The 115343-nt window shown below is 56.6% G+C and carries 99 protein-coding genes, 1 pseudogene and 1 riboswitch (1 of these 101 running past the window's edge); of the genes and pseudogenes, 44 read left to right on the top strand and 56 right to left on the bottom strand.

The window, feature by feature from the left end; all coding sequences use genetic code 11:
• The 5 genes from MT962_RS20945 to yghU all read left to right on the top strand — a co-directional run.
• A protein-coding gene (locus MT962_RS20945; RefSeq protein WP_247366349.1) for a metal ABC transporter ATP-binding protein crosses the window boundary here: on the top strand, window positions 1–414 show its 3' portion. The gene continues 270 nt to the left of window position 1, outside the view; 414 of the gene's 684 nt are visible here — the last part of the coding sequence; the start codon falls outside the window, past its left edge; the stop codon is at window positions 412–414.
• Window position 415: 1 nt separating this feature from the next.
• On the top strand, window positions 416–1282 hold the full coding sequence (locus MT962_RS20940; RefSeq protein WP_247366348.1) for a metal ABC transporter permease: 867 nt from the start codon (window positions 416–418) through the stop codon (window positions 1280–1282).
• 8 nt (window positions 1283–1290) lie between these two features.
• Window positions 1291–2166, top strand: a complete 876-nt coding sequence (locus tag MT962_RS20935; RefSeq protein WP_048887130.1) for a metal ABC transporter substrate-binding protein — start codon at window positions 1291–1293, stop codon at window positions 2164–2166.
• Between the two features lie 203 nt (window positions 2167–2369).
• Complete coding sequence (locus tag MT962_RS20930) at window positions 2370–3974, top strand: methyl-accepting chemotaxis protein (RefSeq protein ID WP_024557256.1); 1605 nt, start codon at window positions 2370–2372, stop codon at window positions 3972–3974.
• Window positions 3975–4106: 132 nt separating this feature from the next.
• Window positions 4107–4952: a glutathione-dependent disulfide-bond oxidoreductase gene (gene yghU, locus MT962_RS20925; protein WP_024559821.1), complete on the top strand. Its 846-nt coding sequence runs from the start codon at window positions 4107–4109 to the stop codon at window positions 4950–4952.
• Between the two features lie 76 nt (window positions 4953–5028).
• On the opposite strand, the gene kduI is transcribed toward yghU, so the two are convergent.
• Entirely contained in the window at window positions 5029–5865 is an 837-nt protein-coding gene (kduI, locus tag MT962_RS20920) for a 5-dehydro-4-deoxy-D-glucuronate isomerase (protein ID WP_048887132.1), read from the bottom strand.
• Between the two features lie 408 nt (window positions 5866–6273).
• Between kduI and kdgT the strand changes: the two genes are divergently transcribed.
• Entirely contained in the window at window positions 6274–7266 is a 993-nt protein-coding gene (gene kdgT / locus MT962_RS20915; protein WP_024559819.1) for a 2-keto-3-deoxygluconate transporter, read from the top strand.
• A gap of 142 nt (window positions 7267–7408) precedes the next feature.
• Here the strand turns inward: kdgT and MT962_RS20910 are convergent, their stop codons facing one another.
• The gene (locus tag MT962_RS20910) at window positions 7409–8128 is read right to left on the bottom strand and encodes an SDR family oxidoreductase (RefSeq protein ID WP_029696808.1); all 720 of its coding nucleotides are present in this window, start codon (window positions 8126–8128) and stop codon (window positions 7409–7411) included.
• A 105-nt stretch (window positions 8129–8233) separates the two neighbouring features.
• Between MT962_RS20910 and MT962_RS20905 the strand changes: the two genes are divergently transcribed.
• Window positions 8234–9145, top strand: a complete 912-nt coding sequence (locus tag MT962_RS20905; RefSeq protein WP_024557261.1) for a LysR family transcriptional regulator — start codon at window positions 8234–8236, stop codon at window positions 9143–9145.
• Between the two features lie 7 nt (window positions 9146–9152).
• On the opposite strand, the gene MT962_RS20900 is transcribed toward MT962_RS20905, so the two are convergent.
• Window positions 9153–10019 carry a diguanylate cyclase regulator RdcB family protein gene (locus MT962_RS20900; RefSeq protein ID WP_024559817.1) on the bottom strand — a complete coding sequence of 289 codons (867 nt, stop codon included), beginning with the start codon at window positions 10017–10019 and terminating at the stop codon, window positions 9153–9155.
• Window positions 10020–10021: 2 nt separating this feature from the next.
• Window positions 10022–12385, bottom strand: coding sequence for a clamp-binding protein CrfC (crfC, locus tag MT962_RS20895; protein WP_024559816.1), 2364 nt, complete (start codon window positions 12383–12385; stop codon window positions 10022–10024).
• Between the two features lie 636 nt (window positions 12386–13021).
• Between crfC and MT962_RS20890 the strand changes: the two genes are divergently transcribed.
• The 8 genes from MT962_RS20890 (at window position 13022) to MT962_RS20855 (ending at window position 19048) form a co-directional block, all read left to right on the top strand.
• Window positions 13022–13357 (top strand): zinc ribbon domain-containing protein YjdM, encoded by a 336-nt coding sequence (locus MT962_RS20890; protein WP_024557264.1) that lies wholly within the window; start codon window positions 13022–13024, stop codon window positions 13355–13357.
• Window positions 13358–13905: 548 nt separating this feature from the next.
• Entirely contained in the window at window positions 13906–15450 is a 1545-nt protein-coding gene (locus MT962_RS20885) for a PAS domain-containing methyl-accepting chemotaxis protein (RefSeq protein WP_247366347.1), read from the top strand.
• A gap of 178 nt (window positions 15451–15628) precedes the next feature.
• Window positions 15629–16354 carry a phosphonate metabolism transcriptional regulator PhnF gene (phnF, locus tag MT962_RS20880; RefSeq protein ID WP_247366346.1) on the top strand — a complete coding sequence of 242 codons (726 nt, stop codon included), beginning with the start codon at window positions 15629–15631 and terminating at the stop codon, window positions 16352–16354.
• Window positions 16355–16476: 122 nt separating this feature from the next.
• Entirely contained in the window at window positions 16477–17061 is a 585-nt protein-coding gene (gene phnH / locus MT962_RS20875; RefSeq protein WP_247366345.1) for a phosphonate C-P lyase system protein PhnH, read from the top strand.
• Between the two features lie 110 nt (window positions 17062–17171).
• Window positions 17172–17606 (top strand): aminoalkylphosphonate N-acetyltransferase, encoded by a 435-nt coding sequence (gene phnO / locus MT962_RS20870; protein WP_024557268.1) that lies wholly within the window; start codon window positions 17172–17174, stop codon window positions 17604–17606.
• A 9-nt stretch (window positions 17607–17615) separates the two neighbouring features.
• On the top strand, window positions 17616–18374 hold the full coding sequence (phnP, locus tag MT962_RS20865) for a phosphonate metabolism protein PhnP (RefSeq protein WP_024557269.1): 759 nt from the start codon (window positions 17616–17618) through the stop codon (window positions 18372–18374).
• Window positions 18375–18480: 106 nt separating this feature from the next.
• Window positions 18481–18735, top strand: coding sequence for a hypothetical protein (locus MT962_RS20860; RefSeq protein ID WP_229701884.1), 255 nt, complete (start codon window positions 18481–18483; stop codon window positions 18733–18735).
• Complete coding sequence (locus tag MT962_RS20855) at window positions 18707–19048, top strand: phosphotyrosine protein phosphatase (protein ID WP_024557271.1); 342 nt, start codon at window positions 18707–18709, stop codon at window positions 19046–19048. Before MT962_RS20860 ends, MT962_RS20855 begins: the two co-directional genes overlap by 29 nt.
• Before the next feature lies 1 nt (window position 19049).
• On the opposite strand, the gene yjdP is transcribed toward MT962_RS20855, so the two are convergent.
• Window positions 19050–19412 (bottom strand): DDRRRQL repeat protein YjdP, encoded by a 363-nt coding sequence (yjdP, locus tag MT962_RS20850; protein ID WP_281732782.1) that lies wholly within the window; start codon window positions 19410–19412, stop codon window positions 19050–19052.
• Window positions 19413–19490: 78 nt separating this feature from the next.
• Window positions 19491–22037, bottom strand: a complete 2547-nt coding sequence (locus tag MT962_RS20845; RefSeq protein WP_024559810.1) for an ATP-binding protein — start codon at window positions 22035–22037, stop codon at window positions 19491–19493.
• A 183-nt stretch (window positions 22038–22220) separates the two neighbouring features.
• On the opposite strand from MT962_RS20845, the gene MT962_RS20840 reads away from it, so the two are divergent.
• From MT962_RS20840 to MT962_RS20815, 6 genes are all read left to right on the top strand, one after another.
• On the top strand, window positions 22221–23744 hold the full coding sequence (locus MT962_RS20840; protein ID WP_024557274.1) for a sugar ABC transporter ATP-binding protein: 1524 nt from the start codon (window positions 22221–22223) through the stop codon (window positions 23742–23744).
• Window positions 23745–23820: 76 nt separating this feature from the next.
• Window positions 23821–24762 (top strand): ribose ABC transporter permease, encoded by a 942-nt coding sequence (locus MT962_RS20835; RefSeq protein WP_048887173.1) that lies wholly within the window; start codon window positions 23821–23823, stop codon window positions 24760–24762.
• 31 nt (window positions 24763–24793) lie between these two features.
• The gene (locus MT962_RS20830; RefSeq protein WP_247366344.1) at window positions 24794–25738 is read left to right on the top strand and encodes an ABC transporter substrate-binding protein; all 945 of its coding nucleotides are present in this window, start codon (window positions 24794–24796) and stop codon (window positions 25736–25738) included.
• 106 nt (window positions 25739–25844) lie between these two features.
• On the top strand, window positions 25845–26528 hold the full coding sequence (locus MT962_RS20825) for a D-lyxose/D-mannose family sugar isomerase (RefSeq protein WP_048887138.1): 684 nt from the start codon (window positions 25845–25847) through the stop codon (window positions 26526–26528).
• Window positions 26529–26540: 12 nt separating this feature from the next.
• Window positions 26541–27401 (top strand): ketose 1,6-bisphosphate aldolase, encoded by an 861-nt coding sequence (locus tag MT962_RS20820; protein ID WP_024557278.1) that lies wholly within the window; start codon window positions 26541–26543, stop codon window positions 27399–27401.
• 9 nt (window positions 27402–27410) lie between these two features.
• Window positions 27411–28418 (top strand): carbohydrate kinase family protein, encoded by a 1008-nt coding sequence (locus MT962_RS20815; protein WP_024559808.1) that lies wholly within the window; start codon window positions 27411–27413, stop codon window positions 28416–28418.
• Between the two features lie 125 nt (window positions 28419–28543).
• Here the strand turns inward: MT962_RS20815 and MT962_RS20810 are convergent, their stop codons facing one another.
• Together MT962_RS20810 and gltP are read right to left on the bottom strand one after the other, a co-directional pair.
• Entirely contained in the window at window positions 28544–29275 is a 732-nt protein-coding gene (locus MT962_RS20810) for a response regulator transcription factor (RefSeq protein WP_024557280.1), read from the bottom strand.
• A 168-nt stretch (window positions 29276–29443) separates the two neighbouring features.
• The gene (gene gltP, locus MT962_RS20805; protein ID WP_247366343.1) at window positions 29444–30757 is read right to left on the bottom strand and encodes a glutamate/aspartate:proton symporter GltP; all 1314 of its coding nucleotides are present in this window, start codon (window positions 30755–30757) and stop codon (window positions 29444–29446) included.
• A gap of 426 nt (window positions 30758–31183) precedes the next feature.
• Between gltP and acs the strand changes: the two genes are divergently transcribed.
• The 3 genes from acs to actP all read left to right on the top strand — a co-directional run bounded on the left by acs (window position 31184) and on the right by actP (window position 35296).
• On the top strand, window positions 31184–33142 hold the full coding sequence (gene acs / locus MT962_RS20800; RefSeq protein ID WP_188724430.1) for an acetate--CoA ligase: 1959 nt from the start codon (window positions 31184–31186) through the stop codon (window positions 33140–33142).
• Between the two features lie 187 nt (window positions 33143–33329).
• A complete protein-coding gene (locus tag MT962_RS20795) occupies window positions 33330–33641 on the top strand; it encodes a DUF485 domain-containing protein (protein ID WP_024557283.1) in 312 nt (103 codons plus the stop codon).
• A complete protein-coding gene (gene actP, locus MT962_RS20790; protein WP_024557284.1) occupies window positions 33638–35296 on the top strand; it encodes a cation/acetate symporter ActP in 1659 nt (552 codons plus the stop codon). The genes MT962_RS20795 and actP overlap by 4 nt, the downstream gene beginning before the upstream one ends.
• A gap of 102 nt (window positions 35297–35398) precedes the next feature.
• Here the strand turns inward: actP and MT962_RS20785 are convergent, their stop codons facing one another.
• Both MT962_RS20785 and MT962_RS20780 read right to left on the bottom strand, forming a co-directional pair.
• Window positions 35399–36088: an LrgB family protein gene (locus MT962_RS20785; RefSeq protein ID WP_024557285.1), complete on the bottom strand. Its 690-nt coding sequence runs from the start codon at window positions 36086–36088 to the stop codon at window positions 35399–35401.
• A complete protein-coding gene (locus MT962_RS20780; protein ID WP_024557286.1) occupies window positions 36081–36506 on the bottom strand; it encodes a CidA/LrgA family protein in 426 nt (141 codons plus the stop codon). Before MT962_RS20780 ends, MT962_RS20785 begins: the two co-directional genes overlap by 8 nt.
• Window positions 36507–36608: 102 nt before the next feature.
• Here MT962_RS20780 and MT962_RS20775 point away from each other — a divergent pair, with 102 nt between their 5' ends.
• Window positions 36609–37502: a LysR family transcriptional regulator gene (locus MT962_RS20775; RefSeq protein ID WP_024557287.1), complete on the top strand. Its 894-nt coding sequence runs from the start codon at window positions 36609–36611 to the stop codon at window positions 37500–37502.
• 3 nt (window positions 37503–37505) lie between these two features.
• Here the strand turns inward: MT962_RS20775 and MT962_RS20770 are convergent, their stop codons facing one another.
• From MT962_RS20770 to soxR, 4 genes are all read right to left on the bottom strand, one after another.
• Window positions 37506–39152 (bottom strand): Na+/H+ antiporter, encoded by a 1647-nt coding sequence (locus MT962_RS20770; protein ID WP_024557288.1) that lies wholly within the window; start codon window positions 39150–39152, stop codon window positions 37506–37508.
• 145 nt (window positions 39153–39297) lie between these two features.
• Window positions 39298–40647: a guanine/hypoxanthine transporter GhxP gene (gene ghxP, locus MT962_RS20765; protein WP_024557289.1), complete on the bottom strand. Its 1350-nt coding sequence runs from the start codon at window positions 40645–40647 to the stop codon at window positions 39298–39300.
• A gap of 347 nt (window positions 40648–40994) precedes the next feature.
• Window positions 40995–41663 carry a glutathione S-transferase gene (locus tag MT962_RS20760; RefSeq protein WP_247366342.1) on the bottom strand — a complete coding sequence of 223 codons (669 nt, stop codon included), beginning with the start codon at window positions 41661–41663 and terminating at the stop codon, window positions 40995–40997.
• Window positions 41664–41928: 265 nt separating this feature from the next.
• Window positions 41929–42387 (bottom strand): redox-sensitive transcriptional activator SoxR, encoded by a 459-nt coding sequence (gene soxR, locus MT962_RS20755; protein WP_024557291.1) that lies wholly within the window; start codon window positions 42385–42387, stop codon window positions 41929–41931.
• Window positions 42388–42471: 84 nt separating this feature from the next.
• Here soxR and soxS point away from each other — a divergent pair, with 84 nt between their 5' ends.
• Window positions 42472–42795 (top strand): superoxide response transcriptional regulator SoxS, encoded by a 324-nt coding sequence (gene soxS / locus MT962_RS20750; RefSeq protein WP_024557292.1) that lies wholly within the window; start codon window positions 42472–42474, stop codon window positions 42793–42795.
• Here the strand turns inward: soxS and MT962_RS20745 are convergent.
• Entirely contained in the window at window positions 42783–44390 is a 1608-nt protein-coding gene (locus tag MT962_RS20745) for an EAL domain-containing protein (RefSeq protein ID WP_024559907.1), read from the bottom strand. The two genes, soxS and MT962_RS20745, sit on opposite strands and share 13 nt — an antisense overlap.
• 1226 nt (window positions 44391–45616) lie before the next feature.
• Here MT962_RS20745 and MT962_RS20740 point away from each other — a divergent pair.
• Window positions 45617–45895, top strand: coding sequence for a YjcB family protein (locus tag MT962_RS20740; RefSeq protein WP_024557294.1), 279 nt, complete (start codon window positions 45617–45619; stop codon window positions 45893–45895).
• A gap of 36 nt (window positions 45896–45931) precedes the next feature.
• Here MT962_RS20740 and MT962_RS20735 read toward each other — a convergent pair whose 3' ends face one another.
• Window positions 45932–46276 (bottom strand): hypothetical protein, encoded by a 345-nt coding sequence (locus tag MT962_RS20735; protein ID WP_024559908.1) that lies wholly within the window; start codon window positions 46274–46276, stop codon window positions 45932–45934.
• A gap of 240 nt (window positions 46277–46516) precedes the next feature.
• Complete coding sequence (gene ssb1 / locus MT962_RS20730; protein ID WP_024557296.1) at window positions 46517–47053, bottom strand: single-stranded DNA-binding protein SSB1; 537 nt, start codon at window positions 47051–47053, stop codon at window positions 46517–46519.
• A 230-nt stretch (window positions 47054–47283) separates the two neighbouring features.
• Here ssb1 and uvrA point away from each other — a divergent pair, with 230 nt between their 5' ends.
• Window positions 47284–50112, top strand: a complete 2829-nt coding sequence (gene uvrA, locus MT962_RS20725; RefSeq protein WP_188724427.1) for an excinuclease ABC subunit UvrA — start codon at window positions 47284–47286, stop codon at window positions 50110–50112.
• Between the two features lie 151 nt (window positions 50113–50263).
• Here the strand turns inward: uvrA and MT962_RS20720 are convergent, their stop codons facing one another.
• The 8 genes from MT962_RS20720 to dnaB form a co-directional block, all read right to left on the bottom strand.
• On the bottom strand, window positions 50264–52594 hold the full coding sequence (locus MT962_RS20720) for a filamentous hemagglutinin N-terminal domain-containing protein (RefSeq protein WP_247366341.1): 2331 nt from the start codon (window positions 52592–52594) through the stop codon (window positions 50264–50266).
• A gap of 513 nt (window positions 52595–53107) precedes the next feature.
• Window positions 53108–53461 (bottom strand): MmcQ/YjbR family DNA-binding protein, encoded by a 354-nt coding sequence (locus tag MT962_RS20715; RefSeq protein WP_024557299.1) that lies wholly within the window; start codon window positions 53459–53461, stop codon window positions 53108–53110.
• 2 nt (window positions 53462–53463) lie between these two features.
• Window positions 53464–53880, bottom strand: a complete 417-nt coding sequence (locus MT962_RS20710; protein ID WP_024557300.1) for a secondary thiamine-phosphate synthase enzyme YjbQ — start codon at window positions 53878–53880, stop codon at window positions 53464–53466.
• Between the two features lie 148 nt (window positions 53881–54028).
• On the bottom strand, window positions 54029–55711 hold the full coding sequence (locus tag MT962_RS20705; protein ID WP_247366340.1) for a ShlB/FhaC/HecB family hemolysin secretion/activation protein: 1683 nt from the start codon (window positions 55709–55711) through the stop codon (window positions 54029–54031).
• A gap of 129 nt (window positions 55712–55840) precedes the next feature.
• Complete coding sequence (locus tag MT962_RS20700) at window positions 55841–58447, bottom strand: filamentous hemagglutinin N-terminal domain-containing protein (RefSeq protein WP_247366339.1); 2607 nt, start codon at window positions 58445–58447, stop codon at window positions 55841–55843.
• A gap of 564 nt (window positions 58448–59011) precedes the next feature.
• Window positions 59012–60205 (bottom strand): aromatic amino acid transaminase, encoded by a 1194-nt coding sequence (tyrB, locus tag MT962_RS20695; RefSeq protein WP_247366338.1) that lies wholly within the window; start codon window positions 60203–60205, stop codon window positions 59012–59014.
• A 253-nt stretch (window positions 60206–60458) separates the two neighbouring features.
• Window positions 60459–61538: an alanine racemase gene (gene alr / locus MT962_RS20690; RefSeq protein ID WP_247366337.1), complete on the bottom strand. Its 1080-nt coding sequence runs from the start codon at window positions 61536–61538 to the stop codon at window positions 60459–60461.
• Between the two features lie 155 nt (window positions 61539–61693).
• Window positions 61694–63100: a replicative DNA helicase gene (dnaB, locus tag MT962_RS20685; RefSeq protein ID WP_024559915.1), complete on the bottom strand. Its 1407-nt coding sequence runs from the start codon at window positions 63098–63100 to the stop codon at window positions 61694–61696.
• 130 nt (window positions 63101–63230) lie between these two features.
• On the opposite strand from dnaB, the gene MT962_RS20680 reads away from it, so the two are divergent.
• Entirely contained in the window at window positions 63231–64214 is a 984-nt protein-coding gene (locus MT962_RS20680) for a quinone oxidoreductase (RefSeq protein ID WP_024557306.1), read from the top strand.
• A gap of 179 nt (window positions 64215–64393) precedes the next feature.
• Here the strand turns inward: MT962_RS20680 and pspG are convergent, their stop codons facing one another.
• The 4 genes from pspG to MT962_RS20660 all read right to left on the bottom strand — a co-directional run bounded on the left by pspG (window position 64394) and on the right by MT962_RS20660 (window position 67828).
• Window positions 64394–64636 carry an envelope stress response protein PspG gene (pspG, locus tag MT962_RS20675; RefSeq protein ID WP_024557307.1) on the bottom strand — a complete coding sequence of 81 codons (243 nt, stop codon included), beginning with the start codon at window positions 64634–64636 and terminating at the stop codon, window positions 64394–64396.
• A gap of 135 nt (window positions 64637–64771) precedes the next feature.
• The gene (gene dusA, locus MT962_RS20670) at window positions 64772–65770 is read right to left on the bottom strand and encodes a tRNA dihydrouridine(20/20a) synthase DusA (RefSeq protein ID WP_188724422.1); all 999 of its coding nucleotides are present in this window, start codon (window positions 65768–65770) and stop codon (window positions 64772–64774) included.
• 91 nt (window positions 65771–65861) lie between these two features.
• Complete coding sequence (gene traF / locus MT962_RS20665) at window positions 65862–67166, bottom strand: conjugal transfer protein TraF (protein WP_024557309.1); 1305 nt, start codon at window positions 67164–67166, stop codon at window positions 65862–65864.
• Window positions 67167–67339: 173 nt separating this feature from the next.
• Window positions 67340–67828: a cupin domain-containing protein gene (locus MT962_RS20660; RefSeq protein WP_247366336.1), complete on the bottom strand. Its 489-nt coding sequence runs from the start codon at window positions 67826–67828 to the stop codon at window positions 67340–67342.
• Window positions 67829–67937: 109 nt separating this feature from the next.
• On the opposite strand from MT962_RS20660, the gene zur reads away from it, so the two are divergent.
• Complete coding sequence (zur, locus tag MT962_RS20655; protein WP_024559919.1) at window positions 67938–68453, top strand: zinc uptake transcriptional repressor Zur; 516 nt, start codon at window positions 67938–67940, stop codon at window positions 68451–68453.
• Window positions 68454–68533: 80 nt separating this feature from the next.
• Here zur and MT962_RS20650 read toward each other — a convergent pair whose 3' ends face one another.
• From MT962_RS20650 to MT962_RS20635, 4 genes are all read right to left on the bottom strand, one after another.
• Window positions 68534–68743 carry a CsbD family protein gene (locus MT962_RS20650; protein ID WP_024557312.1) on the bottom strand — a complete coding sequence of 70 codons (210 nt, stop codon included), beginning with the start codon at window positions 68741–68743 and terminating at the stop codon, window positions 68534–68536.
• Window positions 68744–68956: 213 nt separating this feature from the next.
• Entirely contained in the window at window positions 68957–70291 is a 1335-nt protein-coding gene (gene dinF, locus MT962_RS20645) for an MATE family efflux transporter DinF (protein WP_247366335.1), read from the bottom strand.
• An 82-nt stretch (window positions 70292–70373) separates the two neighbouring features.
• Window positions 70374–70982, bottom strand: a complete 609-nt coding sequence (lexA, locus tag MT962_RS20640; RefSeq protein ID WP_024557314.1) for a transcriptional repressor LexA — start codon at window positions 70980–70982, stop codon at window positions 70374–70376.
• 112 nt (window positions 70983–71094) lie between these two features.
• Entirely contained in the window at window positions 71095–71463 is a 369-nt protein-coding gene (locus MT962_RS20635; protein WP_024557315.1) for a diacylglycerol kinase, read from the bottom strand.
• Between the two features lie 132 nt (window positions 71464–71595).
• Here MT962_RS20635 and plsB point away from each other — a divergent pair, with 132 nt between their 5' ends.
• The gene (plsB, locus tag MT962_RS20630) at window positions 71596–74022 is read left to right on the top strand and encodes a glycerol-3-phosphate 1-O-acyltransferase PlsB (RefSeq protein WP_024557316.1); all 2427 of its coding nucleotides are present in this window, start codon (window positions 71596–71598) and stop codon (window positions 74020–74022) included.
• A 44-nt stretch (window positions 74023–74066) separates the two neighbouring features.
• On the opposite strand, the gene ubiA is transcribed toward plsB, so the two are convergent.
• The 5 genes from ubiA to malK all read right to left on the bottom strand — a co-directional run bounded on the left by ubiA (window position 74067) and on the right by malK (window position 79212).
• Window positions 74067–74939, bottom strand: a complete 873-nt coding sequence (gene ubiA / locus MT962_RS20625) for a 4-hydroxybenzoate octaprenyltransferase (RefSeq protein WP_024557317.1) — start codon at window positions 74937–74939, stop codon at window positions 74067–74069.
• An 11-nt stretch (window positions 74940–74950) separates the two neighbouring features.
• Window positions 74951–75448, bottom strand: coding sequence for a chorismate lyase (ubiC, locus tag MT962_RS20620; RefSeq protein ID WP_024557318.1), 498 nt, complete (start codon window positions 75446–75448; stop codon window positions 74951–74953).
• A gap of 178 nt (window positions 75449–75626) precedes the next feature.
• Entirely contained in the window at window positions 75627–76616 is a 990-nt protein-coding gene (malM, locus tag MT962_RS20615; RefSeq protein ID WP_247366334.1) for a maltose operon protein MalM, read from the bottom strand.
• 126 nt (window positions 76617–76742) lie between these two features.
• Entirely contained in the window at window positions 76743–78059 is a 1317-nt protein-coding gene (locus MT962_RS20610; RefSeq protein WP_024557320.1) for a maltoporin, read from the bottom strand.
• Window positions 78060–78102: 43 nt separating this feature from the next.
• The gene (gene malK, locus MT962_RS20605) at window positions 78103–79212 is read right to left on the bottom strand and encodes a maltose/maltodextrin ABC transporter ATP-binding protein MalK (protein ID WP_024557321.1); all 1110 of its coding nucleotides are present in this window, start codon (window positions 79210–79212) and stop codon (window positions 78103–78105) included.
• 369 nt (window positions 79213–79581) lie between these two features.
• On the opposite strand from malK, the gene malE reads away from it, so the two are divergent.
• The 3 genes from malE (at window position 79582) to malG (ending at window position 83320) form a co-directional block, all read left to right on the top strand.
• The gene (gene malE, locus MT962_RS20600; RefSeq protein WP_024557322.1) at window positions 79582–80772 is read left to right on the top strand and encodes a maltose/maltodextrin ABC transporter substrate-binding protein MalE; all 1191 of its coding nucleotides are present in this window, start codon (window positions 79582–79584) and stop codon (window positions 80770–80772) included.
• Between the two features lie 100 nt (window positions 80773–80872).
• Window positions 80873–82417, top strand: a complete 1545-nt coding sequence (gene malF / locus MT962_RS20595) for a maltose ABC transporter permease MalF (RefSeq protein WP_024557323.1) — start codon at window positions 80873–80875, stop codon at window positions 82415–82417.
• Between the two features lie 12 nt (window positions 82418–82429).
• Complete coding sequence (malG, locus tag MT962_RS20590; RefSeq protein WP_024557324.1) at window positions 82430–83320, top strand: maltose ABC transporter permease MalG; 891 nt, start codon at window positions 82430–82432, stop codon at window positions 83318–83320.
• A gap of 87 nt (window positions 83321–83407) precedes the next feature.
• On the opposite strand, the gene psiE is transcribed toward malG, so the two are convergent.
• Window positions 83408–83821, bottom strand: a complete 414-nt coding sequence (gene psiE, locus MT962_RS20585; RefSeq protein ID WP_024557325.1) for a phosphate-starvation-inducible protein PsiE — start codon at window positions 83819–83821, stop codon at window positions 83408–83410.
• 149 nt (window positions 83822–83970) lie between these two features.
• Between psiE and MT962_RS20580 the strand changes: the two genes are divergently transcribed.
• From MT962_RS20580 to MT962_RS20570, 3 genes are read left to right on the top strand one after another with little or no spacing between them, the layout of a single operon-like run.
• Window positions 83971–84618 carry a hypothetical protein gene (locus tag MT962_RS20580; RefSeq protein WP_024557326.1) on the top strand — a complete coding sequence of 216 codons (648 nt, stop codon included), beginning with the start codon at window positions 83971–83973 and terminating at the stop codon, window positions 84616–84618.
• Window positions 84619–85143 (top strand): GNAT family N-acetyltransferase, encoded by a 525-nt coding sequence (locus MT962_RS20575; protein ID WP_247366333.1) that lies wholly within the window; start codon window positions 84619–84621, stop codon window positions 85141–85143.
• Window positions 85136–85600 (top strand): acyltransferase, encoded by a 465-nt coding sequence (locus tag MT962_RS20570; protein WP_161629457.1) that lies wholly within the window; start codon window positions 85136–85138, stop codon window positions 85598–85600. Before MT962_RS20575 ends, MT962_RS20570 begins: the two co-directional genes overlap by 8 nt.
• A 163-nt stretch (window positions 85601–85763) precedes the next feature.
• Here the strand turns inward: MT962_RS20570 and MT962_RS20565 are convergent, their stop codons facing one another.
• From MT962_RS20565 to pgi, 5 genes are all read right to left on the bottom strand, one after another.
• Window positions 85764–87860: a YjbH domain-containing protein gene (locus MT962_RS20565; protein ID WP_024557329.1), complete on the bottom strand. Its 2097-nt coding sequence runs from the start codon at window positions 87858–87860 to the stop codon at window positions 85764–85766.
• Window positions 87860–88594, bottom strand: coding sequence for a capsule biosynthesis GfcC D2 domain-containing protein (locus MT962_RS20560; protein ID WP_247366332.1), 735 nt, complete (start codon window positions 88592–88594; stop codon window positions 87860–87862). Before MT962_RS20560 ends, MT962_RS20565 begins: the two co-directional genes overlap by 1 nt.
• Window positions 88591–89229, bottom strand: a complete 639-nt coding sequence (locus MT962_RS20555; protein WP_024559929.1) for a YjbF family lipoprotein — start codon at window positions 89227–89229, stop codon at window positions 88591–88593. The genes MT962_RS20560 and MT962_RS20555 overlap by 4 nt, the downstream gene beginning before the upstream one ends.
• Before the next feature lie 63 nt (window positions 89230–89292).
• The gene (gene yjbE / locus MT962_RS20550) at window positions 89293–89538 is read right to left on the bottom strand and encodes an exopolysaccharide production protein YjbE (protein ID WP_024557332.1); all 246 of its coding nucleotides are present in this window, start codon (window positions 89536–89538) and stop codon (window positions 89293–89295) included.
• A 368-nt stretch (window positions 89539–89906) separates the two neighbouring features.
• Window positions 89907–91556: a glucose-6-phosphate isomerase gene (gene pgi, locus MT962_RS20545; RefSeq protein ID WP_247366331.1), complete on the bottom strand. Its 1650-nt coding sequence runs from the start codon at window positions 91554–91556 to the stop codon at window positions 89907–89909.
• A gap of 478 nt (window positions 91557–92034) precedes the next feature.
• Window positions 92035–92228, top strand: a riboswitch (Lysine riboswitch).
• Window positions 92229–92337: 109 nt separating this feature from the next.
• On the opposite strand from pgi, the gene lysC reads away from it, so the two are divergent.
• Window positions 92338–93690 (top strand): lysine-sensitive aspartokinase 3, encoded by a 1353-nt coding sequence (gene lysC / locus MT962_RS20540; protein WP_247366330.1) that lies wholly within the window; start codon window positions 92338–92340, stop codon window positions 93688–93690.
• A 21-nt stretch (window positions 93691–93711) separates the two neighbouring features.
• On the opposite strand, the gene MT962_RS20535 is transcribed toward lysC, so the two are convergent.
• From MT962_RS20535 to MT962_RS20525, 3 genes are read right to left on the bottom strand one after another with little or no spacing between them, the layout of a single operon-like run.
• Window positions 93712–94497, bottom strand: coding sequence for a nucleotidyltransferase domain-containing protein (locus tag MT962_RS20535; RefSeq protein WP_024557335.1), 786 nt, complete (start codon window positions 94495–94497; stop codon window positions 93712–93714).
• Window positions 94498–94501: 4 nt separating this feature from the next.
• The gene (locus MT962_RS20530; protein WP_188724411.1) at window positions 94502–95728 is read right to left on the bottom strand and encodes an RtcB family protein; all 1227 of its coding nucleotides are present in this window, start codon (window positions 95726–95728) and stop codon (window positions 94502–94504) included.
• Entirely contained in the window at window positions 95718–96863 is a 1146-nt protein-coding gene (locus MT962_RS20525) for a slipin family protein (RefSeq protein WP_048887158.1), read from the bottom strand. Before MT962_RS20525 ends, MT962_RS20530 begins: the two co-directional genes overlap by 11 nt.
• A 475-nt stretch (window positions 96864–97338) precedes the next feature.
• On the opposite strand from MT962_RS20525, the gene rtcR reads away from it, so the two are divergent.
• The 3 genes from rtcR to MT962_RS20510 all read left to right on the top strand — a co-directional run bounded on the left by rtcR (window position 97339) and on the right by MT962_RS20510 (window position 100414).
• Window positions 97339–98928, top strand: a complete 1590-nt coding sequence (gene rtcR, locus MT962_RS20520) for an RNA repair transcriptional activator RtcR (protein ID WP_029593184.1) — start codon at window positions 97339–97341, stop codon at window positions 98926–98928.
• Between the two features lie 166 nt (window positions 98929–99094).
• On the top strand, window positions 99095–100036 hold the full coding sequence (gene panS, locus MT962_RS20515) for a ketopantoate/pantoate/pantothenate transporter PanS (RefSeq protein WP_024557339.1): 942 nt from the start codon (window positions 99095–99097) through the stop codon (window positions 100034–100036).
• A gap of 105 nt (window positions 100037–100141) precedes the next feature.
• Window positions 100142–100414, top strand: coding sequence for a DUF3811 domain-containing protein (locus MT962_RS20510; RefSeq protein ID WP_024557340.1), 273 nt, complete (start codon window positions 100142–100144; stop codon window positions 100412–100414).
• 48 nt (window positions 100415–100462) lie between these two features.
• Here the strand turns inward: MT962_RS20510 and MT962_RS20505 are convergent.
• Window positions 100463–100744: pseudogene (locus MT962_RS20505) on the bottom strand (CcdB family protein); the annotation flags it as partial.
• A gap of 47 nt (window positions 100745–100791) precedes the next feature.
• Between MT962_RS20505 and MT962_RS20500 the strand changes: the two are divergent.
• Window positions 100792–101154: a hypothetical protein gene (locus tag MT962_RS20500; RefSeq protein ID WP_247366329.1), complete on the top strand. Its 363-nt coding sequence runs from the start codon at window positions 100792–100794 to the stop codon at window positions 101152–101154.
• A 130-nt stretch (window positions 101155–101284) separates the two neighbouring features.
• Here the strand turns inward: MT962_RS20500 and MT962_RS20495 are convergent, their stop codons facing one another.
• Entirely contained in the window at window positions 101285–102913 is a 1629-nt protein-coding gene (locus MT962_RS20495; protein WP_048887160.1) for a Na/Pi cotransporter family protein, read from the bottom strand.
• A gap of 381 nt (window positions 102914–103294) precedes the next feature.
• Window positions 103295–106978: a methionine synthase gene (metH, locus tag MT962_RS20490; protein ID WP_247366328.1), complete on the bottom strand. Its 3684-nt coding sequence runs from the start codon at window positions 106976–106978 to the stop codon at window positions 103295–103297.
• 192 nt (window positions 106979–107170) lie between these two features.
• Between metH and iclR the strand changes: the two genes are divergently transcribed.
• Window positions 107171–108001 carry a glyoxylate bypass operon transcriptional repressor IclR gene (gene iclR, locus MT962_RS20485; protein WP_024557345.1) on the top strand — a complete coding sequence of 277 codons (831 nt, stop codon included), beginning with the start codon at window positions 107171–107173 and terminating at the stop codon, window positions 107999–108001.
• An 84-nt stretch (window positions 108002–108085) separates the two neighbouring features.
• Here the strand turns inward: iclR and aceK are convergent, their stop codons facing one another.
• The 4 genes from aceK to metA all read right to left on the bottom strand — a co-directional run bounded on the left by aceK (window position 108086) and on the right by metA (window position 114153).
• Window positions 108086–109807, bottom strand: a complete 1722-nt coding sequence (aceK, locus tag MT962_RS20480; protein WP_247366327.1) for a bifunctional isocitrate dehydrogenase kinase/phosphatase — start codon at window positions 109805–109807, stop codon at window positions 108086–108088.
• A 226-nt stretch (window positions 109808–110033) separates the two neighbouring features.
• Window positions 110034–111341, bottom strand: coding sequence for an isocitrate lyase (gene aceA, locus MT962_RS20475; RefSeq protein WP_024559939.1), 1308 nt, complete (start codon window positions 111339–111341; stop codon window positions 110034–110036).
• Between the two features lie 35 nt (window positions 111342–111376).
• Window positions 111377–112975: a malate synthase A gene (aceB, locus tag MT962_RS20470; protein WP_024559940.1), complete on the bottom strand. Its 1599-nt coding sequence runs from the start codon at window positions 112973–112975 to the stop codon at window positions 111377–111379.
• A gap of 248 nt (window positions 112976–113223) precedes the next feature.
• Window positions 113224–114153, bottom strand: coding sequence for a homoserine O-succinyltransferase (metA, locus tag MT962_RS20465; RefSeq protein ID WP_024557349.1), 930 nt, complete (start codon window positions 114151–114153; stop codon window positions 113224–113226).
• A gap of 157 nt (window positions 114154–114310) precedes the next feature.
• On the opposite strand from metA, the gene MT962_RS20460 reads away from it, so the two are divergent.
• A complete protein-coding gene (locus tag MT962_RS20460) occupies window positions 114311–114751 on the top strand; it encodes an acetyltransferase (protein WP_247366326.1) in 441 nt (146 codons plus the stop codon).
• On the opposite strand, the gene MT962_RS20455 is transcribed toward MT962_RS20460, so the two are convergent.
• Together MT962_RS20455 and MT962_RS20450 are read right to left on the bottom strand one after the other, a co-directional pair.
• The gene (locus tag MT962_RS20455; RefSeq protein ID WP_024557351.1) at window positions 114742–115137 is read right to left on the bottom strand and encodes a YjaA family stress response protein; all 396 of its coding nucleotides are present in this window, start codon (window positions 115135–115137) and stop codon (window positions 114742–114744) included. The two genes, MT962_RS20460 and MT962_RS20455, sit on opposite strands and share 10 nt — an antisense overlap.
• Window positions 115109–115343 (bottom strand): hypothetical protein (locus MT962_RS20450; RefSeq protein WP_247366325.1); only part of this gene is annotated, 235 nt, incomplete at its 5' end. The genes MT962_RS20450 and MT962_RS20455, both read right to left, overlap by 29 nt.

Genomic DNA, 115343 nt, shown 5'->3' with positions numbered 1-115343 from the left:
GGCGCCTGGCCCGCCGCCGCTTTAACGCAAGGCCTGCGCGGCGAGACGCTTTCCCACATCGACGCCGCGCTGGAACAGGTTGGGCTAACCGCGCTGCGCCGCCATACGCTCAACCGCCTCTCGGGCGGCCAGTTTCAGCGCATGCTCTTTGCCCGCCTGCTGGTGCAGGATGCGCCGATCATGCTGATGGATGAACCCTTCACCGGTATCGACAGCCAGACGAGCGACGCCCTGCTGGAGGTGATGGCCACGCTCAATACTCGCGGCAAAACGCTGCTGGTCGTGCTGCATAACCAGCAGATGGTTCATCGCCATTTTCCCGAAACGCTCTGGCTGCATCAGGGGCATTACCGCTGGGGCCGGACCGCGTCGGTATTACCGCCGCCCTCCGCTTGCCCGTTGCCGCAGGACTAACATGACGCACGCTTTTTTCGACGCCTTCATCGCCTTCGGCTTTATGCGCCGCTCGCTGGTCGCCTGCCTCGCGCTTTCGCTCAGCATTACGCCGCTCGGCGTGTTTCTGCTGCTGCGCAGAATGAGCCTGGCTGGCGACGCCCTTTCCCATGCGGTGCTGCCCGGCGTGGCGGTGGGCTATCTGCTCTGCGGCATGTCGCTGCTGGCGATGGGCGCGGGCGGGTTTATCATCGGCCTGCTGGTGGCGCTGCTTTCGGGTTGGGTGAGTACAACCACCTCGTTGCCGGAAGACGCCAGCTTTGCTGGTTTCTACCTCGGTTCGCTGGCGCTCGGCGTCACGCTGGTTTCGCTACGCGGCAGCGGCGTGGATTTGCTCCATCTGCTGTTTGGTTCGCTGCTGGCCGTGGATAACAGTTCGCTTATGTTTATCGGCGTTATCGCCAGCGCCACGCTGCTCATTCTGGGCTGGGGCTACCGGGCGCTGGTGACAGAAGCTTTCGACGCCCCGTTTTTGCAGGTTCACTCACGCCGTCTTCCGCGCCTTATCCATGCGCTGTTCCTTGGGCTGCTGGTGATGAACCTGGTGGCGGGCTTTCAGATCCTCGGCACCTTAATGACGGTGGGGTTGATGATGCTGCCCGCTATCGCCGCCCGCTGCTGGGCGAACCGTCTGCCCTGGATGCTGGCGCTGGCGGTGGTTATCGGCATGGTCAGCGCACTGCTGGGGCTTATCTGGTCCTGGTATCAGTCGCTGCCCGCCGGGCCCGCCATCGTGCTCACCGCCACCCTCTTTTTCTTCGTTTCGGTGCTGTTCGGCACGGAAAAGGGGATTTTTCCGCTCGTAAAACGGGTTAAATCAACAAGGTAAGGGACAAGATGAAACTAAAAATCACTGCGCTCGCGCTGCTGCTCGCCGCAAGTCCAGGCGTGCTGGCAAACCAGGTTAACGCCGTCGCCAGCTTCTCGGTGCTGGGCGATATCGTGTCCAGGGTTGGCGGCGACCATGTGCGCGTTACTACGCTGGTAGGGCCGGATGGCGACCCGCATACCTACGAACCCACGCCCAAAGACAGCCAGGCGCTGAGCCAGGCGGACATTGTCTTTACCAGCGGCCTGGGGCTGGAGGGCTGGATGACGCGGCTGGTAAACGCCTCCGGTACGAAAAACGCCCCGGTGGTCGCCTCGCAAGGCGTCGTCACGCGCAAGATGAACGAAGACGGCCAAACCATCACCGACCCGCACGCCTGGAACAGCGCAAAAAACGGCGCTATTTATGCCCGCAACGTGATGAACGCGTTAATCAAAGCGGACCCGGCAGATAAAGCGTATTTTCAGCAGCGCGGTGAAGCCTATATTCAGCAGCTGGAAAAACTGGATAGCTGGGCGAAAGCGACATTTGCCGCGATTGCGCCAGAAAAACGCAAGGTGTTGACCAGCCACGACGCCTTCGGTTATTTCGGCGCGGAATATGGCGTGACGTTTCTCGCGCCGGTCGGCTTTTCAACCGAGGCGCAAGCCAGCGCCAGCGACGTGGCGACGCTTATCGATCAGCTGAAAAAAGAAAATATTCATACTTACTTTATTGAAAACCAGACCGACCCGCGGCTGGTACAGCAAATCGCCAGCGCCAGCGGCGCGAAATCGGGCGGCGAGCTTTACCCGGAGGCGCTCAGCAAGCCATCCGGCCCCGCGCCGGACTACCTGTCGGCTTTTCGGCATAACGTAGAAACGATGGCCGCCAGCATGAAATAACGGTCATGTTCCCGCCGCAACGCGCCGGTCGGGAACGCCGCTTAGAAAAAAGAACGCCAAAAACGAAACAATGTTCCCAAAAAAAGAAATAATGATGAAAAAAATGATCAGGATTAATAAAGCGCGTTAAAGCCTGATAAAGCGCCATAGCGCTTATGCCGTTAATGACTGCATCGACTACACACATGCTATGGCGCTAAAAAATGAAAAAAATAACCTTTACCCAAAAAATAATAATGAGTTTCGCCACCCTTGTCCTTTTTGTCCTGGTGATGGGGATCGTCTCGCTGTTTTATTTAAACCAGAGCAACAGGCAGGCGCAGTCGTTGCTGATGCAGAGCGTGCCGGCAGTAAAATACACGCTGGAGATGCGCGGCGTTCTCTCGGAACTGCGCCTGCAACAGGTGCAGATGATAGCCTCTGCAACCCGTCAGGAGCGGGATAAACACCGGGTCGAACTCAACCAGGCGATAGCGAACTTTCTGCACGCGCAAAACAGTTACCTGGCGCTGGCGGAAAATAAAAAAGCGGAGCCGCTGGTTAAACGCGTCGTTGATAATTTCCAGGCGTTCGCCGCTTCAAATAATGCGGTGCTGGACGCATTGCAGCAGGAAGATATTGCTCGCGCGAGCCAGATTAGCGGTGACAATTCCCGGCAATATCGCACGCAGTTGATGGCGGATTTATTAACGCTTGAGAACCGCGAAATCGCCGTAGCCGATGCCGATACCCGCCAGACCGAAAATACCTTCACCACCGCCCGCACCGTACAGCTCTCGCTGATAGCGCTCGCGCTGCTGGTTTCCATGCTGATAGCCTGGAAGCTCACCACCAACCTGGTGCGGCAGTTGGGCGGCGAACCCGCCCGTGCGCAGGCCGTCGCCGCTATCATCGCGGCGGGCGATTTAAGCCACCCTATCGAGAACAATGGCCGCGCCAACATTATGAGCTCGCTGGCGATGATGCAGGAAGAGCTGCGCAAACTTATCTCCGCGATTCGCCACTCCGCCGAAACGGTGCTTAACCACTCGGCGGAAATCGCCTCAGGCAACCGCGAGCTTTCCGCCCGCACCGAGCAGCAATCCGCCGCGCTGATCGAAACGGCTGCCAGTATGGAAGAGATAACCTCCACGGTGCGCAATAACGCCGAAAACACCCGTCAGGCGAAAGCGATGGCGGGCGACGCCGCCACCCGCGCGCGCCAGGGCGGCGACGTAATGAATCAGGTCTCCGGCACCATGCGCGATATCGCCGGCAGCGCCGATCAAATGACTGAAATCATTACGCTTATTGAAGGCATCGCCTTCCAGACCAATATTCTGGCGCTGAACGCGGCGGTAGAGGCGGCCCGGGCAGGCGAACACGGCAAGGGCTTTGCGGTCGTAGCGGGCGAAGTGCGAAGCCTGGCGCACCGCAGTTCAGAGGCGGCAAGAAACATCAAACAGCTTATCGACCGCACCACCGATAAAATGGGCGAAGGATCGCGGCTGGTGACGCAGGCCGGGCAGTCGATGTCGGAAATCATCACCACCATTACGCATGTTCGCGATCTGATGGACGAGGTGACCAACGCCACACAGGAGCAGCAGCGCGGCATTGAGCAGATAAACCAGGCCATCGCCGAACTGGATCGGGTGACCCAGAGCAACGCGTCAATGGTGGAGGAGCTCGCCACTTCCGCCGACGCCATGACAGAACAGGTCACCGAACTCACGGGCAGCACCCGCGTCTTTACGCTCGCGCCGCGGAATGTGAGTGAAAACAGCGCAGCAGCGCCAACCTCCGCCCTGCGGCAGGTCATCGCCTGATGATGTTGAACAAAGCCCCGCCCGGGGCTTTGTCATTGTTTAACGCCACGAGTTGCTAACACTTTTCTTGACGCGCTGCTGCTACACTCCAGAAACGCAAAACACCCACCCATCACTTAAGGCGGATCTACTATGTCAGAAAATGATTATCAGCCCCCGAAAGTCTGGACCTGGAACTCGCAGGATGGCGGCTCCTGGTCGAAAATTAACCGTCCTATCGCTGGCCCCACCCATGAAAAAGATCTGCCGGTGGGCAAACACCCACTCCAGCTCTACTCTCTCGGCACGCCCAACGGCCAGAAGGTGACGATTATGCTGGAGGAACTGCTGGCGCTCGGCGAAAGCGGCGCGGAGTATGACGCGCACCTGATTCGCATCAGCGAAGGCGACCAGTTCTCCAGCGGTTTTGTGGCGGTCAACCCCAACTCGAAAATCCCGGCGCTGCTGGACTACTCCACCGGCACGCCGATCCGCGTTTTTGAGTCGGGCCACATTCTGCTTTATCTGGCGGAGAAGTTCGGTCAGCTGTTGCCGAAAACCCTGGCCGGACGTACCGAAGCGCTGAACTGGCTCTTCTGGCTGCAAGGCTCCGCGCCTTACCTCGGCGGCGGCTTTGGTCACTTCTACCATTACGCCCCGGTGAAAATTGAGTACGCCATCAACCGTTTCACCATGGAAGCCAAGCGTCAGCTCGACGTGCTGGACCGCCAGCTGGCGGAGCACAAGTTCATCGCGGGCGATGAGTACAGCATTGCCGATATCGCCATCTGGCCGTGGTATGGCAACCTGATCCTTTCCGGCCTGTATGACTCAAGCGAGTTCCTGCAAGCGGAGTCTTATCACAACGTGATGCGCTGGGCGAAAGCGATAGCAGAGCGCCCGGCGGTGCAGCGCGGCAGCATAGTTAACCGCACCTGGGGCGATAAGCAGCTCCACGAGCGCCATAGCGCTTCCGATTTTGACGAACTTGGTCTTTAAGCGATAAAAAAAGCCCCCGGAAGACGGGGGCTTTTTTATTGCGCTGGCTTAGTGCTTTTTTAAACCAGACAGAGAGTTAACGCAGATCTTTGATCGCGACGTGGTCCATATCGTCAAAGACCTGGTTTTCTCCCACCATGCCCCAGATAAAGGTATAAGCGCGGGTGCCGACGCCGGAGTGAATCGACCAGCTCGGCGAAATCACCGCCTGCTCATTTTGCACTACAAGGTGCCGCGTCTCCTGCGGCTGCCCCATCATATGGAACACGCAGCTGTTCTCTTCAAGCCCAAAGTAGAAATAGACCTCCATGCGGCGCTCGTGGGTATGGCACGGCATGGTATTCCACAGGTTTCCCGGCGCCAGTTCAGTCAGGCCCATGCTGAGCTGGCAGGTTTCCAGCACGTCCGGAATAAAATATTTATTGATGGTGCGGCGGTTGCTGGTGACATCGTCGCCAAGCGTCACCGGCGAAACGTCGGCTGGCGTCACGCGTTTGGTCGGGAAAGTGGTATGCGCAGGGGCGCAGTTATAATAGAAGCGCGCAGGCGTCGCGGCGTCCACGCTCTCAAACACCACCTCTTTCGCCCCTTTGCCCACATAAAGCCCGTCGCGCGGGTTCATTTCGTAACGCGTGCCGTCAACGGTGATGATGCCCGCGCCGCCGATGTTAATAACGCCCAGCTCGCGGCGCTCCAGGAAATAGCTGACGCCCAACTGTTTGCCCACTTCGCCGCCCACGCTTACGGTGCGGCTTACCGGCATAACGCCGCCCACGATGATGCGGTCTATATGGCTGTAGGTCATGGTGTAGTCGTCAGCGATAAAAATTTTTTCAATCAAAAATTCTTTGCGTAACCCGGCCGTATCCAGGGTTTTTGCGTGATCGCTATGAATGCTCTGGCGAACGTCCATTCTGGCTCCTCAATCTGTTTTTTCCGGGCTTAAGAAATAACCCAGGTGATTATTAACACTGAATATTCAAAACAATAAATAACAAGGTTTTTACATTAATTTTCACTGGCATTCATGGTAACAAACCGCGCAATCAATAATGTGACAAGGATAACTAAAACAGTGTTTCATTACTATTGAATCAATATTCCATACAGAGGATAGTAGCACCAGTTAGTTAACGAACAGGATAAATCAGCGACAAAAACGCTTTTTCTGATTGCCACACGTTACGCCTGCCGCTGCGTCAACGCAGTGAGAGGCTTACCAGGAAATACGCATAAGGCGATGAAAAATAAAAATTTTCGTCGACGGGATCGCTTTACCCTTTTTTAGCTCCGGTGCAGAACAGACTGCTGAGGTATTTTTATGAAAATTAAAGCCACAATGGAACGCATCCCGGGTGGGATGATGCTTATCCCGCTGCTGCTTGGCGCGGTTTTAAATACTTTCGCTCCAGAAACAGGGGCTTATTTCGGTTCGTTTACAAAAGGGATGATTACCGGCACGGTGCCCATTCTCGCCGTCTGGTTTTTCTGTATCGGCGCGTCAATTGATTTACGCGCCACCGGTACGGTATTACGTAAATCGGGCACGCTGGTGATAACAAAAATCGCCGTGGCGTGGGTGGTGGCGATGATTGCCTCTATGTTTATTCCCGATACCGGCATTCAGACCGGTTTCCTGGCGGGGCTCTCTGTACTGGCTATCGTTTCCGCGATGGATATGACCAACGGCGGTCTCTACGCCAGCCTGATGAACCAGTACGGCACCAAAGAGGAATCTGGCGCCTTCGTACTGATGTCGCTGGAATCCGGTCCGCTGATGACCATGGTTATTCTGGGTTCCGCCGGTCTGGCCTCGTTTGAACCGCACCACTTTGTCGGCGCGGTGCTGCCGTTCCTGATTGGCTTTACGCTTGGCAACCTTGACCACGATCTGCGCGCCTTCTTCAGCAAGGCCACGCCAGTGTTGATCCCCTTCTTCGGCTTCGCGCTCGGCAATACCATCAACCTGGGCGTCATTATGGATACTGGCTTGCTCGGCGTGCTGCTTGGCGTAGCGGTCATTATCATCACCGGCATTCCGTTGATTATCGCCGATAAAGTGATTGGCGGCGGCAACGGCACGGCGGGCATCGCGGCCTCGTCGGCCGCGGGCGCGGCGGTGGCTAACCCGGTTATCATCGCGCAGATTAACCCGGCGTTTGAGCCCGTGGCCGCTTCCGCCACCGCGCTGGTCGCGGCGAGCGTCATCGTCACTGCCATCCTTGTGCCTATCATTACGGCGCTGTACGCAAGGCACGTCGCGAAGAGCGTGCCGCAGGCAAAGCCGGTCAGCGAGCAGTCGCTGCAAAGGTAATGCGAAGCCCCGCGAAAGCGGGGTTTTTTTTGGTTAAGGATGAGCGGGCAAAAGAGAGGGAAATAAAAGACAGCAGCGGGCCAGGTGCGCCAGAAGCCGCCCTCGCTTAGCGTGAACAGGCGACGGGGTCCGCCGCCACGCCTTAGTTAATTAACGCCCCGCCCTCAATATCCACCACCGTGCCGGTAACAAACGGGTTGTCGATAACAAACAGATACCCCTGCGCCATATCTTCCGGTCGGCCGAACCGCCCCGCCGGCAACGTTGCGGCGGCACGCGCCAGCATCTGCTCCCGCGCTTCAGGCGTCATGGCGGCGTAAGCTTCAGTGTCGGTCAGCCCCGGGCTTACCGCGTTTACGCGCAGCGGAGCCAGCTCCCGCGCCAGCACTTTTACCGTCGCCTCCAGCGCGGCGTTAATGGCGGTTTTTACAAACGTTCCGGGTACGGCCCGGCGCGCCAGAAAACCGGTGGTCAGCGTCAGGGAACCGCCAGGGCGGATAAGCCCGGCGAGATGATGCGCCACGGCGATGCTGCCCCAAAATTTGGTGTCGAAGGCCTGCTTCGCCGCGCTGATGTCAACCTGCGAAAGCGCGCCGCCGGGCGCCTGCGAGCCAGCTGTCACGATAATATGATCCACCGCCCCGAGCGTTTGCGCGAGCTGCGCGACCTGCGCTTCGCTTGCAACATCCAGCGTGACGGTCTGCGTTTTCGCCACGCCATGCAGCCGCGCTTTCGCCGCCGCCAGTTTCTCCTCGTCTCGTCCGGCCAGCACAATGCTGCCCTCCCGCTCGCTTAACGCCTGGGCTACTGCGAAGCCAATGCCTGTCGCGCCGCCAATAATCAGGGTTCTTGTGCTGCTCATCGTAATCTCCTCATCGTCTCTGTCTGCGATAAAGCGACTTTACTTCTCCGGCTCATCTTTGATAATTGCAGCAAAACAACAGGCTCTATTCAGGAAAACGGAATAATGGGCAAGCTTGAGGATATGGCACTGCTGGTGGCGGTGGTGGAAGCGGGCGGACTGGCGGCGGCGGGCAGGCGGCTTACTCTCTCTCCTGCGACCATGACCGCACGGCTGAAAGCGCTGGAGGAGCGTTACCAGACGCGCTTTTTCAACCGGTCCACGCGCGCTATCGCCCTTACCCGCGCGGGCGAGGAGTTTTATCACGCTGCTTTGCGCGTGCTGGAAGAGGTCAGCCTGGCGGAGGCGAAGCTGTCGCAAAAAGAGGGAGAGCTTAGCGGCACGTTGCGCATCGCCTCGCCTTCCGACTTTGGTCGCCAGTTTCTTTCCCCGGCGCTGCTGGCGTTTTCACAGTTGCACCCGCAGGTAAAAAGCGTGCTGCTGCTCGCCGAAGAGGTCGTGGACCTGATAGCGCACCGCCTCGACATGAGCATCCGCTTCGGCAACCTGCCGGACAGCCGCCTCGCTATGCGCTCTGTCGGCCCGAATCACCGCGTGCTGGTCGCCTCTCCCGGTTATCTGGCGAAATACGGATCGCCCGCGACGCCGGAAGCGCTGGCGGAACACCGCTGTCTTGCGATGGAGCGGCATGGCGAAATCCTTAACGAATGGCGTTTTGAGCAGCAGGGAAAAATGCAGACCGTTCGCGTCGCGCCGCATATGGTTTGCAGCGACGGCGCGCTTTTGCGCCAGTGGGCGCTGGCGGGCGCCGGCATCGCCGGCAAATCCTGGTGGGACGTAAAGCGCGACGTAGAAGAAGGCAGGCTGAACGTGCTTTTCGCCGGGGCGTTTATCGGGTTTAACGCCCGTGACGAAAAGCAGGTGGGATTGCAGATTGTCTATCCTCAGCGCCGTTTTCAACCCGCCCAGGTAAGCGCCTTCAGCGACTTTTTCATTCAGTGGCTTAACGACGCCTGAGCCGCGCCTACGCCATAAAGACCTCATCCACCATCGCTCTGGCGAGCCGCGTGGCGGAGCAGAGACGCGGCATGCCGAGCGCCACGCTCTGCCAGGTCTGGGTGACGGACCAGGCGACGGGCTGGCGTTCGCTGTCGCTCCAGTCGCCAAGCCAGCTCAGCGTATCTTTGTAATCCATCAGCCCTGGCGCAGGCGGCGTGGTGAGCCAGTGGTGATAAAAATGGCGGGTGCCCGCGGAGGCGTTCACCGAGTCCGCCAGTTGCTCGCTGGCAAGCTGGCGCAACCGCGCCAGCAGCGTTTCGCTTTCATCCGCCGTTCCCAGGCGCACGGCCTCGCCAAAGGCGCCCCAACGCAGCTCTTCCAGCGCGACATAGCAGCGGCCAGCGGGCGACCAGGCGTTGTAGCGCCCGCCGCGCCAGCGCTCAAGCACCTGTTCGCAGTGCTGATGCGCCTCCGCTGGTAAATCGCGTTTCTGCCGCTGCGTTTCCAGACGCGTCATGCGCTGCTGAAACTGCGTACTCAGCATTTCCAGTTGGGCGTGCAGCCCGGCGTCATTACCGGCCTGCGCCTGAAGTTTGCTAAGCCGGTCTGCGACCAGACTTATCGCCAGATGGCCGGGCGATAAAAGCCCGGCCAGTTGATCGAGCCATTGCAGCAGCCGGACGTCGTTGTGCATCAACGAGCCTGACGCCGCCCACTGACGCAACGGCGCTTTATGCATTAGCTCCTGGGTCAAACGTTCACGAATCGTCTGCTGGTGCGGCGCAAGCCGGCTCGGACGCGTCTGATGAATGCCCTTCGCTAAATCCACCATCAGTTTGATGCCGAGGCAGCTAACGTGCCGCCCCGGGCCTTCCATTAACAGGCTGCTCATGGTTACTGCTCCGCCAGGAAAAGCGTTTGAATGTCGTCGCGCAACAGTCTTGCATCCTCATGAATAAACTGAGCGGCCGTCGCGCAGTGCGTAAGCTGCCGGCGCAACTGGGCCAGCGACGCCTCGCTTTGCTGACGAGCCATCAGACTCTGGCGCAGACTGGCGTCAATGGAGGTTAACCCCTGCTGAAACTCCGCGAAAAAGGTCGCCAGCCCCGCCGTTACCGAGATATCAATCTGCGCATTCATCGCTTTGCGAATTTGCGTGCAGAAGTGACTGACATACTGGCTCAGCCGTTCCTGCAGCTTGGGCAAATCAATGACATAGCGGGCGCTGGTCATGGTGTACTCTTCCCATCGCCACTCATTGCTGCTAAGCCATCGCGCCATCGTACTGCGCATGCCTCCCTGACGACGCGCCTGAGAGACCGGCGCGCGCGCTTCTTCTATTACGTCGGTGAAAAGCTGGTGCGCGTTGAAGTTAAGCTGGCTCGACTCAAAGGCCGGCAGCGAGATATGCGTGCTAAATCCCGCCTGGCTAAGGCCATTCGCCACGCGCGCTTCAATCGGCGCTATCGCGTCGCGCAAAATACGCCCGAGCGCATTCTCAAGGTGGCGAAAATGCAGCGCCAGCTCACGCGTCAGGTTCTCCTGAACAGAGAGCAGGATCACTTCGCACGAGGCGCGAAGCTTGTGCATCATCAGGCGCGCATCGCTCTCCTCTTCCAGCACAATCTGCTGGCAGCCTGGCTCAAAATCGCTGCGGCGAAGCACCGCCTTGCTCATGGTGCTGCTCAGCTCGATAGGCGGCACCTTGCCGGTCTGAAAATAGGTATGAATGGCTTGCTGGATCTGTTTTTCATGGCCTGCGATGCACTCCGCTCCGGTTTGCAGCGCAAGTTTTACCTCGTGCTGCACCGCCTCTTTTACGCTCTCCTGGCAACGCTCAAGCCGGTCGATATCTTCTTCCAGTTGATTAATATTCTCCAGCAACCGCTCGCTTTTAATCTCCAGCCCCTGGCAGCGAAAGGCCAGATACTCTTCAGCGCTTTGCGCATAGTTCAATAGCTTATGCGAGGCGGAACGCAGGGCATAAAGTGAGGCGTTGGCGTGGGCGGCGTGCAACAGCGCTTTGATGGGCTGTTCGAACAACGAATCTTCCCACAGCAGGTTCGCCGCGTGATGAACATGATCCACATCGCTCAGATCCGCCGTACGCCAGCGGCGTCCCAGGGCCGCTTCGGCGAAATCCTGCACCCAGCGCTGCTCGGTATGGTCGGGTAACGATCCGCGTAACGCCAGCTCATGCCGGGCGCGGTTCGCCAGATAGCCCCACATCGACGACACCGGGAAAACGTGGCTGGGATCGATAGCGCCTTTCATCAGCGTGCCGGCAATCAGCGCGCGCACTTGCGCTTCATCGTCGCTGTTGCGATCTTTCTGGTCGAATTTATTAACCAGCGCAAACAGCGGCACCGATTTGCTGACGGAGGCAAGCGCCTGGCGCACCTCTTCATCGGAAATTGACTTTAGCTGGGTGTAATCCATTACCGCCAGCACCGCGGAGGCGCGGGAAATCTGCTCTTGCAACATGTGTTGCAGATGAGGCTGCCCGGCCTCGTTGGGTCCCGGCGTGTCCAGCAGCGTCAGCTGCCCGTGGCCTTTCTCAAGCCCGGCGAGATGCATGAACTCCACTTCGATAACCGGAATATGCTCAATGGCCGCATAAGCGCTGAAAGGGAAAGGCACCTCCAGCACGCCTGAAAGCCGCACCAGGTCGTTGAGGCTTTTCAGACAGTGGAAAATAGGCTGCGCGCCGAGGTAGTGCTTTTCAAACGTGGTGCCGCTGATAATACGCTGCAGCAAGCTTTCCATATCGTTATCCACTTCCAGCTGCCCGGCCAGCAAGTCGCGGGGGTAATGAGCGAGCCGCTCTTGCAGCGCCTGCATTAAGGTCTCTATCGGCCGCACGTGGGAGAAATGCAGCACCGGCTCTTTCTGTCCTGGCGTGTGGCGAATAAGCGTTGGCAACGCAGTCATCGGTCGATTGCGATTAGGCAACACTTCTGTGCCGACAATGGCGTTAATGGTGGTGGATTTCCCCGCTTTCATGGTGCCGACAATCGCCAGCACCATTTCCTGTTGGGTAATTTTACGCAGCTCGTTTTGCAACGTTTCCTGCTGCGCCTCTACGCCCCGCGCGCTGAAGTGCAGCGGATGAACGGTGGCGCTTCGTCCGGCATCCGCCGTCGGGTGGTTTTCCTGCATGCCGGAAGGCATCTGCTTTAAGGCGTTGAGATTATGCAACGCGAATTGAAGCAGCCGCTCCGCCTCCTGGCTTAATTCAAAAAATGTCTGTGTGTGCATGAAAAATCTTTCCTTAACACAAATTGGCTAATCTTTTGTGTCTTCTCTTTTTAATAATCTGAGACCGCTTTTTATAATTACGTGAGGAAAATATCTTGCGAATCACAACGACACCAGGTGCAACCCAGTTAATAAAATGCCATACCATCGCTATGGTAAAATAAACTTTAAGCTATATAAGCAATGCGGGAATGTTTTTCCCGTCGTTACAACGCCCTCCGCATTGCGGCGCAATACAGAATAGCGTGTTTTAAGTGATTAAAAGGATATATCGCCCACGCTTTACCAGACGGTTTTAAAGCGCTAAAGCCAGTCTGCCGTAAAAGGCTAATAAATTCCGTTCAGATAAGCCTCCTCAGAATAACACTGCGCGCTAATAAATCACGATATATGTTCTTGAGCAGAGAAGAAAACGATACGCCGACCGTCTTTATCTGCGAGACATTCCTATCATGAACCAGGCATTTGACAGGGTGTGTCACGCCCTGTCCGTTATTCGCGTTTTTAACGCAGAATAAACCCAAAAAAGGCAGGGAATTGCGGTATAATTGCCGCCCTTTGCGCCCTGGCGCCTGTTACTTTTCTCTGGCGACGCCACTTTTACCGCCAGTTTTATTCTTTTTTAGAGGACACTTTATGTCACTACCCCACTGCCCTGAGTGCCAGTCTGAGTACACCTACGAAGACAACGGTCTGTACGTTTGCCCGGAATGCGGCCATGAGTGGCAACCCGGCGAAGCCGCAGCTGAAAGCGACGCGCTTATCGTGAAGGACGCGAACGGCAATCTGCTTGCCGACGGCGACAGCGTTACCGTAATCAAAGATCTCAAGGTAAAAGGCAGCTCTTCGATGCTGAAAATCGGCACAAAGGTGAAAAACATTCGCCTGGTGGAAGGCGACCATAATATTGATTGCAAAATCGAGGGCTTTGGCCCCATGAAGCTCAAGTCTGAGTTTGTGAAAAAAAGCTGACGCCCCGCCCTGCCTTGCGCAGGGCGCTTTTTCGCCCTTTCGCTGCGCCTGCACGCCCTCTTCCCCGCTCGCTATAGCCCGCTGGTACAACAACCTGACGTAAGGGGCTGAACTGACTATAAATCCTCGTCTGCCTCAGCATTTTCTGTTTATTTGCCGCCAATAGCGAGTCTATTTCCGCAGAAACTCATTCACATAAAAAAAGAGAACTCTGACGGTATCGGGTTAATTGTGCGATCAGAATCACGCCTCTTTCAGGTAATTTATTTCTTTTTTATGCTGTATAAAAACATTATTAAAGCTATGCTAGCTTCTTATTCACGCCCAAAAAATGCCGCTACGGCAGTTTCACATAAATTCGTTTGCAATCAACAAATTAAATTACTGCTTAAATTTTAATTATCAGCACTTAAATTGAAATACCATTTTATTTACTGACACCGCCCCTTGCAAAACAAATTTTTCCGCCAGGCTAAAGCGCTGTAATTTCCCGCCGAAAATAAAAGTAACGATCAGAATTGATGGATTAAGCTCCAACGGATGAAATTATGCGCAAGCACCCTTTCGTTACCGATATAGAATATATCCTTGAAGACCACGCAACATTAATGTCGACCACCGATACCCAAAGCTATATCACCTATACCAATGACAGCTTTGTTGAAGCGAGTGGGTTCGACCGCGACGAACTTATCGGACAGCCGCACAATGTGGTACGCCATCCTGATATGCCCGCACAGGTTTTTGTCGATATGTGGGAAACGCTGAAAAGAGGCGAACCCTGGACGGGGCTTGTGAAGAACCGCCGCAAAAATGGCGATTTCTACTGGGTGCGGGCGAACGCTATTCCGATCGTACGCGATAACCAGACGCAGGGCTTTATGTCGATTCGCACCAAAGCCAGCCGTGAGGAGATTGAGAAAGCGCAGGGAATTTACCGGGCGATGAATGCCGGTCAGCTAAAGGGCTGGCGCTTTCATCGCGGCCTGCTGGCGCGCCGCGGTCCTGCCGCCCTGCTTGCGCCGTTGAGAACGCTGTCGCTGCGCTGGCGGCTACGCGCGCCGCTGCTGATGCTGCTGGCGGCAAGCGCGCTGGCGCTCTGGTGGGCGAACTTGCCGCTTCACCTGACGGGCCTGCTGCTTGGCGGCCAGCTGCTGGCGACGCTGCTGCTGGGGGTGTGGCTGGAAGCGCAAATCGTCCGTCCAATGGAAAAAGTGTGCCAGCAGGCGTTGCGTGTCGCCACGGGCGCCAGCCATAGCGTGGAGCATATGCAACGCGCCGATGAAACTGGCGTGATGCTGCGCGCTATCAGCCAACTGGGGTTGATGTTCCGCTGGCTGATTAACGACGTCTCAAGCCAGGTTCACTGCGTGCGTAACGGCAGCGACCGGCTGGCGCAGGGCAATGAGGAGCTCAATGAACGCACCCGGCAGACCGCGGTTAACGTTCAGCAGACGCTCGCGACCATGAACCAGATGTCGGGCACCGTGCAGAGCAATACCGAAACCGCGCAGGAGGCAAACGCCCTCTCTCGCCGCGCCCGTATGGCGGCGCAAAATGGCGGCGAGGCGATGCACACGCTTATCGCCACCATGGACCAGATAGCCGCCAGCACGGCGGAAATCAACAGTATTACCACGCTTATCGACAGCATCGCCTTCCAGACCAATATTCTCGCGCTTAACGCCGCCGTTGAAGCCGCCCGCGCAGGCGAACAGGGTAAAGGGTTCGCGGTGGTGGCGGGCGAAGTGCGAAGCCTCGCCAGCCGCAGCGCCACCGCCGCCAGCAATATTCGCCAGTTAATAGAGGCCAGCGCCGATAAGGTGCAATCCGGCGCGGTGCATGTGCAGGAGGCAGGCCAGACCATGCGCGAAATCGTCGAGCAGGTGAAAAACGTCAGCGGCCTGATTGCGCAGATAAGCGACGCCACCGCCCATCAGGCGCAGGGGCTGAATGAGCTTACCCGCGCCGTGGATGAGCTGGATGACATCACCCAGCAGAACGCCACGCTGGTTGAGCAAGGGGCGCACGCCTCGGCGACCGTGAAGCGCCAGGCGACGCGGCTTGCCGACGCGGTGGCGGTGTTCCGCTAACCTCTTCAACGGGTCGCTCTGCGACCCTTTTTACTGGCGAACGCGATGCTTCACTGCGCTGCAACCTGAGTTTCATTTAATCGTCATCTTCTGCGGTCAGCCTACTTTCATGGCCGAGCCAGACATGTTCGCTGGCGGCCCCGGTCTTTTTCGGTACGACCATGAGGCACTGTTGACCATGTACTTATCCAGACATCCGACCAGCTTTCCCACGCGCTACCAGGAGATTGCCGCCCGGCTTGAGCAGGAGCTGCGCCATTACCGTTGCGGCGACTATCTGCCTGCGGAAAGCCAGCTTGCCGCTCATTATCAGGTAAACCGCCACACCTTGCGCCGCGCTATTGATGAGCTGGTCGAGCGCGGCTGGGTGCAGCGCCGCCAGGGCGTCGGCGTGCTGGTGCTGATGCGTCCGTTCGATTACCCGCTCAACGCCCGTACGCGCTTTAGCCAGAATTTGCTCGAGCAAGGCAGTCATCCCACCAGCGAGCGGCTGCTGGCGGTGCTACGTCCCGCTTCCGCCATCGTCGCCGAGGCGCTTGGCGTTGCAGAAGGTGAAAACGTTATTCATCTGCGCACCCTGCGCCGGGTGAACGGCGTGGCGATATGCGTCATCGACCACTATTTCGCCGAGCTGCGCTGGTGGCCTGCGCTACAGCAGTTCGCCAGCGGCTCGCTGCATGATTTTCTTCAGGAGCGCCTGGGCGTGGCGCTGCGTCGCACCCGAACACGCATCAGCGCCCGTCCGGCCCAGGCGAAAGAGAGCCGCTGGCTCGAAATCCCCACTCTGTCGCCGATCCTCTGCGTGCGCACGCTCAACCACCGTGCGGGCGACGCACAGGCGGCGGAGTATTCCGTCAGCCTTAACCGCGCCGACATGATTGAATTTACGATGGAACATGAATGAGCCAGCTCCCTTACCCTGCGCGCCGCGCGCAAAGCGCCCCGCTGTTTTCTTTCTGTATGCCTTTTGTCGCCCGGCCAACGCCGCCGGGCTTTTTTCGTTGCGCCGATGCGCGGAGAAATTGCATGACGCTAACCACTGATTCCTCTTCTGCCCTTCATGATGCACAACACAGCTTTCGTCGCCTGCTAAAAGCGATGAGCGAGCCGGGCGTCATTGTTTCGCTTTCACAGGTAAGCCACGGCTGGCAGCCGCTTGGCATCGCCACCAGCAGCCTTTTACTGACGCTTACCGATGACGCCACGCCGGTCTGGCTCGCCGCGCCTTTCGCTAACGACAAGGTGCGTCAGCATCTGCGTCTTCATACTGGCGCCCCGCTGTGCAACGCGCCTGAGCAAGCCCAGTTCGCCGTTGCGGATGAGACCCTGAACGCCGAGGTGCTGATGACGCTTTCACAGCACAACGCCAGCGCCTGCGGGAACGCCATTACGCTCATTATGCAGGTGGCGAGCCTGAGCGGCGGGCGCATGCTGCGCCTGACCGGCGCGGGCATCGCCGAAGAGCGCATGGTGGCCCCGCAACTGCCGCAAAGCGTTATCCATATGCTTGATGAATTTCCCCATGCCCTTTCGCTCGGTCTGGATCTTATCCTCACCTGCGGCGACCGCCTGCTGGCCATTCCTCGCGCTGCGCATGTGGAAGCCTGCTAATACTGGTAGCCTTTAATAAGCATTCTGGCGCAGGTGCAACGGACGGCGCTCTGCTACAGTCAGTCGACACTTTGCTAACCCGTCCGAGAACCCGTTCCCAGGAGCCCGCTATGCCAGTCTGTGAACTTCGCCGCGCGACAACGGAAGACAGCGACGCCGTTTACGCCCTGATTTGCGAATTAAAGCAGCATGCTTTTGATCGCCATGCGTTTATCGTCGGCTTTACGGCCAATCTGAGCGACCCGAACCTGCGCTATCAGCTGGCGCAGCGCGACGGCGAGGTGGTGGGCATGATTGGCTTGCATTTGCAGTTTCATCTGCACCATGTGAACTGGATTGGCGAAATTCAGGAGCTGGTGGTCATGCCGCAGGCGCGCGGCCTCGGCGTGGGCAGCCAGTTGCTCGCCTGGGCGGAAGCGCAGGCCAGGGAAGCGGGCGCGGAGATGACGGAGCTTTCCACCAACGTAACGCGTGTGGACGCGCACCGTTTTTATCAGCGCGAAGGTTACACGCAGAGCCATTTTCGCTTCACCAAACCGCTGTAAGGAGGCGCTATGAGCCTGACGATAACCCTGACCGGGACGGGCGGCGCGCAGCTGGTGCCCGTCTGGGGCTGCCGCTGCGCCGCCTGCGAGCGGGCGCACGCCGAGCCCCAGCATCGCCGTCAGCCCTGTAGCGCGGTAGTGAAGTTTAATGAGGCGGTTACGCTGCTCGATGCGGGCATGACGGATATCATGGCGCGCTGGCAACCGGGCGGCTTTCGCCAGTTTCTGCTAACCCATTACCACATGGATCACGTGCAGGGGTTATTCACGCTGCGCTGGGGCGTGGGAGAGAAAATCCCGGTCTACGGCCCGCCCGATGAGGCAGGCTGCGACGATATATTCAAACACCCCGGCGTGCTGGATTTCAGCCATACCGTCGAGCCGTTTGTGGTTTTTGATTTACAGGGGCTACAGGTGACGCCTGTGCCGCTGATTCACTCTAAACTGACGTTCGGCTACCTGCTGGAGAGCGCCCACAGCCGCGTGGCCTGGCTTTCCGACACCGCCGGGCTGCCGGAAAAATCACTAAAGTTTTTACAGGCCAGTCGCCCCGACGTGATGGTCATCGACTGCAGCCATGAACCGCGCCCGCAGACGCCGGCTAACCATTGCGATCTTAATACGGTAATTGCGCTTAACGAGCAGATCCGCTGCCCGCGCGTGGTGTTGACTCACATCAGCCACCAGTTCGACGTCTGGATGATGCGCAACCCGCTGCCTGCGGGCTTCGAGGCGGGTTACGACGGCATGGTGATAGCGCTGGACTAACAAAAAAGGGGGGGGGATTTCTCATCACGCTGCGTTAAAATGGCCCCCGCTTAGCCTCTCTGTATTATCGCGGCTGCTGAACCCGATAAATCTGACCAGAGAGAAAATGATGGAAAAATCCCGTACGCGGGCCTGGCGGCTTAGCCAAAAGCAGCGCAACCAGTCCCGAGATGTTCACACCGCCCTGCAGCGTTTTCGCGGCGAAAAGCAGTGGAAGATGCTTTATCTTCGTTCCTGCAAGCTTGCCCGCGCGGCGCAACTGGGAATGTCCTACCCGCGCATCACCAACAAGCAACTTGCGCGCGAAGGCCTGGAAGAGTACAGCCTCGTTAATGAATGTCCTGTTTATTTGCAGCCGTAATCAATGGCGAAGCCCCACGGCGGAACAGCTGTTCCGCCGTTATCCGGGCCTTTGCGCCCGCTCCGCCGGCACCAGCCGCCATGCCAGGAATGTCGTCACGGCAGAGCTTCTCAAATGGGCCGACGTCATTTGCGTGATGGAGCAAAAGCACAAACAGCGGCTTGTCGCCGACTGGCGTCGGCTCATTGAGCATAAGCCGCTGCATGTGCTCGATATTCCTGACGATTATCTGTTCATGTCCGCCGAGCTTATCGACATTCTGAACGCAACGGTGCCTGCGGCGCTTGGGTTATCCCCTTCTCGCTCAGCGTAAATTAACGGTCATACTCCTCTTCAAGACGACGCGCCTCGCGCTCAAGCTGACGGCGATCGTCATCCAGCTGGCGCTGGCGGTCATCCAGCTGCCGACGGCGGTCTTCAAGCTGGCGGCGGCGATCCTCATACTGGCGGCGCGCTTCATCGCTGCGGCGGTAATCTTCGTCGTCCCGGCGGTCTTCATCATTGCGGCGGCGGTCGTCGTCGTAGCGCTCGTCGGCAGGCGTATAAGCGTCGTTAATCGCCTGTGATATCGAGTTCACCGTGTCATTAAGGATATTGTCGAGGTTATCAGCGCGAGCGAGGCCCATCTGGCCTGGCAAAAGCGCGCAAAAAAACAGGACGAGAAGAGAACGGTTCATAGCGTCGGTCTCAGCGGTTGACTGCCTGTGACTTTGCTAAAACCCCGCCGCGTTCTGAAGCGGAGGATTCTCAAATCGTTATCTCACCTCGCCCTCACGCAGCGCCCGCGCCAGCGCCTCACGGGTGAAAGGCTTACGCAGCAGCGCGACGTCGGGCAGTCGGGGCGGGTTAGCCGGGCGCAAATCCTGGCCGCTTATCAGCAGGAGTTGCAGGTGAGGATAACGCTCGCGGGCGTAATGCATCACGTCCGCCCCGCTGAAGCGTCCCGGCAGCATCAGGTCGCTGATAAACAGATGGATGTCGGGCACGTTGTCGAGCATCTGCTTCGCCTCCTCGCCGTTTCCCGCCTCCAGCGTCAGCCAGCCGAGCTGGTGAAGTTGCTCGCACAGCGTCTGGCGAACGTCTGGCTCATCCTCCAGCACCAGCGCCAGCCGATCGTCGCCCCAGGCGCGCTGGGCGCTTTCGATGCGGTTATCCTCCACCGCCTGCGCAGGCGCGCGCGGCAGTTGCAAACGCACGGTGGTGCCCTGACCCGGCGCGCTCTCAATTTCTACCCGCCCGCCGGACTGGCGCACAAAACCGTAAACCATAGAAAGCCCCAGCCCACTGCCGCTGCCGGTGGGCTTGGTCGTGAAAAAGGGCTCGAAGACCTGCGCTTTTACCTCCGCCGACATGCCGCAGCCGCTGTCGATAACCTCCAGCGCCACCATATCCTGCCGCCGCCCGTCGCCACGCGTGACGCGCTGGTTCCAGGTACGCAGCTTAATGACGCCTTCCCGCCCTTCCATCGCGTCGCGGGCGTTCATCACCAGATTGATGAGCGCGTTTTCCAGCTGGTTAACATCTATCCAGGCGGGCCACGCCGGCTGCTGCGCTTCTATCTCAAGCGTTATCGAAGCGGGCAGCGAGTGACGAATCAGCTCCTGAATGTTTTCCAGCAGCGTTTTCATCGCCACCGAGCGCGGGTTTAACGACTGTTTGCGCGAAAAGGCCAGCAGCCGCGCCGTGAGCTGCGCCCCGCGCTCCGCCGCTTTTAAGGCGCGGTTGATGCGTGGGGCATCCGGCGTGCCTGGCGCAATGAGCTCAAGGCTGCCGATAATCACCGCCAGCAGGTTGTTGAAATCGTGCGCCAGCCCGCCGGTCAGCTGTCCTACCGCTTTCATTTTCTGGCTGTGCGCCAGCGCCTCTTCAAGCCCTTTACGCTCGGTGCGATCCAGCACCACGTTAACCATGCCGCGCCCCGGCACCGGGCTGAAACGCAGTTCGATAATGCGCCCGTCCGCCAGCCGGAACTCCTGCGGCTTTGGGCGCGGACGTAAGAGATCGTCCGGCTGTAAAGGCTGCTGCGGCGCAACCTGGCGCAGCAGCGCCTGGTAATGCATGCCGCGCTGCAAATTCTCCGCCGCCAGCCCCAGCAGCACCGGGTATTGCGGGTTCCAGACCACCAGCACGCCCTGGTTATCAAAGAGCGCAAAGCCGTCGCGCATGGCGTGGAAGGTCGTCTCAAGCTGAGTGCTCTTCTCCTTAAGCAACCGTGACGCGTGTTCCAGCGAAGCGGTATTGCGGGCGAAGACGTTAAACGCCCGCGCCAGTTCGCCCAGCTCGTCGCGCCGCTGCTGGGCGGGCACCGTGACATCATGCTCGCCGCGCGCCAGCCGCGCCATCGCGCCAGAAATCGCCGCCAGGCTGGTGCCCAGATTGCGGTAGATATACCAGCCCGCAAAGCCGGTTATCACCAGCGCCAGCAAGGCGAATGCGGTAATAAAGAGAATGATGGAGCGCAGCTCGCGGTGGCTTTGCGCCGTGCGCGCCTGCGACTCCTGCGCCACTCGCTGTACGTACTGGTTGATGTCGGCGTTAAGGAAGGCGACCAGCGCCTTGATGTGGTACATGTGCCAGCTTATCGCCAGATCGCTCTCTTCCAGCGCCTGCGAAAGCGGCGCCAGACGGCGCAGTTCGCGGTTAAAGTCCAGCAGGATAGCGTTTTGTAGCGGGTCGTTAGCGCGAGCGGGCAGCGCCGCCATGACGTCATTTAACTGCGTAATGGTGGCTTTTGGCGAAGGGGTGCGTATCGCCGCCTCAATCAGCCGGTCCATTTCGTTTAGCTGCGCGGCGCCGGGCGCGTTCAGAGACTGAAGATGGCGCAGATAGCTCTGGTTCTGGTAGAGCGAGCTTAGCAGCGCGTTGCGTTCCAGATGGCGGCGCTGGCCGCGTTGCAGCATGCCGGTGACGCTGCTTTGCAGTTCAAGGCTGCGGCGAATAATGCTGGCGACCAGCCTCGGCTCGAGCTGCGCCAGCGGCGCGTCGGCCAGCTGGCGCAGCGACTGTTCCATCGCCTGCTGGGTCGCCTTCAGGCGCGCCGCCTCGCTCTGGTACTCCAGCGCCCCCACCACCGTTGAGAGACGCACCGCCGCCGTCGCCACGTTCGCCGTATCGCGCGCAAGCGCCAGGCTGCCGCCCATGTCGCTTAAGGTCTGCTGCTGCACCTGTTCCTGAAGCTGGCTGGCGTGACGAAAGCCGAACACCGCCACGCCGCTCACCATCAGCGTTACCGCCACCACCAGCAGGTTGAAGAAAAGCAGCCGCCCGCGGGCGCTGGAGAAAAAACGGCTGCTCGTGCTCATGGTCTGCTCCGCTCAGTAAATTCTCCTCACTATCGGCGAGCCGCGTAAAAGTGAAACGCTGTCGTCGCGGTAATGTGATCGCGGTTAACTATTCAACATTATGACAATTATGAATGGCGGCTGACATGTTCTGTTTACCGGCGAGTGGTGGAGTGGCGTAACGATTTTCCGCAGGAGTGCGCCATGAGCCAAACCCCTATCCTTGAAATGCGCGACATTGCCAAAGCGTTCGGCAAATTTTACGCGCTGAAGGGCGTCAGCCTGACGGTTTATCCCGGCGAGATCCACGCCCTGATGGGCGAAAACGGCGCCGGCAAAAGCACGCTGATGAAAATTCTCGCCGGGGCGTATACCGCCACCAGCGGCGAAATTTTTATCGACGGCAAACCGCACCCGATCCGCGGGCCAAAAGATGCGCTGGCGGCGGGCATCACGCTGATTTACCAGGAGATGCAGCTCGCCCCTAACCTTACGGTTGCGGAAAACATTTTCCTTGGCAGCGAGCTTTCTCGCGGCGGGCTGGTGCAGCGAAAAGAGATGGTGCAGCAGGCGCAGAACGTGATTAACCGCCTCGGCGCCCACTTTAAAGCCAGCGACCTGGTCATGAAGCTCACTATTGCCGAACAGCAGCAGGTGGAAATCGCCCGCGCGCTGCACCGCAACAGCCGGGTGCTGGTGATGGACGAACCCACCGCCGCCCTCTCCTCGCGGGAAACCCAGCGTCTGTTCGAGCTGATTATGCGGCTGCGGGATGAAGGAATGGCGATTATCTATATCAGCCACCGCATGGCGGAAGTTTATGAGCTTTCCGACCGGGTGAGCGTGCTGCGCGACGGGCAGTATGTCGGCAGCCTGACGCGCGACAAGCTCAACGCTCAAGAGCTGGTGCGCATGATGGTGGGCCGCCCGCTAAGCGATCTCTTTAACAAAGAGCGGGATATCCCCCAGGGCGATCCTCGCCTGGCCGTGCATCACCTGACCGATGACAAAAAGGTGCAACCCTCAAGCCTGGTGGTGCGCTCAGGCGAAATCGTCGGCCTCGCCGGGCTGGTGGGCGCGGGCCGCTCAGAGCTGGCGCAATTGATTTTCGGCGTGCGTAAGGCGACAGGCGGAAGTATCGAAATCGACGGCCAGCCGGTGACGATTCATACGCCGCGCGAAGCCATCGGCCACGGCATCGGTTTTCTGACGGAAAACCGCAAGGAACAGGGGCTGTTTCTGGAGATGGCGGCGGCGGAGAACATTACCATGGCGACGCTTGAGCGCGACGCCAGCTACGGTCTGCTGGACCGAAAAAAAGCGCAGACCATTTCCGATGAGGCCATCGCCTCGCTGAATATTCGCGTGCCGCACGCCCAGGTGCGCGCAGGCGGGCTTTCAGGCGGCAATCAGCAAAAGCTGCTTATCTCCCGCTGGGTGGCTATCGGCCCACGCATTCTGATCCTGGACGAACCCACGCGCGGCGTGGATGTCGGCGCTAAAAGCGAGATCTACCGGATCATGAACCAGATGGCGCGCCGCGGGGTGGCGATCCTGATGATCTCAAGCGAATTACCGGAAGTGGTCGGCATGAGCGATCGCGTTTATGTCATGCGCGAAGGCCACATCGCCGGCGAGCTGACGGGCGACGACATCACGCAGGAAAAGATAATGACGCTGGCGACCGGCGTTACCGAAGCCCATCAACAGGCGGTGCAACATGACTAAACTCTCCCCCACGCAAAAGGACGCCTCCGTGAATTCCACCACCAGAGAGGCGGTTAAATCCGCCTCGGCGAAAAAAATGCTGTTCAGCGATCTCACGCAAACGGTCGGCATTCTGCCGATCCTGGTGCTGATTGTGGCGGTGTTTGGTTTTATTGCGCCTAATTTCTTTACCGAAAGCAACCTGCTGAATATTACCCGCCAGGCGTCGATTAACATCGTGCTGGCGGCGGGCATGACCTTCATCATCCTGACGGGCGGCATCGATCTCTCCGTCGGCTCTATTCTTGGCACCACGGCGGTGGCGGCGATGGTGGTGTCGCTGATGCCGGAGCTTTCCATGCTTTCCGTTCCGGCAGCGCTGCTGCTTGGCCTTGCGCTGGGCCTGTTCAACGGCGCGCTGGTGGCCTTCGCCGGACTGCCGCCTTTCATCGTCACTCTTGGCACCTATACCGCGCTGCGCGGCGCCGCCTACCTGCTGGCGGACGGCACCACGGTGATCAACTCCAGCATCAGCTTTGAGTGGATAGGCAACGCCTACCTTGGGCCTATTCCCTGGCTGGTGGTGATTGCGCTGGCGGTCATCGCGGTTTGCTGGTTCATTCTGCGGCGCACCACGCTTGGCGTGCATATCTATGCCGTAGGCGGCAACATGCAGGCCGCGCGCCTCACCGGTATTAAAGTCTGGCTGGTGCTGCTTTTCGTCTATGGCATGAGCGGGCTGCTCTCCGGACTTGGCGGGCTTATGAGCGCCTCGCGCCTTTACAGCGCCAACGGCAACCTGGGCGTGGGGTATGAGCTGGACGCCATCGCGGCGGTCATACTCGGCGGCACTAGCTTTGTCGGCGGCATCGGCACCATCACCGGTACGCTGGTCGGCGCGCTGATTATCGCCACCCTGAACAACGGCATGACGCTGATGGGCGTCTCTTACTTCTGGCAACTGGTGATCAAAGGGGCGGTGATCATCATTGCGGTGCTGATAGACAAATACCGTACCCGTCACCATCAAAATGCATAACAACAACACCCTACGAACTGAGGAGAACAGAATGCGTTTGAAACCTCTTGTCACCGCGCTGTGCGTCGGAGCGCTGCTTGCCAGCAGCCCGTTCGCCCAGGCAGCAAAAGAGCTGAAGTCGATTGGCGTCACCGTGGGCGACCTCGCCAACCCCTTCTTCGTACAGATCACCAAAGGGGCGGAGATGGAAGCGCGCAAGCTGGCGGGAGATAACGTCAAAGTGACGCTGGTCTCCAGCGGCTACGATCTCGGCCAGCAGGTCTCGCAAATCGATAACTTCATCGCCGCGAAAGTGGACATGATTATCCTCAACGCCGCCGATTCCAAAGGCATCGGCCCGGCGGTGAAGCGCGCGAAAGACGCGGGCATTGTGGTGGTGGCGGTGGACGTCGCCGCCGAAGGGGCGGACGCCACCATCACCTCCAACAACACCCAGGCGGGCGAGATGGCCTGTAAGTACATTACCGACCGTCTGAAAGGCAAAGGTGATGTGGTGATAATCAACGGCCCGCCGGTTTCCGCCGTGCAGAACCGCGTCGAAGGCTGCCAGACTGAATTCAATAAGCACCCGGATATCAAAGTGCTTTCCTGGAACCAGAACGCCAAAGGCAGCCGTGAGGGCGGCCTTGAAGTCATGACCTCCCTGCTGGCGGCGAACCCGAAAATCGACGGCGTGTTCGCTATCAACGACCCGACGGCGATCGGCGCGGATCTGGCGGCGAAGCAGGCGCAGCGCAACGAGTTCTTTATCGTGGGCGTGGATGGATCGCCGGATGCGGAAGAGGCGCTTAAGCGCGGCAACTCGCTGTTTGTCGCCACCCCCGCGCAGGACCCGCAGGTGATGGCCGCCAAAGCGGTGGAGATTGGTTACGACATCCTGCAGGGCAAGCCCGCGCCGAAAGAGCCGGTGCTGATCCCGGTGACGATGATCGATAAAAACAATGTCGGCAACTACAAGGGCTGGACGGTGAAATAAAGCCCGACGGCTGCCCTCTTATTCCCTCTCCCGCCGCCGCAGGGAGAGGGTTAGCCCAGTGGGAAAAGCATCGCAGCTCTTCATCTCTTAACTGAGGGGAGAAAGCATGAAACGCTCCGAAATTAATGAAATCCTCGGCCATACGCGACAGTTCTTCTCCCGGCATGACGTGCATCTGCCGCCCTTCGCCAGCTTCAGCCCGGCGAAATGGCAGCAGCTCGACGCCAGCGCCTGGAGAGAAGTGTTCGATTTGAAGCTGGGCTGGGACGTGACTGCCTTCGGCGGCAACGATTTCGCCGCCCAGGGGCTGACCCTGTTCACGCTTCGCAACGGTTCGCCGGATGGCGCGCCTTACGCCAAATGTTACGCCGAGAAGATCATGCATGTCCGCGACGGCCAGTTAACGCCGATGCATTTTCACTGGCGCAAGCGCGAGGACATTATCAACCGCGGCGGCGGCAATTTAATCATCGAATTATGGAACAGCGACGAGTTTGAGCAGACCACGGGCAGCGACGTAACGGTCGTTATCGACGGTTGCAGGCAAACACACGCCGCTGGCAGCCAGTTGCGCCTTTCACCAGGGGAAAGCATCTGTCTGACGCCAGGCCTTTATCACAGCTTCTGGGGCGAGGCGGGGTTTGGCGACGTGCTGGTGGGCGAAGTCTCTTCGGTCAACGATGACGACCACGACAATCGCTTCTTAAAGCCGCTTGAGCGCTTTAACACCATAGAAGAAGACGAAACGGCGCAGCTCGTGCTGTGCAATGAATATGACGCGTACCGCTAACAGGAGAAGATAATGGCGCTGATTTCTCTCGCTGACGGGCTGGCGCACGCCCGCAAGCACGGCTATGCGCTCGGCGCGTTCAACGTGCTCGACAGCCATTTCTTGCGCGCGCTGTTCGCCGCCGCCCGCCAGGAAAATTCGCCTTTTATTATCAACATCGCCGAGGTGCACTTTAAATATCTCTCCCTCCCCTCGCTGGTGGAGGCGGTGAAATTTGAGGCGGCACGCCATACTCTTCCTGTGGTGCTGAATCTCGACCATGGCCTGCACTTCGAGGCGGTTGTGCAGGCGCTAAGGCTTGGCTTTAGCTCGGTGATGTTTGACGGCTCTGCGCTTGAGTATGAAGAAAACGTCCGCCAGACCCGCGAGGTGGTGAAAATGTGCCATGCGGTGGGCGTTTCGGTAGAAGCGGAGCTGGGGGCGGTGGGCGGCGATGAAGGCGGCGCGCTCTATGGCGAAGCGGATGAGGCGAAGTTCACTGACCCGGCGATAGCGCGGGATTTTGTCGACCGTACCGGCATCGATGCGCTGGCCGTCGCCATTGGCAACGCGCACGGCAAATATAAAGGCGAACCGAAGCTTGATTTCGACAGGCTTTCCGCCATTCGCCAGCAAACCGGCCTGCCGCTGGTGTTGCACGGCGGCTCCGGCATCAGCGACGACGATTTTCGCAACGCCATCCGCCTTGGCATTCACAAAATCAACTTTTATACCGGCATGTCGCAGGCGGCGCTGGGCGCCACAGAACAGCGGATGACGAACCGCCGGGCGATTTATGACGAATTCGCAGAACTGCTGGTTGGCATCGAGGAGGCGATTACCGACGTCGTGGCGCAACAGATGCGCATCTTTGGCAGCAGCGGCAAAGCGTGAGGAGGCGGTATGAGCGAGCGCAGAGGCATTATCGCAGCGGGCAATATGCTGGTCGACCATGTCCATCAGATTAACGCCTGGCCGCAACCGGGCTGGCTTGCGGAGATAACCCACAGCGAACGCGCCACCGGCGGCGCACCGCTCAACGTGCTGCTGACGCTCGCTAAACTGCACGTGGGCCTGCCGCTTCAGGCGGTGGGGCTGACCGGGGAAGATGTCGATGGCGACTATATTATGGCGATGCTGGAGCAGTATCACATCAATCGTCAGCATGTGCGTCGTACCGCCTTCGCGCCCACGTCAATGTCGCAGGTTATGACCACGCCGGATGGACAGCGTACCTTTTTCCATTTACCCGGCGCCAACCGGCTGCTCGATCTGCCCGCCTTCGACCGGCTCAACCCCACCATGCGGATTTTCCATCTCGGCTATCTGCTGCTGCTCGACAGCCTCGACCTGCCGGACGACAGGTACGGCACGCGCAGCGCCAGGCTGCTGGCGCAAATGCAGCAGCAGGGATATGAAACGTCGCTAGACCTGGTCTCGCGCCAGGGCGACCCGCGCTATCAGCCGCTGGTGATGCCTGCGCTGCGCTGGCTTGATTATCTCATCATCAACGAGCTTGAAGCGGGCGAGTTCAGCGGCTTGCCGGTGCGGCATCCCGACGGCGCGCCGCATACGGAAAATATCGCCACGGCCGCCAGCCGCCTGCTGGCCGAAGGGGTGCGCCAGCGGGTGGTTATCCACTGCCCGGAAGGCGCCTGGGGCATAGAGGCTGGCGGCGAAGGGGTGTGGGTGCCCTCCTGGCAGCTGGCGAAAGCGGAAATTGTCGGCAGCGTCGGCGCGGGCGACGCCTTTTGCGCGGGCCTGCTTTACGGCTGTCACGAGCGCTGGCCGCTTACCGAAAGCATTAAACTCGCCCATGCCTGCGCGCGCGCCAGTTTACTTTGCGCCAACGCCATTGACGGCGCCAAAACGCTGGAAGAATTAACGACGTTTATGCGCGAGGCGGGTTAAATCAGCGCGCCGTTGCTTTCCTGGCGTTGCCTGGTCTGCACGCCAGCAATAGCGCCTCCTCACCCGGCGCCCGGCGCGTTGCGGTGATGCGGTGATGCGGTGATGCGAACGTAGCGATCCCAGGTTCAGGCCGCATGCTCGGTTTGCGTCACGTCGGCGGCAAAGACATATCCCAGCCCGCGAATGGTGCGAATGAGCGAAGGCTGATGCGGGTTGCTCTCGATTTTGCGGCGCAGGCGCATCACCAACACATCAATGGTGCGATCGAACACCTCAAGGCTTTCGCTGTGGGTCAACTCCAGCAACCGCTCACGGCTAAGCACGCGTCTTGCGTTCTGCATCAGCGCCAGCAGCAGGCCATACTCGCCCTGCGTCAGCGTCACGGCCTGTTGCTGCGGGTTGATGAGCAGGCAGCGGTCGGTATCAAGACACCAGCCGTTGAAATGCATGCCGCTGGTTCGCGCCGTCGTCGACTCGGTTTGCAGTACGCCGGTGCGGCGCAACACGGCTTTTACGCGCGCCACAACGACCCGAGGATTAAAAGGTTTAGCGATGTAATCATCGGCGCCCATTTCAAGCCCTACGACAACGTCCGATTCGCTGCCAAGGCCAGTCAACATAATCACCGGCAGCGCAGGACGCTGGCGTTGAAGCTGTTGCAGCACCAGCAGGCCGTTGATATCGGGCAGCATCATATCCAGCAAAATAAGCGCGATATCCGTTCTTGTCTGCGCGAGGCGCAGGGCATCGCCGCCGTTGTGACACAAACAGACCTCAAAAACGTGCTCGCTGAAAACATCGCTTAACAGTTCGCAAATCGCCGGGTCGTCGTCCACCACCATGATGGCAGGTTTCATCGTTCTCTCCGCCGGAAGACATTATCCTGCAAAGAGTGTGAGCGATGACAGCGGCGGTGAGGATGAATTCTTCCAGCCGGATGCGGGAAGTGTAAGCCGCGTCACAGGCAGGAGAGCCAGGGTGTGAAAGGACTCGCATAAAAAACCCCGCCGAAGCGGGGTTTGCGGTTAGTGCCTGGCGGTTTTATCAAACTTGCCGAGCACTTCACGCTCGTAGGCGAGCGACTTTTTACGGTCGAACTTATGTTCCCACTTGGCGATAACCAGTACCGCCAGCGCGTTACCCACCACGTTCAGCGCGGTGCGCGCCATGTCGAGGATGCGGTCGACGCCTGCAATAAATGCCAGGCCCTCCAGCGGAATGCCCACGCTGCCAAGCGTCGCCAGCAGCACGACGAAGGAGACGCCCGGCACGCCCGCGATGCCCTTGGAGGTCACCATCAGCGTCAGCACCAGGATTATCTCCTGCCCCAGCGACAGATCGATGCCGTAGAGCTGAGCGATAAAAATAGCCGCGATGCTCTGATAGAGCGTAGAGCCGTCGAGGTTGAACGAGTAGCCGGTCGGCACCACGAAGCTGGTGATAGAAGCAGGCGCACCATAGGCTTCCATCTTCTCGATGATGCGCGGCAGCACGCTCTCGGAGCTGGCGGTGGAGTAAGCCAGAATCAGCTCATCTTTGAGAATGCGGATAAGCGTCCACACGCGCAGCCCGCACATTCTCGCCACCGCGCCCAGCACCACCAGCGCGAAGAACAGAATGGCGACGTAGACCAGGATAACCAGCTTCGCGAGCGGCCACAGCGAAGCGAAACCGAAGTTCGCCACCGTCACAGAGATAAGCGCAAACACCCCCACCGGCGCATAGCGCATCACCATATGGGTGACTTTAAACATGGTTTCGGAAACCGAGCGGAAGACTGTCACCAGCGGTTCGCGGTGCGTCGCGGGCAGCGAAGAGAGGCCCAGGCCAAACAGCACCGAGAAGAAGATGATCGGCAGCATATCGCCCTTCGCCATAGAGGCGAAGATATTGGTCGGCACCAGCGACAGGATAGTGCCCATCAGCCCGTGCGCATGGCTCTGCACCTCTTCGGTGGTGTGCTGATATTTTGAAATATCCACTGCCGCGAGCTGCGACATATCGATGCCGCTACCTGGCTGGAAGACGTTCGCAAGCGTAATGCCCAGCACGATCGCAACCGTAGTGATGATTTCAAAATAGATGATGGTCTTGGCGCCGATGCGTCCTAACTGCTTCGCATCGCCTACGCCGGCGATGCCGACAACCAGGGTGGAGATAACAATCGGCACCACGATCATTTTAATGAGGTGGATAAAGATATCCCCGGCGGGAGAAAGCAGATTCGCCACCAGCCATTCACGGCTATCGGTTTGATAGTGAAGGAAACTGCCCAGAAGAATACCCAGCACCAGGGCCAGCAGAATTTGCCAGGCCAGGCTGACTTTACTGTTTTTCATAACGACTACACTTCCTGAATCAAAAGCGCCATTCCCATGCGTGCCCGTATGAGAACGTCACAAACTGAAAGGGGTATGACAAACGTTGGGTGATGATGTGGGGTTTTTTAACGCGTTTAATCAGTACCACTTGCACGGCATGCTGCGCAACCCTTCCAGAACAGTCTTATTCACTGAAAATTCGCGATTAACACCGAGTTTGTGGCAGTTTGTTTGCATAACCTACTGTTATTAAAAGCATAAAATATCACCTCAGTTAAATAATCATTCTTATGAATTATTTTCCTCCAAAGATTCGTTTGCTGAATTTTCATACAGAGAAAACTTTGCGTGATCTGTCGCCCAAATAATAAACAAAGCAGGCCGCGGCCCTACAATTAACTTTTGCGTGACATATCATTAACATCTTCAAGGAGAAAAAAAGCCATGAGCCAAATTCATAAACACCCTATTCCCGCAAATATTGCGGAACGTTGCCTGATTAATCCGGAGCAGTATGAAGCTTATTATCAGCAATCTGTTCACGATCCTGACACTTTCTGGGGCGAACAGGGCAAAATCCTCGACTGGATCAAGCCCTACGAACGGGTAAAAAACACCTCTTTCGCGCCCGGCAATATCGCTATCAAATGGTATGAAGACGGCACGCTGAACCTGGCGGCCAACTGCCTCGACAGACATTTGCATGACCACGGCGATCGAACCGCCATCATCTGGGAAGGCGATGACGCCAGCCAGAGCAAAACCATTACCTACCGGGAACTGCATCGCGACGTGTGTCGCTTCGCCAATACGCTCACCGATCTCGGCATCAAAAAAGGCGACGTGGTCGCCATTTATATGCCGATGGTGCCGGAAGCCGCCGTGGCGATGCTCGCCTGCGCGCGCATCGGCGCCGTGCATTCAGTGATTTTCGGCGGCTTTTCGCCTGAAGCGGTGGCGGGACGCATTATCGATTCAAGCTCACGGCTGGTTATCACCGCCGATGAAGGCATTCGCGCAGGACGCACCATTCCGCTGAAGAAAAACGTCGACGACGCGCTGAAAAACCCGGGCGTGACAAGCGTTGAGCATGTCATCGTGCTCAAGCGCACCGGTGGCAAGATTGACTGGCAGGAAGGGCGCGACCTCTGGTGGAACGAGCGGGTGGAAAAGGCCAGCGCCCACCATCAGCCGGTGGAAATGAACGCTGAAGACCCGCTTTTTATTCTTTACACCTCCGGCTCGACCGGCAAACCGAAAGGGGTGCTGCATACCACCGGCGGCTATCTGGTGTACGCGGCCACCACGTTCAAATATGTCTTCGACTACCATCCGGGCGACATTTACTGGTGCACCGCGGATATCGGCTGGGTTACCGGCCACAGCTACCTGCTCTACGGCCCGCTCGCCTGCGGCGCCACCACGCTGATGTTTGAAGGGGTGCCGAACTGGCCCGCGCCAAACCGCATGGCGCAGGTGGTGGATAAGCATAAAGTGAACATCCTCTACACCGCGCCGACCGCCATTCGCGCGCTCATGGCCGAAGGGGATAAAGCCATCGACGGCACCGACCGTTCATCGCTTCGCATTCTGGGGTCGGTAGGCGAACCAATTAACCCGGAAGCCTGGGAGTGGTACTGGAAGAAGATAGGCAACGAGAAATGCCCGGTGATGGATACCTGGTGGCAGACCGAAACCGGCGGCTTTATGATAACCCCGCTGCCCGGCGCCATTGAGCTGAAAGCAGGTTCCGCCACGCGTCCTTTCTTCGGCGTCAAACCCGCGCTGGTGGATAACGAAGGCAACCCGCTTTCGGGCGCGACCGAAGGCAACCTGGTTATTACCGACTCCTGGCCAGGCCAGGCGCGCACCCTGTTCGGCGACCACGAGCGTTTCGAGCAAACCTACTTTTCCACCTTCAAGAACATGTACTTCAGCGGCGACGGCGCGCGTCGCGATGAAGATGGCTATTACTGGATAACCGGCCGCGTGGATGACGTGCTGAACGTCTCCGGCCACCGTCTCGGCACCGCTGAGATTGAGTCGGCGTTGGTCTCGCATCCGAAAATCGCCGAAGCGGCGGTGGTGGGCATTCCGCACAGCATCAAAGGCCAGGCGATTTACGCCTACGTCACGCTGAACCATGGCGAAGAGCCGACGCCCGAGCTTTATGCCGAGGTGCGTAACTGGGTGCGTAAAGAGATAGGCCCGCTTGCCACGCCGGACGTACTGCACTGGACCGACTCGCTGCCGAAAACCCGCTCAGGCAAAATCATGCGCCGCATTTTGCGCAAGATTGCCGCAGGCGATACCAGCAACTTTGGCGATACCTCTACGCTTGCCGACCCGGGCGTGGTGGAAAAACTGCTCGAAGAGAAGCAGTCCATCGCCATGCCGTCATAACCTCTTACCTTAACGCCTCTCCCCGACCGGGGAGAGGAGATAACTATCAACCTGTACCTTGCCCTCCCTGAAGAAGTTGCTGTCGCAGGAAGGCGGCGAGCGAGCGCCTCCTCGCCACGCGCGGAGGACCGACATGCCGGAACATGCGGCAGGAAGGACCAAGGGGATTACTTCTGGAGATGCTGTGATGAATGAACAACTTTATCAAAGGATAGAAGACAATACGCACTTCAGGGAGCTGGTGGAGAAACGACAGCGGTTCGCCGGCATTCTGTCGTTAATCGTACTGGTGATTTACGTCAGCTTTATTTTGCTTATCGCCTTCGCCCCCGGCTGGCTCGGCACCCCGCTCTCGCCCGGCAGCAGCATTACGCGCGGCATTCCGATTGGCGTCGGCGTGATTGTTATCTCTTTTATTCTCACCGGCGTGTATGTCTGGCGCGCCAATGGCGAATTTGACCGGCTGAACCGGGAAGTGCTGCGCGAGGTGAAAGCATGAAGCGTATCCTGACAGCGCTTAGCGCGCCGCTCCTGATGTTGCCCTTTGCAAGCCGCGCCGCCGATGCGTTAAGCGGCGCGGTGCAGCGTCAGCCGACTAACTGGCAGGCGATAATCATGTTTATCGTCTTTGTGGCGTTTACGCTTGGCATCACGTACTGGGCTTCGAAACGCACCCGCACGCGCAGCGATTACTACACCGCCGGCGGCAACATTACCGGCCTGCAAAACGGCCTCGCGATTGCGGGCGACTATATGTCGGCGGCCTCGTTCCTCGGTATTTCGGCGCTGGTGTTCACCTCCGGCTATGACGGGCTTATCTATTCGCTGGGCTTCCTCGTGGGCTGGCCGATAATCCTGTTTTTGATTGCCGAGCGTTTGCGCAACCTGGGCAAATATACCTTTGCCGACGTCGCTTCGTATCGCCTTAAGCAAGGCCCGATCCGCGTGCTTTCCGCCTGCGGGTCGCTGGTGGTGGTGGCGCTTTACCTCATTGCGCAGATGGTGGGCGCGGGCAAGCTGATTCAATTGCTGTTTGGCCTGAACTACCACATCGCGGTGGTGCTGGTGGGCGTGCTGATGGTGATGTACGTGCTGTTTGGCGGCATGCTCGCCACCACCTGGGTGCAGATTATCAAGGCGGTGCTGCTGCTCTTTGGCGCAAGCTTTATGGCCTTTATGGTTATGAAGCATGTCGGCTTTAGCTTTAATAATCTCTTCGCTGAGGCGATGGCGGTACACCCGAAAGGCAGCGCCATCATGAGCCCCGGCGGGCTGGTGAAAGATCCCATCTCCGCCCTTTCGCTGGGTCTCGGCCTGATGTTCGGCACCGCGGGCCTGCCGCATATTCTGATGCGCTTTTTCACCGTCAGCGACGCTCGCGAAGCGCGGAAAAGCGTCTTCTACGCCACCGGTTTTATGGGTTACTTCTACATCCTGACCTTTATCATCGGCTTCGGCGCCATCATGCTGGTGGGCGCGAACCCGGCGTTTAAAGACGCCACCGGCGCGCTGATTGGCGGCAACAATATGGCGGCGGTGCATCTGGCGAACGCGGTGGGCGGCAACCTGTTCCTTGGCTTTATCTCCGCCGTGGCCTTCGCCACTATCCTTGCGGTGGTGGCCGGACTGACGCTGGCGGGCGCTTCGGCGGTTTCGCATGACTTGTACGCTAACGTGTTCCGCAAAGGCGCCACCGAGCGCGAAGAGCTGCGCGCGTCGAAAATTACCGTGCTGGTGCTGGGCGTGATAGCCATTCTGTTAGGCATCCTGTTTGAGAACCAGAACATCGCCTTTATGGTGGGGCTGGCTTTCTCGATTGCCGCCAGCTGTAACTTCCCTATCATTCTGCTTTCGATGTACTGGTCGAAGCTGACCACCCGCGGCGCCATGATAGGCGGCTGGCTGGGGCTGCTGACTGCGGTCGTGCTGATGATCCTGGGGCCGACCGTCTGGGTCCAGGTGCTCGGCCACGCGGCGCCCGTGTTCCCGTATGAATATCCGGCGCTCTTCTCTATTCTGATAGCCTTTGTCGGCATCTGGATTTTCTCTGTTACCGACAACAGCGCGGAAGGCAACCTTGAGCGTGGGCAGTTCCGCGCCCAGTTCATCCGCTCGCAAACCGGTCTCGGTATTGAGCAGGGCCGCGCCCACTAACCCCTCTCCCCGGTCATTCTGGCCGGGGAGCATATTCTCTTCCCTTCGCCCCTCATCCTTAGCGATAGCCGTAAAATGGTTTATGTATTCTAACTAATGCGCTCAGAACATCAGCCGCGCCACCAGCGGCGCGATAAGCACCATCACCACACCGGAGAGCATCATCACCAGACTGGCGATGGTGCCCTCCTGCGGACCAAGTTCGTAAGCCCGCGCTGTCCCTGCGCCGTGTGAGGCGGCGCCGAAACCCGCGCCTTTCGCAAGGCCTGCGTTAATGGCAAGCCGCAGGAACAGCACATCGCCCACCGCCATGCCAAACACGCCGGTTATCACTACAAACAACGCCACCAGATCGGCCTGCCCGCCAAGCGGCCCGGCGGCCGCCAGCGCAAAAGGCGTGGTCACGGAGCGCACCGCGAGGCTGCGCTGGATTTCGTCCGGCAGAGTAAAAAGCCGCGCCAGCCACACTGAGCTGGTCACCGCCACCACTGTTGCGGTAATGACGCCCGCCGAAAGCGACAGCCAGTGACGCTTAATCACCGCCAGATTGTCATAGACCGGCACGGCGAAGGCGATGGTCGCCGGACCGAGCAGCCACAGCAGCCAGTGAGTTTCACCAATATAGTTCTGGTAAGAGATGTGGCCGAACACCAGCATCAGCACCAGCAGCAGCGGCGTGAATACCAGCGGCATCAGCGGCAACGCGCGAAATCGGCGATACAGCTTTTTATTCGCGAAGTAGAGCGCGACCGTCACCACCAGACAGAGCACGCTTAAGAGGAAATTATTCACGGTTGCCCTGCCTGCGCGCCTCGCGCGCGAGTTCGTAACGGTAAACCTTATCCACCACCCAGGCCGTAGCGCCCAGCACGAATACGGTACTGAGCGCGATAACCAGAAAAATGCGCCAGCCGTCCACCATCAGCAGTTGCGCATAATTCACTACCGCCACCACGGCGGGGACGAAGAAAAGCAGCATCTCCGCCAGCAGCCAGCGCGCCCCGGCCCGCACCCAGTTCAGCGGCAGTACGCGAAGCACAATCAGCCCCAGCATCAACAGCATGCCGACGAGGTTGGCGGGCAGCGGCAGATGGAGCCAGTCCACAAGATTTTGCGCAAGCAAGAACAGCCCGACATAAAGAAGTACCTGAAGCGCGATTTGCAACGGACGGGTCACAGCAGGCGTAAAGCGACGTAACGCCAGGATCATGGTCAATATTCCAGAAAAAACGGCAGAGCGTCAGTATAGGGAGCGCCCTTCCCGGTACGAAATGAATTAAACTCATTGCAGCTATAGTTCGAAGGAATAGTTATGGATATCAGAACGCTGCGGTACTTTGTCGAGGTTGTGCGCCAGCAAAGTTTCACCCGCGCGGCGCAGACGCTTTTCGTCACCCAACCTACCATCAGCAAGATGCTGCGCAATCTTGAAGACGAGCTGAACTGCACGCTGCTTATCCGCGACGGGCGCAGGCTGCTGCTGACCGATACCGGCCGCGTAGTCTATGAGCGCGGCCTCGCTATTCTGACGGAGTTCCGCCAGCTTGAATCGGAACTCAGCGACATTAACCATCTCAACAAAGGCATTCTTCGCCTCGGCATCCCGCCGATGGTCGGCATGACCATGGCTGGCCCCATTAGCCTCTACCGCCAGCGGTATCCGGGCGTTGAGCTAAAAATTTCTGAGTTTGGCGGGCTGACGGTGCAGCAGGCGGTGCTGAACGGCGAACTCGATCTCGCTATCACCGCGCTGCCCGTTGACGAAGAAAGCAGCCTTGTCACTCTGCCTCTGTTTAGCCACCCGCTCTGCGTGCTCACGCCCCGCTCCGGCGCGTGGCTGAGTCGCCGGCACGTTGAGCCAGAGCAACTGGCAAACGAGCCGCTGCTTATCTATAACGAGGATTTTTCACTCAGCCGCCAGCTTATGCAGTTGTTCAGCGCGCATGAGATAAAACCGCGCATCGCGGTGCGTAGCGGACAGTGGGATTTTCTGGCGGCAATGGTGCAGGCGGGCGTTGGCGTCGCCATCCTGCCTGAGCCGGTGTGTGAGAAACTCGATAAGACCACGCTGATGTGGCTGCCGCTGCAAAGCGAGCTTCGCTGGCAACTGGGGATGATTTGGCGCGAGGGGGTGTATCTTTCGCAAAGCGCGCAGGCGTGGATAGCCTGCTGTAAAACATTCTGGCCCGCCGAAGCGGGCCAGTAGAGCTTAGCTTTTCTCGCTCAACAGCGCTTCGAGCAGGTCGAGATCGCGCAGCATTTTCATCAGCGTTTCGTTGCTGATCTGCTGCGTGGCGCGCAGATGGTAAAGCTCTCCGCGCTCGGCGTTCAGCGCAGCCAGGCGAAAACGCCGTTCAAGGCTTTCTTCAAGCTCGCTGTTTTCCACATCGTTGCGCCCGTCAGCGCGACGGCGCAGATTGCCGATAACCCTTGAACTTACCTCTCTGAGCAGATCGTCGTCGATGTTTTCATTCACGTCCGCCGCCAGCCGCTCCTCTTTCTTCTGAACGGCGGTGATAGCCACTTCAGCAAGCAGGGACCTGACTTTGCGCTCCTCTTTACGCGCTAAGGCGTGATCCGCGACTTCCACGTTTTGTAGCAGGATGGGCAGCATAATTACGCCGACGAGCAGCGAGAAAAGGATCACGCCCATCGCCAGGAAAATCAGCTCATAACGCGCCGGGAACAGCGAGCCGTCCGGCAGCAGCAGCGGAATGGAAAGCACGCCGGCGAGCGTAATGGCGCCGCGTACCCCTGCGAAAGAGGCAATCAACAGCTCGCGCGTGGTATAGGAGCCGAACTCCATCGGCTTTTTGGTCAGGAAGCGGCGGCTAAAGCGCTTCATCACCCACAGCCACGCGAAACGCACCGCGATAAGCGCCACGTAGATAAGCACGATGTCGAGGAACAACATCCATACTTCGACGTTCGGATCCAGCTCCGCCTGCGCCAGCGAACCTTCAAAAATGCCGGGCAGTTGCAGGCCCAGCATCAGGAAGACCATGCCGTTGAAGACGAATTCCAGCATCGACCAGACGCTGTTGGCGCGCAGGCGCATGGCGAGCGGCGCGCGGCGCAGCACGCCGGAACGGGTAATGGTCATCCCGGCGGCCACCGCGGCCAGAATGCCGGAAACGCCGATGTGTTCGGCAATCAGGTAAGAGGCGAACGGCAACAGCAGCAGCATCAGCGTTTGCGTGGCGGGCTCATCGCCGCCCCAGCGGCTTAGCAAGCGCAGCGAGCGGCCATAGAGCCAGCTTACTGCGATGCCGGCGAGCAGACCGCCAATCGCCACTTTCAGGAATTCGACCGTCGCGCCGCCTACGGTGAAGACCATCGTCCCCATCGCTACCGCCACGGCGAATTTCAGCGCCACCAGGCCCGAAGCGTCGTTCATCAGCGCTTCGCCCTGCAGGATGCCCATGATTTTTTTCGGGATGCGTCCTTCGCCCACGATGCCGGAAAGCGCCACGGCATCGGTCGGCGAAAGCACGGCCGCCAGGGCGAACGCCGGAATGAGCGGGATGCCCGGCACCATCCAGTAGATGAGAAAGCCGATGCCGACCACGGTGACCACCACCAGCGCCAGCGCAAGGCCGATTATCTCTCGCCCATGATCGAGAAACTCGCGGGTCGGGGTTTTCCAGCCGTCAGCAAACAGCAGCGGCGGAATAAAGAGCACCAGAAAAAGTTCCGGGTTGAAATCCACGTGCAGACCAAAGCGCGGCCAGGCCAGTAAGGCCCCGATGGCTATCTGCATCAGCGGAAGCGGGATTTGAAAGGGGAGCACTCGCGTCACTACCCCGGAGAGGGAGACCACAAGGGTCATGATCAGAATGGTAAAAAAGATTTCCATGCGTTCCTTCGATTGCGATGTGTTTTGTATCAGAAATGCGCTGTTGTGCCCTGATAATAAAACATCGTCATCAATCAAAAGGAAACAGGATGTGCCTTAAAGCGGGAAAAACGGGCGGCTAGCGCCGCCCGCAGGGAGAAAACGCTTAGATTGCCCAGCCGCCTGCATAAAAAGCGACCAGCGCGATGGCGATAACCACGGTGCCGATGTTCAGCTTACGGAACTCGCCGGAGACGATACGGCCAATCACCAGAGAAGCGAAGCCTATCATGATGCCGGTAACGATGTTGCAGGTCAGCACGATAAACACGGCGGTGATAAGGCCCGCCATGGCGTCCACGAAGTCAGCGAAATCGATTTTCGCGACGTTACTCAGCATCAGCAGGCCGACATACATCAGCGCCGGTGCGGTAGCATAAGCAGGCACCAGATAAGAGAGCGGAGAAAGGAACAGGATAAGCAGGAACAGCACGCCGACGGTCAGCGCCGTCAGGCCCGTTTTGCCGCCCGCCGCCGTACCGGCCGCCGATTCGATATAAACCGCCGCAGGCGCTGCGCCGACGACGCCTGAGAACACGCTGGAGAGCGAGTCGGTGGTCAGCGCTTTGCCGCCGTCGATAATCTGCCCGTCTTTATCCAGCAGGTTCGCCTGGCCGGCGACCGCGCGGATGGTGCCGGTCGCGTCGAAGACCGCCGTCATAACCAGCGCCAGTACGCTTGGGATAACGACCGGGTTCAGCGCACCCATGATGTCGAGGCTGCCAATCAGCGAATGGCCCTGCTCATCTTTCAGCGAAGGCATGGCGAAAATACCGGAGAAATGTACCGCCGGGTCGAAAATCAACCCAACGACAGAGATGCCGATGATGGTCAGCAAAATGCCGCCCGGCACTTTTAGTTTTTCCAGACCGATAATCACCGCCAGACCAATCAGCGACATGATAACCGGGAAGCTGGCGAAGTGGCCGAGCGTCACCGGCAGGCCATCCAGCGGGTTTTTGATAACCAGGCCAACGCCGTTTGCCGCGATCAACAGCAGGAACAGGCCGATGCCAATGCCGGTGCCGTGCGCAACGCCGTGCGGCAGGTTGCGCAGGATCCAGCTGCGAATGCCGGTTGCGGAGATAATCGTAAACAGCACCCCCATCAGGAATACCGCGCCAAGCGCTACCGGCACGCTGATATGCTGGCCCAGCACCAGGCTAAAGGCGGTGAAGGCGGTCAGTGAAATAGCGCAGCCGATGGCCAGCGGCAGATTAGCCCACAGCCCCATCACAATCGAACCGAACCCGGCGACCAGGCAGGTGGCGACAAAGACAGCGGCGGGCGGAAAACCTGCTTTTCCAAGCATGCCCGGCACGACGATGACGGAGTAGACCATGGCGAGGAACGTGGTAAGACCCGCGACAACTTCCTGACGGACGGTGCTGCCGCGCGCTGAAATTTTAAAGAAGGCGTCAAGCGAACCGCCGGTACGCGCTGAAGGCGTAGACATAGTGAAACATCCCCTGAGATTTTTATGATTTCGCTTCTACGCGTGGTGGACAACCCACTGCCGATCAAACGTCTATTCCCTGGCTGAGTGCGTGGCAAAGGTGGGGGCCACGCAAAGCAAACGTTTAACTCCGCGCGTAAAAACGGCTCGTCAATTTAAGGCAAACGATTATCCAGCCTTCCTGCGGGGATTTTCAACAGAACTTTACGGCTTTCCATGAAAATCCCCGCTGGCTGGTTAATTAATCGCCGCGTTATGCGCAAACGATACCGTTGATGCGCAATTTCGCAACAATTATGCAGAATAGCGTTTTCAATTTTGCCTGGCTCATAGGGTTTTTGCATGCCTCAGCCGCCGGGAATGTCAAACGGGCCGCCTTTTTCCATGGCGCGCTGGTAAGCAGGCCGCGCCTCGATATTCTTTTTCCATGCTTCAATCTGCGGCACGTTACCCACCCCACCGCGCGCCAGCAGCGCGATGATGGGAAAGCTCATCTGAATATCCGCCATGCTGAAGCTCTGCCCGGCGAACCAGGGATGCTGTTTAAGATGGTTTTCAATGAACTGCGTGTGCGTGGCGAGTTGCTTATTGAGATACGCCTTTTGCACCCCCTGCCCCAGCGCTTTGCCCAGCGTGCGAAAACCGAAGGGCACCGGCGGTTTGCCGAGGCTTGAGAAAACCAGCTTCATCATCAAAAGCGGCATGAGCGAGCCTTCGGCATAATGCAGCCAGAAGCGGTAATCCAGCTTCTCTGCCGGGTTCTGCGGTTTAAACCGCTGTTCGCCGGCGTAAGTTTCCTGCAAATATTCAAGAATGGCGCCGGACTCAACCAGCTTATGTTCGTTATCTTCCAGTACAGGCGATTTGCCGAGCGGATGCACTTTTTTCAACGCCTCGGGCGCCAGCATGGTCGGCTCCCGCTGATAGCGCACAATTTCGTAAGGCTGGTTCAGCTCTTCCAGCGCCCAGAGAATGCGCTGTGAGCGGGAATTATTAAGGTGATGAACGGTAAGCATGGCGTAACCTCGTGTTATCTCAGTTAAATTAACTATAGGTAACGGGCCGCCAGTCCGGGCGCCGGAGCGATTAAAAAATCGCCAGGCCTCTCTGAAAAAACCGCGAGCATAAACTATACTTGCAGTGTCGGCGCAGCCCGGACCCTCCTGCATGATACAACCGAGGGGCGCGATGTCGGGGGAAACCCTCCCGTGAGACAGCGGGATAGAGCGAAAGACCAAGACCGGAAAACCCGAAAGCGCCCGTAATGGGCGCTTTCGTCTTTCACTCGTCTTCCAGCAGCCGTGCGCCGGTGCCCTGCTCGCCCAGCTTATCGTTCGGGTTGCGTAGCGGGCAGTCGCGGCGCGAAAGACAACCGCAGCCAATACAGCCATCCAGCTCATCTCGCAGCGCCGTCATTGTTTTAATGCGCCGATCCAGCTCCTCCCGCCACTGTGATGAAAGTTCTTTCCACGCTTTTGCGCTCAGCGTGTGTCCATCCGGCAAAACGCCAAGCGCCTCGCCAACGGTTGCGAGCGGTATGCCGATACGCTGCGCAATCTTAATGATGGCCACATAACGCAATACCTCCCTGGAATAGCGGCGCTGGTTGCCCGCATTACGGGTGCTTTTTATCAAGCCTTTGCTTTCGTAGAAATGGAGCGCGGAGACCGCAACGCCGCTGCGTTTCGCGACCTCCCCCGGCGTAAGCAGATGTTTTAGCCGGGGCATTTTCTTATCCATAGGGCTTTACCTCAAGTTAACTTGAGGAATTATACTCGGCCTCACAACGAACGGCTAATCGGTAATCAACGAAGAGGATGTCTTATGTCACACCAGGAAATCATCCACGCGCTGACGGAATGGATTGATGAACATATTGACCAGCCACTGAATATTGACGTGGTGGCGAAGAAGTCGGGCTATTCGAAGTGGTACCTGCAGAGGATGTTTCGTACGGTGATGCGCCAGACGCTGGGCGACTATATTCGCCAACGACGCCTGCTGCTGGCGGCGCAGGAATTACGCTCTACCCGGCGGCCTATCTTTGATATCGCGATGGATTACGGCTACGTTTCGCAGCAGACGTTTTCACGTATTTTCCGCCGGGAGTTTGACCGCACGCCTTCCGACTACCGTCACAGCGCCTGATGCATAATGGTGGGTGAGGAACAGACTGGCTGAGTGTCGGCGGGGCTCTGATTCAGCCAGGCGATAAACTCCGGCGAAGCCAGCGCTTTGGAGAAATACCACCCCTGGCAATACTGCACGCCCCGCTTTAACAGCCAACTGACCTGGTCGGCGGTCTCCACGCCTTCGGCGACGATTTTTAGCCGCAGGCTTTGCGCCATTTCAATAATATGCTCAACGATAAGATGGCTGGTGCTGTTAGTCGCTAACGTATCGATAAATGATTTATCGATCTTAAGGATATCCACGTTCAGCGAATAAAGATTGTGCAAATTGGAGTAACCGGTGCCGAAATCATCAATCGCCACCTCGAAACCAGACTGGCGAAACGCCTGAATGACTGGCGTGGTTTTCGGCACGTCAATAAACCCTCGCTCCGTCACTTCGATTTTAATTTGCTGTGCGCGCACGCCATATTGTTTATTTTTGTCTTCAATCAAAGCGATTAAGCGTGAGGAGTGGAAATCGGAAGCGGACAGGTTAATTGAGATATAAATTTCGGGGTGTGAAGCAAGGTAACCGCCTAAGTCACTGAACAATTCTTCTACTACGTAATCGGTTACTTTGGCGATTAATCCTTCTTGCTCGGCCAGCGGGATAAACTCTGCGGGGCTCATTACCTGCCCGTTGTAACCGGGCCAGCGCAGCAGCGCCTCGGCGCCAACGCAAAGCCCACGCTGAATATCAATGATGGGCTGGTAATGCAGACGTAATTGTCTCTTCTGGATCGCGCGCTGTAATAAGCGCCGTGGCGAATTAAACTGCTGCTGCGTTCTTGACCATATCAACAAAATAACAGCGCTACAGATGAAACCCAGCGGCAACATAAAAGAAATCTGTCGATGCCATTCCTGATAGAAACGCACATCGGAAGTGGAAACAATAATCGCGATAGGGCGTTTAGCGGAATGTGCAATGGAATAAAAATGAGCGTCTTGCTGAAAAATATCTTCTTTATTATTCAATAATGGCAGGAGCTTATCGCGCTCGGCATGTTCACCTAATGAAAAGAATTGCCGTGTGGCGGTATCATAAACGCCGTAAGTTAAATCCGCATCACTGGTCATTACCTCGCCGTAGGCCAGAGGATTAATAACCGCAACATAATTTCCTTTGCGCATATACACCATTTTATGACCCGCATAAAATGGTGTATCGCGATAATAATAAATAGCGACATCTTCATCGCGCGTATAATCGGCCCGTGACATCGTATAAGGCTCATCAATCACCGTCGAACAGAGAAAGTTATCCCCTTCGGCGTAAATAAGATCGTTTACATATAATTGGCCGCGAACGATGTCCAACATATTATTGCGATGCGCGGGGGTACAAACCTGTCCCTGATATTGTTCAGCCTCGTCGCGCGCGAGATCGGCATCCTGCACGACGATTTCAGTTTTATCGAGCACAAGTTGCGCAAATGAACGCAGATGATCGCGAGTCTCATTTACCGCTCGCAAATGGGCAAACCATAGCGTCAGCATCACGGGGAGCAAGATCACCATGATGATGCCGAAAATTCGCAACGCCTGACGTTGTGCCCTGTGATTCATTATGGCCTCATATCCCTGCTCTCTGTGTCACATTTAGGCGGAAAGGACACTTTCGCAAACAGGTGATTACGTTGCATGAATCAACGAACATTGGCAATAGGCATTTCAATTTATAAAGCTAATATTTAAGCCTGGATAACTAAATTTGCCGTAAGGAAAATGGTGACGGTCATTTAATTTTTCTTAAGTGAAATATTTCATGCATTTCGCAGGAGAAATTTCCGCCACTTTGCCCAGGAATATCTTTTTAACGCAAATTTCTTTTATTTGCTGGAAAAATAAGCGCGCCGACCGCGGTAAATGCCTGGTTAACGCCCAGACCTGCATTCGCCTCTTTTTCTGCGCTTTTGAGCAGGAACACAAACTGAACTGCGAACAGAGCGGGCGCAGTACCTTTCCTGAACACTGAGGTAGCGCGACACGTTCAAAACCAGCCTTGCGCGGGTAGTGCTCAACGCGCTTTCCCAATTTAAGACTTAGCGCGAGGATGAAGCCTGCGGCAGGCGGATTGCACTCGCCATAAGAAGAAAGGCTTTCACGCCCCACCCGCGTAAAAGCCTTTCTGGATTACTGCGCCGCCTTTTCTGTATAAGCGATAGCATATGAAAAAGCGTTCCGGCGACGGTGTGCACAGCCCACCGGTAAGAAAAATAAACTTAGTGAATTTTTTGTCAGTGCGCATACAGACGCGCACCAACGTCTTAGGTGCTGTGTGTGTCTTTACTTGGTATCAGCCTGCCTAAAATTAACGATATACAAAATAGTTACGTTAAAAAGGCAGTCAAAAATAGTATTTTTAAGCATAAAGACCACTTAAAAATATATAATATATTTTTGCTCTAACAAAACCACTGAATTACTACGGCGTGGCATAAAGCCAGTTAAAATTAAATTCGGGTTGAGCATAATCCAGAAGAGGTAGCCTGTAAATATTCCTTCGCTCCGTTAAATTGTTTGAAACGGCGATAGCGCCAGTTATTTCACCGGTTTTCTCATGCTTTTGCGCTGTAGCATGGATTTATTTAGCCGGACGATCCCCTATTTATTCAAAATTTTTGTTGATACATCAAAAAAAGAATTTGAACTGGTCAACAAAAAAGCAAATGTGATATAGTTCACACTCTTGATGTAAATCTGCAATTTCTTCCCTTTTCTGGCCTACGACCGACGCAGCCCGCGTTAACGCGCTGCGTGGACGTAGCAAACGTGTCTTTGAGGAACGGTTGATGGCTACCCTGGCTACCAGTGTTGTGCTGATGCGCTGGCAAATTTTAAGTGCGGTGCTTATGTTTATGGCGAGCACCCTTAATGTGCAGTTTCGTAAATCGGATTATCAGGCGCTTGCCTTTATCAGCAGCGGCCTGGGTATCGCAGCTTCCTGCTGGTTCGCTACCGGCCTGCTGGGGATGTCGCTGGACTTTGCCGCCACGTGGACGCATATCAAAGACGTCATGCTGGAAATTATGAGCCATACGCCGCCAGAATGGCCGATGGTCATTACCTGATAAAAACTGAAAGCCTCCCCTGCGGAGGCTTTTCTTTTACATGCAGCCGGCGCAACTGGTGCAACGCCAGTCGGCCCGGTTAACGGCCCGCCAGAAAAAACGATAATTGTCCTCTTCAGGCGGAATGTGGTTTTCAAAAAAGCAGTCCGTCAGCCATTCGACGTTTTCGACAATCCACTCATCCTCTTCCAGGCCATCTGCAAAGGTTTCATCTTCCGGATCGATAATAGAATAGATGCCCCAGGTTCCCATCGCTTTGTCCTGCCAGCGTTGCGGCAGGGTTACGGGCTTTCCGGCGAAGGTAATTATCCAGTGACCGTGGCAAAGTAAATTACCGTTGCGGCTCCAGGCGGCGGTGAAAGGATTTTCCTCATCAGTCATAACGCTTTTCCTTTGATGGTGATGCCTGCTGTCGGCAGCTGGCGTAAGTCAGGAAAAACCGTCTGGCAGGCTGGAGCAAAAAGCATGACACCCTGCGTCTTGTGTGGAAATGCTGATTAAGGGGTAGCGTGTCTACCTCTGGCGTCATCTCAATAAATCGCGCCTGTAAAAAAACCCTGCCGGGGCAGGGTTTTTATTATGACAGCGCATGCGTTTATCACATTGCGTTGAACGTCTTTATCAGAACGGGATGTCGTCGTCGAAATCCATCGGCGGCTCGTTAGACGGCGCCGAAGATTGCTGAGGGCGAGACTGCGCGCCGCCGCTGAACTGCGCATTGCCGCCCTGCGGCTGCTGCGGCTGACCCCAGCCACCTTGCTGCTGCTGGCCGCCACCCATGCCGCCGCCTGCTGGCGCGCCGCCGCCCTGACGGCCGCCCAGCATCTGCATGGTGCCGCCCACGTTTACCACCACTTCAGTGGAGTAGCGATCCTGACCGCTCTGATCCTGCCATTTGCGGGTACGCAGTTGGCCTTCGATATAAATCTGAGAGCCTTTACGCAGGTATTCGCCCGCGACTTCCGCCAGTTTGCCGTACAGCACTACGCTGTGCCATTCGGTTACTTCTTTCATCTCGCCGGTTTGCTTATCGCGCCAGGATTCTGACGTCGCCAGGCGCAGGTTCGCCACGGCCCCGCCGTTCGGCATATAGCGTACTTCCGGGTCCTGCCCCAGATTACCGACGAGAATCACCTTGTTTACGCCTCTGCTGGCCATGATCGTGTCTCCTGAAAATCGTTTCTAAATAGTGTAAACAGTCAATTCTATCACGCCAGCCCCTGAGAGTGATACCCGCGAGCCAGCTTCCAGAAATGTTCACGCAGTATACACTGTTGCAAACAAATACTGGATATCCATTCAGGTTAAATTGTGTCATAATTAACCGTTTCTGGCCACCGGTTGTCCTTTAAACACCCAGGCATTAGCGTTCAATCCAGGATAGGTGAATGGATAAGATCGAAGTACGGGGCGCCCGCACGCACAATCTCAAAAATATCAATCTTGTTATCCCACGCGACAAGCTCATCGTCGTCACCGGCCTCTCCGGTTCCGGTAAGTCCTCACTGGCTTTCGACACCCTGTATGCCGAAGGGCAGCGTCGCTATGTGGAGTCGCTCTCCGCTTATGCGCGGCAGTTCCTGTCGCTAATGGAAAAGCCGGACGTCGACCATATCGAAGGTCTGTCGCCCGCGATTTCCATTGAGCAAAAATCGACGTCGCATAACCCGCGTTCCACCGTCGGCACGATTACAGAGATTCACGACTACCTGCGCCTGCTTTATGCCCGCGTGGGCGAGCCGCGCTGTCCGGATCACGGCGTCCCGCTGGCGGCGCAGACGGTAAGCCAGATGGTTGATAATGTGCTGGCGCTGCCGGAAGGCAAGCGTCTGATGCTGCTTGCGCCGGTAATCAAAGAACGTAAGGGCGAACACACCAAAACGCTGGAGAACCTGGCAAGCCAGGGGTATATCCGCGCGCGTATTGATGGCGAAGTCTGCGATCTCTCCGATCCGCCGAAGCTTGAGCTACAGAAAAAACACACCATTGAAGTGGTGGTGGATCGCTTTAAGGTGCGTGAAGATCTCTCCCAGCGTCTGGCGGAATCTTTTGAAACCGCGCTGGAGCTTTCCGGCGGTACGGCGGTGGTGGCGGATATGGATGACGCAAGCGTTGAAGAGCTGCTCTTCTCCGCTAACTTCGCTTGCCCGATTTGCGGCTACAGCATGCGCGAGCTTGAGCCTCGTCTTTTTTCGTTTAACAACCCGGCTGGCGCTTGCCCGACCTGCGACGGCCTCGGCGTGCAGCAATATTTCGACCCGGACCGCGTCGTACAGAATGGCGAACTTTCCCTGGCTGGCGGCGCCATCCGTGGCTGGGATCGCCGTAATTTCTACTACTTCCAGATGCTGCGTTCGCTTGCCGATCACTATAAGTTCGACGTGGAAGCGCCATGGAATACGCTGAGCGCGACAGTGCAAAAAGCGGTGCTGTTCGGCTCTGGCAAAGAAACCATTGAGTTTAAGTACATCAACGACCGCGGCGATACGTCCGTACGTCGTCACCCGTTTGAAGGCGTGCTGCACAATATGGAGCGCCGTTATAAAGAAACGGAATCCAACGCCGTGCGCGAAGACCTCGCGAAGTTCATCAGCAACCGCCCCTGCGCGACTTGTGAAGGCACTCGTCTGCGTCGTGAAGCGCGCCACGTGTTTGTCGAAAACACCGCGCTGCCGACAATTTCAGATATGAGCATCGGCCATGCGATGGATTTCTTCACCAATCTGAAACTCTCCGGCCAGCGTGCGAAAATCGCCGAAAAAGTCCTGAAAGAGATTGGCGACCGCCTGAAGTTTCTGGTCAACGTCGGCCTGAACTACCTGACGCTGTCTCGTTCCGCAGAAACCCTCTCTGGCGGCGAAGCGCAGCGTATTCGTCTGGCAAGCCAGATTGGCGCAGGCCTGGTGGGGGTAATGTACGTACTGGATGAACCTTCTATCGGTTTGCACCAGCGTGATAACGAACGTTTGCTCGGCACGCTTATTCACCTGCGTAACCTCGGCAATACGGTAATTGTGGTAGAGCATGATGAAGACGCCATTCGCGCCGCCGACCATGTTATCGACATCGGCCCCGGCGCAGGCGTGCACGGCGGCCAGGTGGTGGCGGAAGGCCCGCTTGAAGCCATTATGGCGGTGCCGGAGTCGCTGACCGGCCAGTACATGAGCGGCAAGCGTAAAATCGAGGTGCCGAAGGAGCGTGTGAAGGCGGACCCGGAAAAAGTCCTGAAGCTGACTGGCGCCCGCGGCAACAACCTGAAAGACGTTACGCTGACGCTGCCGGTGGGGCTCTTTACTTGCGTGACGGGCGTTTCCGGCTCAGGTAAGTCGACGCTGATTAACGACACGCTTTTCCCGATTGCCCAGCGCCAACTCAACGGTGCCACCATCGCCGAACCTGCGCCATATCGCGACGTGCAGGGCATGGAGCACTTCGATAAGGTCATTGATATCGACCAGAGTCCGATTGGCCGTACGCCGCGTTCAAACCCGGCGACCTACACTGGCGTCTTTACGCCGGTACGTGAGCTGTTTGCGGGTGTGCCGGAATCGCGCTCACGCGGCTATACGCCGGGTCGTTTCAGCTTTAACGTACGCGGCGGGCGCTGCGAAGCCTGCCAGGGCGATGGCGTCATCAAAGTAGAAATGCACTTCCTGCCGGATATTTACGTGCCGTGCGACCAGTGCAAAGGCAAGCGTTACAATCGCGAAACGCTGGAGATTAAATACAAAGGCAAGACCATTCACGAAGTGCTGGATATGACCATCGAAGAAGCGCGTGAGTTCTTCGACGCGGTGCCAGCGCTGGCGCGTAAGCTGCAAACGCTGATGGATGTGGGCCTGACCTATATTCGTCTCGGCCAGTCCGCGACGACGCTCTCCGGCGGTGAAGCCCAGCGCGTGAAGCTGGCGCGCGAGCTTTCGAAACGTGGCACAGGCCAGACGCTCTATATTCTTGATGAGCCGACCACCGGGCTGCACTTCGCGGATATTCAACAACTGCTGGCGGTATTGCATCAGCTCCGGGATCAGGGCAACACGATTGTGGTTATCGAGCATAATCTGGACGTGATTAAAACGGCTGACTGGATCGTCGACCTCGGGCCGGAAGGCGGCAGCGGAGGTGGAGAGATTCTGGTGTCCGGCACGCCGGAAACCGTGGCGGAGTGTCAGGAGTCGCACACTGCGCGCTTCCTTAAACCGCTTCTGAACCAATAGCTTTACATCCGGGTCAACAGGCCCGGATTTTTTTATCCTGAATATATCTCCCTTCCCTTGCTCATTTTCAGAAGTCGCGTTTTGTTAATAGCCTTGTCGCATAAAAAAATGCCCCGCAACGCGAGGCATTTAAGTCTATCCAGAAACGCTATTAACGACGGTAGTAAGCCGCTGTAGCAGTATTGTTATTACTGGACTGCGGATAAACCGGGACGTGATAGTTATCCGGTTGCGGACGTGGCTGAGGCTGCGGCTGCGGCTGCGGTTGTGGCTGCGGATAAACCGGGACATGATAATCATCCGGATGCGGCTGCGGACGTGGCTGAGGTTGCGGCTGCGGCTGTGGCTGTGGATACGGCTGCGGTACATAATCAGGCGTAATTGAACCCTGGTTATCTACAACAGTGCGAGGCGTAACCGCCACTGACTTACCGCTGATAGAAGCATCTTTGGCGTTAGTCAGCTTTTTAAGCGAGAAATAGATATCGCCATTGCTGTCAATAGTGCCTTTATTAGTCACCTTGTCACCCGTCCAGCTGACGCCATTAGCGCCGTTAATTTCGCCTTTGTTGACAAAGTCATGCTGCTGGGTCTGGAATTGCACCTGGTTAGCCGCCACGATCTTACCGCTGTTGTAATTATCGGTAGAGACAGGGCCATGACCACCTTGCATATTCAGGCTGAAGTTATTGCCTGCCTGAATAAGACCTTCGTTTGCGAAGCGGTTATAGACGCTGAAAGTAGCGTTACGGCCAGCCTTAATCACGCTTGCTGGAGCGGCGACAAAGTTACTGGCAGCAATTGCCACATCTTTCGCCGCCTCCATTGTGCCATTGCTGTTGTCTACAGTAGTACCATACACAATGTTCAGCGTGTTTTTGGTGCTTATCTCACCGTTTTTATTATTCAGCGTATCGTTACCATTCAGATAGAGTTGAGTCGACTTACCTGTAGAGACAATACGTCCGTTTTCGTTATTGATAGTGCTATAAGCAATAGTGGAAACCGGGCTGCCAAAGCGGTTATGAGTATCTCTGATATTACCTTCGCCAGCGTAAATTCCGCCTTCATCACGGTAATCATGTTGCCAGTTTTCGCTTGCGACAAAGTCTGCGCTATGCGTGTTAATCAGTGTCATACCGCTTAAATTGATCGCATTATGCGAGTCAAGCAACCCGGCATTATTGTTCAGCGTGGTAGCCGTGATATTCAGGCTGCCGTCAGAAGCAATAACGCCTTGCTCATTGTTAAGGCTGATTGTTTTCGGATCAAGCCGGTTATGGTAGTTATAAGTTAACCAGGCATCGCCACCGCTGTGGATTTCGCCGCCTTTGTTATTCAGCGTCGATCCGTTCATGGAGGTCATATATTTAGACTCTATATGTCCATTTTCGTTATCAAACTTTCCACTTCTGATATTTACGCTGCCGCCACTTATTTTACCGCCACGGTTCTGAATATCACCGGTGCCAGAAGCCTGAATATCCAGGAGGTCGCCAGATCGAATTTCAGCATTATTATTAACCACAGAATTTGCGTTAATAGTTAATTTTCTGTCTGCTGCGATCAAGCCACCATCATTGACTAACTGACCGTTCAGAGTAATGTTCAGGTCGTCATCGGCAACCATATTGGCATGATCGAGACGAACGCCAACGCCGTCTTCCGTGCCAATCATGTTGATTTTACCGGCGTACATTGAACCCAGCGCGGACACATCCAGCGCCAGCTCCGGCTTATTGCTATCTGCGTCGAGCTTCGTTACCTCGCCTTTAGCATTTACCTTATTGCTGCCGGTCACGATAGTGAGGTTTTTGGCCTGCAGTTCAGCGTTCAGTTTCACGGAGCGGGCTACAATGTCAGTATATTTTGCCTTACCGTCATTACCCACGTCCATGCCCGCGCCATCAATAACGATTTGACCTTTGGTAACTTTTACGCCGGTCAGCTTGCCATTATCATCAAACGTAGGCGTACCCGTAGTCAGCGTGGCATGGTTAGTATTAATAAAACCGCAGCCGTCGCAGGTGATGCCTGATGGGTTAGCAATAATGACTTGCGCAGATTTACCAGCGACTTCAACCATGCCGTTTAATTGGCTTGGATCGGCAGAACGCACTTCGTTAAGAATAATGGTAGCGCTGTTGCCAGCCAGATTGCTGTTAGCGTTGATAGCGCCAGCCAATTGGGTAGAGGTATTGGCGGTGCTGTTGTTCAGTACTACACCGTTTTTGTCTACGTTAAATTCAGAATAAATATTGTGCGAAACGCCTTGTTCGCTGGCTTTGTTGATATCGACAATCGTTGCGCCATTTGCACCAGTATGAATGCCCGGCTGATTCGCCACGCTGGTATCAGCAGTGATTGCCGCGTTAGCCGTTTCGACCATTCCCAATGCTAACAGCGTAGCGAAGCAAACCGGCCCCAGTTTCGCATGTAGCGTATGCTTAGATGCGCTTTTTACATCTTTCCTGTTTTTCATTTCCTTTTCCTTTTTCTGGTCAATCACACGGCAATATGACGCAATAATTCATGCTATTTATTAATTCCAAATAAAACATAATAAAAACCCACACATCATAATTGCCGAATTAATTATATCTTTTAAAGAGAAAAGTAAAAGCAAACCACTTTTAAAAACCGGGCTATTAATACATTATAAAAATACATGAACCGAATATAATAATCTTTATCTATCATAATAGGGCCATATAAAGGCAATCTCTTGTAAAACAAACGCAAACAAGAAAAAATAGTATATTAAAGGACGACTTGTATTTATTAATAATAAAAAAGGATTTATCTGCCAATTTATCCCAACATTACATACATTAAAGTATGTATGTAAGCTTTCAAATTAAGTTCAACGCAGCCTTACTTTCAGACGGTGCATTATTTTTATCTGCTTCAGGTCTAATAATGGCATATCTGTTTTTGCGGCACAGAAGAAATCGTTCGAAAGCAATGCGCGGGGCAGTCCCCCGCGCAGATGACATTATACCGAAAGCTGCTGTCTGGTTTGCTCTGGCAGCAGCCCAAGCGCCTGCTGATAAGAAGCATCTACCAGATAATAAATTTGCGAATCAGGTAAATTACCGTCCAGGTAAACCGTGCTCCAGTGCGCTTTATTAAGATGCGCGCTGGGAAAGACATCTTCATGCTTCTGGCGCAGCAGTTCGGCCAGTTCCGGGCTGGTTTTCAGCGAGACGGCCGGACGTTCTTGTACCTCATGCACCATAGCGTAGAGCACATCAGCAACTTTTATTTGCGTGGCCTTCCAGTCGCTATGCACGCTTTGTTCAGCACCGGGTTTACTCATACAATATTGCAACAGCTCCGAGTTGGTCATCATTATTCCCCTTGTAGTGTGGCGACAATCCGGCGCGAACCGCCGTCAATGCGATGTTCTCCCAGCCAAATCCCTTGCCAGGTACCCAACTGCACCCGTCCGCGATGAACTGGCAACAGCAAAGAAACGCCGAGCGTCGACGATTTGATATGCGAAGGCATATCATCCGGGCCTTCATAATCATGCTCGTACGGGGCGTTATCCGGCACAGCCTGCAAAAAGTAACGTTCCATATCCCGGCGGACAGAAGGATCGCAGTTTTCATTCAGCGTCAGGGAGGCGGAAGTGTGCTGAAGCAGCAAATGCAGTAACCCAACGTTGATCCGGGAAAGCCCTTCTATCTGACGGAGGATCTCCTCCGTTACCAGATGAAACCCTCTCGGCTTCGCGTTCAGCGTCACAGTCTGTTGGCACCACATAAGCTACTCCCTAAACAGAAATCAATCCTGTTAAGTGTGTAGCCTGATGGGCGAAAGGTAAAATCAGGAAGTTGTTTTAGGGAAAAAAAGCGGCCATTCCATTACCGGAACGGGCCGAAGCCCGTTTTCATGCCTTTGCAGATAGCGGCTAATACTGCCACTGTACGGCAAAACCAACCGTCACGGGGCTGGTGTGCATCTCTGCGGGTTTGAGTAAGGGCGCGCCAACAAAAAGGTCGTAACCGAACTTGCCTTTTACGCCCCGGATGCCTGCCGCCGCCCCGGCAATATGTTTGCCGCTCCAGTAATCATTTTTGGAACCGCGAACTTCGCCATAATCCACCCCAATGTAGGGTTGCATGCCCCACTGCGGCAGGTTCAGGTTAAGATCGTTACGCAGATACCAGCCTTTATCGGCATAGATCGTCGTTTCACCATCAAATCCGCGTACTGTCCAACGGTTGCCGATAGTGAATTTATCAGGCTGCGTTAATTTGTCCGGAGAGGTTTGCGACATAAAATGCGGCTCATAACTCATCGACAGTTTGCCCAGACGGAATGGGAAGGAGCCGTCCACGCCCAGAGTAATAATACGCGCCTGCGAATCCGCGCTGCCTACCACTTCTTCGGCATCCGGTTTTTCGCCGAACCAGTGCGCCGCTCGCTGATAGCCGAGGCTGGCTTTAAGTTGTCCAAAAGCAAAATAAGCAAGATGCTCAAGGTTGAGTTTCCAGCTACTGGTATCGCGGCGCTGCACTTCGACTTCCACATCATTGAGGTTATAGGTGGAGTCGCGTTTAATTGCTTTTAATTTGAAGGTCGTTTTTTGACTGGCGCTGCGATAAATAACCCGACTTAACTGGGCGGTAGCTAATTTTTCAATGCCGCTGTAAAGATAACTAAAATCACCGCTATGAATAGTTTGAGTATAACGGTATTTACTGCCGTAAAACTCCATCAGCCAGTATCCCCATGGGACAGAATAGAAAGCAGAAACGTTATCGCTGCGGCGTCCGTCTTCGTTTTTTACCCCGCCGCCATAGGCCGCGTAAAAGGTGTCATTCAGGGAGGATGGGTTGTCCAGATAAAGCGCCAGGCCGCTCTGATAACGCCCGGTATATTTACTCCCTGAATCATCAGCCCAGGCGCCAAGCCGCCAGGATTTAAGTTGTTTGCGGCTGACTTCTACCTGGGTTTCACCAGGCTTAGCCCCCGGAACAAGATTTATTTCAGCCGTAGAACCCGGGACGCGTTGTAAATTTTCAATGCCTTGTTCCAGACCGCGAAGATCGAGCAGGTCTCCCTTTCGTTCCGGAAAATTATTGATTGAATGGATGTATTTCCCCGAATCGCCTTTAAAAATAATGTCGCTGATTTTTCCGGGCAGCACACGCAGCGTAAGTGTCCCTTTACTTAAATCCTGGTCCGGCACCAGCACGCGCGTTGTGATATAACCATGAGAAATGAAACGGTTTTGTATTGCTTTATAGAGCGACTTAATGCCATTCACGCCGATGCACTTGCCTTCAGCCTGACGGGTTAGATCACGAAAGACCATCCAGTGAGGAAACGCTTCTCTGTTTTCTAAAACGATATGCGCAATATTGTAGCAGGGCTTTTCCTGCGGTATGGCCATTTCATCACTGATACGTTCAGCATCAGATGAGAGGAGCGATTTAGCTTCGGGAATCAGTTGATTTCGTCTGGCTTCATCTTGCTGCTGCTGGCTTAGCGCCTGTTGATTCGCCATGACTTCAGCATAAGCAGGAGAGTGAATACCGAACAGCGCAGAAAGAATAGCTCCGTAAGCGCTAAATTTATTAACTACCATGTAAAATCCTTTTCACTCTACTTTCATCTATGCCGACAGAAATGGCCATTACAACTATAAAACCCATTAATAGAAAATAACGCTCTATATAAAATAGAGCGTTATGTTTATCGTACTACTCACTAATTATTAAAACTTACCGTAGAAACTACCTGCACCCGCAGAGATGATGAATGAACCATCCGGGTAGGTTTGTACGCTACGGATATACACGCCGTTTACTTCTTTACCGCTGGCATAGTTAACGCCATTGATCCAGACGCCGCCGTTACCATCGAAACCATCAGCATGCTGAGTATTGTCTGCGATTGAATCGCCGTTATCTGGGGTGTTATTACCGTTATCCGGGATATTATTACCGTTATCTGGCGTAACATTACCATTATCCGGCGTGGTGTTGCCATTATCAGCGCTATCAGATTCATCACCGGTCTGGGTAATCTCACCCATATTATTAACGCGGCCACGAGTAATCACTTTGTCGCCGGTAATTTTACCGTTAACGTCGTTGATAATATCGTTAGCGCTTGCAAGGGTAACGTTGCCAGCGCTGCTGATTTCGCCGGAGTTATATAAAGAATTAGCGTCAATATTAACGGCTTTGTCACCTTTAATGGTGCCGGTGTTAGCAAAATGGCTGCCAGCGAAGTTAATGTTAACGTTATCACCGCCCAGGATATTACCTTTATTAGCATAGCTAGCCGGACGATAACTTAACGAGGTGACATTAACATCATTAGTGGCTTTGATTTCGCCAGAATTATCGAAGTTATTGGTCAGGTTAAACGACGCAGAATGTCCAGCCTCGATCTGGCCATCTTTTTCATTCATCAGCGCGGCAGTGTAAACATTGATATCATTACCTGCGCTAATCTTGCCCTGAGCAAAGTTGTTGATATTATTGGCGTTGAAATTCATGTCGCCACGGCTGGCGATAGAACCACGGTTGTACAGATCAAGGATCTGCCAGTCCATCTGGCCAGCAGAGATGCTGCCGCTATTATCGAATACATTGCTATTCGACTGAACAGACAAACGACCAGCTGCATCGATGATACCGGTGTTTGAAGCAGAGCCTGAATTACCGTACCAGCCGCCGCCGCCCAGAGACATCAACAGGTCCTGACCCGACTTGATAGCGCCTGCGTTCTGGAATGTACCGTTCACCATCAAATCCATATTCTGGCCAGACGTTAATGAACTGTCTGCGTCGGAGGCATAGCCATTCACATACATATGCATGTCTTTGCCTGCAGCAATCTTACCTGCAGAGTTGTCGACCACGCCATTAAAGGTGACATTGCCTTCGCCAACAATGCGGCCGTCATGGTTAGTCAGCGCATTGTTGCCCATCACCATCAGCTCGCTATTTTCGCCAGTAGCCGTGATGCTGCCGTTATCATTTTTCAGCTCGCTGGCGGTAATTTGGGTCCAGGTCGCATCATTAGCGTTACCAGAGGCAATTACACCTTTATTGTTGTTCAGCGTACCGGTGTTGATATTCAGTGAGCTATTGGCCCTGATAGAACCATCCTCGTTATAAACATTAGCGGAATCGATGGTCATATTGCCTTTAGCGTTAATATGACCATTCTTGTTAACCACGCCATCTGTTTTAGAGGAGTTATAGTAGTTGTAACTGCCACGGTTGATAGTAATATTACCGTCGCTCGTGATATCGCCATCGGTATTGTTCAGGGCATTCGATATTATGTCTACAGCCTGGGTGCCATGAATAGAGCCGCCCGCGTTGTTTACGGTTTTGCCGCCATAAACGTTAACGTTGCCGCCTTTGATTTTGCCGCCGTGGTTATCAACACGACCTTGTGCCGAAACCATGACATCGCCGTCCGCAGTAATCTGGCTATTACTGTTCAGTACATCCTGTTGGCTGTTCAGCATGACGCTGTTTTTGGCCGATAAATGGCCGCCGTTGTTATTGATAGTGCCGTTGGCCTCAATAGACAGGCTATCCGTCGCCGTCAGGTCAGCATGATCGAGGCGTACGCCTACACCCGCTTCCGTACCTTTCATATAAATTTTGTTGGCGTACATGGAGCCCAGTGAAGAGACATCCAGCGCCAGCTCCGGCGCATCGCCGGTTGCAGCGATGGCTTTCACGCGACCATTCTTATCGATATGGTTGCTGCCTGTAGTGATGTTCAGTTCATTTGCTTTGAGCTGCGCATTCACTTTAACTGAACGAGCAATGATATCGGTGTACTGCGTGGAAGAGGTATCCATGCCTTTGCCGGTAATGACAATCTGGCCTTTTTTCACATCCAGACCATTCACTTTACCCTGGGCATCAATGCTGGCGGTGCCAGTAGTCAGCGTAGCGTGGTTGGTATTGATGAAACCGCACCCGTTGCAGGTTATCCCTGACGGGTTCGCGATAATAACCTGAGCGGACTGCCCCGCCACTTCCACCATACCGTTCAACTGGCTGGGATCGGCAGAGCGGACTTCGTTCAGAATCACCTTCGCGCTGCCGCCCGCCATGTTGGCGTTGCCGTTAATCTGTCCGGCCAGTTGGGTGTTTGTTGCACCACCGCTGTTATTGAGAATGACGCCGTTCTGGTCGACGTTGAACTGCGAATAAACGTTGTGTGATACGCCTTCCGCGCTGGCTTTATTAATGTCAACGATGGTCGCGCCATTCGCGCCAGTATGCACAGAAGGTTGATTAGCGGCAGAGTTATCCGCGACTACGGCAGCCTGTACAGGCAATACCATCCCCAGAGCCAGCATTGTTGCAAAACAAACCGGCGCTAAATTTGCATGAAGAACATGTTTATTTTTTTTCACGCTACGCATTCCTTTATTTTTCATAACGTTTCCTTTGATTATTTATAAAATTTAAGCAAATAATCATTTTGACATTTTTATCTGTAAGCCCGGATGAGAGAACCTCATCCATCCCTGCTCTATAAAACAAAAGCAACCGTTATTTTCTGATTAAAGTTTGCTGCGCCATAGCATGAACTTGTAATAAAGATTTACCGTGCAAAGCCATTTTTAGCCTGACACCCTGGAAATTTGATCTATTTATCCCTTAAAAACAAAATTTATTATAAAAGCGTATTATTACAATTATGGAAAAGTGCATCGCCAGCAAAATAGTTTGTGTAAATATGAACAATAACAAAGTAAAATATATTTATATTTTAAATATAATTCTTCAACCCAATTAATTATTATTTGCTTACAAAAACAGGTCGCTAATTCATTAATTTTCAAGGTGCTTGTATAAAAAAACACTACGATAACGTAGTGTTTTTCATTATTGTGCCTTTCGCCTTACATTACGGCAGCGAACGCCTGCGCCACTCGGTGCACGTTGCGGCTGTTCAGGCCTGCCACGCACATACGACCGCTGGCAATCAGATACACGCCAAACTCCTCACGCAGCCTGTCTACCTGAGCGGCGCTTAAGCCGGTATAGCTAAACATGCCGCGCTGCTTAAGCAGGTAGTCAAAATCTCGCCCCGGCATCGCTTGTTTCAGCACATCCACCAGCGTCTGACGCATGGTGAGAATACGGCTGCGCATGGTTTCCACTTCAGCAAGCCAGCTGGCTTTAAGGTCGGCATCGCCCAGCACGGTCGCCACCACCTGCGCGCCGAAATTCGGCGGGCTGGAGTAGTTGCGACGTACTGTCGCTTTTAGCTGGCCCAGGACGCGTCCTGCCGCATCGGCGTCTTCGCAGACGACGGAAAGCCCCCCCACGCGCTCGCCATAGAGAGAGAAAATTTTCGAGAATGAGTTGCTGACCAGCGTCGGCAGCCCGGCGCTGGCGATAGCGCGAATGGCGTAAGCATCGTCTTCCATACCCGCGCCAAAGCCCTGATAGGCGATGTCGAGGAACGGGATTAGCTCGCGGGCTTTCAGAATGTCTGTCACCGCATCCCACTGTTCATTGGTGAGATCGGAGCCGGTCGGGTTATGGCAGCACGGATGCAGCAGCACGATGCTTTGCGCAGGCAGCGTATTCAGCGTTTCCAGCAGCGCCTCAAAACGTACGCCTTTGGTCTCTTCATCAAACCATGGGTAAGTATTCACTTCGAAGCCAGCGCCGTTAAAGATGGCGACGTGGTTTTCCCAGGTGGGGTCGCTGACCCAAACTTGCGAAGCGGGGAAATAGCGCTTGAGGAAGTCAGCGCCCACTTTCAGCGCGCCGGAGCCGCCTAAGGTCTGGATCGTGGCGATACGGCCTTCACGCAGCGCTGGATGGTCTGCGCCAAACAGCAGCGGCGCAATGCTGTTGCGGTAGCTATTCAACCCTTCCATCGGCAGATAAAGCGACGCGCCGTGTGGCTGCGCATTCAGTCGCGCTTCTGCTTCTGCTACAGCCTGTAACTGCGGGATAACCCCTTCTTCGTTGTAATAAAGGCCAATGCTGAGGTTCACTTTGTCCTGACGGGGATCTTCTTTGAAACGCTCCATCAGCGAAAGGATGGGGTCGCCGGCATAAGCGTCAACGTTCTGAAACACGCTGGGGTTCTCCTGATTTACGGTGTGATGTTCATCCACAATAAACCGGATAAGTCAGGAGATCGAGAAGGATATTGACGCGACGGCGCAGGCCAGCCGGGGCCTGGGCAGGCCTGACGATGTTCTGACGTTTCTCCCGTGGCGGGTAGTCTGTAGCTTACCCGCCCTATGGAAGCAACCCCGTCTGGCCGTATCACACGCCGGCTCAGCCCCCGACTGTATAGCCTGGAAGCGTAGCGCCACCACCCTGTAGCTAGTCGATATAACGCATCGCTACCCGCGACGTCAGGCGCGTTACAAGTTCGTAAGCACTCACTTTTGTAATCGCCGCGATGCGCTCAACAGGCAAATCGTCGCCCCACATGATTACGTTGTCGCCTGCCTTTTCCTGCGCATCCGGGCCTAAATCGACGCAGATCATATCCATCGCCACGCGACCGACTATCGGCACTTCACGCCCGTTCACCCGCACCGGCGTGCCTGAAGGCGCGCTGCGTGGGTAGCCGTCGCCATAACCCAGCGCAATCACGCCAAGACGCGTATCGCGATGGCTTACCCAGGTGCCGCCGTAGCCCACCGGCTCGCCTGCTTTATGGTCGCGCACCGCAATGAGACTGGAGGTGAGCGACATAACCGGCTGGAAGCCAAAATCGCTCGCACGTGAACCGCCTTCAAGGGGCGATACGCCATAGAGAATAATTCCCGGCCTCACCCAGTCAAAATGGGACTGCGGCCACAGCAAAACGCCGCCGGAAGCAGCGATGGATCGCAGCCCGGGCTTACCTTCGGTGAAGCGGGTAAAAATATCGAGCTGGCGTTCAGTGAAGCCGCACTCCGGCTCATCAGCACGGGCAAAATGGCTGACGACATTGACCGGCTGGCGCACGTTTCGGCAAGCCGCCAGGCGCGCATAAAACGCGTCAGCCTCTTCCGGACGCACCCCAAGGCGATGCATGCCGGTATCTAGCTTCATCCACACATTAACAGGTTCAGGCAGATCGGCCTGCTCCAGCGCGGAGAGCTGTTCGGGGGTATGAATAGCGGTATGGAAATGCTGCGCGGCAAGGATGGGCAAATCGGCCGCGTTAAAGAAGCCTTCCAGCAGCAGAATGGGTTGAGTGACGCCGCCTTCGCGCAGGCGAAGCGCCTCTTCGAGGCGGGCGACGCCAAAAGCGTCGGCGTCGGGGAGCGATTGCGCGGTCTCCAGCAGACCGTGCCCATAGGCGTTTGCTTTCACCACCGCCACCAGACGGCTGGACGGAGCCAGTTCGCGCAGGCGTTGCAGGTTGTGACGCAGAGCGCGGCGGTTTACTACCACAGTTGCCGCTTGCATGTTTATTCCTTTATTTTCAGTCAACCCGGCAATTTGGCGTTATCGGCGCAGCGAGTTTGGGTGCGGCCAGCGCGCAGCCACCGGAGCGTACTGCAGTACGTGAGGATGGCGAGCACTGCCCAAGCCCAAAATCGCAAGCAAGATAGCCAAATTATTCATTCGTCGTCGTATTGCGGACCCGCATAGTTATCAAAGCGCGACCACTGGCCATTAAAGGTCAGGCGTACCGTACCGATAGGGCCGTTACGCTGTTTACCGATAATGATTTCCGCAATGCCTTTCAGGTCGCTGTTCTCGTGATAAACCTCATCACGGTAAATGAACATAATCAGGTCGGCGTCCTGCTCGATAGAGCCTGACTCACGCAGGTCCGAGTTTACCGGACGCTTGTCCGCGCGCTGCTCCAGCGAGCGGTTAAGCTGCGAAAGCGCCACCACCGGCACCTGCAACTCTTTCGCCAGCGCTTTGAGCGAGCGGGAGATTTCGGCGATTTCCAGCGTACGGTTATCGGAGAGCGAGGGCACGCGCATCAGCTGCAGGTAGTCCACCATAATCAGGCCGATGCCGCCGTGCTCGCGATAAATGCGGCGCGCGCGAGAGCGGACTTCGGTAGGCGTCAGGCCCGAGGAGTCGTCAATATACATATTGCGCTTCTCAAGCAGAATGCCCATGGTGCCGGAAATGCGCGCCCAGTCTTCATCGTCCAGTTGGCCGGTACGAATACGGGTCTGGTCCACGCGCGACAGCGATGCCAGCATACGCATCATGATCTGCTCAGAGGGCATCTCCAGCGAGAAAATCAGCACCGGCTTATCCTGCAACATGGCGGCGTTTTCGCACAAGTTCATGGCGAATGTGGTTTTCCCCATGGAGGGGCGCGCCGCCACGATAATGAGGTCTGAACGCTGCAGGCCAGCGGTTTTCTTGTTGAGATCCTGATAGCCGGTATCCACGCCCGTGACGCCGTCATGCGGTTGTTGATAGAGCGTTTCAATACGCGCGACGGTAGCTTCGAGGATCTGATCGATGCTCTTGGGCCCTTCGTCTTTATTGGCGCGGTTTTCGGCAATCTGGAAAACGCGGGACTCCGCCAGGTCGAGCAGGTCTTCACTGCTGCGCCCCTGGGGGTCGTAACCCGCATCGGCAATTTCATTCGCGACCGTTATCATATCGCGCACGACAGCGCGTTCACGCACGATATCTGCATAGGCGCTAATGTTCGCGGCGCTTGGCGTATTTTTCGAAAGCTCCGCCAGGTAGGCGAAGCCGCCCACATTCTCAAGCTGCCCCTGCAGTTCCAGCGATTCCGAAAGGGTAATCAGGTCGATGGGTTTCCCCGTCTCCTGCAGACGGTGCATTTCGGTGAAAATGATGCGGTGCTGGCGGGTATAAAAATCCTCTGCCACAACGCGCTCGGCCACATCGTCCCAACGTTCGTTGTCCAGCATTAAACCGCCCAACACCGACTGTTCCGCTTCGATGGAATGCGGCGGCATTTTCAGGCCGTCAACCTGCGGGTCGCGGGCTTCAGTGGGTTTGTTGAAGGGTTTATTTCCTGCCATAGTGAATGGAGTTACCAAAAGTCATCATCTGAGAGAAGGGGAGTATACCAAGCTGATTTGCGTCGCGCAGTGCTCAATTGCATTCGCGAACGATACTCCTCCTCCCCCCTGAATAAAACAAGGAGTTACTATGGCGACGCGTATTGAGTTTAGCCAGCACGGCGGGCCTGACGTGCTAAAAGCGGTGGAGTTTACCCCTGGCGACCCGGCGGAAAATGAAGTGCAGGTGGAAAACAAAGCCATCGGCATTAACTATATCGATACGTATATCCGCAGCGGCCTCTATCCGCCGCCGTCAATGCCAAGCGGCCTCGGCACCGAAGCGGCGGGCGTGGTGAGCAAAACAGGAAGCGCGGTTAAGCATATCAAAGAAGGCGACCGGGTGGTTTATGCCCAGTCGGCGCTCGGCGCCTACAGCGAGGTGCATAATGTTCCGGCGGACAAAGTTGCGGTATTGCCGAACGCCATCTCCTACGAGCAGGCCGCGGCATCGTTTTTGAAAGGGCTGACCGTTTTTTATCTGCTGCGTAAAACTTACGAAATCAAACCAGACGAAATGTTTCTGTTCCACGCGGCAGCGGGCGGCGTAGGGCTGATTGCCTGCCAGTGGGCCAAAGCGTTGGGCGCGAAGCTCATTGGCACCGCCGGGTCGGCGGAGAAAATGCAGCGCGCTAAACAGGCGGGCGCCTGGCAGATGATTAACTACCGTGAAGAGAACGTCCCGGAGCGCATTCGGGAGCTGACCGGTGGGAAAAAGGTACGCGTGGTTTATGATTCCGTAGGCAAAGATACCTGGGAATCGTCCCTGGACTGCCTGCAGCGCCGCGGGTTGATGGTGAGTTTTGGCAACGCCTCCGGCCCGGTAACCGGCGTGAATCTCGGCATCCTTAACCAGAAAGGCTCGCTTTATGTCACCCGCCCTTCCCTTAACGGCTACCTGACAAACCGTGAAGAGATGGACGAGGCGAGTAATGAGCTTTTTTCACTTATCGCCAGCGGCGTTATCAAGGTAGACGTGACGGAGCAGCAACGGTTCCCGCTCGCCGAGGCGGCGCGCGCCCACCAGACGCTGGAAAGCCGCACCACGCAGGGCTCCAGCCTGTTGATTCCGTAGAAATAATTAGGGCTTCCCGCAGGAAGCCCTTTCTTTTTTATTTGCGCTGTATGTAGGGTACAGCTGCGATGAATTCGTGTCACAACGTTTTCATAGTGACAGATTTAATAAGCAAATAATATGGCGGCTTATCTTGTGACGCCGGAAAAGTTGCAAGGTTGTGATCGCCTCCGCAACTCTTAACAACGCCAACGATTAGCGCGCGAATAACGCGGCAGCTTCGGCGCTTTAATCGCGCGGATAGCCCACACCGCCGCAACGGCAAGCAACAGCCAGGGCAGCAGTTTAATCATCAGCGCAAATAACCCGCCGACAAACATCACCAGCGTGGCGACGAAAATAGCCGCAATGATGCCCAACAACGATACGCCTGTCGCCAGCAGCATAAGAAAAAAGGCGACCACAAAAAGCAGTTCAAACATGGCTCTCTCCCAATCAGGTAGTTCTGGAAGAGTTATTACAAGAATCATGCCAATAAATAACTACCTGTTTTTAAAGAAAACGCCCCGCTTTTTATCAGCAGGGCGTGGTCAAATTCGCCAGGTTTTAGTTAACTTTTAGCGCTTATTGGCTACCAGCTGCAGCGCGTGTTCCAGCACGGCAATGTCAGCGCCCGCTTTGTGGGCGTTCTCGCTCAGATAACGGCGCCATTGACGCGCGCCGGGAATCCCCTGGAACAGGCCAAGCATATGACGGGTAATGTGGCCGAGATAAGTGCCGTTGCTGAGTTCGCGCTCAATATAAGGATACATGGCGCGCACTACCGCAACCGGGTCGGCATCCGCAGCTTGCGCACCGAAAATTTCACGATCGACGCAGGCGAGGATGCCTGGATTTTGATACGCCTCGCGTCCCACCATCACGCCATCCACGTGTTCGAGGTGCGCTTTGGCTTCCTCAAGCGATTTAATGCCGCCGTTAATGGCCATCGTCAGTTGCGGAAAGTCACGCTTCAACTGATAGACGCGCGGGTAATCCAGCGGCGGGATCTCACGGTTCTCTTTCGGGCTTAAGCCGGACAGCCACGCTTTACGGGCATGGATGATAAACATCTCACAACCGCCCTTTTCCGCCACGGTGCCGATAAAATCGCACAGGAATTCATAGCTGTCCTGGTCGTCAATGCCGATGCGGGTTTTTACCGTCACCGGAATGGAAACCACATCGCGCATCGCTTTAACGCAATCCGCCACGAGTTGCGCCTCGCCCATCAGACAGGCGCCGAAGCGGCCATTCTGCACGCGGTCGGAAGGGCAACCGACGTTCAGGTTGATTTCGTCATAGCCCCGCGCTTGTGCAAGCTTTGCGCAGTGGGCCAGCGCCTGCGGATCGCTGCCGCCAAGCTGCAATGCCAGCGGATGCTCTTCTTCGCTGTAAGCCAGGTAATCCCCTTTACCATGAATGATGGCTCCGGTAGTGACCATTTCGGTATAGAGCAGCGTATTGCGCGACAGCAAACGCAGAAAATAGCGGCAATGGCGGTCCGTCCAGTCGAGCATCGGCGCGATGGAAAAACGGTGCGGGGGAAGAAGAGAATGTTTGGTTTCTGGCGACATAGTAGCTAAGCGTAGTGTGGTTCGGGCAAAAAGGGGCGCTACTATAGCATAAAGCTTGCGCAGGGGCGCACTGCTGCGCCCCTGTTGGTTATCAGAACGTCAGGCTCAACTGCGCGCCTGCGCCCCAGGTGTCGTCCTCGCCCACCAGGCCGGTAAGGTCAAGGTGAACACGATTAAACGGCGCAAAGCCGACGCCCGCAGTAAAGACGTTGCTCTCATTATCTTTCACATCCGCGCGGAAACCTGCACGCACCGCCAGCCAGTCAAGCGGACGCACTTCCGTGCCTACGCCCACAAACTGCGAGTTACCTTCACTCTTGAAGCCTTTGGTTTCGGTCAGATCGCCATCCGCCGTTACGGTTACCAGGTCGTTGTGCCACGCCACGCCTGCGGTCACTAACGGCCGGATTTGATAGGTGTCCTTATAGTTCACAACCTCGCCCGTGCGGCCGTTACGTACTTCTATGCTTTTTGTATCGAGATCGCGAGAAACAAGGTTTTGCCCCGTCAGACCCACCGTCCAGTTCTGCCCCAGATCCGCTGCGACACCGGCGTCAACGTTAAAGCCTGTATTATCTGTACGGTAGCGGCTGCTCCTCAGGTCATCGCTGTCATAGTCATAAATAGAGGCGGTGTAGTTATAGAGCCAGGTTTTCTGGATCTTCGGCGTTACGCCAAACGACACGGGCACGCCGCCAAAATCAAACTGACGCGCCAGTGCAATGCCGTAATCAGAAACAATCGCCGCACGACCGAACGCGACAGAGTTCAGGTTGCGGGTAATTTCGTCAGAGCCGAGCAAAGCCGCTTTTCCTGCTTCAAACAAGGCCACCGAATCGCTGTTCTGAATGCTGCGCAGGTAGGTAAGATCTTGCTGATCAATAGAGGTGCTGACACGCGCGTGAGCATAGCCTTTAGCGATAAAAGCGACAGAAAGCACGTCATTAGGAATGGCGACAGAAATGCCCGCCGCCGCGTTGGCGCTGGCGGTTTTACCACGCAGATAGTCCAGCTCATCGGCAAGCTCGCTCGCCGCCCCCTGGAACTGATTAAGGGTGCCGACAGGGTTAAGCAGTACCTGCTGTAAGGTCAGGTTATCAACCACATCGTCATAATAATCAACACGATCGTTAATTCTATCGATTTCATCCTGAAGATTATCTTTATCGGTAATTTGCGCGCTTACGGAAGGCAGAATCACCGTTACATCATCTTCCGGTTGCGCTTTGGCGAGTAACGCCGGGTTGATGAACGCCGCGCTGCCATAATTAGCCGTCGCGACGCCCGTTCCGCCCATCGCATCATTGCGCGCTTCCGCCCAGGTGTTGGCCGCGCTCGCCTGAGTCGCCACCGTTACTGCGATGGCTGCCACTGAAAGTCTGATTATTTTTTTCACAGTTAACCCGTCTTTTCTTTGATGATAATTTCCCCGCCCGTTATCACATATCGGGGGATGGTTTATTGCTGTGAATAAGAGGTAATAAAGAGCATATATTTGCTCATAAACAATCATTCCCATCCATGGTTTTATCTCATTCAATTACTACACAATATTTATAGATGAGTCTTTCACTTTCTTGTAGGCAACCCGTTATGCGGGCCAAAGAACTGCGGCGGATGATCTATCCATCTGTCCTGCCGTGTAGCGGCATAATTAGCATTAAGTGGGTAATAAATACGGTTTTTAGGTTTATTCGCCTCACCTAACACCAATAAACGGACTTCGCTTGATGTGTTATTTATAAAGGTGTGACAGATGCCCGTCCCGGCGGGAAACCCTACGCTGTCGCCAGGTTCAAGCGCCCAGAGCTCGCCGTTTATCCAGACATCCGGGTGGCCTTCCAGCACATAAACAAACTCCTCTTCGTCGCTCTCGGCGTGTGGGTAAGAGGTACGTCTGCCCGGCGGCAGTCGCTCATGATGAATGCCCAGTCGGGTCAGCCCCATCTTGCGCGCAAGCGGCGCGCCAATGGAAAAAAGCTCCTCGCTATCGGGATAACGTGAGTCATCCTCACCCTCCACTTCCCGCCAGTGACGAATAAAATCAGGACGCTGCATGGTTTTCCTCCTTCTGTGAGTGATTCAGGTATAACACAGATGGGTGAAAGTCGGCGTTTTACGCGGTTCATGATAAAATGCGCGTTTCCCCTGACCTATGAGGATGCCGATGGAAAAGATACTCTCGCAAGAGGTGTTAGCGCAGGCTGAAAAGCTCTGTCTGCAACGCAACGTGCGCCTGACTCCGCAGCGCCTCGAAGTGCTGCGCCTGATGACGCTGCAGGAAGGGGCTATCAGCGCCTACGATCTGCTCGATCTGCTGCGAGAAACGGAGCCGCAGGCTAAGCCGCCCACCGTGTACCGTGCGCTCGATTTTCTGCTGGAGCAGGGCTTCGTACATAAGGTGGAGTCCACCAACAGCTACGTGCTGTGTCACCTTTTCGACCAGCCGACGCACACCTCCGCGATGTTTATCTGCGATCGCTGCGGCGTGGTAAAAGAAGAGCGGGCGGAAGGCGTTGAAGATATTATGCATGCGCTGGCGGCAAAGCGAGGTTTTGCCCTGCGGCATAATGTCATTGAAGCACATGGTCTGTGCTCAGCCTGCGTAGAAGTAGAAGCGTGTCGTCACCCGGAACAGTGCGAGCATGACCACAGCGTGGTGATAAAGAAAAAAGCGCGATAAATCAGAGAGGCAGGATGGTACATCCTTGTACCTGGGCAGGATAACCTCAGAGGGGTATCACATTTGAGGTGCTCGCCGGATTACCAGCGGTAGTCATTACGGCTTTCCCAGTCCGTAACTTCTTTATCTGCCTGATCTTTCTCATAGCCGTAACGTTCCTGGATTTTACCTACCAGTTGGTCACGTTTCCCTTCGATGACGGTCATATCATCGTCGGTTAATTTACCCCATTGCTCTTTCACTTTACCTTTAAACTGTTTCCAGTTACCGCCGGCTTCGTCTCTGTTCATTGTAAAGTCCTCTTGTTCGGTCGTGTAAGTGAAACTCCATTCAACGTCCTGATAAATGCTTCATATCTGCTGGACGTGATTATTATTATAGTTCGCGATGCGGCAGTGACGGACCGATTCAGAATTTTTAACCATCGAGACGACTTTAGTCGTACAAACCGGCGGTATAAAAAAGGGGAACTTTGCGTAGTGTTCCCCGATTACCTGACCTGATTAGCGATGGTTCGCCGGTAAGAACCAGCGTTGCTCCCGCCAGCGCTTTCGCCAGATATAACCAAGCGACAGGCCGCGCAGTGCAAGAAAAACGGTCATCGCCAGCCATAGGCCATGATTGCCAAGCCACGGCAGCGTAAGCAACGTGACGGCAAACCCCAGCGCCGCCACCGCCATGCTGTTGCGCATCTCAGATGCGCGCGTCGCGCCGATAAACATGCCATCCAGCAGATAACACCACACGCCAATAATCGGCAGCACGACCTGCCAGGGCAAATAGTGGTCGGCCTGCTGCTGCAAGGCGGGCAGCGAGGTCAACAGTGAAACCACCGTGTCGCCGAAAAAGGCCCAGCAGAGGCTAAACGCCAGCGCCACGACGCCCGCCTGCCGGCACGCCGCCTGCCAGACATCCAGCAGCTGGCTTCCGTCTCGCGCGCCATAGGCCTGCCCGGAATGCGCTTCAACGGCATACGCGAACCCATCCAGCGCGTAAGCGGTAAACGTTAAGAAGGTCATTAAGATAGCGTTGACTGCGACCACCTCGCTGCCAAGGCGTGCGCCAAAAATCGTCACGGCGGCAAAGCAGAGCTGCAAAAGCAGCGAACGCAGCATGATGTCGCGATTAAGCGCCAGCAGACGACGAAACTCGCCGCGCCATGCCGTGGCGAGCATTGCAAAGCCGATGCCGCGCCTGTTCAGTACGCGTCTCACCATCCACAGGCCAATAAAGAAAGTGGCGTACTCGGCAAGCGCCGTGGCAAGCGCCGCTCCCCGGACATTCAGATGCAAGCCCATGACCAACCAGAGATCGAGTACGATGTTAAGCAGGTTTCCCACAACCAACAGGATGACTGGAGCGCGCGCATACTGCACGCCAAGCAGCCAGCCGAGTAGCACCAGATTGGCGAGCGACGCGGGAGCGCTAAGCCAGCGAATCTCTAAAAAACGCCTTGCCTGTATCAACACCGCTTCGCTGCCGCCGACAATATGCAGCGCCAGATCAATCAGCGGCGTACGCAACAGCATAATAATCAGCCCGGCCCCCACAGCCAGCAGCATCGGCTGCACCAGCGCACGGGCAAGCCGAATGGGATCCTGAGCGCCGAAGGCTTGCGCGGTCAGCCCGGTGGTGCTCATACGCAGAAAAAGCAGCAGCATAAAGAGGAAGCTGGTCGCGGTTGCGCCTACGGCCACGCCGCCCAGATAGTCGGCGCTGTCAAGATGGCCTATGACCGCCGTATCGACGAGGCCCAGCAGGGGAACGGTGATGTTGGAGAAAATCATCGGCAGCGCAAGCCGCCAGAGCGCGCGGTCAGTCTGTGAGAAAAAAGGCATGGAGACGCAGTCTGAGAAAAGAAGATAAAAAAGCCGCAACGAGGGGCGCTGCGTTGCGGTGTGTTTATCAATCAGGCGGGCGTTAAAGCCATTCGCCGTTGCGGATGACCCCTACGGCCAGCCCTTCAATAGAGAAGTTGTGCTCGCGCAGGTCAACCACAATAGGTTTGAATTCGTTGTTTTCCGGCAGCAGCTCGACGGTGTTGCCCTGCTTTTTCAGGCGCTTAACGGTAACTTCATCGTCGATACGCGCCACCACGACCTGGCCATTACGCACATCCTGCGTTTTATGCACCGCCAGCAGATCGCCATCCATAATGCCGATGTCTTTCATCGACATGCCGCTAACACGCAGCAGAAAATCCGCGCTCGGCTTAAAGAGAGACGGGTCGACCTGGTAGTGGCCTTCAATATGCTGCTGCGCCAGCAGCGGTTCGCCAGCGGCGACACGCCCCACCAGCGGCAGGCCCTCTTCATCTTCCTGCAACAGACGAATGCCGCGGGAAGCGCCGGAAACGATTTCAATGACGCCTTTACGCGCCAGCGCTTTTAAATGCTCTTCCGCCGCGTTGGGCGAACGGAACCCCAGACGCTGCGCGATTTCGGCACGAGTAGGCGGCATGCCGGTCTGGCTGATATGATCCCGAATGAGATCAAACACCTCTTGTTGCCTGGTAGTTAATGCTTTCATTCCGCCCCCTGGGTGAATATACAGTGAATGCTGTGAGTATATACAGCTAAAGGCGATTTTGAAACCACCTTACCCGCAAAAAAGCGCGCCAGCGCGGCCAATTCTGGAAAACTTATCGCAAATGATGCCACAGCAGCGTGACCCAGGTGATAAGGGCAAGGATAATCGCCAGCAACACCGCCGCCGATCCCATATCCTTGGCGCGGCCGGAAAGCTCATGGAATTCAGGCCCGATGCGGTCAACCACCGCTTCGATAGCACTGTTAAGAATTTCCACAATCATCACCAGCAAAACGGAGCCAATCAGCAGCACGCGGGTAATCGGGTCGACATCAAGCCAGCAGGCGATAACTATGGCGAGTATTGTCGCCACGCCTTCCTGGCGGAACGCCGCCTCATTTCTCCATGCCGCGCTAATTCCTTTCCAGGAGTAGCCTGCCGCTTTAATGATTCGGGTGAGTCCGGTGGTGTTATTGGCCATGAAAAAGAAACCTTTTTGATTTATCAGCGTCAATGCTATTGCGCTCAACAACGAAGCACCACAGAAATTCCGCATCGTTTCTGCTATTCTGACGGCGCCATTGCATTATTAACCAGAGGCTTTACATCGTTTATGTCCGGTTGGCCACGAATGTACTACAAATTACTGAATTTACCATTAAGTATGCTGGTAAAAAGCAAGTCTATTCCGGCGGATCCTTGCGCCGAGCTGGGGCTTGATACCTCTCGTCCCATCATGTACGTCTTGCCGTACAACTCAAAAGCGGATTTGTTAACGCTGCGCGCCCAGTGTCTGGCCCATGATTTACCGGACCCGTTAGAACCGCTGGAAATCGATGGCACGCAATTGCCCCGCTACATTTTTATTCACGGCGGCCCGCGCGTTTTCACCTGGTACACGCCGAAAGAAGAGTCCATCAAGCTGTTTCACGAGTACCTGGATTTGCATCGCAGCAATGCCGGTCTCGACGTGCAGATGGTGCCGGTATCGGTGATGTTCGGCCGCGCGCCGGGGCGTGAGAAAGGCGAAGAAAACCCGCCGCTGCGCCTGCTTAACGGCGTACAAAAGTTTTTCGCTATCTCCTGGCTTGGCCGCGATAGCTTTGTTCGCTTCTCGCAGCCGGTATCCCTGCGCCGCATGGCGACAGAGCACGGTACCGATAAAACCATCGCGCAGAAGCTTGCCCGCGTGGCGCGCATGCATTTCGCCCGCCAGCGTCTGGCGGCGGTTGGCCCGCGTCTGCCGGCGCGCCAGGATCTTTTCAACAAGCTGTTGGCCTCAAAAGCCATCGCTCGCGCGGTCGAAGACGAAGCGCGCACCAAGAAAATCTCCCACGAAAAAGCGCAGCAGAACGCGGTGGCGCTGATGGAAGAGATCGCCGCTAATTTCTCTTATGAGATGATTCGCGTCTCCGATCGTATTCTGGGCTTTACCTGGAACCGGCTCTATCAGGGCATCAATGTCCATAACGCCGAGCGCGTGCGCCAGCTGGCCCATGACGGTCACGAAATCGTTTATGTGCCCTGCCACCGCAGCCATATGGACTATCTGCTGCTCTCCTACGTGCTTTATCACCAGGGTCTGGTGCCGCCGCATATCGCCGCCGGCATTAACCTTAACTTCTGGCCAGCGGGGCCGATTTTCCGCCGCCTTGGGGCGTTCTTTATCCGCCGCACCTTCAAAGGCAATAAGCTCTACTCCACCGTCTTTCGTGAATACCTGGGCGAGCTGTTCAGCCGCGGCTATTCGGTAGAGTACTTTGTGGAAGGCGGGCGCTCGCGCACCGGCCGTCTGCTGGATCCGAAAACCGGCACCCTGTCGATGACTATCCAGGCGATGCTGCGCGGCGGCTCTCGTCCCATTACGCTGGTGCCGATTTACATCGGCTACGAGCATGTTATGGAAGTGGGCACTTACGCTAAAGAACTGCGCGGCGCCACGAAAGAGAAAGAGAACCTGCTGCAAATGCTGCGTGGCTTAAGCAAGCTTCGTAATCTGGGCCAGGGGTACGTTAACTTCGGCGAGCCAATGCCGTTGATGACCTACCTTAACCAGCGCGTGCCGGAATGGCGCGACGCTATCGACCCGATCGAGGCGGTGCGCCCGGCCTGGCTTACCCCCACGGTTAACGATATCGCCGCGAAGCTGATGGTGCGAATCAACAACGCCGGGGCGGCCAACGCCATGAACCTTTGCTGCACCGCCCTGCTCGCTTCCCGCCAGCGCTCGCTGACCCGCGAGCAGCTTACTGAACAGCTGGAATGCTACCTTGATCTGCTGCGCAACGTGCCTTATTCCGGCGACTCCACCGTCCCGGACGCCAGCGCCAGCGCGCTTATCGACCACGCGTTGCAGATGAATAAGTTCGAAGTAGAGAAAGACACCATCGGCGATATCATCATTCTGCCGCGCGAGCAGGCGGTGCTGATGACCTATTACCGTAATAACATCATGCACATGCTGGTGCTGCCTTCGCTGCTGGCGGCGATTATCACCCAGCATCGCCGTATCAGCCGTGAAGCGCTGCAGCGTCAGGTTGAAGTGCTCTACCCGCTTCTCAAGGCAGAGCTGTTCCTGCGTTGGGAGACAACGGAAGTGCAGGCGGTGACCGATGCGCTGGTCGCGGAAATGGCGCGCCAGGGACTGATTGTCGAAGAAGCGGCGGAAGTGCAGCTCAACCCGGCGCGTTCACGCACCATGCAATTGCTGGCGGCGGGCGTGCGCGAGACGCTGCAGCGCTACGCGATTACCTTCTGGCTGCTGAGCGCTAACCCTTCTATCAACCGCGGCACGCTTGAAAAAGAGAGCCGCACCGTCGCCCAGCGTCTGTCGGTGCTGCACGGCATCAACGCGCCGGAGTTTTTCGACAAAGCCGTGTTCTCCACGCTGGTGCTGACGCTGCGTGACGAAGGCTACATCAGCGATACCGGCGATGCCGAGCCGGCGGAAACCATGAAGGTTTACCAGCTGCTGGCGGAGTTGATGACTTCCGACGTACGGTTGACGATTGAGAGCGCCGCCGCACAGGCTGGCGAATAAAAAAAGGCGGGGAAACCCGCCTTTTTTATTTCACGCCTCGCCTGTCAGAACCGTAAATAACTCACCGCCAGCCCCACAAACAGCGCCAGGCCTACGTAGTTATTATTGAGAAACGCTTTAAAACAGGCGTCGCGATCGCGCCCGGCAATGATCTTCTGCTGATAAACAAACAGCGCGCCCGCCACCACCACGGAAGCGTAAAATGCCCCGCCCAGGCCATTCAACCAACCAATCGCGATCATCAGCGCCAATACGGCTATCTGCAGCAAACCAATAATCAATTTATCGTACTGACCAAACAGAATAGCGGTGGATTTCACCCCTATCTTCACATCGTCATCACGATCGACCATGGCGTACTCGGTGTCATAGGCCACAGCCCAGCAGATATTCGCGAGAAACATCAGCCAGCAGCTAAGCGGCACGGTTTCGCTCACGGCGGCAAAAGCCATCGGAATAGACCAGCCGAACGCCGCGCCCAGCACCACCTGCGGCAGATGCGTGTAGCGCTTCATAAAAGGATACATCCACGCCAGCGCCAGCGCGGCGACAGAGAGCAGGATGGTCATCAGGTTGAGCGTCAGCACCAGCGCGAAGGAGATAAGCACCAGCACCACAAACAGATTTTTCGCTTCTCTCTCTGTTACCGCGCCGCTCGGCAGCGGACGGTTTGCCGTGCGCTTTACGTGACCGTCAAATTTACGATCGGCATAATCGTTGACCACGCATCCCGCGGCGCGCATCAGCCAGACGCCCGCCACAAACACCGCCAGGATCCACAGCGGCGGTACGCCGGGCGTCGCTACCCATAACGCCCACAGGGTCGGCCACAGCAGCAGCAAGGCGCCAATCGGTTTGTCGGTACGCATCAGGCGATGATAAGCGAGCAGCTTATTCTGCGTCAGACTCCACTCCATTTCTCTTCCTCTTAATACAATGGCGATGCAGGCAAAAACAGTTCAGTCAGTAACAGCGGTTTGCCGGAAAGGCGCAGCCGGGAACGACGCCCCCACAGCTCGCCGCTGCGGCCCGGATGGATAAAATCCCGGGTCAGGGTCGATGAGGTAAACAGGTAGCGACCCAGCGGCGTAGTCCCCATATTCTGTAAGGCTAATTCGGGTCCATTGAGTGTAGACTGCGGCACCACGGTGCGCCCAACAAGCCAGGGTTCGCCGTCGCCGCAGAGCACGATTTCACGCAGCCAGTAGGTCTCTTCCTGCGGCAGCCACTCGCGCTCCGCCGCAATCTCCTGCGGGCTGACAAAACCTTCAAATAACAAATCCACGCTTACGCGCTTGCAGTGTTGTTCAAAGCGTTTAGTCATGGAATCTTCCAGCATCAGCCAGTCGAGCAGGTTCTCATCCAGGGAGGCGGTATCGGTTGTAAAAGACAACGCGCGAAGCTGCATCAGCGCGGGGTGGGACATGCATCATTCTCCGGGGCTGTTTGACGGGGCATTGTAGCGCAGAAAGGCGCAGAGGTGGCGGGCAAACCGCTTCTGGCGATCAAAAACGCAACAGGGGTGCAACAACGCGGCGGAGAAAATAAAAAAGGTGCGCCGAAGCGCACCAGGTCTTGCAAGCATCAGCAATGCGGGGAGACGGTCACCCCTTGCCTTTTACACTGCTGATAAAAGTTTGACGGGCGGAGGTAGAACCCAGACGCTCGGCTTCATTCAGCAGTTTCAGGGCCTTGTCGACATCCCCTTTGGCGACCGCTTGCTTAATGGCCTGATTAAAATAGGTTTCGGTATCGTTCAGCACCGGCTCGCTCTTCGCGCCAGGCGCAGGGGCTGCGGCAGGCGCCGGAGCGGGCGCGGCGTAAGCGGTAGCAGGTGCTGGCGCGGCGGCAGGCGCTGGCGCAGCATACGCCGTAGCAGGCGCGGCAGTATTGCCCACGGTGACAGAAGCCTGGCTGGAAGAGCCAAACAGCGGACCAACCAGGATGCTGGATGCGGAGTTAGTGCTCACTTTCAGCTTCAACGTACCGTCAGTAGTATGACGCGCAACCGGGTCCGCGATATCGGGCACCGCGTTGCCCACGCCTTTGGCATAGGCTTTAGCTGCGTTGGTCATCGTCGTGGTCTTCTGTAAATCTTGCGGCGTGGTGAAAACCAGCAGATAAAGTTTTTGCTGACCCAGCGCCGGCGTCAGCTTAACGGTGCCTTCAAGACGGTCTTCAGAAACGGCGCCCGGCTCTTTATAAGCGAAATAGCTGCTTGGGAAATAGGCGGCAGGCGTGAGATTCTGATCTAATACCAGCAGGTTTGGCGCAAAAATGGATCGTTGCTTTTCGCCAAGGCTGGTCAACGTAATATTCAGTTCGCCGATGTTTGCCGGCACGCTGTAAGCCACGACTTTGCCGCTAATCCCCGGCACGTTCAGCGTTTGGCCGGCGGTGGCAACTTGCGTAGTCTGCGTTTGTGATTGGGCGACCGGCGTCCAGACAATTTGCTGTAATGCCGAAGCCGGGATTGCAGGCGCGGCGGAAGTATTTTGCGGCACTATATTTACATCAGCGAAGCTGACAATCGGCGCGCAGGCGAGCAACCCTGCGCTCAGGCAGAGCGCGACAAGACTTTTTTTCATTTTCATTGTTATAACCTTATTTGAACGAATGCGACGGTAGCCAGGCAATAGCGCGCCGCATCCTGAATAACTTAACTTGTGAGGGTAAAGAGGGGCTTTCGCCCCTCTCTGGTACAGCTAAGATGATGCGGATTACCACCAGATTTCCATCTGAGCGCCGAAGCTCCACTCATCGCTGTCGCCACGGCTGCTGTTACCAAACTGGGTGAAAGTACCAGAGGTAACGGCCTCAGAAGTCGTGGATCCGTTAGACGCTTTAACATAACCCCAGTTCTCGTCCCACTTGGCGTAAGTTGCGAATACGCGGATAGCCGGACGGGACCAGATGCTGTCGCCTGCCTGCCATTGCTGGGCCAGGGTGATTTTGTACTGGTCGTTATGCTCATCAACCTGCTGAGATTTCACATTGTCGTAGCCCACTTCCAGCAGGGTGCTCATGATCGGCGTCCATTTGAACATTGGACGGATACCCACGGTCCACCAGGTGTTACCGCGATTGTTGTCACGATCGATATCCTGGTACATAGCGACATACATCATGTCCCAACGATCGCCCAGTGAGATTGAACCGTGGTCAAGGACACGGATCAGGCTGCCGTCATTATCCACAGAGCCGCCGCGAGCCTGGCCTTTGCCCTGGGAAATCATAGAGTCGGTCGCGTACTGGAGCACAAACTTGTTAAAGCCGGTGCCGATAGTCTGAGTATGCTCACCTGTAAACATCCAGCCATCTTTGGTTGCGCCTGGAGCCAGGTAATAATCATCCGGAATATTGGTGTGACCGTAATCAACGCCTAACTCCAGTACACCGTTCGGGTTGGTTTCCAGCCCTGCTAAACGTACGTCAAAAACGTCGTTTGGTACTTCGTTGTTATAGGTCCGCACCCCATTAGCATCGCGGTCGCCAAAGGCTGAAGAACCGCCCTGTTCGCTTGAGCGGGTCGCAGCCAGAGAGAGTTTACCGATACCGACATCAATGTTTTCCAGACCCGCGCCCGGGCCAGAAATATCCCAGTAGTAGAAGTCGATCATGTGTACGTCATGACGCTGGTAGAAGCGCTTACCTGCCCAGATATTGGCGCCAGGCAGAGCGTCGATCAGGTTCTTACCTACAACGTTAAATTCGCGGACAGCAGGCGTATCGGTATTTTCAAAGTCGTTTAGCTGATTAGTTCTGTAACCAATATTTGAGTCAAAGTAGAAGCTCTTGTCGCCTTCTTTCCAGACTTCCTGACCTAACTTAATTTCCGCATAGGTCTCACATTCGTTACCCAAACGGTATTTAGCATCAGCACCAGTCGCCTGAAAACACTGTTGTTCGCCGCCACTACCCGTCCAGCCGATGCCGGAACGAGCATAACCTTTGAAATCGACAGCGCCTGCCTGAGCAGACAAGATGCCTGCCATGACGGCCACCGCCACGGGGAGTTTGCGCAGAGTAATCATCATTCTATCTCCTGAGATCATTGCTTTTCTTTGTAATCGGGAATGCTTAAACGCCCGGCTCTTTGTGCAGCCGACGGCAGGCGGTGCCATCTTCTCGGAACAGATGGCAGCGCTCCGGCGGTAAGCCGATGGCGAATGTGGCACCCTCTTGTACCAGCACCACGTCGTTCTGGCGGTAAACCAGGTTCTGACGCAAAGCCGGGATCTGGATATGTATCTGAGTCTCATGGCCGAGCTGTTCGACCACCTGCACTTCGCCTTCGAGAGTGACGTCGGCGATATCGCTCGGCAGCAAGTGTTCCGGGCGGATGCCAAGAGACATATTGGCGCCCACGTTCACGCCTTCGCTGTCCACCGGCAGCCAGACATGCTGGCGGTTCGGCAGCTCGACCTGCACCTGATCGATGGCGGTGGCGGTCACTTTTACCGGCAGGAAGTTCATTTTTGGCGATCCGATAAAGCCCGCGACGAAGCGGTCCGCCGGGTAGTGATAAAGCTCAAGCGGCTTACCCACCTGGGCGACGCGCCCGGCGTCGAGCACCACGATTTTGTCGGCAAGCGTCATCGCTTCTACCTGGTCGTGGGTGACGTAAATCATCGTGCGGCCAAGTCGCTTGTGCAGGCGGGAGATCTCAATGCGCATCTGCACGCGCAGCGCGGCATCGAGGTTAGAAAGCGGTTCGTCGAGCAGGAAAACGCTCGGCTCCGCCACCAGCGTACGGCCAATCGCTACGCGCTGGCGCTGGCCGCCAGAAAGCGCTTTCGGACGTCTGTCCAGCAGATGCGCGAGCTGCAGCACTTCCGCGACCTGCGTCACCTGCTGATTAATGGCGTCTTTCTTCACCCCTGCGAGTTTCAGGCCAAAGGACATGTTTTCAGCAACGGAGAGATGGGGATAGAGCGCATAAGACTGAAACACCATGCCCACGCCGCGCTCGGAAGGCGGCACGTCATTCATGCGTTTTTGTCCGATATGCAGGTCGCCGCTGGTGATGGTCTCCAGCCCGGCAATCATGCGCAGCAGCGTTGATTTGCCGCAGCCGGAAGGCCCGACAAATACCACGAACTCCCCTTCGGCGATATCCAGGTTGATGTCTCGCGACACCACAACCTCGCCCCAGGATTTAGTTACATTGCGCAGCTGAACGCTTGCCATCCCTCTCTCCCTTTAACCTCAAACTTTTCACTGAAAACAGCCAGGATGCCGTGACTATGCGGGATTCATAAAGCACGGAAATCCTCCACCCCCAGGCTTTTTTATGGGGGAGGAGGCGGGAGGATGAGCGACTCGCCTCTGCCACGCCAGGCCGCGGCTGGCGGGGATTTTCGTGATGGAGCCTTCAAAAAACGAGGCGCATTTACGTGCGCTGCGCCACATAACCTGCGTTTATGGAATCGCGATCACACTCTGAGGGGGTGGGGCGTAGAGCAAAGGAGGATGAGAAGCGCTTGTCAGATGCCCAGACTGGTACAGGTAAAGCCATTACGTGTATCCACGCGCAAACCCTCAAAAAGGATGGGAGTTATGAAAATTAAAACCGGCGCACGCATCCTCGCACTTTCCGCATTAACGACGATGCTGTTCTCCGCCTCTGCACTCGCCAAAATTGAAGAAGGCAAACTGGTCATCTGGATCAACGGCGATAAAGGCTATAACGGCCTGGCCGAAGTCGGTAAGAAGTTTGAAAAGGACACCGGTATCAAGGTGACGGTGGAGCACCCGGATAAGCTGGAAGAGAAATACCCGCAGGTCGCCGCCACGGGCGACGGCCCGGACATTATCTTCTGGGCCCATGACCGCTTTGGCGGCTACGCGCAGTCCGGCCTGCTGGCGGAAGTCAGCCCGGATAAAGCCTTCCAGGACAAAATCGTGCCGTTCGCCTGGGACGCCGTCCGCTACAACGGCAAAATCATCGCTTACCCGGTGGCGGTGGAATCGCTGTCGCTGATCTACAACAAAGACCTGGTGCCGAACCCGCCAAAAACCTGGGAAGAGATCCCGGCGCTGGATAAAGAACTGAAAGCGAAAGGCAAGAGCGCGCTGATGTTCAACCTGCAGGAACCCTACTTCACCTGGCCGCTCATCGCTGCCGATGGCGGTTACGCCTTTAAATTCGCCGACGGCAAATATGACGTGAAAGATGTGGGCGTGGACAGCGCGGGCGCCAAAGCGGGCCTGAACTTCCTGGTCGACATGATCAAAAACAAAAACATGAACGCGGATACGGATTACTCCATCGCTGAAGCGGCCTTCAACAAAGGCGAAACCGCGATGACCATCAACGGCCCGTGGGCATGGACCAATATCGACAAGAGCAAGGTGAACTACGGCGTAGCCGTGCTGCCGACCTTTAAAGGCAAGCCGTCCAAACCGTTCGTCGGCGTGCTGAGCGCTGGCATCAACGCCGCCAGCCCCAACAAAGAGCTGGCGAAAGAGTTCCTGGAAAACTACCTGCTGACCGATGAAGGCCTCGACCAGGTGAACAAGGACAAACCGCTTGGCGCCGTGGCGCTGAAATCTTTCCAGACGAAGCTTGAGAAAGATCCGCGCATCGCCGCCACCATGAAAAACGCCGAAAACGGCGAAATCATGCCTAACGTGCCGCAGATGTCCGCCTTCTGGTATGCCGTGCGCACAGCGGTTATTAACGCAGTAAGCGGTCGCCAGACCGTCGATGCGGCGCTGAAAGACGCACAGAGCCGTATCGCTAAGTAATTAACCCCGGCGGGCGGCGCGTTGTCCGCCCGCCATTTAATGACGGCGGCGTGCCGTCGCCAGGCAACACAAGTATTCATTGCAGTTGAGGAAGAACCCCATGGATGTTGTTAAAAAGACCCACTGGTGGCAAAGCGATGCGCTGAAATGGGCGGTTGTCGCGCTGCTCGGCCTGCTGGTGGCCTATCTTGTGGTATTGATGTACGCCCAGGGGGAGTACCTGTTCGCCATCATGACGCTGGTGTTAAGTTCCGCCGGCCTCTATATCTTCGCCAACCGCCGCGCCTATGCGTGGCGTTATGTTTACCCGGGCTTTGCCGGAATGGGGCTGTTTGTCCTCTTTCCGCTGGTCTGCACTATCGCCATCGCTTTCACCAACTACAGCAGCACCAACCAGCTCACTCAGGAGCGCGCCCGGGAAGTGTTGATGGATCGCAAATACCAGGCGGGGAAAAGCCTTAACTTCGGTCTTTATCCGCAGGGGGACAAATGGCAGCTGGCGTTAACCGACGGCGAAAGCGGCAAACATTATCTCTCCGACGCCTTCAGTTTTGGCGGCGAGCAGAAGCTTACAATGAAAGAAGCGCAGGCGCTGCCGACAGGCGAGCGCGCCACGCTTCGCGTTATCACCCAGAACCGCCAGGCGCTGAACCAGATAACCGCCGTGCTGCCGGACGACAGCCAACTGGTGATGAGCTCGCTGCGCCAGTTCTCCGGCACCCGGCCGCTCTATACGCAGGCTGAAGACGGCACGCTCACCAACAACCAGAGCGGCGTGAAGTACCGTCCAAATAACGATATCGGCTTCTATCAGGCCATTAACGCCGACGGCAACTGGGATGGCGAAAAGCTCAGCCCCGGCTATACCGTGACTATCGGCTGGGATAACTTCCTGCGCGTCTTTACTGATGAAGGCATCCAGCAGCCCTTCTTCGCCATCTTTGTCTGGACGGTGGTGTTCTCAACGCTGACAGTGCTGCTGACCGTCGCCGTTGGTATGGTGCTGGCCTGCCTGGTGCAATGGGAGGCGCTGAAAGGCAAAGCGGTTTACCGCCTGCTACTGATTTTGCCTTACGCCGTGCCGTCGTTTATCTCCATTCTTATCTTCAAGGGCCTGTTTAACCAAAGCTTTGGCGAGATAAACATGATGCTGAACGCGCTGTTTGGCATTAAGCCCGCCTGGTTTACCGACCCGACCACCGCGCGCACCATGATAATCATCGTCAACACCTGGCTTGGCTATCCGTACATGATGATCCTCTGCATGGGGCTGCTGAAGGCTATCCCGGACGATCTCTATGAAGCCTCGGCGATGGACGGCGCCGGTCCGTTCCAGAACTTCTTTAAAATCACGCTGCCGCTGCTGATTAAGCCGCTCACGCCGCTGATGATCGCAAGCTTCGCCTTTAACTTTAATAACTTCGTGCTCATTTTGCTGTTAACCAACGGCGGACCGGACCGTCTTGGCACGACCACGCCCGCAGGCTACACGGATCTGCTGGTGAGCTATACCTACCGCATCGCCTTTGAAGGCGGCGGCGGTCAGGACTTCGGCCTCGCAGCCGCCATCGCCACGCTGATTTTCCTGCTGGTGGGCGCGCTCGCGATTGTTAACCTCAAAGCCACGCGCATTAAGTTCGATTAAGGAGGACGACACATGGCTATGGTTCAACCGAAATCCCAGAAGCTGCGCCTGCTCATCACGCATCTGCTGCTGCTGGCGTTTATCGCCGCCATTATGTTTCCGCTGCTGATGGTTATCGCTATTTCGCTGCGCCCCGGCAACTTCGCCACCGGCAGTTTGATCCCGGAACAGGTTTCCTGGGAACACTGGAAACTGGCGCTCGGCTTTAGCGTAACGCACGCCGACGGCCGCGTGCTGCCGCCGCCCTTCCCGGTGCTGCTGTGGCTGTGGAACTCGGTGAAAATCGCGGGCATTACCGCAGTCGGCATCGTGGCGCTCTCTACCACCTGCGCTTACGCGTTCGCCCGCATGCGCTTCGCCGGGAAATCGGCGTTGCTCAAAGGAATGTTGATTTTCCAGATGTTTCCAGCGGTGCTGTCGCTGGTGGCGCTCTATGCGTTGTTCGACAGGCTCGGACAGTACGTTCCGTTTATCGGCCTGAACACCCATGGCGGGGTGATCTTCGCCTATCTTGGCGGCATCGCGCTGCACGTCTGGACGATAAAAGGCTATTTCGAAACCATTGACGGGTCGCTGGAAGAAGCGGCGGCGCTGGATGGCGCAACGCCCTGGCAGGCCTTCCGCCTGGTGCTGTTGCCGCTCTCGGTGCCTATCCTTGCGGTGGTGTTTATTCTGTCGTTTATCGCCGCCATCACCGAAGTGCCGGTCGCCTCGCTGCTGCTGCGTGATGTGAATAGCTACACGCTGGCGGTAGGGATGCAGCAGTACCTCAACCCGCAAAACTACCTGTGGGGCGACTTCGCGGCGGCGGCGGTGCTTTCCGCCATTCCCATCACCGTGGTCTTCCTGCTGGCGCAGCGCTGGCTGGTCAGCGGCCTGACGGCGGGAGGCGTAAAAGGTTAATTTGCTTTCATCAACGTAGTGCCACTGTAACCCTCAGTCTTATCCCTGACTTGTTTTCTATTTTCGGCGGCCCCTGGGCCGCCATTTTTATTCGCGCTTCAGTCGCTTTGAATTACACAGCCACAGGGCCAGCACCAGCAGCAAAATCGCGCCGGAGTAAATCAGCACGTCCATGGGCGATTTATGGTCGACAATAATCAGCCGCACGATAGCGGTAATGCCGATGTAGACGAAATAGCGCAGCGGAAAGTGAAAGCCGGACTGGAAATATTTCACAATCAGGGCAATAAACTCAAAGTAGAGGAAATAGACCACCAGCCCTTCCACCAGCTCATATTTGCTGGCCTGCTCATTGGGCGAAAAGAGCACATCGGCAAGGTGCAGCGTCTCCTTGCCAAGAAAAATCACCAGGATAAGACCCAGGCTCATCAGCCCCAGGTTAAGCACCGTCTGGAGGATGGTAGAGATAAGCTCTACCCGTGCGCGCGAAGAGATGAACATCATAACTGCACCTCATAATCTGCGTTCCCGAGGCTGTTATACGTGAAAAATGTGACATAGATCCATATTTTTTGTTTATCTTTTGCGCAGGTCGTCTCGCTCTACCACAGTTAGAGGTTTTGTTATTCATTCTTTCAAAAGGGAAAACAATGAAAATTGCCTGTCTGCATACGGCGCAAAGCAACGTCGACGTTTTTGAGCAAGCGGCGCGGGACCTGCATATTCCCGAAGGCACGTTAAAACATCAGGTGATGGCGCATCTGCTCGCCCAGGCGGAAGCGGCAGGCGGCATGACGCCGGAAATCGAGAAAGAGACCATCGCCGCCCTGGCGGAGCTGCGCACCGATGCCGATGTGGTGCTGCTCACCTGCTCCACGCTGGGCTCTGCAGCCAACTACCTGGCGCAGGACCCGGGCATTGTGCGTGTCGACCTCGCGCTGGCGCAGGAAGCCGCCAAAGCGGGAGAGCCCATCGTGGTGCTGTGCGCCGCGCCCACCACCATTAAACCCACCGCCGCGCTGTTTCGTGCGGTAGCGCCGAAGGCGCCGCTGGCGATAGAGCTTATCCCGCACGCGTGGGAGACGTTTAAGGCCGGCCAGATGGCGGAGTACTTCAAGTTGATAGCCGAACGGGCGCAGCAGGCGCTTGATGAAGGGGCAGGTTGCGTGGCGCTGGCGCAGGCTTCGATGGCGGGCGCGAAAAACCTGCTTTCACACCCGAAGGTGCTGACCAGCCCACACAGCGCGCTGCGCCGGGAGTGGACGCGCCTGCAGGCTATTTTTGGCACGGAGGCGTAAATGCACCTGACATTTCGCCACGCTACGGTTGATGACGCCCCACTGCTGAGCGAAATGGGTTCTTGTACCTATCGTCATCACTTCGCGCATTTATGGTGCCGCCAAGAAGAGCTCAATGATTTTATCGCCGCGGAATATAGCGTAGCGGCGCTGCAGCAAAGCCTGAGCGCTGTCGGCACCCGCTGGCTGATTGCCGAAGCGGAGCGCCCGGCAGGCTTCGCAAAAATATCCTGGCGAAAACCTGTGCCGGAGCAAACGTATACCGGCGCTCTGCTGCACAAGCTTTACCTGATGCCGGGTGAGACGGGCAAAGGCTACGGCGAGCAGTTCTGGCAGGCTATCCTGCGCGAAGCACGGGCAGAGAATGAGCGCTGGCTGTGGCTGGAAGTGCTGGAGGCGAATGCGGGAGCGCGCCGTTTTTATGACGCCCGGGGAATGAAGATGCTCACGCAGACGATATTCAGCAGCGCCACGCAGCAGAGCGTGCTGTTTGTTATGGGGAAAGCGCTTGATGAACATGCCTGAGGAGCCGACGCGCCGCAGCGTTGGCGTAAAAAACGTCACCGTGGGCCGCAACGTGGTGATTTACGAGCCCGCCAACCTTTACGACTGCGAACTGTGCGACGGGGTCTTCATCGGCCCGTTTGTCGAGATCCAAAGCCGCACGCGCATTGGCCGCAACACCCGCGTTCAGTCGCACGCCTTTATTTGCGAGTCAGTCGTCATTGGTGAAAACTGCTTTATCGGCCATGGGGTGATGTTCGCCAACGATATGTTTCGCGAAGGCAAACCCAACCCGGACCGTGAAAGCTGGGGGAAAATCGTGATTGGCGATAACGTGTCGATTGGCAGCGGCGCCACCATTCTCGCCGTTTCCATATGCGACGGCGCGGTCATCGGCGCAGGCAGCGTGGTGACCAAATCGCTTACCGAGAAAGGGGTCTACGCCGGTAACCCGGCGCGGCTTTTGCGCCGGCTGTAGCGTTGCTACCCTCACCCAGCCCGCTTCCAGGGAGGAAGAGAGAGAAAAACGCGCGGGTCTGTGGCGCGCTCTTGCCCTTGCAGAAAAAGCCCCTCCTGACCGGGTCGCCAGCCACGCCCCTCTCCCCTGTGGGGAGAGGGTTAGGGTGAGGGGTGATGCCCGCTTAGCGGAAATTCACGCTCTTATCGCTGGTCATGCTGTAGAGGTCAAACTTACGGCCCAGCATCTGGCCGCCGTCGCGGGTGAGCGGCGTCCAGCCAATCGCCGCGCGGCTGCGCGTTGCGCCACCGGAGAAGAGATCGAACGGCACGGAAACGTAAACCCCTTTGGTGAAGTCCCCTTCACCGTACTCATCCGGCGAAACGTTGGTGATAGTGGCGTAACCGCCCACCACGATGCCGCTGTCGAAGTGTTTGGCTATCTCCAGCGTGCCGCCTTTGTCGCCCGCCAGATATTGCCCTACGCTCGCTTTAATCAGCACATCCTGGGCAAACGGCGGCGTCCAGTAGGCGGTCAGATGACCGGTTTTCACGCTGTAGTCAGTGAACTTCATCATGTTCTGCGGGCTGGTCCAGTCGCGCTGTTTCACGTAGTTCGCATCCAGACCAAAGGCCCAGTTGCTGTCCACCGGACGATAAAGCACTTCCGCCCCCGCGCCGCCGTACATCGTCTCCAGATAACCGCCGTAAACCTGCCCGTACCAGCCGTTCCCCAGGTACTGGAAGTAGTTGGCCTGGGCGTTGTTAACGTAATAGTCATTCTCTACATACTCACGTACGTGGGTGCGCACGCGCGGCAGCGCCGAGTCGTTCGGCGGGTTGGTGTAGTTAAACTTGCCATAGTTGTTGGCAATGTTGGCGAACAGGCTGCCGGTCGTCAGCAGGTGATCGGTTAGCCACAAATCCGCCGTGGCCATCACGCCCACCTGATACATGTAGAAGTTTTCCGGCCCGCCGACAGACTGGTTCAATACCGGATTGAGCGAGAAATTAAAGCGCGGCTTCTCAATGTACCAGCCCTGCTCGGTGCTTTCCGGCACCACCGGCTCCATGCGTTTTTGCACCAGCTCCGTTTCATGGCCGAGCGGCTCGCCTTCCAGATGACGCTTCAGGCTCGCCACGTCGGTTTCCGTGGTAACCTGCGGCATGTTGAGGCGCGTTTCGGTGACGCGAATAGTGCGCACCCCTTCCGGCAGGTCGTTCATGATGATGCGGTTCGCGCGCTCAATGCCTTCCTGCGAATCGCGGTATTTAAACTGCTCGCCGGTCACGTACAGCGTGTCGCCTTTTACCTGAATCTGCGGGTTGTTCAGCCCGGCGTTGTACTTCAGCGAGGTAAGCTGGTTCGCCACGACGCTGTGCTGAAGAATCGCCTCCTGCGGCTGCGGCTGATACGCCGGACGGCGATTATCGTTATAAGAAGGACGCAGATCGTTGAAGTTGGTGCGCAGCGTAAAGCCGAACATCAGCGTGTTACCGCGCTCGTAGCTCAGGTTAACATCCGCCCAGTCGGCGACGCGGTAAATCGCGCCCACGTTAAACTTGCTCTTCTGGTCGATTTTACCGGCGAAATCTTCGCTGTAGTTATTGCCTTCATACTCAAGCTTCAGGCGCAGCGGCTGCCATGGCGTCTGGTATTCAACACCGCCGAAAATCGCCGCCGGGCCGTGGAACATGGCGCTGCCGTCGATGGAGCCCGCTTTCTGGTAACTCGGATCGCGGTAGCAAAATTTGTCGTCATATTCGCAGAACGGGTTTTTCACGTTGCCGCTGGTGCCCAGATAGCCCCAGCCTAAGCCGAGCGAGAAATCAAACGGCCCCCAGGCTTTGTTCGCCACCACATATTCACCGTCAAACAACCCCGTACCGCCCAAATCGCGCGCCCCCACCGCGACCTGCGGCAGGAAGTAGCCCTCTTCCCACAGCCGCAGCTTCACGTCGAAGGCTTTGTCTTTATAGGTCTGATTGCCGGAGAACGACTCGACGTTACTGTAGTTTTTAGTCCGCACGTCGGTGTAGCGCAGCGTGGTTTCCAGCCACGGGAAGAGCTGCACGGAAGCGGAATAGTAGCGGTACTGATCGTTATCGCGGTAGTTGAGACTCAGTTCCCCTTCCCGCGCCATGCGCGCCGTAGGGGTTTGCATTAAGCCCACGCCGCCAAAATCGGACTGTGAAGGACCGACGGGCGCGGGATAGGTTTCTGCATGGCAGGCGCAGGAGACCGACAGCGCCAGCAAACTGTAAAAATAGCGTTTCTTCATCAATCCGGTATCCGCTGCGTCAGCGAGCGAAGTATCTGCTCGTTCAGATCGTCATAAGAAGAGGTAAAAGTGTGCTCGGCGAAGCCCAGAAAAATAATGCTGCCGGGCATCGGCTCCACGTGACGTTTGTTCCAGTAAGCGACAGGCGTCTTTTGCGTGCGCCCATCAGGGTAGACGACCCAGGCATAGCTGCGCTCGCCGCCGCTAAGACGGCTCACCTCATCCAGATAATCCGCGACCGATTTTCCAGGCGTGAAGGGCTTCGAGCCTGGCGCGTTCACCAGCCCCATCAGCGTAACGGTCGTCGGCTGCGGTCCCACCCACAGCGAGTAGTCACCCTCCAGCGGCACGTTGTTGCCTGGGCTTACGCGCACGCTGTCCGGGTCCAGCGTAATAAACTGGCGGCCAGTTACTTTTATTGCGGCAAGTTGCTGGCGCACACTGTTAATGGCGGCGGCATCGTCGGCGTCTTCATCGGCCGAAAGCGCCGCCAGCCGACCCAGCAACGCCTGATGCTGCTGTTGCGCCACGGCGCTCGCCTGACGTTCGCTGATAACCGCGCCCGGCCACCAGCTTTGCGTAAGCTGGGGTTGGGTAACGAGATCGGCGAGCGTCTGTGCGCCGGTGACTTTCAGGGGCTGTGCGTGTTCGGGATAAACCGTAATGGTGCCTGCGGCAAAAGCCGACAGGCTGCCCAGGCTTAAAATAAGTGATGCGAGGGCTGCTGTTCTCATTCTTTTGCCGCCTTCAACAGGATAGTGGTAACCGGGAAATAACCTGCGCCAAGGTACTGCTTCGACTGACGGATCGCGCCTTCGCTGTCTACCCAGTAGCGGTTATGCCAGCTTGCCGCCTCGGTGGTCACCTCTTCATCCAGCACGCGAACCGGCGTGGACTCGCTGCCCACCTGTATGCTGTCCGTTCCGTCCCAGGTAAAGGTTGAGCGCGCCGTGGCGTAACGCGTCTGACCGCGCTCCGTCCAGCCCATCACGCGGGTCCAGCCTGCGCCGTCAACAATCTGGTTCGCTTTCAGCAGCGGATCGTCGTTGATGTTCGTTACGCTAATCAGGTTGTCGCGAAGATTGAGGGTTTTCACCAGGCGGCCATGCTGGGTTATCAGCGTGGTCTGGTCCTGGGTCACCCATTTTTGCTGGCCGTTTTCCGAAAACGCCAGCACCACAAACAGCTGCGGGCCGTTGTTTAACGTCATGTACTGGCTGGCATAGGGCATATTTTGAATATCGTCGTCTGTCAGATGGACGCCATCCGCGCCCGTTACGCCGCGCCAGAAAGAAGTTGCCATTCCTTTGATATTGGAGGAACAGGCCTGGAGCAGCAGGCAGAGCATCACAATCGCGAGTCGCTTCACGACATTTCCTCAGGGAGTCAAAATAACCACACCGTAGTGTGGTTATGGTTAAAGCACCGAAGGTTACTGCGTGGTGCTGGTGGTGGTTGTGGTAGTGGTCCCGGTGTTAGAACCGTCGCCGCCACCGGTCGCAGCGAGCGCCACGCCGACAACCGACCCGACAGTGCTGGCGGTCGTTGCAGTAGAGGAGCCTACTGACACCGACGTCGCCGCTGCGCCTGCCGCGTCACCGGTGGCTACCGGCTCCGCATTAGCCGCAGTCGCGCCCAGCGCTGCTATGGCAAAAATGCCATAAACGATTTTTTTCATAACAATTTCCCTTCATTGAATGAATGGAGATGTGCCCGAAAAGGGTTTCAGGCGCAATCGAGTATACACAACAACGCCTGCGGGTTTATGGCATCGGGAAATAAGCGGTGGGTTTTAGGACAAATAGATAAAATGAAAATGTTGAGCGCGGTAATTTAATTAAAAGATACTATTATTCAAATAGTTAAAATATATCCTTAAAAGCATCCAATCCGTTTAATCCTAAATTCCCCTGATAAAATGAAAGGGTAAAAACGCTTTTTCAGATTAACCTCAAAGCCGGGTAACCCTGATTTGCCGCCACAACGGGATTTCTCCGATAAAAAATGCCGGCGCTCAGGCCGGCATTATTCAGCACAACACGTTAATTACGCGCGCCACGCTTTGTAGCGGTTAATCAGTCCGTTGGTGGAGCTGTCGTGGCTGTCGATCGCGTTATCGTCGCCAAGCTCCGGCAGGATGCGGTTGGCCAGCTGTTTACCTAATTCCACGCCCCATTGGTCGAAGGTGAAGATGTTCAGGATAGCGCCCTGGGTGAAGATCTTGTGTTCATAAAGCGCAATCAGCGCGCCCAGGCTGAACGGCGTGATTTCACGCAGCAGGATGGAGTTGGTCGGACGGTTGCCTTCAAACACTTTAAACGGCACCACGTGCTCCAGCTGCGCCGGGTCTTTCCCCTGGTCGCGGAATTCCTGCTCCACCACGTCGCGAGATTTGCCAAACGCCAGCGCTTCGGTCTGGGCGAAGAAGTTGGACAGCAGTTTCTGGTGGTGGTCGGAAAGCGGATTATGGGTGACGGCCGGCGCGATGAAATCGCACGGTACCAGCTTAGTGCCCTGGTGGATCAACTGATAGAACGCATGCTGGCCGTTGGTGCCCGGCTCGCCCCAGATGATAGGGCCGGTCTGGTAATCCACCGGGTTGCCGTTGCGGTCGACAAACTTGCCGTTGGATTCCATGTTGCCCTGCTGGAAGTAGGCGGCAAAGCGGTGCATGTACTGGTCGTACGGCAGAATGGCTTCGGTTTCAGCGCCAAAGAAGTTGTTGTACCAGATGCCAATCAGCGCCAGCAGCACCGGCAGGTTTTGTTCAGGCGCGGCGGTGGAGAAGTGTTTGTCCATCTCATGTGCGCCACTGAGCAGTTCAACAAAGTTGTCAAAGCCCACGGAGAGAATGATGGAAAGGCCAATCGCCGACCACAGGGAGTAACGGCCGCCGACCCAGTCCCAGAATTCGAACATGTTGGCGGTATCGATGCCGAAATCGCCCACCGCTTTGGCATTAGTAGAGAGCGCCGCGAAGTGTTTCGCCACGTGCTGCTGATCGCCCGCGGTTTTCAGGAACCAGTCGCGCGCGCTGTGGGCGTTGGTCATGGTTTCCTGGGTAGTAAAGGTTTTGGAAGCCACGAGGAACAGGGTGGTTTCCGGGTTCACTTTTTTCAGCACTTCGGCGATGTGGGTGCCATCGACGTTAGAGACAAAGTGCATGTTAAGGTGGTTTTTATAGGGGCGCAGCGCTTCGGTCACCATGAACGGGCCTAAGTCGGAGCCGCCGATGCCGATGTTCACCACGTCGGTAATCGGCTTGCCGGTATAGCCTTTCCACTGCCCGGAGATAATGGCCTCGGAGAATTTTTTCATCTTCTCCAGCACGGCATTCACTTCCGGCATCACATCTTTGCCGTCCACCAGGATCGGCGTATTGCTACGGTTGCGCAGCGCCACGTGCAGCACGGCGCGGTCTTCGGTGCGGTTGATCTTTTCACCGGAGAACATCGATTTGATGGCGCCCGCCAGGTCGGTCTCTTTCGCCAGCGCCTGCAGCTTGCTGAGAGTCTCTTCGGTAATGCGGTTTTTGGAATAGTCGACCAGCATCAGGTCATTGAACGTGGCGGAGAATTTGCTGAAGCGGTCGGCGTCTTTGGCGAACAGATCGGCGATTTTTACATCCTTCATCTCTGCATAGTGTTGCTCTAGCGCCTGCCAGGCGGAGGTCTGCTTCGGATTGATGTTTTTCATAGCAATACTCTTGTGATTTGAGAATTGAAACTGCGGTCGATTGTAGCGCTTGTGGCTGGAATTGTGATGATTTTTATCATGGCGTTGGTTGCGCGCCACCGTGCCGGTTAAGACGAAAGTATAGCTGTTATAAGTTATTTTCCTGGCAGGCGGCGCAACATGAAAAATCCCCATGACCGTATCGTTGACAATAACCCTGCTAACCCTTTATTTATGAATAAATACCGGCCCGAAGCGCGCTGCGCGTTGTCAGCCGGTAAATTTTAGGTTGTTTCGGTGTCGCGCTATGCCCACTGAACAAACCTGATACTCCAGCATTTCGTTTTGCCACGGTAAAACAAAATCAATGAGTCGCCGTTTTCCAAAATAGTTCGGGGTGTGGCAAGGCGATAAGCGGGCGCATCCCCAGGAGCATACATAAGTATGTGACTGGGGTAAGGCCGCGCAAGCAACGCAGCCACAGCCTGAAATATGAAGGAAAACCAGAAGAGGCGCGTCGCCCAGGTATCGTGTCCGAGGAGCCACTCCAAAGACGGCACGGGAGGGGGAGCGACGCCGAGGTAGCGTAGCGTCTGGCAACGTTCGCTATCGGCTACAGGGGCTGAATCCCCTGGGTTGTCACCCGAAACGTCAGCAGTCGAACGTTTCGCAAGGTGGAGCGCTTCTGGGTGTATGTGGTTGTGGTTTTCCCGCCTGCGTCCGCCCCCTTACCGCTCTCTCCTTGTTCCAGGGCTGAATACTTTATACGCCATGCGCTATGGCCCCCTGACACGAGGTTGTTATGACAGATTCTTTAGTGGTCGCGAAATTTGGCGGCACCAGCGTGGCGGATTTCGACGCCATGAACCGCAGCGCCGACGTGGTGCTTTCCGATGACGCTGTGCGCCTGGTGGTGCTTTCCGCTTCCGCGGGCGTGACCAATCTGCTGGTGGCGCTGGCCGAAGGGCTGGAAGCGACCGAGCGCTTCGTCAAGCTCGACGCCATTCGCAAAATCCAGTACGACATTGTTGAGCGGCTGCAAAACCCGACGGTTATCCGCGAAGAGATTGACCGCCTGCTGGAAAACATCGCCACCCTTTCTGAGGCCGCGTCGCTTGCCACCTCTCATGCGTTGACTGATGAGCTGGTCAGCCACGGCGAGCTGATGTCTACCCTGCTTTTTGTCGAGATCCTGCGCGAACGCCACGTGGAAGCGCAGTGGTTCGACGTGCGCAAAGTGATGCGCACCAGCGATCGCTTTGGCCGCGCCGAGCCGGATGTAACGGCGCTTTCTGAGCTCTCGACGTTACAGCTGAAGCCGCGCCTCGCCGAGGGGCTCATCATCACCCAGGGCTTTATCGGCAGCGAAGCGAAAGGCCGCACCACGACGCTTGGCCGCGGCGGCAGCGATTATACCGCCGCACTCCTTGGCGAAGCGTTGCAGGCAAGCCGCGTCGATATCTGGACCGACGTGCCCGGCATTTACACCACCGACCCGCGCGTCGTGCCCGCGGCGAAACGCATTGATGAAATCGCTTTTGAAGAAGCGGCGGAGATGGCGACGTTTGGCGCGAAAGTGCTGCACCCGGCCACGCTGCTGCCCGCCGTGCGCAGCGATATCCCGGTATTTGTCGGCTCCAGCAAAGACCCGAAAGCGGGCGGCACGCTGGTGTGCAACGAAACCGCCAACCCGCCGCTATTCCGCGCGCTGGCGCTGCGCCGCAAGCAAACGCTGCTGACGCTGCACAGCCTGAATATGCTGCACTCGCGCGGTTTTCTTGCCGAAGTCTTCAGCATCCTGGCGCGCCACAATATCTCCGTTGATTTGATAACCACCTCGGAAGTGAGCGTGGCGCTGACGCTCGACACTACCGGCTCCACCTCAACCGGCGATACGCTGCTGACGCAGGCGCTGCTAACGGAGCTCTCTTCGCTCTGTCGCGTGGAGGTAGAAGAGAACCTGGCGCTGGTGGCGCTGATTGGCAACGATCTGTCGAAAGCGTGCGGCGTGGGCAAAGAAGTCTTCGGTGTGATGGAGCCGTTCAACATCCGCATGATCTGCTACGGCGCCTCCAGCCATAACCTCTGTTTCCTGGTGCCCGGCGCGGAAGCGGAGCAGGTAGTGCAGAAGCTGCATCACAACCTGTTCGAGTGATAAAAAAATGGCCTGACAATGTCAGGCCATTACCGTTTCATAAAGCAGCGTATCTAACCTGGTCGCGCAGGCCTTTTCACTATGCGGCAGGTCAGGCGGCGTTTCGCCGCGCGCCAGCTCCTGCGTGATAAAAGCCTGTATCCGCGGCATCGCCGCGCCATACTCCGCCTCGCCCGCACGCTGTTTTCTCGCCAGCAGCGCGTCTATTTCCTGACGCAGCAGCGGATCGGTCACGACGCCGTCCAGCAATTCGACAAAACGCATCGGCGGCGCACCCTTACCCGCTTCTATCCAGCGAACCGCCAGCAGCGGGCGCAACACGTAGAAATATTTCTTCAGCCGCACCGTATCGCCCTGCAAATAGCTGCGGAAGTTTTTCCGCGCCATTGAGTAGTAGTGCCAGCGCGCCCGCTCTGCGGAGAACCATGCAGGCACCTGTTCACGCAGCGCGGCGATGACCTTTTCATCCTGCTGATAGACCACTGGCGAATCGAGCCATTCGATAAGCGTCGGGTTAGCGCGCTTGAGCAGCCCGAGCGCTTTGCGCCACTCCCAGCCGCAGACGTCCAGCGTGTCGTCTATTGGCAACTCGATGACATCGCGCGGCGCATCAACGCGTAAATACCACTCGGGCGGATGCACATAAAGAAAGCGCACATCGTAATCGCTGTCCGGCGAGGCGAAGCCCCAGCCGCGGCTGCCTGATTCACAGGCGTACAGCACCTTCATGCCGTAGCGCGCTTCCACTTCTTTCAGCACGTGTCGCACGCGCTCCCGCATGGCGGCATCAACGCCGTTCAGTTCCATTTTTTTATCCTTTTACGCAAACCACCTGGCGCAGGGTATGCACCACTTCCACCAATGAGGCCTGAGCGGCCATCACCGCATCGATATCTTTATACGCCATCGGAATTTCATCGATAACGTCGCTGTCTTTGCGACACTCCACGTGCGCGGTGGCGCGGATCTGATCTTCCACCGTAAAGCGCTTTTTCGCCGCCGTTCGGCTCATGGTGCGCCCGGCGCCGTGGCTACAGGAGCAGAAACTCTCTTCGTTGCCCAGACCGCGCACGATAAAGCTTTTCGCGCCCATCGAACCGGGGATAATCCCCATCTGTCCTTTCTGGGCGGAGACAGCGCCTTTGCGCGTCACCAGCACATCCTCGCCGAAATGACGCTCTTTCTGCACATAGTTATGGTGGCAGTTCACCGCCTCCTGCTGGGTCATAAAGGGTTTCTTGATGACCTGAGACAGCGCCGCCAGCACGCGGGACATCATCACTTCGCGGTTATGGCGCGCGAAATCCTGCGCCCATTCGACGGCTTCGATGTAATCCGCATAATGCTTGCTTCCCTCTTCAAAATAAGCGAGATCGCGATCCGGCAGGTTAGCGATATGGCGCTGCATATCTTTCTGAGCAAGCGCGATGAAGTGGGTGCCGATGGCGTTACCCACGCCGCGCGAGCCGCTGTGCAGCATGACCCACACTCGCTGCTGCTCGTCCAGACAAACCTCGATAAAGTGGTTGCCGGTACCCAGCGTGCCCAGATGCTGATAGTTGTTGGTTTTCAGCAGATTCGGATATTTATCGGTGATCCGCTTAAAGCGCGGCGCCAGGTGCGTCCAGTGCGCGTCCACTTCCTGCGGCGCGCGGTTCCACGCCCCTTTATCCCGCTGGCCGCGTGCGCTGGTGCGCCCGTGCGGCACGGCATGCTCAATGGCGCTGCGCAGCCCGCTGAGGTTATCCGGCAGGTCGCTTGCAGTCAGCGACGTGCGCACCGCAATCATCCCGCAACCGATATCCACGCCCACCGCCGCCGGGATAATCGCCCCTTTGGTCGGAATAACGCTGCCGATGGTCGAGCCTTTACCCAGATGCACATCGGGCATCACCGCCAGGTGTTTAAAGATAAACGGCATTTTCGCCGTTTTCAGCAGTTGCTCACGCGCCTCTGATTCTACCGGCACGCCGTTGGTCCACATTTTTACCGGCGCGCTGTTTTCACGCGCCAGCAGTTGATAATCGTTATGCTGCATTTGTCTTTCCTTTAATGTTTACAAGACCGTGCAATACCTGGTCCAGACCGCCAAACACCGAGATTTTATCGATGCGCTCCGCCACCCTTTCCAGCGTCTCCAGCTCTTTTAAGCGCAGCGCCACCGGGTTGTTTTCCATCACTTTGGCGGTGTTCAGTAACGAACGCGTCGCCGCGGTCTCTTCGCGCCGGCGGATAACATTCGCCTGCGCGGATTTTTCCGCCTCCACCAACCGCGACAGAATGGTTTTCATATCGCCGGGCAACACGATGTCTTTCACGCCTGTTGACGCAACCTCAATGCCAAACGGCGCCATGCGGGCAATCACCTGCGCGCTCACCACGTCGTCGATGACCTGCTTGTTCTCCAGCAGCTCATCCAGCGTGCGCGTCCCTACCGCTTCGCGAAGCGCAAACTGCAACTCGCGATAAAGGTAATCCAGCGGCTTCGCCAGCTGGCTGTACGCCTGCAGAACATCGAGATAACGCCAGTTCGCGCCGAGGTTGATGCGCAGATTCACTTTATCTTTGGTCAGGATCTCCTGGCCCGATACCTCCAGCGCCTGCAGGCGCGTATCCACCACTTCCGCCTCCACGAGGTGGTTGATTTTCCAGTATGCGCTTAAGCCTGGCGGCAGCAGCGCCTGCGTCTCGCCGTCAATTTTCAACACGCCGACATGCCAGGCGGGCACCTGCACCGTCAGGATCGCCTCGCGGCCTTTCACCGCCTCGTTGCGACCGCGCGGCTGCAATACCGCATTCATAACATCAATGGGCACGTGCACATCCTGCGTGCTCATGCGTTTTACCTGCAGGCTGTCGCCATCGCGCCAGAACAGCCGACGCGCGCCCGGCGGGATGATTTCCAGCAGTACGCCGTTGCGGTAAAGCGCCGCCGTTTCCTGTTCTGCGGTATCGACAGACAGGCAATATTTTTCTACCCATTCCGGCTGAAAGCGGCGCAGATAATCGGCAAGTTCCGGCGCCACGTCGTCGCCGTTCACATCCACCACGGTCACGTCCGGTTTGTTAAACCACGGCAGGCGATGTTCGCCCGCCTCCAGCACCTGATAAAAGTCGCCCTGTTTTGCCAGTAAACCCAACTGGCCTTTTCGAATCGTGATTTTGTTATTCATTTTTATCTCCCTGTTTTTCACTTGCCGGCGCGAGTGCGGACACGGAGCCGCAGGGAAACGGGCCATGACTGCCTGCGCGTTTTGCCTGCGGCCCGGCGTCGTTACCGGCGCCCGCTCGGGGTGGTCATCACAGCCGACCACCGGGTACTGCTTGCATAGCTCTCTGGAGAAGAGGTGACGAATCAGGAATCGAACCTGATAAAACCGACTTTTCGCCCATGTCTTTCCACTGGCGGAACGCCCCCTGGAAAACGTATTACCGCTCCCGGTGCGCCGGCGGGGCTCATATCCCCTGCGACTCCCAGTGTGCTGACATAACAGGTATTGCCAGAAGCGTGCCAGTTTCAGTTAAGGGATGAATAAAAAAATAATTAGTTGAAAAGTAATGATAAAAACACAGAATCCGCCATTCAGGTATTATCATGACGATCAATAATTTATAATTATTTATATTGTTTTATATATAGGTATAAACATGCAAAAGCGGCGGGTAGTGATTGGCGTGTTGGGTACGGTGCTGGACAAGCGCGGCAAGCGGGAGAACCGCTGGAAGAAATGGCGGCCCACCGTCGGTCTTTGCCAGCAGCCCGGTTTTCCCGTCGACCGGCTGGAGTTGCTGCACCAGCCGCGGGATAAAGGCATGGCGGAGCAGCTTAGCGAAGACATCGCTGTCGTTTCGCCGCAGACGCAGGTACGCCGCCACCCTGTAACGATTCTTGACCCGTGGGATTTTGAAGAGGTTTACGCCGCCTTTCTCGACTTCGCCACGCACTACCCTTTCGACACCGAAAACGAAGAGTACCTGGTGCATATCACCACCGGCACGCATGTGGCGCAGATCTGCTGGTTCCTGCTGACGGAAGCGCGTTACCTTCCCGCCAGCCTGCTGCAAACCAGCCCGGCCAGGGGCGAGGCTACGGACCTGGAGAAAGCCGCCGGCACCTGCTCGGTTATCGACCTCGATTTAAGCCGCTACGCGACGCTCACCAGCCGTTTTCAGCGCGAGCAGCAACAGTCTGTCTCGTTTCTGAAGGCGGGCATCGACACCCGCAACGCCACCTTTAACCGCCTGATTGACCAGATAGAGCGCGTGGCGCTGCGCTCCACCGCGCCCATTCTGCTTACCGGCCCTACCGGCGCGGGCAAATCCTTTCTCGCGAAACGTATTTTCCAGCTGCGCCAGGCGCGTCATCTCGTGCAGGGACGGCTGGTGTCGGTAAACTGCGCGACGCTGCGCGGCGATAACGCCATGTCGACCCTGTTCGGCCACGTCAAAGGGGCGTTTACCGGCGCGCAGCAGGCGCGGGCGGGCCTGCTTCGGGAAGCGGACGGCGGCGTGCTGTTTCTCGATGAGATAGCCGAGCTGGGGCTGGACGAGCAGGCGATGCTGCTGAAGGCGATTGAAGAGAAAACGTTCTTCCCGTTTGGTTCGGATAAAGAAGTGCGCAGCGATTTCCAGCTTATCGCCGGCACGCATCGCGACATGACGCAGTGGGTCGCCGAAGGCCGCTTTCGTGAAGATCTTTACGCCCGCATCAACATGTGGGCCTTTGCGCTGCCAGGCCTTGCCGAACGGCGCGAGGATATTGCGCCTAACGTGGAATATGAGTTGCAGCGCTTCTGCGCGGAGCAGCAAACGCAAATCCGCTTCGATAAGACAGCGCGCGAGCGGTATCTCCTCTTCGCCTGCTCGCCGCAGGCGCGCTGGCCGGGCAATTTTCGCGAGCTTGGCGCATCGGTTGCGCGCATGGCGACGCTGGCGGACCAGGGGCGCATTACAGAGGCGTTGGTGGAAGAAGAGATTCTGCGGCTGCAACAAAGCTGGCGGCCTGCGCACGGCGCCGTTGCGCTGCCCGTAGACCCGGCGACCCTCGACCTCTTCGACCAGGACCAGCTGGCGGCGGTCATCGCCGTCTGTCGCCGTTGCAGTACGCTCTCTGAAGCCGGACGGGCGCTTTTCGCCGTCTCACGGCAGAAGAAAAGCAACCCCAACGACGCCGACCGCCTGCGTAAATACCTCGCGCGGTTCGGGCTTAGTTGGGAGAGCGTGCGCGGCGCAGGATGAGCGCATTTCATCATAATTTGTTTGAATAACTTTTCTTCGCACGATACACAATAGCTATGGCCGGGCCCGCTCCCGGCTTTTTTATCCCCGCATAGCGATAACGCAACGCCGCGCTCACAGCGGCAGGGGAAACACAACGACGCAACCTGCAAGGAAAAGAATCATCATGCTCGCAACATTCACGCGGCTGTTCCCGCTCTGGGCGCTGCTGCTCTCGGTTTTGGCTTATTACACCCCTTCCACCTTCACGCCCGTTGGGCCCTGGGTCAGCACGCTATTAATGCTCATCATGTTCGGCATGGGCGTGCACCTGAAGCTTGATGATTTTAAACGCGTGCTCTCCCGCCCCGCGCCGGTGGCGGCAGGCATTTTTCTGCACTATCTGGTAATGCCGCTGGCCGCCTGGCTGCTGGCGATGCTGTTTCATATGCCGCCGGATCTTTCCGCCGGGATGGTGCTGGTGGGAAGCGTGGCGAGCGGCACCGCGTCCAACGTGATGATCTATCTGGCGAAGGGCGACGTGGCGCTGTCGGTAACCATCTCCTCCGTCTCTACGCTGGTGGGCGTTTTCGCCACGCCGCTGCTGACGCGTCTTTACGTCGACGCGCATATTCAGGTGGACGTGATGGGCATGCTGCTGAGCATTCTGCAAATCGTCGTTATCCCGATTGCGCTGGGGCTGATTGTGCACCATCTCTTCCCGCGTCTGGTGAAAGCGGTAGAGCCTTATCTGCCCGCGTTTTCGATGGTCTGTATTCTGGCTATCATCAGCGCCGTGGTGGCGGGCTCCGCTTCGCATATCGCCTCGGTAGGCCTGATGGTGATTGTGGCGGTAATCCTGCATAACAGCATTGGTTTGCTTGGCGGCTACTGGGGCGGAAGGCTGTTCGGCTTTGACGAGTCGACCTGTCGCACGCTGGCCATCGAGGTGGGCATGCAGAACTCAGGGCTTGCCGCCGCGCTTGGCAAAATCTACTTCTCGCCGCTGGCCGCCCTGCCCGGCGCGCTCTTCTCGGTGTGGCATAACCTTTCCGGCTCGCTGCTGGCGGGTTACTGGTCCGGGAAGCCCGTCGATAAACGCAAACGGGAAACCGTGCGGGAGAGTTAATGTGAAATGCCGGGGCTGCCCGGCATTTTTATTTCAGCAGGCTTATCCTGTGTTCTTCGCCGCTATCACGTACACTGGACTGACTTTCCCTGAGAGGTAGCCATTATGTCCACCGCCAGACTGACCCAGAAAGAGATGACCGAAAGCGAACAGCGCGAATTAAAAACGCTGCTCGACCGCGCCCGTATCGCCCATGGCCGCCCGCTGACCAATTCCGAAGCGAATCACGTTAAGAAAGAGTACATCGATAAACTGATGGCGCAGCGGGAGCTGGCGGCGAAACAGGCGCGTAAGCTCAAGAAGCAGCAGGCTTACAAGCCCGACAGCGAATCCACCTTCTCCTGGTCCGCCAGCACGCCTGCGCGCGGACGAAGGTGATGACCTTTGCATTCGCATGCTGCGGGGTCGCTAAAAAATGGCTACGGGTTAGTAGCCATTAAGCAAAAAATCGACTGCATCGCGTAATGGCTGTCGATAGTGCGTAAAGTCAGCAACTTCGCCGCCGACTTCTTTCGTTGGCACTCCCGCCATCATGGGCGTCATCGCCACATAAGCGCGCCCAGCAATCTCAACCACCGGACAAATTTTTGCCGACAAGGGCTTAGCGGGCAAAAGCCTGCTGTCGACTACTGGCACAACCAAAACATGCCGAAGCGTATTCGCGACAGGGTGCTGGATATTAATAAAATAGGGGTAAGCATGCTTGCCTGCCCCTTTGTTCTGCTATACCCAAAGCTGTTCCATCAGAACGACCGATGAAAATCACTAAACGCGCCATGCTCCTCAATAAAGTGGTTAATGGCTTCGAAGGTCTGCTGATACTCTCGAAGCTCTGCTTCGGTATGATGCTGACAGTTTTCTTGCTGGCTTATACCGTCGGACATGACGGAGAATTCACTTTCTTGCCTTCTGGCGTGGCTTATCATTTTTATTTCCAGCGGATTGCTGGCTGCAGTGATAAACGGAACTCTGGTGCGCATGATGCCTCCTTTGATCTGCGGTACTGCACGGTTTTTCCCTTTCCCGGTGCTTCAGGTTTCGCGCTGTATCAGAAAATAGAGTTTGAAGGCCGTATTGTCACGAAGCCGGTGCGCGCTTTGCGAGTTGCTTCCCGGTAAATCGTGCTTTCGCGGCAATGCTGAAAGCAGCGATGCCGCTCTTTTCGCGATAAAGGAAACCCAACGCTTAAAACCACCCTGGCGGTGATGAAAGCGTTGGGTCTCGGGTTAACCATCAAACGTTAATGCGTTACTCCGCTCGCTCCTCATCGTCGTCCGGCTGCTCCAGCACGCTGTAGGCCACCGCGCAGAACAACGAGTTCAGCCGCTTCATGTCGCCAAGCAGGCTCAGGTGTAACGAGCTGGTTTCAATGCTCTGCACATTCTGCTGATGCAGCCTGTCAACGTGCGCATGAGAGTAGCGCCGGTTGAGAATGCGAAAGCGGTGTTTATAGCGGCGCAGACGCCGCGCGCTCGGCACGTCGCCGGAGAAAAAGACCGACATGCTGAGCTTCAGGTTGGCGGTAAGCTGGCTAAGCAGCGTATCCAGCTCCTTAATGCCTTCCGGCGAAAACGCGCGCCGCGCGGCCAGCGACTTATCCGCCACTTCGCTGCCCATGCGCTCAAGAATGTCCGCCGCCTGATCGAGGTTCAGCGACATCTCAATAATCTCCGCCCAGCGTTTCGCCTCCGCTTCCGGCAAATCCTCTTTCGGCATGCGCGCCAGATAGAGCTTGATGGCGGTGTAGAGCACATCCACATCGTCGGCCACCTTGCGCAGCTCTTTCTCCTGGCGCGGTTCGCCGTGCATGACTTTGCCGTACAGCTCCAGCATATGCTCCAGCGCGTCGCCCATGCGCAGCGTCTCCCGCGCCGCGTTGGCAAGGCCCAGCGCCGGGGTGTCGAGCGCGCTGGTGTCCAGATGGCGCGGCTTCAGCCGCGCGTCGGTCTGCGGGTCGTCTTTGATCATCCGGCGGCAAAAGCGCGCCATCATTCTGGCGAAAGGCACCATCGCCAGGCAGCGGATGAGGTTATAAAAGACGTGAAAATAGATAACCAGTTCGGACTCCGGCAGCGGCAATTTATGCAGCCCATTCGCCAGAAGGTGAACGAACGGCAGCACAATGAGGCTGCCCACCAGCTTGAACATCAGGCTGCCAAGCGCCACGCGCCGGGCGGCGGCGTTCGCGGCGCTGTTGTTGAGCATAGCAAGCAGGCCGGAGCCGAGGTTGGCGCCAATCACCAGACAGAGCGCCACATCAAAAGAGATAACGCCGGTCGCCGTCAGCGTGGCGGTCAACAACACGGCGGCAAGGCTTGAATAGCTGATGATAGCGAACACGGCGCCTATCAGCGCATCGAGCATGATATCGCCCGTCAGCGAGGCGAAAATCACCTTCACGCCCGAGGCTTCGGTAATCGGCGTGACCGCCTGCACGATAAGCTCCAGCGCCTGCAGAATAAGCCCAAGGCCGATGGCGACGCGACCAAGCTGACCCGCCCGGGTTTGCTTGCGGCTTAAGAAGAAAATGACACCGACGAAAATCAGCAGCGGCGAGAGCCAGGAAAGGTCGAAGGTCAGCACGCGCGCCATCAGCGCCGTACCGACATCGGCCCCCAGCACAATGACCAGCGCAGGCGTGAGCGCCACCAGATCCTGCGCGACAAACGAGGTGACTAACATCGTGGTGGCGTTGCTGCTCTGCACCAGCGCAGTCACGCCAATGCCCGCGCAAAAGGCGAGCGGTTTTTTCTCCACGCTGCGGCTGAGCACGGTTCTTAACCGCGCGCCAAAGACGCGCATTACGCCGGTACGCACAATGTGGGTGCCCCATACCAGCAGCGCCACCGCAGACAGCAGGTGTAACAGCGTTAACACGGCTTCTCCTTATGGTTGTTGTTTTCCTTTGATACCGATTTTGCAATGAAACCTTTCCCTTGCGGCAAAGGCAAACAGGTAAGACGGATAAGCGCAACGACCCTTCGCGCTCAGGGTTGGGGCGCAACGCTTACCTATCCTGCGAAGCAGGTACGCAACCGCGAGGGCGTTAGCTTAAACCGTTTAATGAGTATAAGAGCTTAATTCACAGGAAGGCGGACGGGATAGCCGTAAAGGCGCGTCGGCGGGCGGAAAAATGACAAATTTATGACGGTCTACATTTTACGAGGAGAAAAATGCAGCCAGGTTTCTTGCACCCTGCAGTACGCGTTCGATTATCGATAAGAAGCGCCAGTCATGTAGCTCTGGCGCTTACAAAAGTTAATCCGCATCGTACCCGAGGTTAGGCGCAAGCCAACGCTCCACTTCCGGGGCGCTCATTCCTTTACGCTGGGCGTAATCTTCCACCTGATCGCGCTGGATTTGCGCGACGGCGAAGTACTTGCTGTCCGGGTGGCTGAAGTACCAGCCGGAAACCGACGCCCCCGGCCACATGGCGTAGGACTCGGTCAGCTTCATGCCGATGTGGGTTTCCACATCCAGCAGCGCCCAGATAGTCGCTTTTTCGGTGTGATCCGGGCAGGCCGGATAGCCGGGCGCCGGACGGATGCCCTGGTAGTTTTCGCGGATAAGCTCCTCGTTGCTGAGGTTCTCATTCGGCGCATAGCCCCAGTAGACTTTACGCACGCGCTCGTGCAGGTATTCGGCGAACGCTTCCGCCAGGCGGTCCGCCACCGCTTTCACCATGATTTTGTTGTAATCGTCATGCTGCGCGTCATAGGCTTCGGCCAGCGCGTCTTCCTCAAGCCCGCCGGTCACGGCGAAAGCGCCGATGTAGTCCGCTTTGCCGCTGCGTTTAGGCGCGACGAAATCAGCGAGGCAGTAGTTGGCGAAGCCCACTTTTTCTGTCTGCTGGCGCAGATGATGGCTGACCGCCAGCACATGGGTGCGCGTTTCGTCGCGGTAGATTTCAACGTCGTCCAGCACGCGGTTAGCCGGAAAGAGCCCCACCACGCCGCGCGGGTTCAACGATTTCTTCGCGCTCAGCATGTCGAGCATATCGTTGGCGTCTTTAAACAGGCGCTGCGCCTCAACCCCTACGACGTCATCTTCGAGAATGCGCGGGTATTTGCCGGCAAGCGACCAGGTCATAAAGAACGGCGTCCAGTCGATGTAGTTGCGCAGCGTTTCGATGCTGGCGGTCACTTCCTGCACGCCCAGTCGGTGCGCCACCGGCGGGGTGTAGCTCTCCCAGTCGAAGGCGAGATCGTTTTCCCGCGCCGCGGCAAGCGTAACCGGCGGCGTACGGGGTTTTTTACGACCATGTTGGATACGCACGGTTTCATACTCCTTACGGGTACGTTCGACAAAGCTGTCGCGCAGCGTGTCGGAAAGCAGCGACGAAACGACGCCTACGGTGCGCGAGGCGTTCTGCACATAGACCGTCGGCCCGCTGTAGTTCTGCTCGATTTTCACCGCCGTATGGGCTTTCGAGGTGGTCGCGCCGCCAATCAGCAGCGGCAGGGTAAAGCCCTGGCGCTCCATCTCTTTCGCCACGTTCACCATCTCATCGAGCGACGGGGTGATAAGCCCGGAAAGACCAATGATATCGGCTTTTTCTTCGCGCGCGGTTTTAAGGATTTTATCCATCGGCACCATCACGCCAAGATCGATGATTTCGTAATTATTACACTGCAACACCACGCCGACGATATTTTTGCCGATGTCGTGCACATCGCCTTTTACCGTGGCGAGAACGATTTTGCCGTTGCTTTTGCCAACCTCTTTGCTGGCCTGAATGTACGGCTCAAGGTAAGCCACCGCCTGTTTCATGACGCGGGCGGATTTCACCACCTGCGGCAGGAACATCTTGCCCTCGCCGAAGAGGTCGCCGACCACGTTCATCCCGTCCATCAGCGGCCCTTCAATAACCTCAATGGGACGAGCCGCCTGCTGGCGCGCCTCCTCGGTATCCTGCTCGATAAACTCGGTAATGCCTTTTACCAGCGAGTATTCAAGGCGTTTTTTTACGTCCCACGAGCGCCATTCGGCCTGCTGCGGGTCTGCCGCCGCGTCGCTTTTGCTGCCGCGGTATTTCTCCGCCAGATCCAGCAGCCGCTCGGTGCCGTCGGCGCGGCGGTTGAGAATAACGTCCTCTACCGCATCGCGCAGCTCGGCGGGCAGGTCGTCGTAAATTGCCAGCTGTCCGGCGTTAACGATCCCCATATCCATACCGTTGCGGATGGCGTAATAGAGGAATACCGCGTGAATGGCTTCACGTACCGGGTCGTTGCCGCGAAACGAAAACGACACGTTCGATACGCCGCCGGAAATCAGCGCATGGGGCAGCTCACGCTTAATGTCCTCGCAGGCGCCGATAAAGTCCTGAGCGTAGTTGTTGTGCTCTTCGATGCCCGTCGCCACCGCAAAGATGTTCGGGTCGAAAATAATATCTTCCGGCGGGAAGCCCACTTCTTCGGTGAGAATCTGGTACGCCCGGCGGCAGATTTCGATTTTACGCGCGCGGGTATCCGCCTGGCCCACTTCATCAAAGGCCATCACCACCACCGCCGCGCCGTAACGACGCACCAGCTTCGCATGATGGATAAAGGTCTCAACGCCCTCTTTCATGGAGATAGAGTTAACGATGCCTTTGCCCTGAATGCACTTGAGGCCCTTTTCAATGACTTCCCATTTCGAGGAGTCGATCATAATCGGCACGCGAGCGATATCCGGTTCGCCGGCGATCAGGTTGAGGAAACGCACCATCGCCGCTTCGGCGTCGAGCATCCCTTCATCCATGTTGATGTCGATTATCTGCGCGCCGTTTTCGACCTGCTGGCGCGCCACATCCAGCGCTTCGCTGTACTTCTCTTCTTTGATAAGGCGCTTGAATTTGGCGGAGCCGGTTACGTTGGTGCGCTCGCCGACGTTCACAAACAGCGAGTCGTCGCCGATGTTGAGCGGCTCCAGACCCGCCAGGCGGCAGGCGACCGGAATCTCTGGCAGCTTGCGCGGCGGCAACCCTTCCACGGCGCGGCTCATGGCGGCGATGTGCGCCGGCGTGGTGCCGCAGCAGCCGCCGACGATATTCAGAAAGCCCGACTCCGCCCATTCGCGGATTTGCCCGGCCATCACGTCGGCATCCAGATCGTATTCGCCGAAGGCGTTCGGCAGGCCGGCGTTGGGGTGCGCCGTCACGTAGCATTCCGCGATGCGGGAGAGTTCCGCCACATACTGACGCAGCTCATCCGGCCCCAGCGCGCAGTTAAGGCCGAAGGAGAGCGCGTCCGCATGGCGCAGCGAGTTGTAAAACGCCTCCGTCGTCTGGCCCGAGAGGGTGCGCCCGGAGGCGTCGGTTATGGTGCCGGAGATCATGACTGGCAGCTCGACGCCCAGCGCGTCGAACTCGGCTTTCACGGCGAAAATAGCGGCTTTGGCGTTAAGGGTGTCGAAAACCGTTTCAATCAGGATTAGATCTGAACCGCCCTCCACCAGCGCCCGGGTGGATTCACGGTAGGCTTCCACCAGCTGGTCGAAGGTGACGTTGCGGTAAGCCGGGTCGTTAACGTCCGGTGAAATAGAGGCGGTGCGGTTGGTAGGGCCGAGCACGCCTGCGACGTAGCGCGGTTTTTCCGGCGTGCGGGCCGTCCACTCATCAGCGCAGGCGCGGGCGAGCTTCGCCGCTGCAAAGTTGATTTCCGCCGACAGCGCTTCCATCTGGTAATCGGCCATCGCGATGGTGGTTGAGTTAAAGGTGTTAGTCTCAACGATATCCGCGCCCGCTTCAAAATAGGCATAGTGAATGGCGGCGATGGTTTCCGGTTTGGTCAGCACCAGAAGGTCGTTATTGCCCTTTAAGTCACACGGCCAGTCGGCGAAACGCTCGCCGCGGTAATCCTGCTCTTCCAGACGGTAACTCTGGATCATGGTGCCCATGCCGCCATCGAGCACCAGAATACGTTCGGCTAGCTGCTGACGCAGCTTCTCAACTTTGCTACTCACATTCACTCCCGGCTACACATAAAGGCCCAACAGGCCAGCAGACCATACTGGCATAATCCCCCCTGGCGGAAAAGGCGAGCGACGGCAACTTGAGACATGTTCACTATCAACTCCTCCGATGAGTAGTACGACGGTTGCATTATCGCCAAATAAAACGAAAATTATTTCCACGATACAGAAAAGGAGGCCGCCATGGTCGCTGCTGTTCCCGCTAAACGCGGCAAGAAACCCCGCGCCGCCGCCGCTGCGCCGCAGGCCACCGGTCAGGTGCAGTCGCTGACGCGCGGGCTGAAGTTACTGGAATGGATCGCCGAGTCGCAGGGCAGCGTGGCGCTGACGGAACTCGCCCAGCAGGCGGGCTTGCCCAACTCCACCACCCACCGTCTGCTCACCACGATGCAGCAACTGGGTTTCGTGCGCCAGGTTGGCGACCTCGGACACTGGGCGATTGGCGCCCACGCTTTTATGGTCGGCAGCAGCTTTTTGCAAAGCCGCAATTTGCTGGCGATTGTGCATCCCATTCTGCGTAAGCTGATGGAGAGCTCCGGCGAAACGGTCAACCTCGCGGTGCTGGATAAAAGCGATCATCAGGCGATTATTATCGATCAGGTGCAGTGCACCCAACTGATGCGCATGTCCGCCCCCATCGGCGGTAAACTACCGATGCACGCCTCCGGCGCGGGCAAGGCGTTTTTATCGCAGCTAAGCGACGAAGAGGTGACCAGCCTGCTGCACCGTCAGGGGCTTCACACCTACACCCATGCGACGCTGGTTTCGCCGCTGCATCTGAAAGAAGATTTGGCCCAGACCCGCAAGCGCGGCTACTCCTTCGATGACGAAGAACATGCGCTGGGGCTGCGCTGCGTGGCGGCCTGTATTTACGATGAGCATCATGAAGCCTTCGCCGCGATTTCCCTCTCCGGCCCGGTTTCGCGCATTACCGACGACCGCGTAACGGAGCTGGGGGCGCTGGTTATCAAAGCGGCGAAAGAGGTGACGCTGGCTTACGGCGGGGTACGTTAAGAGAAGAAACTGCCTGACGCCCTGCTTCTCACCGACGAGCGGCGCAAATAGCAAAACGGCAGCCTCAGGTTTGCCGTTTTGCTTTTACCCGCGCAGACAAAAACGCTGATGCCTGCGGTAGGCGTAAACATCCTCCACATGCCCTTCGCGAATGCGCGCCTGAAGCGACCGCCAGTAAGCTGCGCTGAAAAGCTCGCTGTGCATCTCCTCAAACAGCGGACCGATTTGCGGGTCGGCGCAAAGCCAGTGGCGGAACTCCTCGGGGAAAACGTCGCCCGGCGCTACGCTGTACCACGGCTCAGCGCTCAGTTCATCTTCCGGGTAGCGCGGCGGCGGAATATCCCGAAAATTCACCTCGGTCATATAGCAAATTTCGTCGTAGTCATAAAACACTACCCGTCCATGGCGGGTGACGCCGAAATTCTTAAACAGCATGTCGCCCGGGAAGATATTCGCGGCGGCGAGTTGCCGGATGGCGTTGCCATACTCCTCTACCGCATCGCGCAGCTGTTGGCCGCTTGCCTGCTCCAGCCACAGGTTCAGCGGCACCATACGCCGCTCAATATAGAGATGGCTGATGACTATCCTGTCGCCCAGATCGGTGAGCTTGCGCGGCGCTTCCTGTTGCAGCAGCGCCAGCAGCGGCGGGCTTATCTGGCTTTTCGTCAGCACGAAGTTTTCAAACTCCTGGGTATCCGCCATCCGCCCGACGCGATCATGCTCTTTTACCAGTTGATAGCAGGCGCGAACGTGCGCTTCGGTCATCTCTTTCTGCGGCGCGAAGCGGTCTTTAATCACCTTAAATACCCGGTCAAAGCCCGGCAGCGTGAAGACCAGCATGACCATACCGCGAATGCCGGGCGCTTCGATAAACTGCTCGTCGGTGCGGGTGATGTAGTTGAGGTATTCGCGGTAGCTCTCCGTTTTGCCGTGCTTCTGGCAGCCTATCGCCATATAAAGCTCGGCGGTGGTTTTGCCCGGCAGGATCTCCCGCAGCCACTCCACCAGCGCGGCGGGCAGCGGCGCGTAGACCATAAAATAAGAGCGGGCGAAACCGAAAACGATGCTCGCCTCGGCGCTGGTGGTCAGGCAGGCGTCAACAAACAATTCGCCCTCTTCCGTGCGGTGAATGGGCAGCAGAAACGGCAGCGTGCCGCCCGGCAGCACCAGCTTGCCCACCAGCCAGGCCGCTTTGTTGCGGTAGAAGAGCTCATTCGCCACCTGCAAATGCGCGTTCTGCAGCATCTCCGGCCCGAGGGTTTCGGTGAGGTGCGCAATAATATAGCCCACATCCCGCGCGAGATTTTGCCAGCGCAAGCGCAGCGGGAGATCGCTAAGCAGCGTGGTAAGCAATTCCCGCCATCCCTGCTGCGGATAGAAGTCTTTCGCCAGCGGACGGGGAATGGTGCGAAAGCGCCGTTCGGGCTGCGAGCTGAAGATAAACAGCCGTTCAGGGCTGAGCGCGCGGTGGTCGAAAAGCCGGCAATAAACAGAGTTGAAAAAGCTTTCGGCAATCTCGAAACGTGGGTAGTCGGGCAACAGCGCGGTGTAATGCTGTTTAACGCGCAGCAGAAAATCAGCGTCAGCGCCTTTTCCCTCGGTAATGCACTTTAGCTGCTCCACCACCAGGCCCACGTGATGATCGTAAAGGTGGATACGGCTTTTCATCGCCTGCTGGACGGCGTGCCAGTCAGCCTGCTCGAAGCGCTGCTGCGCGCCGGAGGTCACTTCCAGAAAGCGCCCGTACTGGGCGTCGAAGCCCTGCAGAATGGTTTGAGCGACAAGCAGTTCCAGTCCACGCGACATAGACAGGCTCCTGGTGTGAAGATGAGAGAAACAACGTTGCGGCCCTGTTTGCGCCTTGTCCTGCCCCTCTGCCAGGAAGGGAAAGGCGGAGCGACTGACCTGAGCCCACAGCGCATGGCGGCTGGCGCTTACCCGCTCTGCGCGTTTCTTCCACCGGAAAGAGAGAACAGGCCAGCCCGCCTTTTCCCTCTCCCGTTAAGGGAGAGGGCCAGGTGAGGATTTGCCGCTAGAACTGCGCTTCCTCTGTTGAGCCGGTCAGCGCCGTGACGGACGACGCGCCGCCCTGGATAATGGTGGTCACGTTGTCGAAATAGCCGGTGCCCACCTCTTGCTGATGCGAAACGAAAGTGTACCCTTCTTTCCCGGCCGCGAATTCCGGCTGCTGCACCTTCTCAACGTAGTGCTTCATCCCTTCGCCCTGCGCATAGGCGTGTGCCAGGTCGAACATGTTGAACCACATGCTGTGAATCCCTGCGAGCGTGATGAACTGGTACTTGTAGCCCATGTCCGACAGCTGCTGCTGAAAGCTGGCGATGGTTTTATCATCCAGATTCTTCTGCCAGTTAAACGAAGGCGAGCAGTTGTAGGCGAGCAGCTTGCCGGGGAAACGGGCATGAATCGCTTCGGCGAAGCGCCTGGCCTGAGCGAGATCGGGCGTGGACGTTTCACACCATACCAGGTCGGCATAAGGGGCATACGCCAGCCCCCGGCTGATAGCCTGCTCTACGCCCGCCCGAGTGCGGTAAAAGCCTTCGCTGGTGCGCTCGCCGGTAATGAACTCGCTGTCGTAGGGGTCGCAATCGGAGGTAATCAGATCCGCCGCGTCGGCGTCGGTGCGGGCGATTAACAGCGTTGGCACGCCCATCACATCTGCCGCCAGGCGCGCCGCCACCAGCTTCTGGATAGCTTCCTGAGTCGGCACCAGCACTTTCCCGCCCATATGACCGCACTTTTTCACCGAGGCGAGCTGATCTTCAAAATGTACCGCCGCCGCGCCCGCTTCAATCATCGATTTCATCAGTTCAAAGGCGTTCAGCACGCCGCCAAATCCCGCTTCGGCATCCGCCACAATCGGCAGGAAATAATCGACATAGCGCGGATCGCCCGGCTCAATGCCGGCAGCCCACTGGATCTGATCCGCACGGCGAAACGTATTGTTGATCCGCTCCACTACCGAAGGCACGGAGTTAGCCGGGTAGAGCGATTGATCCGGGTACATGCTGGACGCCAGGTTAGCATCGGCTGCGACCTGCCAACCGGAAAGGTAAACCGCCTCAATCCCCGCTTTCGCCTGTTGCAACGCCTGGCCGCCGGTCAGCGCGCCGAGGCTGTTGATATAGCCTTTTTTCGCGTCGCCATGCAGCAAACGCCACATTTTCGCCGCGCCCAACTGCGCCAGCGTGCATTCCGGGTTCACCGAGCCGCGCAGCTTTACCACCTCCTGCGCGCTGTAAGGACGACGGATCCCTTCCCAGCGCGGTTGTTGCCATTCCTGCTCTAACTGCTCAATCTGTTGGGTACGTGTCGTTTTCATAGGCAGATGCTCCTTATTAGTAGGGTGGCGTAGGGTCAGGCCAGCAGGCGGTAGCCTGGCAGCGTGAGGAAGTCGATAAGCTCGTCCGAGGTGGTGATTTGCTCCATCAGGCGCGCGGCCTCTACAAAGCGGCCATGGCTGAAGCGCTGTTCGCCCAGCTCTTCCTGGATGACCTGCATCTCTTCGGCGAGCATCTGGCGGAAGAGATCTTTGGTCACCAGCTTGCCGTTGCTTAAGGTTTTCTGATGGTGGATCCACTGCCAGATAGAGGTACGGGAGATCTCCGCCGTCGCGGCATCTTCCATCAGGCCGTAAATCGGCACGCAGCCGTTGCCTGAAATCCAGGCTTCAATGTACTGCACCGCCACGCGGATATTGGCGCGCATCCCCTCTTCCGTACGCTCGCCTTCGCAAGGCGCCAACAGCGCTTGCGCAGTAATGGGCGCATCTTCTTCCCGGGTGACGCGCAGCTGGTTTTTGTTTTCCCCCAGCGCCTTGTCAAAGACCGCCATCACCGTATCGCCAAGCCCGGGGTGCGCAATCCATGTGCCATCGTGACCATTGTTCGCTTCGAGCTCTTTATCCGCTTTAACCTTATTCAGCACCCAGTCGTTACGCTGGCTATCTTTACTCGGGATAAACGCCGCCATACCGCCCATTGCGAAGGCCCCGCGGCGGTGGCAGGTTTTAATCAGCAGCCGCGAATACGCATTCAGAAAGGGTTTATCCATTGTTACGCTCTGGCGGTCGGGCAGCACGCGATCCGGGTGGTTTTTGAGCGTTTTGATGTAGCTGAAAATGTAATCCCAGCGGCCGCAGTTAAGACCCACGATATGGTCGCGCATCGCATGAAGGATCTCGTCCATCTGGAAAACCGCTGGCAGCGTTTCGATTAACAAGGTTGCTTTGATGGTGCCGCGCGGCAGGCTGAAGCGGTCTTCGGTATAGCTGAAAACCTCGCTCCACCAGGCGGCCTCCTGCCATGACTGGGTTTTCGGCAGGTAGAAATAGGGGCCGCTGCCTTTGGCGAGCAGGGTTTCGTGGTTGTGGAAAAAATAGAGCGCGAAGTCAAACAGGCTGCCAGGGATCGCTTCACCGCGCCAGGTAACATGTTTTTCCGGGAGATGCAGGCCGCGCACCCGGCAGATCAACACCGCAGGATTGGGCTTCAGTTGGTAGATTTTGCCAGCTTCACTGGTCCAGGTGATGGTGCCTTTCACCGCATCCCGCAGGTTGATCTGCCCGTCGATCACTTTCTCCCAGTTTGGCGCCAGCGAGTCTTCAAAATCTGCCATGAAGACTTTCACATTGGCGTTTAGCGCATTGATCACCATTTTGCGCTCTACAGGGCCGGTGATTTCAACGCGGCGATCCTGTAAGTCCTCTGGAATACCGCGAATAGTCCATTCGCTTTCTCTTATGGAAGCCGTTTCCGAAATAAAATCGGGCAGCTTGCCGGCATCGATTTCCTGCTGTACCTGCGTTCTGGCGGCTAATAACTTGTTACGCTGCGGCGTAAAGCGGGCAACCAGTTCGCTTAAAAACTCAACGGCTTCAGGCGTCAGTATTTGCCGTTCCCGCTCGCTAAAGGGCTGGTTGAATGCCAGTTCGGTGGTGGTGGCTTGCTGATTCATGACTGCGATCCTCTCTGTTGATCCGTGAAAGAAAGATGCGATCGCGAACGAAACCAAAGGCGTGCGTTTTTCGTTCAGCAGGAATAAGAGTAATCAAACCATTTTCAAAATCAAAAACAATTTCCATTTTTGATTTAAAATTCATATAACCTACTGATTTTAATCAATTTAAAATTTTCTATGTAATTGGATGGCTTTTTAAAACAAAAAAGGCGCCCGCAGGCGCCTGTCATGGGAGGCTGAATCGCTTAATCCAGCGTGGGATTCATATGACGAAGATCATATGGCGTGATCTGGTAGACGAAGTAATTAAGCCAGTTCGTAAAGAGTAAATTTCCATGGCTACGCCATGTCGCGCGAGGCTTGTTTTGCGGATCGTTGTTCGGGAAATAGTTATAAGGCACCTGCGGGTCCAGACCCGCCTCGACGTCGCGGAAATACTCGCTCGCAAGCGTATTAGCGTCATATTCCGGATGGCCGGTAACAAAGGCGATGCGTTTATCTTTGCTGGCGAACAGGTAAGCGTCCCCCTCTTCCGATTCGGCAAGAATATCGAGATCGGTATAATCGCGAATAAGCGAGGCCGGGAAATCCGCGTAGCGCGAATGCGGCGCCAGAAACGTATCATCAAACCCTTTTGTCAGCAGCGCATGAGGCTGGGTGATGTGGTGCTCATAAACGCCAGAAAGCTTCTCTTTACGGGTCTGCTTTGGAATACCATAAAGGATATTTAACGCCGCCTGAACCGCCCAGCAGACAAACAGCGTCGACGTAACGTGATCTTTCGCCCACTCCAGGACCTGCTGGATTTGCGGCCAATAGGCGACGTCATTAAACTCGACCAGGCCCAACGGCGCGCCGGTGACGATAAGCCCGTCGAAGTTCTGATCGCAAATATCTTCAAAGTTACAGTAGAAGTTATTCAGATGCTCTGCGGGCGTGTTGCGGGACTCGCGGCTGTCGATGCGCAAAAGTTGAATATCCAGCTGCAACGGGGAGTTTGAGAGTAAACGCAGGAACTGGTTTTCCGTCTCAATTTTTTTCGGCATGAGGTTAAGTATCAGGACCTTAAGCGGACGGATCTCCTGATTAATGGCGCGTGATGTGGTCATCACAAAGACATTTTCCTGACGCAGAAAATTGACGGCTGGTAACTCATCAGGCACCCGAATAGGCATAACCTTATTTCCTCACTGCATACGTTTAAACGTTTAGACATCCAGATAGCTGACAATAACCAGGTTCGGCGTGAATGTCGAGCCTGCATGCTGAAGGTGAGAAAGTTTCAAGAACCGGGAAAGGTTAGAACAAAAACGCAATAAGAAGGAGCTCGCGATGAGCATACCGATACGCCGTGCCCGGCGTGATGAAGGAGAAGCCCTGGGTGATATCTGGTGTCGCTCGGTCGATGCTACCCATACTTTTTTGCAGCCTGCAGATCGTATCGAAATCGAAAAACAGGTGCGGACATTTTTGCCGGACGCTCCGCTTTGGGTCGCCGTTACGTCCGATGACGCTCCCGTGGCCTTTATGCTGTTATCAGGAGCACATATGCACGCGCTATTCGTCGATCCGGATTTTCGCGGCAAGGGCGTGGGCCGTATGCTGATTGCCCATGCGCTTTCTTATGCTCCTGAACTGACAACCGACGTTAATGAACAGAACACGCAGGCAGTGGTTTTTTATGAGAAGATGGGATTCAGCGTTACGGGGCGCAGCGAAAGAGACAGTGAAGGCAGGCCATATCCTCTGCTGCACCTTCGCTATCAGCGCTGATTTCTGCTTTGCGCAAGCAGCGCTCTCACGGCATCGTCAGTTCGAGGCTGCACAGCGCAGGCTACCACCATGTGGCGGTATCGCATAGCCGATGCGCCGGCTGCCATTTCCATGATGGCGCGCTCCTCAACCTGTGACAACCCGCCGTCGTTAAGCTCCAGCGCGTCGATAACGATGTCGTAGCGCTGGCGCCTGACGAACCGATCCAGCAAGCCTTGCGGTTTAACCTGCTCAATCAGGTCTCGTAAAACTTTTTCTGCGGCGAAGAAGGCGCCAATAAGGATACGCTGATTACTGAATGAGCCATGACCCACCGCTTCCCGGCCGGTATCCAGATCGCGCAGACTCATGCGATTTTTACGAATGGTGACGTACAGGATATTCATACAGCTGCCCTGCTTTATTGTTTTTAATTGAAGACGTTAATTGTATCGGGCAACAGGGCAATGCGCGAAGTTTTGTTGTTTTATCAAACGTGAATACAAAGGCAGGAAAAGGCGTTGCTGTACCGCTGAAAAGCAAAAAGCCCATCCGTGAGGATGGGCTTTTCACCTGTTTGATGCCTGGCAGTTCCCTACTCTCGCATGGGGAG

The organism is Franconibacter sp. IITDAS19, assembly GCF_023079515.1.
GTDB lineage: Bacteria > Pseudomonadota > Gammaproteobacteria > Enterobacterales > Enterobacteriaceae > Franconibacter > Franconibacter pulveris.
The sequence above is the reverse complement of the archived record's forward strand: the minus strand, read 5'-3'. Positions and strand labels throughout refer to the sequence as shown.

Bases quoted from the DNA above. Each gene is read 5' to 3' on its own strand.
- MT962_RS20940 (WP_247366348.1), top strand. From the start codon at position 416: ATGACGCACGCTTTTTTCGACGCCTTCATCGCCTTCGGCTTTATGCGC.
- MT962_RS20935 (WP_048887130.1), top strand. From the start codon at position 1,291: ATGAAACTAAAAATCACTGCGCTCGCGCTGCTGCTCGCCGCAAGTCCA.
- MT962_RS20930 (WP_024557256.1), top strand. From the start codon at position 2,370: ATGAAAAAAATAACCTTTACCCAAAAAATAATAATGAGTTTCGCCACC.
- yghU (WP_024559821.1), top strand. From the start codon at position 4,107: ATGTCAGAAAATGATTATCAGCCCCCGAAAGTCTGGACCTGGAACTCG.
- kduI (WP_048887132.1), bottom strand. From the start codon at position 5,865: ATGGACGTTCGCCAGAGCATTCATAGCGATCACGCAAAAACCCTGGAT.
- kdgT (WP_024559819.1), top strand. From the start codon at position 6,274: ATGAAAATTAAAGCCACAATGGAACGCATCCCGGGTGGGATGATGCTT.
- MT962_RS20910 (WP_029696808.1), bottom strand. From the start codon at position 8,128: ATGAGCAGCACAAGAACCCTGATTATTGGCGGCGCGACAGGCATTGGC.
- MT962_RS20905 (WP_024557261.1), top strand. From the start codon at position 8,234: ATGGGCAAGCTTGAGGATATGGCACTGCTGGTGGCGGTGGTGGAAGCG.
- MT962_RS20900 (WP_024559817.1), bottom strand. From the start codon at position 10,019: ATGAGCAGCCTGTTAATGGAAGGCCCGGGGCGGCACGTTAGCTGCCTC.
- crfC (WP_024559816.1), bottom strand. From the start codon at position 12,385: ATGCACACACAGACATTTTTTGAATTAAGCCAGGAGGCGGAGCGGCTG.
- MT962_RS20890 (WP_024557264.1), top strand. From the start codon at position 13,022: ATGTCACTACCCCACTGCCCTGAGTGCCAGTCTGAGTACACCTACGAA.
- MT962_RS20885 (WP_247366347.1), top strand. From the start codon at position 13,906: ATGCGCAAGCACCCTTTCGTTACCGATATAGAATATATCCTTGAAGAC.
- phnF (WP_247366346.1), top strand. From the start codon at position 15,629: ATGTACTTATCCAGACATCCGACCAGCTTTCCCACGCGCTACCAGGAG.
- phnH (WP_247366345.1), top strand. From the start codon at position 16,477: ATGACGCTAACCACTGATTCCTCTTCTGCCCTTCATGATGCACAACAC.
- phnO (WP_024557268.1), top strand. From the start codon at position 17,172: ATGCCAGTCTGTGAACTTCGCCGCGCGACAACGGAAGACAGCGACGCC.
- phnP (WP_024557269.1), top strand. From the start codon at position 17,616: ATGAGCCTGACGATAACCCTGACCGGGACGGGCGGCGCGCAGCTGGTG.
- MT962_RS20860 (WP_229701884.1), top strand. From the start codon at position 18,481: ATGATGGAAAAATCCCGTACGCGGGCCTGGCGGCTTAGCCAAAAGCAG.
- MT962_RS20855 (WP_024557271.1), top strand. From the start codon at position 18,707: ATGAATGTCCTGTTTATTTGCAGCCGTAATCAATGGCGAAGCCCCACG.
- yjdP (WP_281732782.1), bottom strand. From the start codon at position 19,412: ATGAACCGTTCTCTTCTCGTCCTGTTTTTTTGCGCGCTTTTGCCAGGC.
- MT962_RS20845 (WP_024559810.1), bottom strand. From the start codon at position 22,037: ATGAGCACGAGCAGCCGTTTTTTCTCCAGCGCCCGCGGGCGGCTGCTT.
- MT962_RS20840 (WP_024557274.1), top strand. From the start codon at position 22,221: ATGAGCCAAACCCCTATCCTTGAAATGCGCGACATTGCCAAAGCGTTC.
- MT962_RS20835 (WP_048887173.1), top strand. From the start codon at position 23,821: ATGCTGTTCAGCGATCTCACGCAAACGGTCGGCATTCTGCCGATCCTG.
- MT962_RS20830 (WP_247366344.1), top strand. From the start codon at position 24,794: ATGCGTTTGAAACCTCTTGTCACCGCGCTGTGCGTCGGAGCGCTGCTT.
- MT962_RS20825 (WP_048887138.1), top strand. From the start codon at position 25,845: ATGAAACGCTCCGAAATTAATGAAATCCTCGGCCATACGCGACAGTTC.
- MT962_RS20820 (WP_024557278.1), top strand. From the start codon at position 26,541: ATGGCGCTGATTTCTCTCGCTGACGGGCTGGCGCACGCCCGCAAGCAC.
- MT962_RS20815 (WP_024559808.1), top strand. From the start codon at position 27,411: ATGAGCGAGCGCAGAGGCATTATCGCAGCGGGCAATATGCTGGTCGAC.
- MT962_RS20810 (WP_024557280.1), bottom strand. From the start codon at position 29,275: ATGAAACCTGCCATCATGGTGGTGGACGACGACCCGGCGATTTGCGAA.
- gltP (WP_247366343.1), bottom strand. From the start codon at position 30,757: ATGAAAAACAGTAAAGTCAGCCTGGCCTGGCAAATTCTGCTGGCCCTG.
- acs (WP_188724430.1), top strand. From the start codon at position 31,184: ATGAGCCAAATTCATAAACACCCTATTCCCGCAAATATTGCGGAACGT.
- MT962_RS20795 (WP_024557283.1), top strand. From the start codon at position 33,330: ATGAATGAACAACTTTATCAAAGGATAGAAGACAATACGCACTTCAGG.
- actP (WP_024557284.1), top strand. From the start codon at position 33,638: ATGAAGCGTATCCTGACAGCGCTTAGCGCGCCGCTCCTGATGTTGCCC.
- MT962_RS20780 (WP_024557286.1), bottom strand. From the start codon at position 36,506: ATGATCCTGGCGTTACGTCGCTTTACGCCTGCTGTGACCCGTCCGTTG.
- MT962_RS20775 (WP_024557287.1), top strand. From the start codon at position 36,609: ATGGATATCAGAACGCTGCGGTACTTTGTCGAGGTTGTGCGCCAGCAA.
- MT962_RS20770 (WP_024557288.1), bottom strand. From the start codon at position 39,152: ATGGAAATCTTTTTTACCATTCTGATCATGACCCTTGTGGTCTCCCTC.
- ghxP (WP_024557289.1), bottom strand. From the start codon at position 40,647: ATGTCTACGCCTTCAGCGCGTACCGGCGGTTCGCTTGACGCCTTCTTT.
- MT962_RS20760 (WP_247366342.1), bottom strand. From the start codon at position 41,663: ATGCTTACCGTTCATCACCTTAATAATTCCCGCTCACAGCGCATTCTC.
- soxR (WP_024557291.1), bottom strand. From the start codon at position 42,387: ATGGATAAGAAAATGCCCCGGCTAAAACATCTGCTTACGCCGGGGGAG.
- soxS (WP_024557292.1), top strand. From the start codon at position 42,472: ATGTCACACCAGGAAATCATCCACGCGCTGACGGAATGGATTGATGAA.
- MT962_RS20745 (WP_024559907.1), bottom strand. From the start codon at position 44,390: ATGAATCACAGGGCACAACGTCAGGCGTTGCGAATTTTCGGCATCATC.
- MT962_RS20740 (WP_024557294.1), top strand. From the start codon at position 45,617: ATGGCTACCCTGGCTACCAGTGTTGTGCTGATGCGCTGGCAAATTTTA.
- MT962_RS20735 (WP_024559908.1), bottom strand. From the start codon at position 46,276: ATGACTGATGAGGAAAATCCTTTCACCGCCGCCTGGAGCCGCAACGGT.
- ssb1 (WP_024557296.1), bottom strand. From the start codon at position 47,053: ATGGCCAGCAGAGGCGTAAACAAGGTGATTCTCGTCGGTAATCTGGGG.
- uvrA (WP_188724427.1), top strand. From the start codon at position 47,284: ATGGATAAGATCGAAGTACGGGGCGCCCGCACGCACAATCTCAAAAAT.
- MT962_RS20720 (WP_247366341.1), bottom strand. From the start codon at position 52,594: ATGAAAAACAGGAAAGATGTAAAAAGCGCATCTAAGCATACGCTACAT.
- MT962_RS20715 (WP_024557299.1), bottom strand. From the start codon at position 53,461: ATGACCAACTCGGAGCTGTTGCAATATTGTATGAGTAAACCCGGTGCT.
- MT962_RS20710 (WP_024557300.1), bottom strand. From the start codon at position 53,880: ATGTGGTGCCAACAGACTGTGACGCTGAACGCGAAGCCGAGAGGGTTT.
- MT962_RS20705 (WP_247366340.1), bottom strand. From the start codon at position 55,711: ATGGTAGTTAATAAATTTAGCGCTTACGGAGCTATTCTTTCTGCGCTG.
- MT962_RS20700 (WP_247366339.1), bottom strand. From the start codon at position 58,447: ATGGTATTGCCTGTACAGGCTGCCGTAGTCGCGGATAACTCTGCCGCT.
- alr (WP_247366337.1), bottom strand. From the start codon at position 61,538: ATGCAAGCGGCAACTGTGGTAGTAAACCGCCGCGCTCTGCGTCACAAC.
- dnaB (WP_024559915.1), bottom strand. From the start codon at position 63,100: ATGGCAGGAAATAAACCCTTCAACAAACCCACTGAAGCCCGCGACCCG.
- MT962_RS20680 (WP_024557306.1), top strand. From the start codon at position 63,231: ATGGCGACGCGTATTGAGTTTAGCCAGCACGGCGGGCCTGACGTGCTA.
- pspG (WP_024557307.1), bottom strand. From the start codon at position 64,636: ATGTTTGAACTGCTTTTTGTGGTCGCCTTTTTTCTTATGCTGCTGGCG.
- dusA (WP_188724422.1), bottom strand. From the start codon at position 65,770: ATGTCGCCAGAAACCAAACATTCTCTTCTTCCCCCGCACCGTTTTTCC.
- MT962_RS20660 (WP_247366336.1), bottom strand. From the start codon at position 67,828: ATGCAGCGTCCTGATTTTATTCGTCACTGGCGGGAAGTGGAGGGTGAG.
- zur (WP_024559919.1), top strand. From the start codon at position 67,938: ATGGAAAAGATACTCTCGCAAGAGGTGTTAGCGCAGGCTGAAAAGCTC.
- MT962_RS20650 (WP_024557312.1), bottom strand. From the start codon at position 68,743: ATGAACAGAGACGAAGCCGGCGGTAACTGGAAACAGTTTAAAGGTAAA.
- dinF (WP_247366335.1), bottom strand. From the start codon at position 70,291: ATGCCTTTTTTCTCACAGACTGACCGCGCGCTCTGGCGGCTTGCGCTG.
- lexA (WP_024557314.1), bottom strand. From the start codon at position 70,982: ATGAAAGCATTAACTACCAGGCAACAAGAGGTGTTTGATCTCATTCGG.
- MT962_RS20635 (WP_024557315.1), bottom strand. From the start codon at position 71,463: ATGGCCAATAACACCACCGGACTCACCCGAATCATTAAAGCGGCAGGC.
- plsB (WP_024557316.1), top strand. From the start codon at position 71,596: ATGTCCGGTTGGCCACGAATGTACTACAAATTACTGAATTTACCATTA.
- ubiA (WP_024557317.1), bottom strand. From the start codon at position 74,939: ATGGAGTGGAGTCTGACGCAGAATAAGCTGCTCGCTTATCATCGCCTG.
- ubiC (WP_024557318.1), bottom strand. From the start codon at position 75,448: ATGTCCCACCCCGCGCTGATGCAGCTTCGCGCGTTGTCTTTTACAACC.
- malM (WP_247366334.1), bottom strand. From the start codon at position 76,616: ATGAAAATGAAAAAAAGTCTTGTCGCGCTCTGCCTGAGCGCAGGGTTG.
- MT962_RS20610 (WP_024557320.1), bottom strand. From the start codon at position 78,059: ATGATGATTACTCTGCGCAAACTCCCCGTGGCGGTGGCCGTCATGGCA.
- malK (WP_024557321.1), bottom strand. From the start codon at position 79,212: ATGGCAAGCGTTCAGCTGCGCAATGTAACTAAATCCTGGGGCGAGGTT.
- malE (WP_024557322.1), top strand. From the start codon at position 79,582: ATGAAAATTAAAACCGGCGCACGCATCCTCGCACTTTCCGCATTAACG.
- malF (WP_024557323.1), top strand. From the start codon at position 80,873: ATGGATGTTGTTAAAAAGACCCACTGGTGGCAAAGCGATGCGCTGAAA.
- malG (WP_024557324.1), top strand. From the start codon at position 82,430: ATGGCTATGGTTCAACCGAAATCCCAGAAGCTGCGCCTGCTCATCACG.
- psiE (WP_024557325.1), bottom strand. From the start codon at position 83,821: ATGTTCATCTCTTCGCGCGCACGGGTAGAGCTTATCTCTACCATCCTC.
- MT962_RS20580 (WP_024557326.1), top strand. From the start codon at position 83,971: ATGAAAATTGCCTGTCTGCATACGGCGCAAAGCAACGTCGACGTTTTT.
- MT962_RS20575 (WP_247366333.1), top strand. From the start codon at position 84,619: ATGCACCTGACATTTCGCCACGCTACGGTTGATGACGCCCCACTGCTG.
- MT962_RS20570 (WP_161629457.1), top strand. From the start codon at position 85,136: ATGCCTGAGGAGCCGACGCGCCGCAGCGTTGGCGTAAAAAACGTCACC.
- MT962_RS20565 (WP_024557329.1), bottom strand. From the start codon at position 87,860: ATGAAGAAACGCTATTTTTACAGTTTGCTGGCGCTGTCGGTCTCCTGC.
- MT962_RS20560 (WP_247366332.1), bottom strand. From the start codon at position 88,594: ATGAGAACAGCAGCCCTCGCATCACTTATTTTAAGCCTGGGCAGCCTG.
- yjbE (WP_024557332.1), bottom strand. From the start codon at position 89,538: ATGAAAAAAATCGTTTATGGCATTTTTGCCATAGCAGCGCTGGGCGCG.
- pgi (WP_247366331.1), bottom strand. From the start codon at position 91,556: ATGAAAAACATCAATCCGAAGCAGACCTCCGCCTGGCAGGCGCTAGAG.
- lysC (WP_247366330.1), top strand. From the start codon at position 92,338: ATGACAGATTCTTTAGTGGTCGCGAAATTTGGCGGCACCAGCGTGGCG.
- MT962_RS20535 (WP_024557335.1), bottom strand. From the start codon at position 94,497: ATGGAACTGAACGGCGTTGATGCCGCCATGCGGGAGCGCGTGCGACAC.
- MT962_RS20530 (WP_188724411.1), bottom strand. From the start codon at position 95,728: ATGCAGCATAACGATTATCAACTGCTGGCGCGTGAAAACAGCGCGCCG.
- MT962_RS20525 (WP_048887158.1), bottom strand. From the start codon at position 96,863: ATGAATAACAAAATCACGATTCGAAAAGGCCAGTTGGGTTTACTGGCA.
- rtcR (WP_029593184.1), top strand. From the start codon at position 97,339: ATGCAAAAGCGGCGGGTAGTGATTGGCGTGTTGGGTACGGTGCTGGAC.
- panS (WP_024557339.1), top strand. From the start codon at position 99,095: ATGCTCGCAACATTCACGCGGCTGTTCCCGCTCTGGGCGCTGCTGCTC.
- MT962_RS20510 (WP_024557340.1), top strand. From the start codon at position 100,142: ATGTCCACCGCCAGACTGACCCAGAAAGAGATGACCGAAAGCGAACAG.
- MT962_RS20500 (WP_247366329.1), top strand. From the start codon at position 100,792: ATGAAAATCACTAAACGCGCCATGCTCCTCAATAAAGTGGTTAATGGC.
- iclR (WP_024557345.1), top strand. From the start codon at position 107,171: ATGGTCGCTGCTGTTCCCGCTAAACGCGGCAAGAAACCCCGCGCCGCC.
- aceK (WP_247366327.1), bottom strand. From the start codon at position 109,807: ATGTCGCGTGGACTGGAACTGCTTGTCGCTCAAACCATTCTGCAGGGC.
- aceA (WP_024559939.1), bottom strand. From the start codon at position 111,341: ATGAAAACGACACGTACCCAACAGATTGAGCAGTTAGAGCAGGAATGG.
- aceB (WP_024559940.1), bottom strand. From the start codon at position 112,975: ATGAATCAGCAAGCCACCACCACCGAACTGGCATTCAACCAGCCCTTT.
- metA (WP_024557349.1), bottom strand. From the start codon at position 114,153: ATGCCTATTCGGGTGCCTGATGAGTTACCAGCCGTCAATTTTCTGCGT.
- MT962_RS20460 (WP_247366326.1), top strand. From the start codon at position 114,311: ATGAGCATACCGATACGCCGTGCCCGGCGTGATGAAGGAGAAGCCCTG.
- MT962_RS20455 (WP_024557351.1), bottom strand. From the start codon at position 115,137: ATGAATATCCTGTACGTCACCATTCGTAAAAATCGCATGAGTCTGCGC.